This is a genomic window from Pseudomonas marginalis, assembly GCF_900105325.1.
GTDB classification, from domain to species: Bacteria; Pseudomonadota; Gammaproteobacteria; order Pseudomonadales; family Pseudomonadaceae; genus Aquipseudomonas; species Aquipseudomonas marginalis.
The window spans coordinates 1,775,839-1,884,515 of record NZ_FNSU01000003.1 but is presented as its reverse complement, the minus strand read 5'-3'; the positions used below and the strand labels follow the sequence as shown (position 1 = coordinate 1,884,515).

127 protein-coding genes, 1 tRNA gene and 2 pseudogenes (2 of these 130 only partly in view) are annotated in these 108,677 nt (G+C 59.1%); 81 read left to right on the top strand and 49 right to left on the bottom strand.

The annotated features are described in order from the left end of the window. From BLW22_RS17795 to BLW22_RS17755, 9 genes are all read right to left on the bottom strand, one after another. Positions 1-401, bottom strand: partial view of an NADH-quinone oxidoreductase subunit A gene (locus tag BLW22_RS17795; protein ID WP_003219575.1) — the 5' portion only. It extends 13 nt beyond the left edge of the window; 401 of the gene's 414 nt are visible here — the first part of the coding sequence; its start codon is at positions 399-401; its stop codon lies beyond the left edge, outside the window. Between the two features lie 593 nt (positions 402-994). Then, on the bottom strand, positions 995-2,320 hold the full coding sequence (gene aceA / locus BLW22_RS17790) for an isocitrate lyase (protein ID WP_003219577.1): 1,326 nt from the start codon (positions 2,318-2,320) through the stop codon (positions 995-997). 494 nt (positions 2,321-2,814) lie between these two features. After that, positions 2,815-3,552, bottom strand: coding sequence for a secretin N-terminal domain-containing protein (locus BLW22_RS17785; protein WP_065927065.1), 738 nt, complete (start codon positions 3,550-3,552; stop codon positions 2,815-2,817). A gap of 249 nt (positions 3,553-3,801) precedes the next feature. Beyond that, a complete protein-coding gene (locus BLW22_RS17780) occupies positions 3,802-4,224 on the bottom strand; it encodes a GNAT family N-acetyltransferase (RefSeq protein ID WP_065927066.1) in 423 nt (140 codons plus the stop codon). After that, positions 4,217-5,383 (bottom strand): ribosomal protein uL16 3-hydroxylase, encoded by a 1,167-nt coding sequence (locus tag BLW22_RS17775; RefSeq protein ID WP_027606329.1) that lies wholly within the window; start codon positions 5,381-5,383, stop codon positions 4,217-4,219. The genes BLW22_RS17780 and BLW22_RS17775 overlap by 8 nt, the downstream gene beginning before the upstream one ends. Positions 5,384-5,468: 85 nt before the next feature. Continuing rightward, positions 5,469-6,839 (bottom strand): adenylosuccinate lyase, encoded by a 1,371-nt coding sequence (gene purB / locus BLW22_RS17770; RefSeq protein ID WP_065927067.1) that lies wholly within the window; start codon positions 6,837-6,839, stop codon positions 5,469-5,471. Between the two features lie 125 nt (positions 6,840-6,964). Beyond that, positions 6,965-7,588, bottom strand: a complete 624-nt coding sequence (gene hflD / locus BLW22_RS17765; RefSeq protein ID WP_027606331.1) for a high frequency lysogenization protein HflD — start codon at positions 7,586-7,588, stop codon at positions 6,965-6,967. Beyond that, entirely contained in the window at positions 7,585-8,709 is a 1,125-nt protein-coding gene (mnmA, locus tag BLW22_RS17760) for a tRNA 2-thiouridine(34) synthase MnmA (RefSeq protein ID WP_065927068.1), read from the bottom strand. Before mnmA ends, hflD begins: the two co-directional genes overlap by 4 nt. A 59-nt stretch (positions 8,710-8,768) precedes the next feature. Continuing rightward, positions 8,769-9,215 carry an NUDIX hydrolase gene (locus BLW22_RS17755; RefSeq protein WP_074847174.1) on the bottom strand — a complete coding sequence of 149 codons (447 nt, stop codon included), beginning with the start codon at positions 9,213-9,215 and terminating at the stop codon, positions 8,769-8,771. Between the two features lie 189 nt (positions 9,216-9,404). On the opposite strand from BLW22_RS17755, the gene BLW22_RS17750 reads away from it, so the two are divergent. Together BLW22_RS17750 and BLW22_RS17745 are read left to right on the top strand one after the other, a co-directional pair. Continuing rightward, positions 9,405-10,301 (top strand): DMT family transporter, encoded by an 897-nt coding sequence (locus BLW22_RS17750; protein WP_074847173.1) that lies wholly within the window; start codon positions 9,405-9,407, stop codon positions 10,299-10,301. A 72-nt stretch (positions 10,302-10,373) separates the two neighbouring features. Continuing rightward, positions 10,374-11,246 (top strand): LysR family transcriptional regulator, encoded by an 873-nt coding sequence (locus BLW22_RS17745; RefSeq protein WP_065927071.1) that lies wholly within the window; start codon positions 10,374-10,376, stop codon positions 11,244-11,246. Positions 11,247-11,303: 57 nt separating this feature from the next. On the opposite strand, the gene BLW22_RS17740 is transcribed toward BLW22_RS17745, so the two are convergent. Further along, positions 11,304-13,529, bottom strand: a complete 2,226-nt coding sequence (locus BLW22_RS17740) for an NADP-dependent isocitrate dehydrogenase (RefSeq protein ID WP_065948350.1) — start codon at positions 13,527-13,529, stop codon at positions 11,304-11,306. Positions 13,530-14,022: 493 nt separating this feature from the next. Between BLW22_RS17740 and icd the strand changes: the two genes are divergently transcribed. Then, positions 14,023-15,279: an NADP-dependent isocitrate dehydrogenase gene (icd, locus tag BLW22_RS17735; protein WP_027606337.1), complete on the top strand. Its 1,257-nt coding sequence runs from the start codon at positions 14,023-14,025 to the stop codon at positions 15,277-15,279. An 82-nt stretch (positions 15,280-15,361) separates the two neighbouring features. On the opposite strand, the gene cspD is transcribed toward icd, so the two are convergent. Beyond that, positions 15,362-15,640: a cold shock domain-containing protein CspD gene (gene cspD, locus BLW22_RS17730; RefSeq protein ID WP_074848197.1), complete on the bottom strand. Its 279-nt coding sequence runs from the start codon at positions 15,638-15,640 to the stop codon at positions 15,362-15,364. A gap of 225 nt (positions 15,641-15,865) precedes the next feature. On the opposite strand from cspD, the gene clpS reads away from it, so the two are divergent. Further along, the gene (clpS, locus tag BLW22_RS17725) at positions 15,866-16,234 is read left to right on the top strand and encodes an ATP-dependent Clp protease adapter ClpS (protein ID WP_010567912.1); all 369 of its coding nucleotides are present in this window, start codon (positions 15,866-15,868) and stop codon (positions 16,232-16,234) included. A 29-nt stretch (positions 16,235-16,263) separates the two neighbouring features. Beyond that, a complete protein-coding gene (clpA, locus tag BLW22_RS17720) occupies positions 16,264-18,534 on the top strand; it encodes an ATP-dependent Clp protease ATP-binding subunit ClpA (RefSeq protein ID WP_027606339.1) in 2,271 nt (756 codons plus the stop codon). A 163-nt stretch (positions 18,535-18,697) separates the two neighbouring features. Here the strand turns inward: clpA and infA are convergent, their stop codons facing one another. The 3 genes from infA to aat form a co-directional block, all read right to left on the bottom strand. Further along, on the bottom strand, positions 18,698-18,916 hold the full coding sequence (infA, locus tag BLW22_RS17715; protein ID WP_002553999.1) for a translation initiation factor IF-1: 219 nt from the start codon (positions 18,914-18,916) through the stop codon (positions 18,698-18,700). Positions 18,917-19,016: 100 nt separating this feature from the next. Further along, the gene (locus tag BLW22_RS17710; RefSeq protein ID WP_027606340.1) at positions 19,017-19,724 is read right to left on the bottom strand and encodes an arginyltransferase; all 708 of its coding nucleotides are present in this window, start codon (positions 19,722-19,724) and stop codon (positions 19,017-19,019) included. A gap of 55 nt (positions 19,725-19,779) precedes the next feature. After that, positions 19,780-20,460: a leucyl/phenylalanyl-tRNA--protein transferase gene (gene aat, locus BLW22_RS17705; protein ID WP_065927073.1), complete on the bottom strand. Its 681-nt coding sequence runs from the start codon at positions 20,458-20,460 to the stop codon at positions 19,780-19,782. A 498-nt stretch (positions 20,461-20,958) separates the two neighbouring features. Here aat and BLW22_RS17700 point away from each other — a divergent pair, with 498 nt between their 5' ends. The 6 genes from BLW22_RS17700 to cysG are packed head-to-tail and all read left to right on the top strand — an operon-like array spanning position 20,959 to position 28,461. After that, complete coding sequence (locus tag BLW22_RS17700; RefSeq protein ID WP_065927074.1) at positions 20,959-23,367, top strand: DNA translocase FtsK; 2,409 nt, start codon at positions 20,959-20,961, stop codon at positions 23,365-23,367. A gap of 54 nt (positions 23,368-23,421) precedes the next feature. After that, a complete protein-coding gene (lolA, locus tag BLW22_RS17695) occupies positions 23,422-24,045 on the top strand; it encodes an outer membrane lipoprotein periplasmic chaperone LolA (protein WP_016975527.1) in 624 nt (207 codons plus the stop codon). A gap of 27 nt (positions 24,046-24,072) precedes the next feature. Then, positions 24,073-25,395: a replication-associated recombination protein A gene (locus BLW22_RS17690; RefSeq protein ID WP_027606344.1), complete on the top strand. Its 1,323-nt coding sequence runs from the start codon at positions 24,073-24,075 to the stop codon at positions 25,393-25,395. Continuing rightward, the gene (gene crcB, locus BLW22_RS17685; RefSeq protein ID WP_027606345.1) at positions 25,395-25,769 is read left to right on the top strand and encodes a fluoride efflux transporter CrcB; all 375 of its coding nucleotides are present in this window, start codon (positions 25,395-25,397) and stop codon (positions 25,767-25,769) included. The genes BLW22_RS17690 and crcB overlap by 1 nt, the downstream gene beginning before the upstream one ends. Positions 25,770-25,785: 16 nt before the next feature. Beyond that, entirely contained in the window at positions 25,786-27,066 is a 1,281-nt protein-coding gene (gene serS, locus BLW22_RS17680; RefSeq protein ID WP_065927075.1) for a serine--tRNA ligase, read from the top strand. Continuing rightward, positions 27,067-28,461: a siroheme synthase CysG gene (gene cysG / locus BLW22_RS17675; RefSeq protein ID WP_074847172.1), complete on the top strand. Its 1,395-nt coding sequence runs from the start codon at positions 27,067-27,069 to the stop codon at positions 28,459-28,461. A gap of 129 nt (positions 28,462-28,590) precedes the next feature. Here the strand turns inward: cysG and BLW22_RS17670 are convergent, their stop codons facing one another. The 6 genes from BLW22_RS17670 to tusD all read right to left on the bottom strand — a co-directional run bounded on the left by BLW22_RS17670 (position 28,591) and on the right by tusD (position 32,027). Next, on the bottom strand, positions 28,591-29,586 hold the full coding sequence (locus BLW22_RS17670; RefSeq protein WP_074847171.1) for a glutathione S-transferase family protein: 996 nt from the start codon (positions 29,584-29,586) through the stop codon (positions 28,591-28,593). Positions 29,587-29,674: 88 nt separating this feature from the next. After that, a complete protein-coding gene (locus BLW22_RS17665) occupies positions 29,675-30,676 on the bottom strand; it encodes a glycosyl transferase family protein (RefSeq protein WP_065927078.1) in 1,002 nt (333 codons plus the stop codon). Beyond that, positions 30,673-31,008 carry a TusE/DsrC/DsvC family sulfur relay protein gene (locus BLW22_RS17660; RefSeq protein WP_065927079.1) on the bottom strand — a complete coding sequence of 112 codons (336 nt, stop codon included), beginning with the start codon at positions 31,006-31,008 and terminating at the stop codon, positions 30,673-30,675. Before BLW22_RS17660 ends, BLW22_RS17665 begins: the two co-directional genes overlap by 4 nt. Beyond that, positions 31,005-31,283, bottom strand: a complete 279-nt coding sequence (tusB, locus tag BLW22_RS17655; RefSeq protein WP_053128523.1) for a sulfurtransferase complex subunit TusB — start codon at positions 31,281-31,283, stop codon at positions 31,005-31,007. Before tusB ends, BLW22_RS17660 begins: the two co-directional genes overlap by 4 nt. Beyond that, positions 31,283-31,633: a sulfurtransferase complex subunit TusC gene (gene tusC / locus BLW22_RS17650; protein ID WP_065927080.1), complete on the bottom strand. Its 351-nt coding sequence runs from the start codon at positions 31,631-31,633 to the stop codon at positions 31,283-31,285. Before tusC ends, tusB begins: the two co-directional genes overlap by 1 nt. A gap of 1 nt (position 31,634) precedes the next feature. Next, positions 31,635-32,027: a sulfurtransferase complex subunit TusD gene (gene tusD, locus BLW22_RS17645; RefSeq protein ID WP_065927081.1), complete on the bottom strand. Its 393-nt coding sequence runs from the start codon at positions 32,025-32,027 to the stop codon at positions 31,635-31,637. A gap of 157 nt (positions 32,028-32,184) precedes the next feature. On the opposite strand from tusD, the gene BLW22_RS17640 reads away from it, so the two are divergent. After that, positions 32,185-33,360, top strand: coding sequence for a CaiB/BaiF CoA transferase family protein (locus tag BLW22_RS17640; RefSeq protein ID WP_074847170.1), 1,176 nt, complete (start codon positions 32,185-32,187; stop codon positions 33,358-33,360). Between the two features lie 95 nt (positions 33,361-33,455). Here the strand turns inward: BLW22_RS17640 and BLW22_RS17635 are convergent, their stop codons facing one another. Beyond that, positions 33,456-33,950 (bottom strand): SprT family zinc-dependent metalloprotease, encoded by a 495-nt coding sequence (locus BLW22_RS17635; protein ID WP_027606355.1) that lies wholly within the window; start codon positions 33,948-33,950, stop codon positions 33,456-33,458. 129 nt (positions 33,951-34,079) lie between these two features. Then, on the bottom strand, positions 34,080-34,682 hold the full coding sequence (locus BLW22_RS17630) for a Yip1 family protein (RefSeq protein ID WP_027606356.1): 603 nt from the start codon (positions 34,680-34,682) through the stop codon (positions 34,080-34,082). Between the two features lie 264 nt (positions 34,683-34,946). Here BLW22_RS17630 and ttcA point away from each other — a divergent pair, with 264 nt between their 5' ends. Both ttcA and BLW22_RS17620 read left to right on the top strand, forming a co-directional pair. Beyond that, positions 34,947-35,771 (top strand): tRNA 2-thiocytidine(32) synthetase TtcA, encoded by an 825-nt coding sequence (gene ttcA, locus BLW22_RS17625; protein ID WP_074847169.1) that lies wholly within the window; start codon positions 34,947-34,949, stop codon positions 35,769-35,771. Between the two features lie 80 nt (positions 35,772-35,851). After that, entirely contained in the window at positions 35,852-36,523 is a 672-nt protein-coding gene (locus BLW22_RS17620) for a DNA-3-methyladenine glycosylase I (RefSeq protein WP_027606358.1), read from the top strand. A 7-nt stretch (positions 36,524-36,530) separates the two neighbouring features. Here BLW22_RS17620 and BLW22_RS17615 read toward each other — a convergent pair whose 3' ends face one another. Genes BLW22_RS17615 through arsC form a run of 3 tightly spaced genes read right to left on the bottom strand, consistent with a single transcriptional unit; the run spans position 36,531 to position 37,886 of the window. Continuing rightward, positions 36,531-36,938, bottom strand: a complete 408-nt coding sequence (locus BLW22_RS17615) for a DUF2069 domain-containing protein (protein ID WP_065940056.1) — start codon at positions 36,936-36,938, stop codon at positions 36,531-36,533. After that, positions 36,922-37,536, bottom strand: a complete 615-nt coding sequence (gene wrbA, locus BLW22_RS17610) for an NAD(P)H:quinone oxidoreductase (protein ID WP_027606360.1) — start codon at positions 37,534-37,536, stop codon at positions 36,922-36,924. The genes BLW22_RS17615 and wrbA overlap by 17 nt, the downstream gene beginning before the upstream one ends. Next, entirely contained in the window at positions 37,533-37,886 is a 354-nt protein-coding gene (gene arsC / locus BLW22_RS17605) for an arsenate reductase (glutaredoxin) (RefSeq protein WP_065927085.1), read from the bottom strand. Before arsC ends, wrbA begins: the two co-directional genes overlap by 4 nt. Positions 37,887-38,001: 115 nt before the next feature. Here arsC and BLW22_RS17600 point away from each other — a divergent pair, with 115 nt between their 5' ends. Further along, on the top strand, positions 38,002-38,463 hold the full coding sequence (locus BLW22_RS17600) for a TlpA disulfide reductase family protein (RefSeq protein WP_032889653.1): 462 nt from the start codon (positions 38,002-38,004) through the stop codon (positions 38,461-38,463). Between the two features lie 230 nt (positions 38,464-38,693). Here the strand turns inward: BLW22_RS17600 and BLW22_RS17595 are convergent, their stop codons facing one another. From BLW22_RS17595 to BLW22_RS17580, 4 genes are all read right to left on the bottom strand, one after another. Further along, positions 38,694-39,098 carry an META domain-containing protein gene (locus BLW22_RS17595; RefSeq protein WP_065927086.1) on the bottom strand — a complete coding sequence of 135 codons (405 nt, stop codon included), beginning with the start codon at positions 39,096-39,098 and terminating at the stop codon, positions 38,694-38,696. Further along, on the bottom strand, positions 39,095-39,535 hold the full coding sequence (locus BLW22_RS17590; RefSeq protein WP_027607327.1) for a hypothetical protein: 441 nt from the start codon (positions 39,533-39,535) through the stop codon (positions 39,095-39,097). The genes BLW22_RS17595 and BLW22_RS17590 overlap by 4 nt, the downstream gene beginning before the upstream one ends. Before the next feature lie 71 nt (positions 39,536-39,606). Next, the gene (locus BLW22_RS17585) at positions 39,607-40,596 is read right to left on the bottom strand and encodes a 2-hydroxyacid dehydrogenase (RefSeq protein ID WP_074847168.1); all 990 of its coding nucleotides are present in this window, start codon (positions 40,594-40,596) and stop codon (positions 39,607-39,609) included. A 23-nt stretch (positions 40,597-40,619) separates the two neighbouring features. Beyond that, positions 40,620-43,373, bottom strand: a complete 2,754-nt coding sequence (locus tag BLW22_RS17580; protein ID WP_065948339.1) for a response regulator — start codon at positions 43,371-43,373, stop codon at positions 40,620-40,622. Between the two features lie 205 nt (positions 43,374-43,578). Between BLW22_RS17580 and BLW22_RS17575 the strand changes: the two genes are divergently transcribed. Continuing rightward, on the top strand, positions 43,579-44,307 hold the full coding sequence (locus tag BLW22_RS17575; protein WP_074847167.1) for a response regulator transcription factor: 729 nt from the start codon (positions 43,579-43,581) through the stop codon (positions 44,305-44,307). Continuing rightward, on the top strand, positions 44,297-45,664 hold the full coding sequence (locus tag BLW22_RS17570; protein ID WP_074847166.1) for a sensor histidine kinase: 1,368 nt from the start codon (positions 44,297-44,299) through the stop codon (positions 45,662-45,664). The genes BLW22_RS17575 and BLW22_RS17570 overlap by 11 nt, the downstream gene beginning before the upstream one ends. Positions 45,665-45,667: 3 nt before the next feature. Here BLW22_RS17570 and BLW22_RS17565 read toward each other — a convergent pair whose 3' ends face one another. Beyond that, positions 45,668-46,183 (bottom strand): DUF2062 domain-containing protein, encoded by a 516-nt coding sequence (locus BLW22_RS17565; RefSeq protein WP_027607322.1) that lies wholly within the window; start codon positions 46,181-46,183, stop codon positions 45,668-45,670. A 135-nt stretch (positions 46,184-46,318) separates the two neighbouring features. Here BLW22_RS17565 and BLW22_RS17560 point away from each other — a divergent pair, with 135 nt between their 5' ends. The 8 genes from BLW22_RS17560 to murB all read left to right on the top strand — a co-directional run bounded on the left by BLW22_RS17560 (position 46,319) and on the right by murB (position 53,174). Further along, positions 46,319-48,544 carry a ComEC/Rec2 family competence protein gene (locus tag BLW22_RS17560; RefSeq protein WP_235865596.1) on the top strand — a complete coding sequence of 742 codons (2,226 nt, stop codon included), beginning with the start codon at positions 46,319-46,321 and terminating at the stop codon, positions 48,542-48,544. A 109-nt stretch (positions 48,545-48,653) separates the two neighbouring features. Next, on the top strand, positions 48,654-49,289 hold the full coding sequence (locus BLW22_RS17555) for a MotA/TolQ/ExbB proton channel family protein (RefSeq protein WP_027607320.1): 636 nt from the start codon (positions 48,654-48,656) through the stop codon (positions 49,287-49,289). After that, positions 49,286-49,714, top strand: a complete 429-nt coding sequence (locus BLW22_RS17550) for an ExbD/TolR family protein (RefSeq protein ID WP_027607319.1) — start codon at positions 49,286-49,288, stop codon at positions 49,712-49,714. Before BLW22_RS17555 ends, BLW22_RS17550 begins: the two co-directional genes overlap by 4 nt. Further along, entirely contained in the window at positions 49,714-50,724 is a 1,011-nt protein-coding gene (gene lpxK / locus BLW22_RS17545; RefSeq protein ID WP_074847165.1) for a tetraacyldisaccharide 4'-kinase, read from the top strand. The genes BLW22_RS17550 and lpxK overlap by 1 nt, the downstream gene beginning before the upstream one ends. A gap of 23 nt (positions 50,725-50,747) precedes the next feature. After that, the gene (locus BLW22_RS17540; protein ID WP_003174668.1) at positions 50,748-50,933 is read left to right on the top strand and encodes a Trm112 family protein; all 186 of its coding nucleotides are present in this window, start codon (positions 50,748-50,750) and stop codon (positions 50,931-50,933) included. Then, entirely contained in the window at positions 50,930-51,694 is a 765-nt protein-coding gene (gene kdsB / locus BLW22_RS17535) for a 3-deoxy-manno-octulosonate cytidylyltransferase (RefSeq protein WP_065927093.1), read from the top strand. The genes BLW22_RS17540 and kdsB overlap by 4 nt, the downstream gene beginning before the upstream one ends. Then, positions 51,694-52,158 carry a low molecular weight protein-tyrosine-phosphatase gene (locus BLW22_RS17530; RefSeq protein ID WP_065948337.1) on the top strand — a complete coding sequence of 155 codons (465 nt, stop codon included), beginning with the start codon at positions 51,694-51,696 and terminating at the stop codon, positions 52,156-52,158. The genes kdsB and BLW22_RS17530 overlap by 1 nt, the downstream gene beginning before the upstream one ends. Next, positions 52,155-53,174, top strand: coding sequence for a UDP-N-acetylmuramate dehydrogenase (gene murB, locus BLW22_RS17525; RefSeq protein ID WP_065927095.1), 1,020 nt, complete (start codon positions 52,155-52,157; stop codon positions 53,172-53,174). The genes BLW22_RS17530 and murB overlap by 4 nt, the downstream gene beginning before the upstream one ends. 63 nt (positions 53,175-53,237) lie before the next feature. Here the strand turns inward: murB and BLW22_RS17520 are convergent, their stop codons facing one another. Continuing rightward, entirely contained in the window at positions 53,238-53,909 is a 672-nt protein-coding gene (locus BLW22_RS17520; protein WP_027607314.1) for a Bax inhibitor-1/YccA family protein, read from the bottom strand. 152 nt (positions 53,910-54,061) lie between these two features. Between BLW22_RS17520 and BLW22_RS17515 the strand changes: the two genes are divergently transcribed. Next, positions 54,062-54,152, top strand: a tRNA-Ser gene (locus BLW22_RS17515). A 116-nt stretch (positions 54,153-54,268) separates the two neighbouring features. Here BLW22_RS17515 and BLW22_RS17510 read toward each other — a convergent pair. The 11 genes from BLW22_RS17510 to BLW22_RS35015 form a co-directional block, all read right to left on the bottom strand. Beyond that, positions 54,269-55,318, bottom strand: a complete 1,050-nt coding sequence (locus BLW22_RS17510) for a tyrosine-type recombinase/integrase (protein ID WP_074847164.1) — start codon at positions 55,316-55,318, stop codon at positions 54,269-54,271. 1 nt (position 55,319) lies between these two features. After that, entirely contained in the window at positions 55,320-55,562 is a 243-nt protein-coding gene (locus BLW22_RS17505) for a DUF4224 domain-containing protein (RefSeq protein ID WP_074848192.1), read from the bottom strand. Positions 55,563-55,813: 251 nt separating this feature from the next. After that, positions 55,814-56,356, bottom strand: a complete 543-nt coding sequence (locus BLW22_RS17495; RefSeq protein WP_074847163.1) for a phosphohydrolase — start codon at positions 56,354-56,356, stop codon at positions 55,814-55,816. Next, a complete protein-coding gene (locus BLW22_RS17490) occupies positions 56,353-56,562 on the bottom strand; it encodes a hypothetical protein (protein ID WP_235865595.1) in 210 nt (69 codons plus the stop codon). Before BLW22_RS17490 ends, BLW22_RS17495 begins: the two co-directional genes overlap by 4 nt. A gap of 8 nt (positions 56,563-56,570) precedes the next feature. Further along, positions 56,571-56,972: a hypothetical protein gene (locus BLW22_RS17485; protein WP_074847161.1), complete on the bottom strand. Its 402-nt coding sequence runs from the start codon at positions 56,970-56,972 to the stop codon at positions 56,571-56,573. Positions 56,973-57,021: 49 nt separating this feature from the next. Further along, entirely contained in the window at positions 57,022-57,345 is a 324-nt protein-coding gene (locus tag BLW22_RS17480; protein WP_074848194.1) for a pyocin activator PrtN family protein, read from the bottom strand. A gap of 34 nt (positions 57,346-57,379) precedes the next feature. Then, a complete protein-coding gene (locus BLW22_RS17475) occupies positions 57,380-57,604 on the bottom strand; it encodes a helix-turn-helix transcriptional regulator (protein ID WP_074848190.1) in 225 nt (74 codons plus the stop codon). A gap of 139 nt (positions 57,605-57,743) precedes the next feature. Beyond that, positions 57,744-57,869 carry a hypothetical protein gene (locus BLW22_RS35615; RefSeq protein WP_268876192.1) on the bottom strand — a complete coding sequence of 42 codons (126 nt, stop codon included), beginning with the start codon at positions 57,867-57,869 and terminating at the stop codon, positions 57,744-57,746. Positions 57,870-57,894: 25 nt separating this feature from the next. Beyond that, positions 57,895-58,179, bottom strand: a complete 285-nt coding sequence (locus tag BLW22_RS17470; protein ID WP_074847160.1) for a phage antirepressor KilAC domain-containing protein — start codon at positions 58,177-58,179, stop codon at positions 57,895-57,897. Positions 58,180-58,188: 9 nt separating this feature from the next. Next, a complete protein-coding gene (locus BLW22_RS17465) occupies positions 58,189-58,770 on the bottom strand; it encodes a hypothetical protein (protein ID WP_074847159.1) in 582 nt (193 codons plus the stop codon). Further along, positions 58,767-58,943, bottom strand: coding sequence for a hypothetical protein (locus BLW22_RS35015; RefSeq protein WP_162844268.1), 177 nt, complete (start codon positions 58,941-58,943; stop codon positions 58,767-58,769). The genes BLW22_RS17465 and BLW22_RS35015 overlap by 4 nt, the downstream gene beginning before the upstream one ends. Positions 58,944-59,133: 190 nt before the next feature. Here BLW22_RS35015 and BLW22_RS17455 point away from each other — a divergent pair, with 190 nt between their 5' ends. After that, positions 59,134-60,315 (top strand): DUF4062 domain-containing protein, encoded by a 1,182-nt coding sequence (locus BLW22_RS17455; protein WP_074847157.1) that lies wholly within the window; start codon positions 59,134-59,136, stop codon positions 60,313-60,315. A gap of 7 nt (positions 60,316-60,322) precedes the next feature. Here the strand turns inward: BLW22_RS17455 and BLW22_RS17450 are convergent, their stop codons facing one another. Then, on the bottom strand, positions 60,323-61,048 hold the full coding sequence (locus tag BLW22_RS17450; RefSeq protein ID WP_074847156.1) for a LexA family protein: 726 nt from the start codon (positions 61,046-61,048) through the stop codon (positions 60,323-60,325). Between the two features lie 78 nt (positions 61,049-61,126). On the opposite strand from BLW22_RS17450, the gene BLW22_RS17445 reads away from it, so the two are divergent. The 42 genes and pseudogenes from BLW22_RS17445 to BLW22_RS34920 all read left to right on the top strand — a co-directional run bounded on the left by BLW22_RS17445 (position 61,127) and on the right by BLW22_RS34920 (position 94,516). After that, positions 61,127-61,387 (top strand): hypothetical protein, encoded by a 261-nt coding sequence (locus tag BLW22_RS17445; RefSeq protein WP_068932952.1) that lies wholly within the window; start codon positions 61,127-61,129, stop codon positions 61,385-61,387. 329 nt (positions 61,388-61,716) lie between these two features. Next, positions 61,717-62,235: a phage regulatory CII family protein gene (locus BLW22_RS17440; RefSeq protein ID WP_074847155.1), complete on the top strand. Its 519-nt coding sequence runs from the start codon at positions 61,717-61,719 to the stop codon at positions 62,233-62,235. Continuing rightward, positions 62,228-62,455 carry a TraR/DksA family transcriptional regulator gene (locus BLW22_RS17435; protein WP_074847154.1) on the top strand — a complete coding sequence of 76 codons (228 nt, stop codon included), beginning with the start codon at positions 62,228-62,230 and terminating at the stop codon, positions 62,453-62,455. The genes BLW22_RS17440 and BLW22_RS17435 overlap by 8 nt, the downstream gene beginning before the upstream one ends. Further along, entirely contained in the window at positions 62,445-64,661 is a 2,217-nt protein-coding gene (locus tag BLW22_RS17430) for a VapE domain-containing protein (RefSeq protein WP_074847153.1), read from the top strand. The genes BLW22_RS17435 and BLW22_RS17430 overlap by 11 nt, the downstream gene beginning before the upstream one ends. After that, positions 64,654-65,013, top strand: coding sequence for a PA0613 family protein (locus BLW22_RS17425; protein ID WP_074847152.1), 360 nt, complete (start codon positions 64,654-64,656; stop codon positions 65,011-65,013). The genes BLW22_RS17430 and BLW22_RS17425 overlap by 8 nt, the downstream gene beginning before the upstream one ends. 527 nt (positions 65,014-65,540) lie before the next feature. Continuing rightward, a complete protein-coding gene (locus tag BLW22_RS17420) occupies positions 65,541-65,885 on the top strand; it encodes a phage holin family protein (protein ID WP_074847151.1) in 345 nt (114 codons plus the stop codon). A 206-nt stretch (positions 65,886-66,091) separates the two neighbouring features. Further along, the gene (locus BLW22_RS17415; protein WP_074847150.1) at positions 66,092-66,694 is read left to right on the top strand and encodes a terminase small subunit; all 603 of its coding nucleotides are present in this window, start codon (positions 66,092-66,094) and stop codon (positions 66,692-66,694) included. Between the two features lie 3 nt (positions 66,695-66,697). Further along, the gene (locus BLW22_RS17410) at positions 66,698-68,728 is read left to right on the top strand and encodes a phage terminase large subunit family protein (RefSeq protein WP_074847149.1); all 2,031 of its coding nucleotides are present in this window, start codon (positions 66,698-66,700) and stop codon (positions 68,726-68,728) included. A gap of 1 nt (position 68,729) precedes the next feature. Next, a complete protein-coding gene (locus BLW22_RS17405; RefSeq protein ID WP_074847148.1) occupies positions 68,730-68,936 on the top strand; it encodes a phage head-tail joining protein in 207 nt (68 codons plus the stop codon). Beyond that, a complete protein-coding gene (locus BLW22_RS17400) occupies positions 68,936-70,417 on the top strand; it encodes a phage portal protein (RefSeq protein ID WP_074847147.1) in 1,482 nt (493 codons plus the stop codon). Before BLW22_RS17405 ends, BLW22_RS17400 begins: the two co-directional genes overlap by 1 nt. After that, positions 70,414-71,544 (top strand): head maturation protease, ClpP-related, encoded by a 1,131-nt coding sequence (locus BLW22_RS17395; protein ID WP_074847146.1) that lies wholly within the window; start codon positions 70,414-70,416, stop codon positions 71,542-71,544. The genes BLW22_RS17400 and BLW22_RS17395 overlap by 4 nt, the downstream gene beginning before the upstream one ends. After that, the gene (locus tag BLW22_RS17390) at positions 71,541-71,879 is read left to right on the top strand and encodes a head decoration protein (RefSeq protein WP_074847145.1); all 339 of its coding nucleotides are present in this window, start codon (positions 71,541-71,543) and stop codon (positions 71,877-71,879) included. The genes BLW22_RS17395 and BLW22_RS17390 overlap by 4 nt, the downstream gene beginning before the upstream one ends. A 63-nt stretch (positions 71,880-71,942) precedes the next feature. Beyond that, positions 71,943-72,938, top strand: a complete 996-nt coding sequence (locus BLW22_RS17385) for a major capsid protein (RefSeq protein WP_074847144.1) — start codon at positions 71,943-71,945, stop codon at positions 72,936-72,938. Between the two features lie 2 nt (positions 72,939-72,940). Next, the gene (locus BLW22_RS17380; protein WP_074847143.1) at positions 72,941-73,261 is read left to right on the top strand and encodes a head-tail joining protein; all 321 of its coding nucleotides are present in this window, start codon (positions 72,941-72,943) and stop codon (positions 73,259-73,261) included. Next, a complete protein-coding gene (locus tag BLW22_RS17375; protein WP_074847142.1) occupies positions 73,258-73,914 on the top strand; it encodes a hypothetical protein in 657 nt (218 codons plus the stop codon). The genes BLW22_RS17380 and BLW22_RS17375 overlap by 4 nt, the downstream gene beginning before the upstream one ends. Next, positions 73,907-74,425 (top strand): hypothetical protein, encoded by a 519-nt coding sequence (locus tag BLW22_RS17370; protein WP_074847141.1) that lies wholly within the window; start codon positions 73,907-73,909, stop codon positions 74,423-74,425. The genes BLW22_RS17375 and BLW22_RS17370 overlap by 8 nt, the downstream gene beginning before the upstream one ends. Then, entirely contained in the window at positions 74,422-74,997 is a 576-nt protein-coding gene (locus BLW22_RS17365; protein WP_074847140.1) for a phage baseplate assembly protein V, read from the top strand. The genes BLW22_RS17370 and BLW22_RS17365 overlap by 4 nt, the downstream gene beginning before the upstream one ends. 46 nt (positions 74,998-75,043) lie before the next feature. Next, positions 75,044-75,241, top strand: coding sequence for a hypothetical protein (locus BLW22_RS17360; protein WP_074847139.1), 198 nt, complete (start codon positions 75,044-75,046; stop codon positions 75,239-75,241). Positions 75,242-75,246: 5 nt separating this feature from the next. Continuing rightward, positions 75,247-75,573, top strand: a complete 327-nt coding sequence (locus BLW22_RS17355) for a GPW/gp25 family protein (protein ID WP_074847138.1) — start codon at positions 75,247-75,249, stop codon at positions 75,571-75,573. Then, positions 75,570-76,457, top strand: coding sequence for a baseplate assembly protein (locus BLW22_RS17350; protein WP_074847137.1), 888 nt, complete (start codon positions 75,570-75,572; stop codon positions 76,455-76,457). The genes BLW22_RS17355 and BLW22_RS17350 overlap by 4 nt, the downstream gene beginning before the upstream one ends. Beyond that, the gene (locus BLW22_RS17345) at positions 76,454-77,059 is read left to right on the top strand and encodes a phage tail protein I (RefSeq protein WP_074847136.1); all 606 of its coding nucleotides are present in this window, start codon (positions 76,454-76,456) and stop codon (positions 77,057-77,059) included. The genes BLW22_RS17350 and BLW22_RS17345 overlap by 4 nt, the downstream gene beginning before the upstream one ends. Beyond that, entirely contained in the window at positions 77,056-79,521 is a 2,466-nt protein-coding gene (locus BLW22_RS35100) for a phage tail-collar fiber domain-containing protein (protein ID WP_170252184.1), read from the top strand. Before BLW22_RS17345 ends, BLW22_RS35100 begins: the two co-directional genes overlap by 4 nt. Beyond that, positions 79,518-79,871: a phage tail assembly chaperone gene (locus BLW22_RS34130; protein WP_083381375.1), complete on the top strand. Its 354-nt coding sequence runs from the start codon at positions 79,518-79,520 to the stop codon at positions 79,869-79,871. The genes BLW22_RS35100 and BLW22_RS34130 overlap by 4 nt, the downstream gene beginning before the upstream one ends. Before the next feature lie 91 nt (positions 79,872-79,962). Further along, complete coding sequence (locus BLW22_RS17330) at positions 79,963-81,129, top strand: phage tail sheath subtilisin-like domain-containing protein (RefSeq protein WP_074847135.1); 1,167 nt, start codon at positions 79,963-79,965, stop codon at positions 81,127-81,129. A 12-nt stretch (positions 81,130-81,141) separates the two neighbouring features. Next, positions 81,142-81,645 carry a phage major tail tube protein gene (locus BLW22_RS17325; protein WP_074847134.1) on the top strand — a complete coding sequence of 168 codons (504 nt, stop codon included), beginning with the start codon at positions 81,142-81,144 and terminating at the stop codon, positions 81,643-81,645. A 14-nt stretch (positions 81,646-81,659) separates the two neighbouring features. Next, positions 81,660-81,932, top strand: a pseudogene (locus BLW22_RS36045) (phage tail assembly protein); the annotation flags it as partial. Positions 81,933-81,941: 9 nt separating this feature from the next. Next, a complete protein-coding gene (locus BLW22_RS36040) occupies positions 81,942-82,262 on the top strand; it encodes a phage tail assembly protein (RefSeq protein ID WP_413038079.1) in 321 nt (106 codons plus the stop codon). A 140-nt stretch (positions 82,263-82,402) separates the two neighbouring features. Continuing rightward, on the top strand, positions 82,403-84,883 hold the full coding sequence (locus BLW22_RS17315; protein ID WP_074847132.1) for a phage tail tape measure protein: 2,481 nt from the start codon (positions 82,403-82,405) through the stop codon (positions 84,881-84,883). 9 nt (positions 84,884-84,892) lie between these two features. Next, the gene (locus BLW22_RS17310; RefSeq protein WP_074847131.1) at positions 84,893-85,738 is read left to right on the top strand and encodes a phage tail protein; all 846 of its coding nucleotides are present in this window, start codon (positions 84,893-84,895) and stop codon (positions 85,736-85,738) included. After that, entirely contained in the window at positions 85,713-85,919 is a 207-nt protein-coding gene (locus BLW22_RS17305) for a tail protein X (RefSeq protein ID WP_074847130.1), read from the top strand. Before BLW22_RS17310 ends, BLW22_RS17305 begins: the two co-directional genes overlap by 26 nt. Before the next feature lie 256 nt (positions 85,920-86,175). Next, on the top strand, positions 86,176-88,146 hold the full coding sequence (locus tag BLW22_RS17300) for an acyltransferase family protein (RefSeq protein ID WP_074847129.1): 1,971 nt from the start codon (positions 86,176-86,178) through the stop codon (positions 88,144-88,146). 137 nt (positions 88,147-88,283) lie between these two features. Next, positions 88,284-89,327 carry a phage late control D family protein gene (locus BLW22_RS17295; RefSeq protein ID WP_074847128.1) on the top strand — a complete coding sequence of 348 codons (1,044 nt, stop codon included), beginning with the start codon at positions 88,284-88,286 and terminating at the stop codon, positions 89,325-89,327. Positions 89,328-89,389: 62 nt separating this feature from the next. Then, entirely contained in the window at positions 89,390-89,815 is a 426-nt protein-coding gene (locus BLW22_RS17290; protein WP_074847127.1) for a cell wall hydrolase, read from the top strand. Continuing rightward, positions 89,815-90,348: a lysis system i-spanin subunit Rz gene (locus tag BLW22_RS17285; RefSeq protein WP_074847126.1), complete on the top strand. Its 534-nt coding sequence runs from the start codon at positions 89,815-89,817 to the stop codon at positions 90,346-90,348. Before BLW22_RS17290 ends, BLW22_RS17285 begins: the two co-directional genes overlap by 1 nt. A gap of 149 nt (positions 90,349-90,497) precedes the next feature. Then, entirely contained in the window at positions 90,498-91,292 is a 795-nt protein-coding gene (locus tag BLW22_RS17280) for a DNA adenine methylase (protein ID WP_074847125.1), read from the top strand. 227 nt (positions 91,293-91,519) lie between these two features. Beyond that, the gene (locus tag BLW22_RS17275; RefSeq protein WP_074847124.1) at positions 91,520-91,789 is read left to right on the top strand and encodes a hypothetical protein; all 270 of its coding nucleotides are present in this window, start codon (positions 91,520-91,522) and stop codon (positions 91,787-91,789) included. 102 nt (positions 91,790-91,891) lie between these two features. After that, a complete protein-coding gene (locus BLW22_RS17270) occupies positions 91,892-92,152 on the top strand; it encodes a hypothetical protein (RefSeq protein WP_074847123.1) in 261 nt (86 codons plus the stop codon). 139 nt (positions 92,153-92,291) lie between these two features. Beyond that, the gene (locus tag BLW22_RS35010; RefSeq protein ID WP_162844267.1) at positions 92,292-92,465 is read left to right on the top strand and encodes a hypothetical protein; all 174 of its coding nucleotides are present in this window, start codon (positions 92,292-92,294) and stop codon (positions 92,463-92,465) included. Between the two features lie 206 nt (positions 92,466-92,671). Next, positions 92,672-93,049 carry an Ltp family lipoprotein gene (locus BLW22_RS17265; RefSeq protein ID WP_074847122.1) on the top strand — a complete coding sequence of 126 codons (378 nt, stop codon included), beginning with the start codon at positions 92,672-92,674 and terminating at the stop codon, positions 93,047-93,049. A 268-nt stretch (positions 93,050-93,317) separates the two neighbouring features. Then, complete coding sequence (locus BLW22_RS17260) at positions 93,318-93,713, top strand: hypothetical protein (protein WP_074847121.1); 396 nt, start codon at positions 93,318-93,320, stop codon at positions 93,711-93,713. Positions 93,714-93,780: 67 nt separating this feature from the next. After that, positions 93,781-94,143, top strand: a complete 363-nt coding sequence (locus tag BLW22_RS17255; protein ID WP_074847120.1) for a hypothetical protein — start codon at positions 93,781-93,783, stop codon at positions 94,141-94,143. A gap of 163 nt (positions 94,144-94,306) precedes the next feature. Further along, complete coding sequence (locus BLW22_RS34920; RefSeq protein ID WP_074847119.1) at positions 94,307-94,516, top strand: hypothetical protein; 210 nt, start codon at positions 94,307-94,309, stop codon at positions 94,514-94,516. A gap of 318 nt (positions 94,517-94,834) precedes the next feature. On the opposite strand, the gene BLW22_RS17245 is transcribed toward BLW22_RS34920, so the two are convergent. Continuing rightward, positions 94,835-95,047 carry a hypothetical protein gene (locus tag BLW22_RS17245; RefSeq protein ID WP_074847118.1) on the bottom strand — a complete coding sequence of 71 codons (213 nt, stop codon included), beginning with the start codon at positions 95,045-95,047 and terminating at the stop codon, positions 94,835-94,837. Positions 95,048-95,238: 191 nt separating this feature from the next. On the opposite strand from BLW22_RS17245, the pseudogene BLW22_RS36155 reads away from it, so the two are divergent. Beyond that, positions 95,239-95,410 (top strand): annotated as a pseudogene (locus BLW22_RS36155) (site-specific integrase); the annotation flags it as partial. Between the two features lie 196 nt (positions 95,411-95,606). Here BLW22_RS36155 and BLW22_RS34570 read toward each other — a convergent pair. Both BLW22_RS34570 and BLW22_RS34565 read right to left on the bottom strand, forming a co-directional pair. Next, positions 95,607-96,455 carry a hypothetical protein gene (locus BLW22_RS34570; protein ID WP_143045147.1) on the bottom strand — a complete coding sequence of 283 codons (849 nt, stop codon included), beginning with the start codon at positions 96,453-96,455 and terminating at the stop codon, positions 95,607-95,609. 377 nt (positions 96,456-96,832) lie between these two features. Continuing rightward, positions 96,833-97,699, bottom strand: coding sequence for a hypothetical protein (locus tag BLW22_RS34565; RefSeq protein ID WP_143045146.1), 867 nt, complete (start codon positions 97,697-97,699; stop codon positions 96,833-96,835). 640 nt (positions 97,700-98,339) lie between these two features. On the opposite strand from BLW22_RS34565, the gene BLW22_RS17230 reads away from it, so the two are divergent. The 9 genes from BLW22_RS17230 (at position 98,340) to BLW22_RS17190 (ending at position 104,502) form a co-directional block, all read left to right on the top strand. Then, positions 98,340-98,528 carry a hypothetical protein gene (locus BLW22_RS17230; RefSeq protein ID WP_074847115.1) on the top strand — a complete coding sequence of 63 codons (189 nt, stop codon included), beginning with the start codon at positions 98,340-98,342 and terminating at the stop codon, positions 98,526-98,528. 31 nt (positions 98,529-98,559) lie between these two features. Continuing rightward, entirely contained in the window at positions 98,560-98,811 is a 252-nt protein-coding gene (locus tag BLW22_RS17225; RefSeq protein WP_074847114.1) for a hypothetical protein, read from the top strand. 299 nt (positions 98,812-99,110) lie between these two features. Then, entirely contained in the window at positions 99,111-99,260 is a 150-nt protein-coding gene (locus tag BLW22_RS34870; RefSeq protein ID WP_159440253.1) for a hypothetical protein, read from the top strand. 777 nt (positions 99,261-100,037) lie between these two features. Next, entirely contained in the window at positions 100,038-100,601 is a 564-nt protein-coding gene (locus BLW22_RS35410) for a hypothetical protein (protein WP_235865594.1), read from the top strand. Positions 100,602-100,913: 312 nt separating this feature from the next. Beyond that, positions 100,914-101,810 (top strand): hypothetical protein, encoded by an 897-nt coding sequence (locus BLW22_RS17210; RefSeq protein ID WP_074847112.1) that lies wholly within the window; start codon positions 100,914-100,916, stop codon positions 101,808-101,810. A gap of 30 nt (positions 101,811-101,840) precedes the next feature. Next, positions 101,841-102,125 carry a hypothetical protein gene (locus BLW22_RS17205; RefSeq protein ID WP_027607310.1) on the top strand — a complete coding sequence of 95 codons (285 nt, stop codon included), beginning with the start codon at positions 101,841-101,843 and terminating at the stop codon, positions 102,123-102,125. A 101-nt stretch (positions 102,126-102,226) separates the two neighbouring features. Further along, complete coding sequence (locus tag BLW22_RS17200; protein ID WP_074847111.1) at positions 102,227-102,859, top strand: hypothetical protein; 633 nt, start codon at positions 102,227-102,229, stop codon at positions 102,857-102,859. Positions 102,860-103,358: 499 nt separating this feature from the next. Continuing rightward, positions 103,359-104,108 (top strand): hypothetical protein, encoded by a 750-nt coding sequence (locus tag BLW22_RS17195; RefSeq protein WP_074847110.1) that lies wholly within the window; start codon positions 103,359-103,361, stop codon positions 104,106-104,108. A gap of 124 nt (positions 104,109-104,232) precedes the next feature. Further along, a complete protein-coding gene (locus BLW22_RS17190; RefSeq protein WP_065927112.1) occupies positions 104,233-104,502 on the top strand; it encodes a hypothetical protein in 270 nt (89 codons plus the stop codon). A 253-nt stretch (positions 104,503-104,755) separates the two neighbouring features. On the opposite strand, the gene BLW22_RS35090 is transcribed toward BLW22_RS17190, so the two are convergent. The 3 genes from BLW22_RS35090 to BLW22_RS35005 form a co-directional block, all read right to left on the bottom strand. Then, a complete protein-coding gene (locus tag BLW22_RS35090) occupies positions 104,756-105,262 on the bottom strand; it encodes a hypothetical protein (RefSeq protein WP_174562737.1) in 507 nt (168 codons plus the stop codon). 64 nt (positions 105,263-105,326) lie between these two features. Further along, positions 105,327-105,953: a helix-turn-helix domain-containing protein gene (locus BLW22_RS17180; RefSeq protein ID WP_065927114.1), complete on the bottom strand. Its 627-nt coding sequence runs from the start codon at positions 105,951-105,953 to the stop codon at positions 105,327-105,329. Between the two features lie 4 nt (positions 105,954-105,957). Next, positions 105,958-106,116, bottom strand: coding sequence for a hypothetical protein (locus tag BLW22_RS35005; RefSeq protein ID WP_162844266.1), 159 nt, complete (start codon positions 106,114-106,116; stop codon positions 105,958-105,960). 240 nt (positions 106,117-106,356) lie between these two features. Here BLW22_RS35005 and BLW22_RS17175 point away from each other — a divergent pair, with 240 nt between their 5' ends. Further along, positions 106,357-108,474, top strand: a complete 2,118-nt coding sequence (locus BLW22_RS17175) for a TonB-dependent receptor family protein (protein WP_074847108.1) — start codon at positions 106,357-106,359, stop codon at positions 108,472-108,474. Between the two features lie 121 nt (positions 108,475-108,595). Further along, positions 108,596-108,677: the beginning of a sigma-70 family RNA polymerase sigma factor gene (locus BLW22_RS17170; protein ID WP_074847107.1), read on the top strand. The gene runs 461 nt beyond the window's last position; the window shows 82 of its 543 coding nt (coding positions 1-82); it begins with the start codon at positions 108,596-108,598; the stop codon falls past the right edge of the window.

Below are 108,677 nucleotides of genomic sequence, written 5' to 3'. Positions count from 1 at the left end.
TTCGCTTGCCGCTTACGACGAGCTTCCGGAGCCCAGTCAAGGGCGCCCACTCGAAATAGGTAGACAAGGCCTGCCAACAGAATTGCTATGAAAACGAGGGCTTCGACGAATCCGGTCCAGCCGCTTTCGCGGACGGACACAGACCAGGCAAAGAGAAAGAGGGCTTCGATGTCGAAGATCACGAAGAGCATCGCGACCAGATAGAATTTGGCTGAGAGCCGCAAGCGGGCGCCACCTGTAGGCAGCATGCCGGATTCGAACGGTTCATTCTTGCTGCGGCCCCAGGCTTTTGACCCGAGGAGGCTGGACACACCGAGCATGAAGGCGCAAAGGCCGACAACACCGAGGAGGAAAATGGCAAAGCCCCAGTTGTGGGCCATGAGTCCTGTCGCTTCGGTCATGCTGGAAATCCTTAACAGAGAGCAAAGGTCTCTGAGCTCGAAAAAGTAACGATGCAGTGACGATATGTCGCACTGCAATCAATCGCGGTGATTTTATGGCTAAACACCGGGCAAGTAAAATTCCTAGGGCGAAATTATTCGATGGAATAAGCACATAGTGCACCTTCTTGGGGCTGTAGCCCTTGCGGGGCGGGCATTAGCGGGCATTTGATCAAATGTGTTTTGTTTAACCTGTAACGAAGTTTTTATGTTCTAAATGATAATGAATATTGTTTGCGTGGGGTTTAAGCGATTGTTTCTCATACAGCGGAGTAAGTTGCTGTTACTTGCCTGATTAGCGCGAGTTGTTGGAGCGGATCTTTTAACCGATTTATCTGCGGCAAATACCGCTCTGGATCAAGGTTTTGCACAAAATCTTCAGGCTGCAAGCGTTCCTCATGTGGGAGGGAGTTGCCTCCTCCCACATTTGGCTTTGGTGAACCAGCGTGATGTGTACCGGCAAAAAAACGCCCCGAACCAGTCGGGGCGTGATTGTCGTGCGGCACTGCGGTTAGCTCTTTAACGGGTCCGCCGTGGCCGTGTACTCACATCGATCAGTGGAACTGCTCTTCTTCGGTTGAACCGGTCAGCGCGGTCACGGACGAGGTGCCGCCCTGGATCACGGTGGTCATGTCGTCGAAGTAGCCGGTGCCGACTTCCTGCTGGTGGGCCACGAAGGTGTAGCCCTTGGCGGCGTCAGCGAATTCCTGCTCCTGCAGCTTCACGTAGGCGGTCATGTCGTTGCGGGCGTAGTCGTGCGCCAGGTTGAACATGCTGTGCCACATGTTGTGAATGCCGGCCAGGGTGATGAACTGATGCTTGTAGCCCATGGCGGACAGTTCGCGCTGGAACTTGGCGATGGTCGCGTCGTCCAGGTTCTTTTTCCAGTTGAAGGAAGGCGAGCAGTTGTAGGACAGCAGCTGGTCCGGGTATTCCTTCTTGATCGCTTCGGCAAAGCGACGCGCTTCGTCCAGGTCCGGCTTGGCGGTTTCGCACCAGATCAGGTCGGCGTACGGCGCGTAGGCCAGGCCGCGGGCGATGGCCTGGTCGAGACCGGCGCGCACTTTGTAGAAACCTTCCTGGGTGCGTTCGCCGGTTACGAACGGCTGGTCGTACGGGTCGCAGTCCGAGGTCAGCAGGTCCGCGGCGTTGGCGTCGGTACGGGCCAGGATGATGGTTGGCGTGCCGGCAACGTCAGCCGCCAGACGGGCAGCAGTCAGCTTCTGTACAGCTTCCTGGGTCGGTACCAGTACCTTGCCGCCCATGTGGCCGCATTTCTTCACCGAAGCCAGTTGGTCTTCGAAGTGCACGCCGGCCGCGCCAGCCTCGATCATGCTCTTCATCAGCTCGTAGGCGTTCAGTACGCCGCCGAAACCGGCTTCGGCGTCGGCCACGATGGGCGCGAAGTAGTCGATGTAGCCTTCGTCGCCCGGGCCTTTACCGGCTTTCCACTGGATCTGGTCGGCACGACGGAACGAGTTGTTGATGCGCTTGACCACGGTCGGCACGGAGTCCACCGGGTACAGCGATTGGTCGGGGTACATGGATTCAGCGGAGTTGTTGTCCGCTGCCACTTGCCAGCCGGACAGGTAGATCGCCTGGATACCGGCTTTCACCTGTTGGACTGCCTGGCCGCCAGTGAGGGCGCCCATGCAGTTGACGAAATCTTTCTCGGGGCGGAAGGACGGCTTGGCACCTTGGGTGACCAGCTTCCACAGCTTCTCGGCGCCGAGTTTTGCAAAGGTGTGCTCAGGTTGAACCGAGCCACGCAGGCGGACGACGTCAGCAGCGGAATAAGCGCGGGTTACGCCTTTCCAGCGTGGGTTTTCAGCCCAGTCTTTCTCGAGGGCTGCAATTTGCTGTTCGCGTGTCAGTGCCATGGGGGAAAACCTCGTCGCATAGGTCTAGGTGGAAAATTCCATTTGCCAGCCACGTAGTGAATGCGTGGTTATGGCTGCTCGCTGACCAGAAGCTCAGGTGTTCAAGTCAAGTTCGGCGGGGCAGGCGACGGGATGAACGATGGCTCAAGGGGGGAGTTGAGCAGGTAAGGGCGAACTGCGAACGGTCTTCGGGCATCGTGGGCCTTTGTACGATCCATCAGTGTGTAGCCGGGTTACCTGGTTAGCTTCCGTCCCTCGGGACAACTTCGTTCCAGTCGCAACCTCGTCAAACACACCTTGTGGGCGGTACAGACACGAATCGGCTCGGGTGGGTAGCTTGGAGCGTCGATCCGAAGGCCCTTGCCAGGGCCCCTGATTAGCGGGAGCGAGGCCATCATGCCCATGCTTTTTTGGATCGTCAAATGTTTTGTAGTGCTTTTTTTCAGGCACTACATCTTTAGTCTAATACGACTCATCAGTCAGTTTTTGGTGCTTCAGTTCAGGGTGTCGACCTTAACCCGCAACGTCAGGTCATCGCGGCCCTGGGTAGAGTAGCTGCGGGTTGTGGAGGATTTGTCGGCCTGGGTCTCGCGGTTGATGCCGGCCAGGGGGATCCATTCGCCAAGGCGCCCGCTGACGGTTGTGTCGGTGCTTTGCACATTCACTACATCGGGACGTTCCTGGCTCATGCGGTCACGGTTGGTACTGATCGCCAGATGCACGGTCTCGCCGGTGACGCTGGCGGTGACATAGAAGCCCTGGGTGACGTTGCGGTACTGGGTCTGGTTCTGCGGGCGACCGTAGGCGTCAGGCTGAGTGGTGGTCATTGGCACGCTCTGGCCGACCTGGATCAGCGCGGGCACGCCTTCGCTGGCCTGAATCTGCTGGATGCCGCCGTCGCGGCTGGCGGTGCCGTAGCTGATGATGCGGGTCTGGCTGTCGCCGCTGTTCTGTTGGTTGTTTTCATTGGTATCGACGGTGATCAGCAGACGCTTGGCTGGTGTATCCAGCTGGGCGAGCAGCGTGCGCAGGTCCTGGATCTTGCCGGGGGCAGCGTTAACGATAAGCTGGTTGCCGTAGGCGCTGACGGTGCCGTCCTTGCCGATGAAGTTCTGCGCAACCGGGAGCAGGTCGGTGCTGGTGCGGTTGCTCAGGTTGACGACTTCGGTGTCGGCCATTGCCGAGCAACTGGCGGTGAGGAGGAGGGCGGTGAGCAGGGTGCGTAGGGACATGTCCGTGATCTCTGCGAGTCATTTGGGCTTGATAGTGCCAGTTTGTCGGCCTGGAGTGTAGTAAGCGGACTTGCCTGTGGTGATCGGGCTTGCCCCGCGCTGGGCTGCGTAGCAGCCCCTATAAAAAACGCCGCGTTCTTACGGAAAGAATGCGGCGTTTGGTTTGGGGCTGCTACGCAGCCCAGCGCGGGGCAAGCCCCAGGACCACAGGCAAGCTGGCTCACCACAGGCAAGCCCTTACAGCAGGGATCAGGCCCCGCGCACCATATCGACATGGGGAATCCCGACTTCCAGGAATTCCTCGCTGACGATCTTGAAGCCCAGTCGCTCATAGAACGGCGCCGCATACACCTGCGCGCTCAGGAACTGCTTGGTCTGGCCACGTTGCTCGGCCACGCCAATCACCGCTTCCATCAGCTTGTCGCCGACCTTCAGCCCGCGCCAGTCCTTGAGTACCGACACCCGGCCGATCTCGCCGCTGGGCAGCAGGCGCGCGGTACCAATCGGAAAGTCGCCTTCGAATGCAAGGAAATGCACTGCGTCTGCGTCGTCCGCATCCCACTCAAGCTCAGGTGGAACCGATTGTTCAGCGATAAATACCGCTTCACGAATGCGCCGAATCTCGGCGATATCCTTATGCCAGTCCGCGACACCTACGTGAATCCTATTCATCGGCAAACCCCAGGCTTCCTTGCTTGACCAGTTCGCACAGCAGGTCGCGGGCGTCTTCGTCCAACAGCCATTCGCCGAGGTTTTCGGCGTGCAGGGCATCGGCGGCGCAGACCAGTTTCAGCAGTTCGCGCAGTTTGCCCGGCAGGTAACGGCTCTGGCCGCTGGCGAACAGCAGGACGTCATCGTCGACTTCCGACCAGGCCATGCGCGCGCTTGGGTTGCGCACCAGGATCGCACCGTCCTGCAGGCTGTTGATGAAGTCGTCTTCGCCCAGTTCTTCGCCCGCCACCAGTTCCGGGTAGCGCGGCTCGGTCATGAATTGGCCGAACCAGGTCAGCAGCATGCGCTCGTCGCTCATGTGCTCGGCCAGCAGGCTCTTGAGGCGGTCGAGGGCGTCGCTCTGGATCTGGTGCGGGTCGCTGACCGGCTGCGCGTCGGCGTCGGTGTAGCGCTCTTCGTCGGTCAGGTACTGGGCGAGGAAGTCGGTGAAGTGGGTCAGCACTTCGGCGGCGCTTGGGGCGCGAAAGCCCACCGAGTATGTCATGCAGTCATCTTCGGCGATGCCGAAATGCGCCAGGCGTGGCGGCAGGTAGAGCATGTCGCCCGGTTCCAGCACCCATTCGGCGCTTTCTTCGAATTCGGCGAGGATGCGCAGGTCGGCGTGTTGCAGCAGCGGGCTTTCGGAGCTGCACATCTGGCCGATCTTCCAGTTGCGCTTGCCCTGGGCCTGCAGCAGGAACACGTCGTAGTTGTCGAAGTGCGGGCCTACGCTGCCGCCGGGTGCGGCAAAGCTGATCATCACATCGTCGATGCGCCAGCTTGGCAGGAAGCGGAACTGCTCCAGCAACTCGGCCACTTCCGGCACGAACTGGTCGACCGCCTGTACCAGCAGGGTCCACTCACGCTCAGGCAGGGTGCTGAAGGCGTCTTCGGCGAAGGGGCCGCGGCGCAGTTCCCACGGGCGTTCGCCGTGTTCGATCACCAGGCGCGATTCGACTTCTTCTTCCAGGGCCAGGCCGGCGAGTTCGTCGGCGTCGATCGGGCTTTCGAAGTCAGGGATCGCCTGGCGGATCAGCAGTGGTTTTTTCTGCCAGTAGTCGCGCAGGAATTCCCGTGCCGTGATGCCGCCCAGAAGTTGAAGAGGGATATCAGGATTCATGTGTAACCTATTGAAAAAAAGCACTTTTCAGACTGAAATAAAAACGCCCGGCGCGGCCGGGCGTCTCAAGGGGGGCTTGCGCTAATCAGATGCGCTTGGCTTGCTCTACAGCGTTGCCGATGTAGTTGGCCGGGGTGAGCAGTTTCAGCTCGGCCTTGGCCGCGGCTGGCATGTCCAGGCCGTCGATGAAAGTTTGCAGTGCTTCAGGGCTGATGCCCTTGCCACGGGTCAACTCTTTCAGCTTCTCGTAAGGGTTTTCGATGTTGTAGCGGCGCATCACGGTCTGGATCGGCTCGGCCAGCACTTCCCAGCACGCGTCCAGGTCAGCGGCGATTTTCTGCGCGTTGAGCTCCAGTTTGCTGATGCCTTTGAGGCTGGCTTCGTACGCGATCACGCTGTGGGCAAAGCCCACGCCGAGGTTGCGCAGTACGGTGGAGTCGGTCAGGTCGCGCTGCCAGCGGGAGATCGGCAACTTGCTGGCCAGGTGCTGGAACAGGGCGTTGGCGATGCCGAGGTTGCCTTCGGAGTTTTCGAAGTCGATCGGGTTGACCTTGTGCGGCATGGTCGACGAACCGATTTCACCGGCAATGGTGCGCTGCTTGAAGTAGCCCAGGGAGATGTAGCCCCAGATATCGCGATCGAAGTCGATCAGGATGGTGTTGAAGCGCGCAATGGCGTCGAACAGCTCGGCGATGTAGTCGTGCGGTTCGATCTGCGTGGTGTACGGGTTGAAGCCCAGGCCCAGCTCGTCTTCGATGAAGGCGCGGGCGTTGGCTTCCCAGTCGATCTCCGGGTAGGCCGACAGGTGGGCGTTGTAGTTGCCGACAGCGCCGTTGATCTTGCCCAGCAGTGGGACTGCGGCGACTTGAGCGATCTGGCGCTCCAGGCGGTACACCACGTTGGCGAGTTCCTTGCCCAGGGTAGTCGGCGACGCCGGCTGGCCGTGGGTGCGCGACAGCATCGGCACGTCGGCGAAACGGATGGCCAGCTCGCGGATGGCTTCGGCGGTCTGGCGCATCAGCGGCAGCATCACGTCATCACGGCCTTCGCGCAGCATCAAGGCGTGGGACAGGTTGTTGATGTCCTCGCTGGTGCAGGCAAAGTGGATGAATTCGCTGACCTTGGCCAGTTCCGGCAGCTTGGCCGCCTGCTCCTTGAGCAGGTATTCGATGGCCTTGACGTCGTGGTTGGTGGTGCGCTCGATCTCTTTCACACGCTCGGCGTGCTCCAGGGAGAAGTTGTCCGCCAGGGCATCGAGTACAGCGTTGGCTTCGGCGGAGAACGCCGGTACTTCGCTGATGGCGGGGTGAGCGGCCAGGCGCTGGAGCCAGCGCACTTCAACCAGTACGCGAGCACGGATCAGGCCGTATTCGCTGAAAATAGGGCGCAGGGCCTGGGTTTTGCCGGCGTAGCGGCCGTCAACAGGGGAAACCGCAGTGAGCGAAGAGAGCTGCATGGGGTGTTCTCGGACAGTCGGGCAACGAAATGGGGCGCGTATCATACATGAAAAAATTCGCCGGTCCGTTGCCAACTGACCGGCGTATTACGCGTAACGGCTTGAAAATAGCCTGTCGGTGCGACTTATTCGTTGCGCATCAACGGGTAAAGCTCTTTGAGCAATTTGCGTCGGCTGATCACCAGCTGCCAACGATGACCGCCCAATTGCCGCCACAACCGCGCCGACCGAATACCGGCCAGCAGCAGTGCGCGGATTTTCGAGGCGTTGTTCGGTTGCTGCAGGTTGCGCATGTCGCCGTGCACCTGGATGCGTTGGCGCAAGGTGCTCAAGGTGTCCTGGTACAGCGCACCGCAGGCGGCGATCACGTTTTCGTGGGCCGGGCCGAAGTGTTCTACCTGGGACTGGATCTGTGGCAGGCGTTTGCCGATGGTTTCCAGCATGTCTTCGCGCTTGGCCAACTGGCGCTCGAGGCCGAGCATCGACAGGGCGTAGCGCAGCGGCTCGCGCTGCAAGGTGCTGGGGTCGCGCTCCAGGGCGCCGATCAGGGCGCGATAACCTTCACGCAGTGCGAGGTCGTCGCCGCCGTAGACTTCCAGGGTGTCCTTGGGGTCGCGGATCAGCAGGCTGCCGAGCATGCAGGTCAGGCCGGCTTCGGTGACCTGGCCGGTCTTGGCGATCTTGTCCACCAGCACGGCGGAGAGAAATACCCCGCCGAGTGCCGTCAATTGCTCCTGGGTCGGGCTCATGCCGGGTTGCTCCAGGCTTCGGCGACTTCAATCACGCCGCCGCCCAGGCAGATTTCGCCGTCATAGAACACCACGGACTGGCCAGGAGTGACCGCACGTTGCGGGTCATCAAAGGTGGCGCGGTAGCCCGTCGCGGTTTTTTCCAGGGTGCAGGGCTGGTCGCCCTGGCGATAGCGCACCTTGGCCGTCAGGCGGCGCGGGGTGCTCAGGTCGATCGGGTTGACCCAATAGATCTCCGAGGCCAGCAGCGCGCCCGAGAACAGCAGCGGGTGTTCATTGCCCTGGCCGACGATCAGCACGTTGTGCTCCAGGTCCTTGACCAGCACGTACCACGGCTCTTCGCCGGCATCCTTCAAGCCGCCGATGCCCAGGCCCTGGCGCTGGCCGATGGTGTGGTACATCAAGCCATGGTGACGGCCGATCACTTCGCCGTCGGTGGTCTTGATCTCGCCCGGTTGCGCCGGCAGGTACTGCTTGAGGAAGTCGCTGAAACGGCGCTCGCCGATAAAACAGATCCCGGTGGAATCCTTCTTCTTGGCGGTCGCCAGGCCGTGTTGCTCGGCGATCCTGCGCACTTCGGGCTTTTCCAGCTCGCCCACCGGGAACAGGGTCTTGGCGATCTGTTCACCGCCGACGGCGTGCAGGAAGTAGCTCTGGTCCTTGTTCGGGTCCAGGCCCTTGAGCAGTTCGGTACGGCCATCGATGTCGCGGCGACGCACGTAGTGGCCAGTGGCAATCAGGTCGGCGCCAAGGATCATGGCGTAGTCGAGGAACGCCTTGAACTTGATTTCGCGGTTGCACAGGATGTCCGGGTTCGGCGTGCGACCAGCCTTGTATTCGGCCAGGAAGTGCTCGAACACGTTGTCCCAGTACTCGGCGGCGAAGTTGGCGGTGTGCAGCTTGATGCCAATTTTGTCGCACACGGCCTGGGCGTCCGCGAGGTCGTCCATGGCGGTGCAATATTCCGTTCCATCGTCTTCTTCCCAGTTCTTCATGAACAGGCCTTCCACCTCATAACCCTGCTCCATGAGCAGAACGGCGGAAACGGAAGAATCCACGCCGCCGGACATGCCGACGATGACGCGCTTCTTTTGTGTGTCAGAAGGGGCTGGATCACGCATAGGGTTTCAACGGGTGTCTTGAAAAAGGACGCGATTCTAACAGGCCTGGGCCCGCAAGGCTAAAGAGAAGGGCGGATCAATTCCAGGCTGTGACGCTGGCCGGCCAGATAATCATCGATACAGCGGATGATCAGCTCGCTACGCCAGTCGTCGCGCACGGCCATCAGCTCGTCACGGCTCAGCCAGTGGGCGCGCAGGATGCCTTCGTCCAGTTGATAGTCCGGGTGGTGTTTCAGTGCCTTGGCAATAAAGCAGACGCGTTGATAGGTAACCCCGTTGCTGGGTGCGGTGTACAGGTAGATGCCGACGATACCCGTGGCTTCCACGTCCCAGCCGGTTTCTTCGAGGGTTTCGCGCACGGCGGCCTCGGTCAGGGTCTCGTCTGGGTCGAGGTGGCCGGCAGGCTGGTTGAGCACGGCGCGGCCGCCCTTGAGTTCTTCGACCATCAGGAACTTGCCGTTGTCTTCGACGATGGTGGCGACGGTGATGTGGGGTTGCCAGGTCATGGGATGCCTCTCGATTCTGAATGCAGCGCAGTCTTGGAGCAGGATTACAGCAGTGTGGGAGGGGGCAATCCCCCTCCCACAAGGATGATGCATAAGCAATCTGCATGATGCGCCTGACATTTTATGATTTTACCGATTTCAGCGCCTGGCGCAGCTTATCTCTCCAGAACCCTCAGTTTGGAGAGTGTCATGAACCCTATTGCCGATAAAAGCTACGAAGTACGCCTTACATCGCCACTGCCCATTGTCTTCATCCTGCTCTGGAGTTCCGGCTACATCGGCGGTGCGTACGGTGTGCGTTATGGCGAGCCCTTCACCATGACGTTCTATCGGTTTGCCCTGGCTGCCCTGGTGTTCCTGGGCGTTGCACTCGCCATCAAGGCGCAATGGCCTAAACGACTTGCCCCCTACCTCCATGCTGCGACAGTGGGACTGCTGTTGCAGGCCCTGCAGTTCGGCGGCCTTTACGCCGGCATCAGCCAAGGCGTTCCCGCAGGGCAGGCGGCATTGATCGTCGGGCTGATGCCGGTGTTCGTGGTGATCGGTGCCTATTTCTGCCTGGGTGAACAATTGAGCTGGCGCGACCTGCCGGGTTCGATCCTGGGTGTTGGCGGCGTGGCCATCGTCGTGGCCAGCAGCTTTTTTGGCTCCGAGGCGTCAGTGGGTGGTTACGGCGCGGTGGGCTTGGCGCTATTGGGTATCACGCTTGGCACGCTCTACCAGAAGCGCTTTCTGGGCGGGGTGAATCTATGGGTGGGGTGTTTCATTCAGATGGTCACCGCGTCGTTGGTCATGTTGCTGCTGGCATACACCACTGAAACCATGCAGGTCACCGAGTGGGTTCCATTCGCAGCGTCGGTGGCCTGGATCACGCTGATGAACTCCGTGGGTGCGCTGACGCTGCTGTATTTGATGATTCGACGCGGGGAGGCGAGTAAGGCGACGAACTTGTTTCATGTGATTCCGGCGGTCACGCAGATCATGGCGTCGTTGGTGTTGGGTGAGGTGCCGAGTGGGGTGGCGATTGTAGGGTTTGTTGTTTCAGGGGCAGGGGTTTATTGGATGAATCATGTGCGCGCCAAGTAGGTAGTCTTGACAGGTATAGCGGGCGCCTTGCACTAATGGCAGGGAATAATTACTCACTCCCATGGGGGTGGCATGAGAGTCAATCTTGATATTCAGTCGCTGCGCAGTTTCCTCAAGGTCGCAGAACTGGGCAGTTTCACCCGGGCCGCGCAAGCGTTGAGCCTGACCCAGCCGGCAATCAGCCAGCAAATTCGACGACTTGAGGATTTGCTGGGTGTCGAGCTTTTTGCCCGCGACAATCGGCAGGTGTTGCTCACCCTCGAAGGAGAGCGCTTGACCGGCTATGCCCAGCAAATGGTCAGCGTCAACGACAAAGTGGGGAGCCTGTTTGATGCCAGTCGCACTCAAGAGTCCGTGACGCTGGGTATTCCCGAATATTTCAGCGAGGAAATCCTGCAGCGCGTTATTCCTGCTCTGGCGCTTGAATTACCTTCAGTGCGAATTGTGGTCAAGGTCGCGCGTTCCCTGTTGCTCGCGGAGGCGTTCAGTGAAGGACGAATCGATATTGGCCTGATGATTGATGAGTTGCCAAAAGTCGCTGGCGTGCCTTTGCATGCACTTTCGTTGATGTGGCTGGGTGGCGAGTGTGCGGCAGCCCCCATGGAAGGGCAGGAAGTTTCGCTGGCGCTGTTCAAGGCGCCCTGCGTGTTCAGGAGCCTGGCGATTCGGCGTTTGGAGGAGAGTGGCATCAGGTGGCGCTGCGTGTATGAGTCTGAAGACTTGATGTCGCTGCGTTCAGCGGTCCAGGCGGGAGTCGGTGTGACGCTTTTACCCTGGTTTGCCCAGGTGCCGGGCTTGAAAAACGTCGAAGCGCTCGCGCATTTGCCTGCGCTGCCGGGGTTTGGGGTTGAACTCAAGCAGAGGCCGGGCTGGGAGCCTTGGTACAAACCGCAGTTCCTGGCGATTATCGAGGCCGCATGGCGCGAGGAATACGGTGTTGCATAAACCCTGAAAACACAAACCCCGGCACGTGGCCGGGGTTTGTGATGCATCCCTACAACCTTACTTCAACTTGGCAATCGCCGCATTGAGGGTGTTGCTTGGGCGCATGGCCTTGCTGGTCAGCTCCGGGTTCGGCGCGTAGTAGCCGCCGATGTCCACTGGCTTGCCCTGTACGGCATTGAGCTCGGCAACGATGGTTGCTTCGTTCGCGGCCAGGGTCTTGGCCAGTTCGCTGAATTGACCTTGCAGTGCAGTGTCTTCGGTTTGGGCGGCCAGGGCCTGGGCCCAGTACAGCGCCAGGTAGAAGTGGCTGCCGCGGTTGTCGATGTTGCCGACTTTGCGCGATGGCGACTTGTTGTTGTCGAGGAACTGGCCGGTGGCCTGGTCCAGGGTCTTGGACAGCACCAGGGCTTTCGGGTTGTTGTACGTCACACCCAAATGCTCGAGGGAAGCGGCCAGGGCCAGGAACTCACCCAGGGAATCCCAGCGCAGGAAGTTCTCTTCCAGCAGCTGTTGCACGTGCTTCGGCGCCGAACCGCCGGCGCCGGTTTCGAACAGGCCGCCGCCATTCATCAGCGGCACGATCGACAGCATCTTGGCGCTGGTGCCCAGTTCCATGATCGGGAACAGGTCGGTCAGATAGTCGCGCAGTACGTTGCCGGTCACCGAGATGGTGTCCAGGCCTTTGCGGGTACGTTCCAGGGTGAACTTCATCGCGTCGACCGGCGACATGATGCGGATGTCCAGGCCTTCGGTGTTGTGGTCTTTCAGGTAGGCCTGGACTTTCTCGACCACGACGCCGTCGTGTGCACGCTTGGGGTCCAGCCAGAAGATGGCCGGGGTGTTGCTGGCGCGGGCACGGTTGACGGCCAGCTTGACCCAGTCCTGGATCGGCGCGTCTTGGGTCTGGCACATGCGGAAGATGTCGCCGGCTTCGACTTTCTGTTCCATCAGCAGGTTGCCCTTGCTGTCGGTCACGCGGACGACGCCGTCAGCCTTGACCTGGAACGTCTTGTCGTGGGAGCCGTACTCTTCGGCTTTTTTCGCCATCAGGCCAACGTTTGGCACGCTGCCCATGGTGGTAGGGTCGAAGGCGCCGTTGGCCTTGCACTCTTCGATCACCGCCTGGTAGATGGTGGCGTAGCAGCGATCCGGGATCACGGCCTTGGTGTCGTGCAGCTGGCCGTCGGTGCCCCACATCTTGCCGGAGTCACGGATCATGGCCGGCATCGAGGCGTCGACGATCACGTCGCTCGGCACGTGCAGGTTGGTGATGCCTTTGTCGGAGTTGACCATCGCCAGGGAAGGGCGAGCGGCGTAGACCGCCTGGATGTCAGCTTCGATCTGCGCCTGCTGCTCGGCCGGCAGGGCCTTGATGCGGGCGTACAGGTCGCCGATGCCGTTGTTCAGGTTGAAGCCGATTTGTGCCAGCACGTCTGCGTGCTTGGCCAGGGCGTCTTTATAGAATTCGGCAACGATCTGGCCGAACATGATCGGGTCGGAGACCTTCATCATGGTGGCTTTCAGGTGGACCGACAGCAGCACGCCTTGTTTCTTGGCGTCTTCAATTTCAGCGGCGATGAAGCTGCGCAGGGCGTTCTTGCTCAGTACCGCGCTGTCGATGATTTCGCCGGCCTTGACGCTGGTCTTTTCTTTCAGGACGGTGGTGGTGCCGTCCTGGGCGACCAGCTCGATCTTGACAGCGTCAGCGGCTTCGATCTGCACGGCTTTTTCGCTGCCGTAGAAGTCGCCGTTGCTCATGTGGGCAACGTGGGACTTGGAGTCTGCAGCCCAGGCGCCCATCTTGTGCGGGTGCTTGCGAGCGTAGTTCTTGACCGACAGCGGCGCGCGGCGGTCGGAGTTGCCTTCGCGCAGTACCGGGTTCACGGCGCTGCCCTTGACCTTGTCGTAACGTGCACGGGTTTCTTTTTCCGCGTCGGTGGTTACGGTTTCCGGGTAGTCCGGCAGGGCGTAGCCCTGGGCCTGCAGTTCCTTGATCGCCGCTTGCAGCTGCGGGGTCGAGGCGCTGATGTTAGGCAGCTTGATGATGTTGGCTTCAGGGGTAACGGCCAGGTCGCCCAGTTCGGCGAGGTGGTCCGGTACGGCCTTGGTGCCCAGTTGCTCGGGGAAGCTTGCGAGGATGCGCCCTGCGAGGGAGATGTCGCGGGTTTCCACGGCAATATCAGCGGAAGCGGTGAAGGCCTCTACGATAGGCAGCAGTGAATAGGTGGCGAGGGCTGGGGCTTCGTCGGTGAAGGTGTAGATGATCTTCGAGCGGGTGGGCATATTCGGATTAACTCTCTTCTTTGCTGAAAGCGTGCGCAGAAACTCGAGATGCGCCGGGTGGAGCGCGTTCGTTCAAAGTCATCCATGAGCGAAAGGTCGAGGTTTCTTCGCGGTGATGTTGGGTTGCATCAGTCGAGCGTCAAGCGGGTGGACTATTGTATTAGTCCTGCTTTGTAGCGGAGGGCCCTGTTCCAGAGCGGTCTGCCATCGTGACTCTTTGGTCAGCGGCGGCATTATACATAGGTCGCTATGCTTACGCCGAGCCTTCATACAAAAGGTGTGTCGTCCATTGGTCTAAAGGTCGCAGGTACCGGGTTACGCCTAAAGTCGCACGAAGTGCTCAAGATTGGCGCTTTTCCCTTTGCTTTCAGGCTTGTAGGCGACAATTTATGCTGTTTTCGATGCAAATGAGCATGGCGCGAGGTTTCAGTCGCCATTTATCTGGAGTAGGCTCGAACGCAGCCAGATGTTCAATCCATAGATGGAGTTCAGCATGGGATACAAGAAGATTCAGGTTCCGGCAGTCGGCGACAAAATCACCGTCAATGCAGACCATTCTCTCAATGTTCCTGACCAACCGATCATCCCGTATATCGAAGGTGATGGTATTGGCGTCGACATCAGTCCGGTGATGATCAAGGTGGTCGACGCAGCTGTTGAAAAGGCCTACGGCGGCAAGCGCAAGATCTCCTGGATGGAGGTGTACGCCGGCGAGAAGGCGACCCAGGTCTACGACCAGGACACCTGGCTGCCCCAGGAAACCCTGGATGCGGTCAAGGATTACGTGGTGTCCATCAAGGGCCCGCTGACCACTCCGGTAGGGGGCGGCATTCGTTCGCTGAACGTGGCCCTGCGTCAGCAACTCGACCTCTACGTGTGCCTGCGCCCGGTGCGCTGGTTCGAAGGTGTGCCCAGCCCGGTCAAGAAACCAGGCGATGTGGACATGACCATCTTTCGCGAAAACTCCGAAGATATTTACGCCGGGATCGAGTGGAAGGCCGGCTCGCCGGAAGCGACAAAGGTCATCAAGTTCCTCAAGGAGGAAATGGGCGTCACCAAGATTCGTTTCGATCAGGATTGCGGCATTGGTATCAAGCCGGTATCGCTGGAAGGCACCAAGCGCCTGGCGCGCAAGGCCCTGCAATATGTAGTGGATAACGATCGCGACTCGCTGACTATCGTGCACAAAGGCAACATCATGAAGTTCACCGAAGGGGCCTTCAAGGAATGGGCCTACGAAGTGGCGGCTGAAGAATTCGGTGCGACCCTGCTGGATGGCGGCCCGTGGATGCAGTTCAAGAACCCGAAGACCGGCAAGAATGTAGTGGTCAAGGATGCCATCGCCGATGCCATGCTCCAGCAGATCCTGTTGCGTCCGGCCGAGTATGACGTGATCGCGACCCTCAACCTGAACGGCGACTACCTGTCCGACGCCCTGGCGGCAGAGGTGGGCGGTATCGGGATTGCGCCGGGTGCCAATCTGTCCGACACCGTCGCCATGTTCGAGGCGACCCACGGTACTGCGCCCAAGTATGCGGGCAAGGACCAGGTCAACCCGGGTTCATTGATCCTGTCGGCGGAAATGATGCTGCGTCATATGGGCTGGACCGAAGCGGCCGACTTGATCATCAAGGGCACCAACGGTGCTATCTCGGCCAAGACCGTGACTTATGACTTCGAACGCCTGATGGATGGCGCGAAGCTGGTGTCTTCGTCGGGCTTTGGGGATGCGTTGATTTCTCACATGTAAAAGCCTGGTACAAAAAAAACCGGCCAACCCAAGTCGATCGGGTGGCCGGTTTTTTATCGCATGTCACTCGCTTCGCGGGGTGTCAGGCCGTTTGTTTCTTTTCGTTATGAGCGGTTGATGGCGTGTTTTTTTCATATGTTTCGGCTTTCACTGCACCGATATTCACGGCGTGCAGCCCTTTCGGTCCTTGAATGATTTCAAAGCTCACAGCTTGGCCCGCCTTCAGCGTTTTGTACCCATCCATGTTAATCGCTGAATAGTGCGCAAAAAGGTCCTCGGTTTTACCGTCTTCATTAACAAAGCCATATCCCTTGGCATTGTTGAACCACTTGACCTTGCCACTGATCTTGACGCCAGACATACCCATTTCCCTCTGCACCAGACTCCATCACTGGAGTATCATCCAGTTTATCCGTCCTAACCCGAATAAATAAGGTTGACTGCGCGGACCTTTTTTACCCACTGTGGGTTCTATTGGTTGTAACACCGATTTGCCGATAGTCAAGGCGACCAAGTGGTCAGGAGTTGAAAATCTGACAGGTCGCCCCCACCACTGTATTTGAACCACTGACGAACCTTTCTTTCCATGCATGCAATCAGCCAGATTCGACTAACATTCAATCAGGATCGACCGGATCACGAACACGATGACGACGGTTCTGCAGGCATTGCTGTTCAGGAGGCCAAGCCTGCTTTACAGGCGCCGCCGATGTACAAGGTGGTTTTGTTCAACGATGACTACACACCGATGGATTTCGTGGTCGAAGTGCTCGAGGTGTTTTTTAACCTGAACCGCGAGTTGGCGACCAAGGTAATGCTGGCCGTTCACACAGAAGGACGGGCAGTATGTGGAGTGTTTACCCGTGACATCGCCGAGACAAAGGCCATGCAGGTCAACCAGTACGCCAGGGAAAGCCAGCATCCGCTACTCTGTGAAATCGAGAAGGACGGTTAACGCCGACCACTTGGGTATGAGGTGAAGCTATGTTAAACCGCGAGCTCGAAGTCACCCTCAATCTTGCCTTCAAGGAGGCTCGTTCGAAGCGTCATGAATTCATGACCGTCGAACACCTGCTGCTGGCACTTTTGGATAACGAAGCTGCCGCCACGGTTCTGCGTGCGTGCGGCGCCAATCTCGACAAGCTCAAGCATGACCTGCAGGAGTTTATCGACTCCACCACGCCACTGATCCCCGTGCATGACGAGGACCGTGAGACCCAGCCAACCCTGGGCTTCCAGCGGGTATTGCAGCGTGCTGTTTTCCACGTACAGAGCTCCGGTAAGCGTGAAGTCACAGGCGCCAATGTGCTTGTGGCGATCTTCAGCGAACAGGAAAGCCAGGCAGTGTTCCTGCTCAAGCAGCAAAGCGTTGCCCGTATCGATGTCGTCAACTACATCGCCCACGGTATCTCCAAGGTGCCTGGGCACGGCGATCATTCCGAGGGTGAGCAGGATATGCAGGACGACGAGGGCGGTGAGTCTTCTTCTTCAAGCAACCCGCTGGATGCCTATGCCAGCAACCTCAATGAGCTGGCGCGCCAGGGGCGGATCGATCCGTTGGTGGGGCGTGAGCTTGAGGTGGAGCGCGTAGCGCAGATCCTGGCGCGCCGTCGCAAGAACAACCCGTTGCTGGTGGGTGAGGCGGGCGTGGGCAAGACCGCGATTGCCGAAGGCCTGGCCAAGCGCATCGTCGACAACCAGGTGCCGGACCTGCTGGCCAATAGTGTCGTCTACTCCCTTGACCTGGGCGCGTTGCTCGCCGGGACCAAGTACCGTGGCGATTTCGAGAAGCGCTTCAAGGCCCTGCTCGGCGAGCTGAAAAAACGCCCGCAGGCGATCCTGTTCATCGACGAGATCCACACCATCATTGGTGCCGGTGCGGCATCCGGTGGTGTGATGGACGCCTCCAACCTGCTCAAGCCGTTACTGTCGTCGGGTGATATCCGCTGCATCGGCTCGACCACCTTCCAGGAATTCCGCGGCATCTTCGAGAAAGACCGTGCCCTGGCGCGTCGCTTCCAGAAAGTCGACGTGTCCGAGCCGTCGGTCGAAGACACCATCGGCATCCTGCGCGGGCTCAAGGGGCGGTTTGAAGCGCACCACGGCATCGAGTACACCGATGAGGCGCTGCGTGCGGCCGCCGAGTTGGCGTCGCGCTACATCAATGACCGGCACATGCCGGACAAGGCCATCGATGTGATCGACGAGGCAGGGGCCTACCAGCGCCTGCAGCCGGTCGAGAAGCGTGTGAAGCGCATCGACGTGCCTCAGGTCGAGGACATTGTCGCGAAGATCGCGCGGATTCCGCCAAAACACGTCAACAGTTCCGACAAGGAGCTGCTGCGTAACCTGGAGCGCGACCTCAAGCTCACCGTGTTCGGCCAGGACGCAGCGATCGACGCGCTGTCCACCGCGATCAAGCTGTCGCGTGCGGGCCTCAAGTCGCCGGACAAGCCTGTCGGTTCGTTCCTGTTCGCCGGTCCTACCGGTGTCGGCAAGACCGAGGCGGCTCGGCAATTGGCCAAGGCCATGGGGATCGAGCTGGTGCGCTTCGACATGTCCGAATACATGGAGCGTCACACCGTGTCGCGCCTGATCGGTGCGCCTCCGGGCTATGTCGGTTTCGATCAGGGCGGCCTGTTGACCGAGGCGATTACCAAGCAGCCCCATTGCGTACTGCTGCTCGATGAAATCGAGAAGGCCCACCCGGAAGTCTTCAACCTGCTGCTGCAGGTAATGGACCACGGGACCCTGACCGACAATAACGGGCGCAAGGCGGACTTCCGCAATGTCATCCTGATCATGACCACCAACGCCGGTGCCGAGACGGCCGCGCGGGCTTCGATCGGCTTTACCCACCAGGATCACTCGTCCGATGCGATGGAAGTGATCAAGAAGAGCTTCACGCCGGAGTTCCGTAACCGCCTGGACACCATTATCCAGTTTGGTCGCCTCAGCCATGAGGTCATCAAGAGTGTGGTGGACAAGTTCCTCACCGAGCTTCAGGCGCAGTTGGAAGACAAGCGCGTGCAACTGGATGTCACGGAAGCGGCACGCAGCTGGATCGCCGAAGGTGGCTACGACGCGGCAATGGGCGCTCGCCCGATGGCGCGCCTGATCCAGGACAAGATCAAGCGGCCGCTGGCCGAAGAGATCCTGTTTGGCGAGCTTTCCGACCATGGTGGCGTGGTGCATATCGACCTGAAGGATGGCGAGCTGACCTTCGAGTTCGAAACCACGGCTGAAATGGCCTGATCGTTCTGCAATAACGCAAAAGGCGCCGAAAGGCGCCTTTTTGCTGTCTTGAAATGCAATTCTCAGAATGGGGCTTGCCCCCTCCCACAGGATCCCTTGGTGTTGGAGAAATCCCATGCACACAAAAACGCCCGGCATAACCGGGCGTTTTGTATTGACTTGCTTAGCGAGCGCGGTAAGTGATGCGCCCTTTGCTCAAGTCATAGGGCGTCAGCTCGACGCGCACTTTGTCACCGGTAAGAATACGAATGTAGTTCTTGCGCATCTTGCCGGAGATATGCGCGGTTACGACGTGCCCATTTTCCAACTCCACACGAAACATGGTGTTGGGCAGGGTGTCGACGACAGTGCCTTCCATTTCGAAGCTGTCTTCTTTCGACATGCAGTAAAGCCCTCGGTATCCAGTGAATGGCCCGGTGCAACTGCGCCAGGCAAAAGCGGCGTGCATTGTGCCCGAAAAAGGGTGTTTAAGCCAAGGGGTTCTAGTTAAGCGTGACCCATCTTTGATTAATCAGCAGTTCTATGGGGCGATATTGGGTCTTGTAGTTCATTTTTTTGCAGTTCTTGATCCAGTATCCGAGGTACACCGCCTCCAGTTCCAGGCGCAGTGCTTCACCGATTTGCCAGAGGATTGCAAAGCGCCCAAGGCTGCGACGCTCTTCGGCTGGCTCGTAGAAGGTGTAGACCGCTGATAGGCCGTTAGGCAGCAAATCGGTCACGGCGACGGCCACCAGACGGCCGTCCGCGCGAAATTCGTAAAAGCGCGAGAACGGCAGGTCACGCACCAGGAAGGTGGAAAACTGGTCGCGGCTGGGTGGGAACATATCGCCGTCGGCGTGGCGCTGCTCGATATAGCGCTGGTACAGGTCGAAATACTCTTCGGTGAATCGTGGCTTGGCAGCTGCCACCGTCAGGTCGGCATTGCGCTTGAGGATGCGCTTCTGATTGCGGTCCGGCAGAAACTGCGCCACGGGGATGCGTGCCGGCACGCAGGCATTGCAGTTCTGGCAGTGGGGCCGGTACAGATGATCGCCGCTGCGTCGAAAACCCATTTCCGAGAGATCGGCATACACGTGCACATCCATTGGCTGGCTGGGGTCGAGGAACAGCGTGGTGGCCTGCTCGTCGGGCAGATAGCTGCAAGAGTGGGGTTGAGTGGCATAAAACTTCAAGCGCGCCAACTCGGTCATGATCAACCCTCGGATAAGCTTTGAAATAAGTGTAAGCCAGGTGTGCGGATGTCGCCTAAGAAACCCATGGCCCGGAATTGCGTTGGTCCAGGTGGTCTTGTAGGAAATCGGCAAATTCACTGCGAGGAATGGCGCGAGCACCCAGGCTATGCAGGTGATCATTGGGCATCTGGCAGTCGATCAGTACAAAGCCCCAGGCCTGCAATTGCCGGGTCAATGTAGCAAAGCCGAATTTCGAGGCATTGTCGGCACGGCTGAACATGGATTCGCCAAAAAACAGCTGGCCCATCGCCAGGCCATACAGTCCGCCCACCAGCACGCCTTCGTCCCATACCTCAACCGAATGTGCATAGCCGCGCTGATGCAGTTCCAGATAGGCGCGCTGGATACCTTCGGTGATCCAGGTGCCATCGGCATACGCACGCGGCGCGGCGCACGCCTGGATGACGGCGGCAAAGTCCTGGTCGAAGGTCACGGTATAGCGCTGCTGGCGCAATAGTTTGCCCAGGCTGCGGGAGACATGCAGCTCGTCGGGGAATATCACGGTGCGCGGGTCCGGCGACCACCAGAGGATCGGCTGGCCCTCCGAGAACCAGGGAAAGCAACCGTGGCGGTAGGCTTGCACCAGTCGCTCGGCCGACAGGTCGCCACCGGCGGCGAGCAGGCCATTGGGTTCACGCATGGCCTTGGCCAGCGGGGGAAATGTCAGTGAGTCGCGTTGTAACCAGGTCAGCATGGCATCCAGGCTTGCGGAAGGGGAGGGGAGTGGCAGGCGGATCGCCTGCCCCAAGGGGTGTGATTATTGTCGACGCAGCGCTGTGGGGCCAGCCCGAATCGGCTGTTGGCGTGCATAAGCGTGAGCGGGTGTTTCTGCAACTCTCTGCGTGAGGCGTGGTCGTAATCGGGTCTGGCCCATGCAGGCCATTTGCCAAGCTTGCCTGGATTGGTAAAAACAGCTCATAAGCCTTTGTCAGCAAAGACAATGCATGCTCAAATTGAACATGTTGTGACACACAATTGGCTATGCTGCCTGAAGAAAGCCAAGTGGCGTGGCAACCGCAACACAAACCCGTACAATGCGGCCATTGTGGCGTTATCGCCATTTCATCCAGCAATCGCCCAGTGTTAAAAGTAGATTCCACGACGTTCGTTCATTTTTCAGCTGCTCGGATTGGGCAGTATTTGCACTTATTCAACAGATGGACGCGCTAACAGGCGCAGGAAAAGACCCGTTTTGAAGAAATCCGCCGCAACACCTAAAGCAGCCGTCGTGCCGGCCTGGCGCCAGCACCTGCACTATCGACTCAAGGAAGGCGCGCTGATCGCTATCGGCGCGCTGTGCCTGTTCCTGATGATGGCCTTGCTCACCTATGGCAAGGACGATCCGGGCTGGAGCCACAACAGCAAGATCGAAGACGTGCAGAACTTCGGTGGGCCTGCCGGTTCCTACAGCGCCGATATCCTGTTCATGGTGCTGGGTTACTTCGCCTATATCTTCCCGCTGTTACTGGCGATCAAGACCTGGCAGATCTTCCGCCAGCGTCATGAGCCGTGGCAGTGGAGCGGCTGGCTGTTTTCGTGGCGCCTGATCGGCCTGGTATTCCTGGTACTGTCCGGTGCCGCCCTGGCGCATATTCATTTCCACGCACCCACCGGCCTGCCGGCGGGCGCGGGTGGGGCGCTGGGCGAGAGCCTCGGCGACCTGGCGCGCAAGACCCTGAATATCCAGGGCAGCACCCTGATGTTTATCGCGCTGTTCCTGTTTGGCCTCACCGTGTTCACCGACCTGTCGTGGTTCAAGGTGATGGACGTGACGGGCAAGATCACCCTCGACCTGCTGGAGCTGTTCCAGGGCGCTGCCAACCGCTGGTGGGCCGCCCGGGTCGAACGCAAGCGCATGGTGGCCCAGTTGCGCGAGGTGGATACCCGCGTCAACGAAGTGGTGGCCCCAAGCACACCGGACCGCCGTGAGCAGGCCAAGGTCAAGGAACGCCTGATCGAACGCGAGCAGGCCCTGAGCAAGCACATGTCGGACCGCGAGAAGCAGGTGCCGCCGGTGATCGCCCCGGCGCCGCCCAAGCCGGCCGAGCCAAGCCACCGCGTGCAGAAAGAGAAACAGGCGCCGTTGTTTGTCGACAGCGCCGTGGAAGGCACCTTGCCGCCGATCTCGATCCTCGACCCGGCCGAAAAGAAACAGCTCAACTATTCCCCTGAGTCCCTGGCGGCCGTCGGCCATCTGCTGGAAATCAAACTCAAGGAATTCGGCGTCGAGGTGTCGGTGGACTCGATCCATCCCGGCCCGGTGATTACCCGTTACGAAATCCAGCCGGCTGCCGGCGTCAAGGTCAGCCGCATTTCCAACCTGGCCAAGGACCTGGCGCGCTCCCTGGCCGTGACCAGCGTGCGCGTGGTGGAAGTGATCCCGGGCAAGACTACCGTGGGTATCGAGATTCCCAACGAAGATCGCCAGATCGTGCGCTTCTCCGAAGTGCTGTCGACGCCCGAATACGACAACTTCAAGTCGCCGGTCACCCTGGCCCTGGGCCACGACATCGGCGGCAAGCCGGTGATCACCGACCTCGCCAAAATGCCTCACCTGCTGGTGGCCGGTACCACCGGTTCGGGTAAATCGGTGGGCGTGAACGCGATGATCCTGTCGATCCTGTTCAAGTCCGGCCCGGAAGACGCCAAGCTGATCATGATCGACCCGAAGATGCTCGAACTGTCGATCTATGAAGGCATTCCGCACCTGCTCTGCCCGGTGGTCACTGACATGAAGGACGCCGCCAACGCCCTGCGCTGGAGCGTTGCCGAGATGGAGCGCCGCTACAAGCTGATGGCGAAGATGGGCGTGCGTAACCTGTCGGGCTTCAACGCCAAGGTCAAGGAAGCCCAGGACGCCGGCACGCCGCTGACCGACCCGCTGTACAAGCGCGAAAGTATCCACGACGAAGCACCGCTGTTGAGCAAGCTGCCGACCATCGTGGTGGTGGTCGACGAGTTTGCCGACATGATGATGATCGTCGGCAAGAAGGTCGAAGAGCTGATCGCGCGTATCGCCCAGAAGGCGCGGGCGGCCGGTATTCACTTGATCCTCGCCACCCAGCGTCCGTCGGTGGACGTGATCACCGGCCTGATCAAGGCCAACATCCCGACCCGCATGGCGTTCCAGGTGTCGAGCAAGATCGACTCACGGACCATCATCGACCAGGGCGGTGCCGAGCAACTGCTGGGCCACGGTGACATGCTCTACATGCCGCCGGGTACCAGCCTGCCGATCCGGGTCCACGGCGCCTTCGTCTCCGACGATGAAGTGCACCGCGTGGTGGAGGCCTGGAAGCTGCGTGGCGCGCCCGAATACAACGACGACATCCTCGCCGGTGTCGAAGAGGCCGGCAGCGGCTTCGACGGTGGTAGCAGCGGTGGCGACGATGATGCCGAAACCGACGCGCTGTATGACGAAGCCGTGGCGTTCGTGCTGGAAAGCCGCCGCGCCTCGATTTCTGCGGTGCAGCGCAAGCTGAAGATCGGCTATAACCGCGCTGCGCGCATGATCGAAGCCATGGAAAACGCTGGCGTCGTCACTGCAATGAACACCAACGGCTCGCGCGAAGTCATCGCCCCCGGGCAGATGCGCGACTGATTCCGTGCCGCGTGGCAGCACGCGGCGCGCCCTTACGACTCAATGAGGACTCCCATGCGTCTTATCCGCATGCTGTTGTTGCCGGCACTGGCCCTGACCGCTGTTTCGGCCCACGCTGACCCGGCCTCCGTCGCCAGCCTGAAAAACCTGTTGGACAAATCCCAGACCCTGACTGCGCGCTTCTCCCAGCTCACCCTGGATGCCGGTGGCACCCAGTTGCAGGAAACCGCCGGCGAGATGGCCGTGCAGCGCCCAGGGTTATTCTACTGGCACACCGAAGGCAAGGCCGAGCAGACCATCGTCTCGGACGGCCAGAAAGTCACCCTGTGGGACCCGGACCTGGAGCAGGCGACCATCAAGAAGCTCGACCCGCGCCTGAACCAGACGCCGGCGCTGCTGCTGTCGGGCGATGTGTCGAAAATCAACGACAGCTTCGACATCACCTCCAAGCAAACCAGCAACGTGATCGAGTTCACCCTCAAGCCGAAATCCAAGGACACGTTGTTTGACACGCTGTCCCTGTCGTTCGGCAACGGCGTGATCAATAACATGCGCCTGGTCGACAGCGTCGGCCAGCGCACCGATATCCTGTTCTCCGGGGTCAAGGCCAACCAGCCGGTACCGGCGTCCAAGTTCAAGTTCGACATCCCCAAGGGTGCCGACGTGATCCAGGAATAAACTGCCCAGAGGTTTCAAGCGCTGCCCATGGATCTGTTTCGAAGTGACCCGATTGCCCAGCCTTTGGCCGCGCGCCTGCGCTCGACCAACCTGGATGAGTACGTCGGTCAGGAACACCTGCTCGCTCGCGGCAAGCCTTTGCGCGAAGCCCTGGAGCAGGGTGCGCTGCACTCGATGATTTTCTGGGGGCCGCCGGGCGTGGGTAAGACCACCCTGGCGCGGCTGCTGGCAAAAGTCTCGGATGCACACTTCGAAACGGTCTCGGCCGTGCTGGCCGGGGTCAAGGAGATCCGCCAGGCCGTCGAGGTGGCCAAGCAGCAGGCCGGACAGTACGGCAAGCGCACCATCCTGTTTGTCGACGAAGTGCATCGTTTCAACAAGTCGCAGCAGGATGCGTTTTTGCCCTATGTCGAGGATGGCACGCTGATTTTTATCGGTGCCACCACCGAAAACCCTTCGTTTGAATTGAACAATGCGTTGCTCTCGCGGGCGCGGGTCTATGTGCTCAAGAGCCTCGATGAAGCCGCGATGCAAAAGCTGTTGCACCGCGCCCTGAGCGAAGACAAGGGCTTGGGCAAGCGCCAACTGAGCCTCAGCGATGAAGGCTTCAAGATTCTGCTAAGCGCCGCCGATGGTGATGGCCGGCGCTTTCTCAACCTGCTGGAGAACGCCTCCGACCTGGCCGAAGACGGCAGCGAGATTGGCGTCGACCTGCTGCAAAGCCTGCTCGGCGATACGCGTCGGCGTTTCGACAAGGGCGGCGAAGCCTTCTACGACCAGATTTCGGCGCTGCACAAATCCGTGCGCGGCTCCAACCCGGACGGCGCGCTGTATTGGTTTGCGCGCATGATCGACGGCGGCTGCGACCCGCTGTACCTGGCGCGCCGCGTGGTGCGTATGGCCAGTGAAGACATCGGCAACGCCGACCCGCGCGCCCTGAGCCTGTGCCTGGCGGCCTGGGAAGTGCAGGAGCGCCTCGGCAGCCCGGAAGGTGAGCTGGCGGTGGCCCAGGCCATCACGTACCTGGCCTGCGCGCCGAAAAGCAACGCGGTGTACATGGGCTTCAAGTCCGCCCTACGTGCGGCCGCCGAACACGGCTCCCTCGAAGTGCCGCTGCATCTGCGCAATGCGCCGACCAAGTTGATGAAACAACTGGGCTACGGTGATGAATACCGCTATGCCCATGATGAGCCGGACGCCTATGCCGCCGGCGAAGACTATTTCCCCGACGAGCTTGAGCCGCAGCCGTTCTACCAGCCGGTGCCCCGCGGCCTGGAGCTGAAGATCGGTGAAAAGCTCAATCACCTCGCCCAACTCGACCGCCTCAGCCCCAAACAGCGGAGAAAGTAGTGTTCAAGACGATTCTTGCCGTGTCCGCAGCCGGCATCGCTGGTACATTATTGCGTTTCGCCACTGGTACTTGGGTGAGCGCCAATTGGCCGAAGCATTTTTATGCGGCGACCCTGGCGGTCAACCTGGTGGGTTGCCTGATCATCGGGTTGTTGTACGGCTGGTTCCTGTTGCGCCCGGAAGTACCGATTGAAATTCGCGCCGGCTTGATTGTCGGCTTTGTAGGCGGTCTGACGACCTTTTCATCCTTTTCACTGGATACGCTGCGCCTGCTGGAAAGCGGGCAGGCCCTGGTCGCCTTCGGGTACCTCGGCATCAGCGTGTTCGGCGGGCTGCTCGCCACCTGGGCCGGCCTGTCCTTGACCAAACTTTGATAAACGAGAGACCGACATGCTCGATTCCAAACTGTTACGTAGCAACCTTCAGGACGTAGCGGACCGCCTGGCATCCCGTGGCTTTGCCTTGGATGTTGCGCGCATCGAAGCGCTGGAAGAACAGCGCAAGACCGTCCAGACCCGCACCGAAGCACTGCAGGCTGAGCGGAATGCGCGTTCCAAATCCATCGGTCAGGCCAAGCAACGTGGCGAAGACATCGCGCCGTTGATGGCGGACGTCGAGCGCATGGGCACCGAGCTGTCCGACGGCAAGGTCGAGCTGGAAGGCATTCAGTCCGAGCTGGATTCGATCCTGCTGGGCATCCCCAACCTGCCGCACGAGTCCGTGCCGATTGGCGAAGACGAAGACGGCAACGTCGAAGTGCGTCGCTGGGGCACGCCAACGGCCTTTGATTTCGAGATCAAGGACCACGTCGCCCTGGGCGAATTGACCGGTGGCCTGGATTTCGAAACCGCCGCCAAAATGTCCGGTGCGCGCTTTGCCTTGCTGCGCGGCCCGATCGCACGCATGCACCGTGCCCTGGCGCAGTTCATGATCAACCTGCACACCGGCGAGCACGGTTACGAAGAGGCTTACACTCCGTACCTGGTGCAGGCGCCGGCGCTGATGGGCACCAGCCAGCTGCCGAAGTTCGAGGAAGACCTGTTCAAGATCAGCCGCGATGGCGAAGCCGATCTGTACCTGATCCCGACCGCCGAAGTGTCGCTGACCAATATCGTTGCCGGCGAGATCCTCGATGCCAAGCAACTGCCGCTCAAGTTCGTCGCCCACAGCCCGTGCTTCCGCAGTGAAGCCGGTGCGTCGGGGCGTGACACCCGCGGCATGATCCGCCAGCACCAGTTCGACAAGGTCGAGATGGTGCAAGTGGTCGAGCCGTCGACCTCCATGGACGCCCTGGAAGGCCTGACCGCCAACGCCGAACGTGTCCTGCAGCTGCTGGAGCTGCCGTACCGCGTCCTGGCGCTGTGCACCGGCGACATGGGCTTCAGCGCCGTGAAGACCTACGACCTCGAGGTGTGGGTACCCAGCCAGGACAAATACCGCGAGATTTCGTCGTGCTCCAACTGCGGTGATTTCCAGGCCCGGCGCATGCAGGCGCGTTTCCGTAACCCGGAAACCGGCAAGCCGGAGCTGGTGCACACCCTCAACGGTTCGGGCCTGGCTGTAGGTCGCACCCTGGTGGCGGTGCTGGAAAACTACCAGCAGGCTGACGGTTCGATCCGCGTACCTGAAGTGCTCAAGCCTTACATGGCGGGCGTCGAGGTCATCCGCTAAATGGAATTCCTGCCGCTGTTTCATAACCTGCGCGGCAGTCGTGTGCTGGTCGTCGGTGGGGGGGAGATTGCCTTGCGCAAATCCCGCCTGCTGGCTGACGCCGGCGCCGTGCTGCGGGTGGTTGCTCCCCAGATCGAAGACCAGTTGCGCGAGTTGGTGCAGGGCAGTGGCGGGGAAATGATTCTGCGCGGTTATCAGGAGGCCGACCTGGAAGGCTGCACCCTGATCATCGCGGCGACCGACGACGAGCCACTGAACGCGCAAGTGTCCAGTGACGCCAAGCGTCGTTGCGTACCGGTCAATGTGGTGGACGCGCCGGCCTTGTGCAGCGTGATCTTCCCGGCGATTGTCGACCGTTCGCCCTTGGTGATCGCGGTGTCCAGCGGCGGCGATGCGCCGGTGCTGGCGCGCTTGATCCGCGCCAAGCTGGAAACCTGGATTCCGTCCACCTACGGCCAGTTGGCCGGGCTGGCGGCGCGCTTTCGTGCCCAGGTCAAAGGTTTGTACCCGGATGTGCAGCAGCGTCGGGCGTTCTGGGAAGAAGTGTTCCAAGGGCCGATTGCCGACCGTCAGTTGGCCGGGCAGGGCGATGAGGCTGAGCGTCTGTTGATCGAAAAGGTCAACGGCGCACCGCCTTATGCGCCGGGTGAGGTGTACCTGGTCGGTGCCGGCCCAGGCGACCCGGACCTGCTGACCTTCCGTGCCCTGCGCCTGATGCAGCAAGCCGACGTGGTGCTGTACGACCGTTTGGTGGCACCGGCGATTCTGGAGCTGTGCCGTCGTGATGCCGAGCGCATCTACGTCGGCAAGCGCCGCGCCGACCACGCCGTGCCGCAAGACCAGATCAACCAGCAACTGGTGGACCTGGCCAGGCAAGGCAAGCGCGTGCTGCGCCTCAAGGGTGGCGATCCGTTCATCTTTGGCCGTGGCGGTGAAGAAATCGAGGAACTGGCGGCCCATGGCATCCCGTTCCAGGTGGTGCCGGGGATCACCGCAGCCAGTGGTTGCGCGGCGTACGCCGGGATTCCGCTGACCCATCGCGACTACGCACAGTCGGTACGCTTTATCACCGGGCACTTGAAGAATGGGACGTCGGACCTGCCTTGGAGTGACCTGGTAGGGCCGTCGCAGACCCTGGTGTTCTACATGGGCTTGATTGGCTTGCCGATCATCTGTGAGCAACTGATCAAGCATGGGCGTGCCGCGGATACCCCGGCGGCGTTGATCCAGCAGGGCACCACGTCCAACCAGCGCGTGTTTACCGGCACCCTGGCGGACTTGCCGCGCATGGTGGCGGAGCATGAAGTGCATGCGCCGACGCTGGTGATCGTCGGTGAGGTGGTGGTGCTGCGCGAGAAGCTGAAGTGGTTTGAAGGCGCCCAGTCACAAGTCTGAGCACCTGCGCACACATCGACTGTAGGAGCGAGCTTGCTCGCGAAAATCGTCAACGATAACGCGCCCATCCTGAATGCAAGCGGTGTTTTTGAGTTCTTCGCGAGCAAGCTCGCTCCTACGGGTTTTGTATCAGCTCCAAACGCCTTTGCTGGTTAGCTTCACTCGATCATGCCCGGCATCAAACGCCTGCAACGGCCCCTTCGGCACGATCGCCGTCGGGTTGATGGTGCGGTGGCTCCCATAGTAATGCCCCTTGATGTGTGTGAAATCCACCGTCTCGGCCACGCCCGGCCACTGATACATCTCCCTCAGCCAATTCGACAGGTTCGAATAATCGGCAATCCGCCGCAGATTGCATTTGAAGTGGCTGTAATACACCGCATCAAAACGAATCAGCGTGGTGAACAAGCGCACATCCGCCTCGGTCAGGTACTCGCCGGCCAGGTAGCGATGGTCGCCCAGGTGCTGCTCCAGGTGATCCAGTTCGGCAAACACATCATCAAACGCGCTTTCATACGCTTTTTGTGAGGTGGCAAAGCCTGCGCGGTACACGCCATTGTTCACGGCCGGGTAGATCCGCTCGTTGAGCCCATCGATGGTCGCGCGCAGCGGCTCAGGGTAGAAGTCCAGGGTGTTGCCGGTCAGGCCGTTGAACGCGCTGTTGAACATGCGGATGATCTCCGCCGATTCATTGCTGACGATGCGGTTGAGCTGCTTGTCCCACAGCACCGGCACGGTGACGCGGCCGGTGTAGTCGGCGGTGTCGGCGGTATAGCGCTGGTGCATGAATTCGAAACCATCGAGCTTATCGCCGGTGGAGCCGTGGGCCTTGTCGAAGGTCCAGCCGTTTTCCAGCATCAGCCAGCTGACCACGGACACGTCGATCACGCTTTCCAGGCCCTTGAGCTTGCGCAGGATCAGGGTGCGGTGGGCCCAGGGGCAGGCCAGGGACACATAAAGGTGATAACGACCGGCCTCGGCCTTGAAGCCGCCTTCGCCGCTGGGCCCCGGCTGGCCATCGGCGGTCACCCAGTGGCGGCGCTGGGCCTGTTCGCGCTGGAAAGCGCCATCTGCGCTACTTTCGTACCACTGGTCTTTCCAGTGTCCTTCGATCAGCAAACCCATGACTGGCTCCTTGGCTAATAAGCGTTGGAGCCCAGTCTAAAGGGATGAGTTCGAACTAAAAGCGCAAAGACCGGGCGTGAATGATCGATTAAATCGATTTGTCCCGTGCATCCCAGTATTGCCGGGCTAATTCGAACGCCTGTTCCCGTGGGTGGCCGAGGCCGCGCAAGGCCAGGGCCATGGTGGCGATCAGCGCCAGTTGCGGGTAGCTGTCTTCTACGTCGCCGCGCCACACGGCCTTCAAGTGATCAGGCTCCAGGGTTGCCGGCTTGACGTGGCGCTGGTCGGAGAGGGCAGGCCATTCTTCATCCCAGCTTTCGCCACCGGTGGTGCCATAGAGGTGGCTGATCGTGTCGGGGTTGATCTCGACTTCGCCGCCGTCGCCCTTGACCACGATCACATGATCGCCAAGCAGGCCGCTGGCATCGCGGTGCACGCCCTGGTAACCGGGGTGGAAAATGCTTTGCAGGCCGCAGCGCGCATTCAGCGGGTTGAGCAGGCGCGCCAGGGAGTGGATCGGCGAGCGCAGGCCGAGGGTGTTGCGCAGGTCGATCATGCGTTGCAGTTGCGGCGCCCAATCGCCCAGCGGGATAAACGCCAGGTTGCCTTGTTCAAACGCGGTCCCGACCTGCTGCCAATTACGGCACAGCGGGATGTGCAGGGTTTGCAGCAATTGTTCGGTGTACAGCCGGCCCGCCGTGTGTGCGCCGCCGCCGTGCATGAGGATGCGCACGCCATGTTGCGCCAGGCACTTGGCCGCCAGCAGGAACCACGGCAGGTGGCGCTTCTTGCCGGCGTAGGTCGGCCAGTCGACATCCACATTCAGTGCCGGGGCGTTCAAGCGTTCACGCACGGCTTCGGTAAAGCCGGCGAGTTCTTCCGGGCTTTCTTCCTTGTGGCGCAGCAGCATCAGGAAGGCGCCGAGCTGGGTGTCTTCGACTTTTTCGTCGAGCAGCATGCCCATGGCTTCGCGGGCCTCTTCGCGGGTGAGGTTGCGCGCGCCGCGCTTGCCTTTGCCCAGGATGCGCACGAACTGCGCAAACGGATGCTCGGCAGGGGTTTCAAGGGTCAGCGGGGCGAAGTCGGTCATAAGCAATTCGTCGGTCTGGGCAGGCCCGCCAGCTTGGCGGCGAGTTTGGCGGGAGTGCCGTTGAACAGTGTGTTGAGGTGCAGGCTGTTGCCCTTTTGCGGGCCGAGCTTCAAGGCCGTGTACTTGATCAGCGGCCGCGTGGCAGGGGACAGCTGGAATTCGGCGTAGAACTGGCGCAGCAGTTCGAGGATCTGCCAATGATCCGGGGTCAGCACCAGGGCCTCGGCGGCGGCCAGGGCATCGGCCACCTCAGGGGACCATTCGTTCAGGTCGACGAGGTAACCGTCCTTGTCCAGCTCGAGGGTGCGCGCGCCTACGGTCAGGGTGTTCATAGCCAGGTGTTGACCTTGCTGTAGTCGAGCGACAGCTGCACGAAACCCGGGTAGTCCACGCTGTCAGCCCAGTCCGGCAGCGGCAGATTGCGCGCCTGCATGTCTTCGGCCAGCACAAAAACCTTTATGCCCTTGGTGTGCAGGGCCGCGTTATGCAGCCCATAGGCGCCATCGCCGCAGAGCAGGATCGCGTCTTCGGCGCCACAGATACGCAGGCAACTGTCGAGGCGGCTGTCGGTAAACGGGGAGTGGGAAACCACATGTAGAGTCGACATCAGAGGGTCATCACCTGGTCGTAACGGTCAATCATCTTGGCGATCGCTTCGCTGTCCAGCGACTGGGCATTGGCCGGCTGCGTCAGCCCGCGCTCACCCAGGCTATGGCTGCAGGCGAACACGTCATCGATGCCGAACAGGCCCAACGCCTGCAAGTTAGCGCTGAGGTCCTTTTGCTGCACGGCCTTGGCATCCTGGTGCGGCGCCAGTTGGAACACGCCGTCATCCATGAACAGCACGCCGATCGGCAGATCGAATGCGCCTCCGGCCAGCACGATATCCAGCGCTTCGCGCGCGCTCGGCCCGGACCAGGGCGCCTGGCGGCTGATCACCAATAAGGATTTGGACATGTCACGGCCCTCCAAAACAGATCAGGCGGTCGGCAGCCTGGGCGGCGTCGTGCAATTGCCCCAGGCCCGACAATGCCCAGGGCGCATCCAGGTTGGCCGCGCTGCGTTGATAGCGCGTGGCTTCCTCGGCATTAAGCACGCCACGACGCAAGGCGGCAGCGATGCACACCACGCCGTCGAGTTGATGCACATTGACCAACTCGCGCCATTGGCGGGCGATGTCCTGCTCATCCTGGGGTGCAACGATGTTATTGGAGGCGCCGTAGACGCCGTCCTGATAGAAAAACAGCCGCACAATCTCATGCCCGCCGGCCAACGCCGCCTGTGCAAACAGCAGGGCGCGGCGCGAGGAGGGCGCATGGGCGGCGGAAAACACTGCAATCGCAAACTTCATGGAACACTCTGCAAGCAAACGTGGGGCAATGATAAAGCCGCCGCCACGAAAAAGCCCGCCATGATCAAAACGGTCACCCTCGATGATCGTTCTGACGATTGCCGGTAGGCGCCAGGCTGCCTAGTCTGTGGGAATCCGAAACCCAAATGGAGTCTCCATGTCAGGTCCCTTGGCGTCCCTCAAAGTGCTGGATTTTTCCACCTTACTGCCCGGCCCGTTTGCTTCCTTGATGCTGGCGGACATGGGCGCGGAGGTACTGCGTATCGAGTCCCCCACGCGCATCGACCTGCTGCGGGTGCTGCCGCCCCATGACCAGGGGACTTCCGCCAGCCATGCCTATCTCAACCGCAACAAACGCAGTCTGGCGCTGGATTTGAAGCAGGCCCAGGCGCTGGAGATCGTGCGCGAACTGGTCAAGGACTACGACATTGTCCTCGAACAATTCCGCCCCGGCGTGATGGAACGCCTGGGTCTGGGGTACGAGGCGCTGAAGGCGATCAACCCGCGGCTGATTTATGTGTCGATCACCGGGTATGGCCAGACCGGGCCCTATAAGGACCGCGCCGGGCATGACATCAACTACCTGGCGCTGGCCGGGGTCGCCAGTTACACCGGGCGCCGGGACAGCGGGCCACTGCCCTTGGGCGTGCAGTTGGCGGACGTGGGCGGCGGTTCGCTGCATGCGGTGGTGGGGCTGCTGGCGGCCGTTATCGCCCGGCAGCAGAGCGGGGTCGGCCAATACCTGGATGTCAGCATGACCGATTGCTCGTTCAGCCTGAACGCCATGGCCGGCGCGGGTTACCTGGCGTGTGGTGTGGAGCCTGAGCGGGAGGGCCATGTGCTCAATGGCGGGAGTTTCTACGATTACTACCGCTCCCGAGATGGGCGCTGGATGTCGGTCGGCAGCCTGGAACCGGCTTTCATGCAGCAGTTGTGTGAAGCGTTGGGCCGCCCGGAGTTGGCCGCGCAGGGCTTGAAGCCTGAGCAGCAGCCGGCGCTTAAGCAGGCCTTGCAGGTGGAGTTCGAGAAGCGCAGTTTCCAGCAATTGTGCGAGCTGTTTGCCGGGGTGGATGCCTGCGTGGAGCCGGTGCTGACGCTCAGCGAAGCCGTGGCCCATCCGCAGTTGAAGGCGCGGGCGCTGGTCAGCCAGGTGCCCAGGGGTGATGGCTCTAGCCAGGCGCAGATAGCCTGCCCGTTGAAGTTTTCGGAAGGGTTGCCAGCGCCCCGGCACATTGGCGTCGCCGTGGGTGCGCACAGTGATGAAGTGTTGGCGGAGCTGGGCTTGAGCCCCCAGCGCATCAGCGAGCTGCGCAGCTCCAAGGTGATTATGTAGTGGCTGGGCGGACGCTATCGGGAGCAAGCCCCCTCCCACATTTTGATCGTATTCACAGGCCTAATGTGGGAGGGGGCTTGCTCCCGATGAGGCCTTTATTCCACTCTGGTTTCGCCGGTAAACACCAATGTCTGCCGACAGCGCCGACACAGGTACCGCCGCCCCTGAGCCACCATGCCATGGCGTTGCGACGAAAACGGAAAGTCACTGTCCGCACACGGGCAACGATAAATATAGCGGGTTACCTGGCGACGCTTCACGGCATAGGTGTGGCAGCGGTCCGGCGGCAGTTCATAGACCCCACGCATGATCAGTTGCCATTCCTCGCCATGGGGCTGGATGCGTTCGCCGAACAATTGGTGGGCAATCAGGTGCGCCACCTCATGGGCCACGGTCTGTTTCAGGAAGTGTTGGCTGTTTTCTCGGTACAACTGTGGGTTGAAGCGCAGCAGGTTCTCGTGCAAATGCGCGACACCGGCCTTCTGGCCCCGCAGCTTGAGGCTGACCTGGGGGCGTTTGAAGCTTCGTTTGAAAAAGGATTCGGCTTGCAGGAAACAATCTTCGACGCGGGTATTGAGTTGCTCGGGCATGCTGTACATATCTCCAGAGGCGTCCAGTATGCCGCAAAGCGGGGTGTTTCCGAATCTGTCAGGCGCCGAATGGTCATCCATCACGCACAAAGCCACCTTGCGGTGGCCTTGCCTTTGCCATTGAACGGGTCAGTTCGTGTAGATCGGCCCCACGCCCAGGCCCCAGACGATCACGGTAAACGCCATGATCGCCACCAGCACCACCAGCCCTACGGCCAGTATCGAACTGGAAAACAGGAAGCCTTCATCCGGATCGATGCTCATGAAGGTCGGTACGCCGACATACAGCAGGTACACCGTGTAGCAGATCGCCGCAGTGCCCACCACCATGCCCAGCCACATATGCGGGTAGAGCGCCGCCAGCCCGCCGATAAACAGAGGTGTCGCGGTATAGGTGGCAAACGCCACGCACCGCGCCATGCTGGGGTTGGCGTCGTAGGTGCGGGCCATCCAGTGGATGAACGCGCCCATCACTGCCACGCCGCCGAGCATGGCCGCGTAGGACATGAGAGTCATCCACAGCGCACTTTCCTGGGTCAGCATGACCGGGGAGCGGTTGCCGATGACCCAGCCGACCTGGGTGGTGCCGATAAAAGCCGATACGGCGGGGATCGCCGCGAGAATCAGGGTGTGAGTGAGGTACATGTGGCCGATGCTTTCTTCTTTATCGCCACGAATTTCCCGCCATTCCTGGTCGGGATGGGTAAACAGCCCCACGACGTGATGGATCATGCCAGTCACTCCTGTCGTTATTACCATCGCCCCCCATCGGAGCGCCCACGGGCCAGATGGCCACAAAGGTCTGGATAGATGTGTGCGACCTCAAGTCGCAGTATAGGAAGGGATGACCGGAATAACCGTAGGGCCTTTAGAGCAAATTGCGCTGTAAACAGGGGGCCTAATCGCGGCGGGGTCTTTTACTGTTAGCCCTTTAGCTGTTTTTTTTGCGTAAAATACCCGGCTTTTCGTCACACACCTCCAGCGGATCCAAGCGCCATGGGCACTCTTACGGTCAACCAGAACAAACTGCAAAAACGCCTGCGCCGCCTGGCCGGTGAGGCAGTCGCCGATTTCAACATGATCGAGGACGGCGACAAGGTCATGGTCTGCCTCTCCGGCGGCAAAGACAGCTACACCATGCTCGACGTGCTGCTGCACCTGCAAAAGGTCGCGCCGATCAAGTTCGACATCGTTGCGGTCAATATGGACCAGAAACAACCGGGCTTCCCCGAGCACGTGCTGCCGGCCTACCTCGAGGCGCTGGGCGTCGAGTACCACATCGTCGAAAAAGACACCTATTCGGTGGTCAAGGAACTGATCCCTGAAGGCAAGACCACCTGCTCGCTATGCTCGCGCCTGCGCCGTGGCACGCTCTACACCTTTGCCGATGAGATCGGGGCGACCAAGATGGCCCTGGGTCACCACCGCGACGATATCGTCGAGACCTTCTTCCTCAATATGTTCTTCAACGGCTCGCTCAAGGCCATGCCGCCCAAGCTGCGTGCCGATGACGGGCGCAACGTGGTGATCCGCCCGCTGGCGTATTGCAACGAGAAGGACATCCAGGCCTATTCCGACTTCAAGCAATTCCCGATCATCCCGTGCAACCTGTGCGGCTCCCAGGAAAACCTGCAGCGCCAGGTGGTCAAGGACATGCTGGTGGATTGGGAGCGCAAGACCCCCGGGCGTACCGAAAGTATCTTCCGCAGCCTGCAGAACGTGCAGCCGTCGCAATTGGCCGACCGCAACCTGTTCGACTTCACCAGCCTTAAAATCGATGAGAGCGCCGCGCCGCGTTTCGTCAATGTTGTGAACCTCTGAGCTCATTCAACGCTCTGACACACGGCGCTCGCGGGCGCCGTTTTCAATTCCATTGCCAGCATTCAACAGCAGGAGAGGGCATGCGCGATTACAAGTGGCTGCACGAATATTGTCTGAACCGCTTCGGTTCAGCGGCCGAGCTGGACGCCCACCTGCCGGTGCCCAAGACTCCGGCGCAGTTGCGCAAGATCAGTGATGATCGCTACCTGTCGACCTTGGCGCTGCGCGTGTTTCGCGCCGGCTTGAAACACAGCGTGGTGGATGCCAAGTGGCCGGCGTTCGAGCAAGTGTTCTTTGGCTTCGACCCGGAAAAAGTCGTGCTGATGGGCGCTGAGCATCTGGAGCGGCTGATGCAGGACACGCGCATCATCCGTCACCTGGGCAAGCTCAAGAGTGTGCCGCGCAATGCGCAGATGATCCTGGACATCGAGCAGGAAAAAGGCAGCTTCGGCGCATTTATCGCCGACTGGCCGGTGACCGATATCGTTGGGTTATGGAAATACCTGAGCAAGCACGGTCATCAGTTGGGCGGGCTGTCGGCCCCGCGCTTTTTGCGGATGGTGGGCAAGGATACCTTTGTGCCGAGCGATGACGTGGTCGCGGCATTGAATGCGCAGAAGATTGTCGACAAGGCACCCACCAGCCTGCGCGACCTGGCCACGGTGCAGGCTGCGTTCAACCAGTGGCATGCCGAGAGTGGGCGGCCGATGTGCCAGCTGTCGATGATGCTGGCCTATACGGTGAATCACTGACCGGGTTCTAGGGTGTGGCCAACCGGCGGTTCAACTGGTGCCGCCAGCGCACATACAGCAGCGCCGTGCAAAACACCGCCAGGCTGGCCAGCATCTCCAGCACCCCGAACCACTGCCGGTTCGGGTCATACGCCGCCAGCGCGCCCTTGATGAAATACAGGTTCACCGCAAAGCACATCCACGAATGCCCGCGCGCGCTGCCGATGATCATCCCCGGCGCCAGCACCAGCAGCGGCACCAGTTCGATCAGCAGGATCACCCACGGGCGTGCGCCGTGCAGGTCGGCGACGAACAGGTAGTACCCGCACAACAAACCCACCAGGGCGAAAAACGCCAGCAGGCTTAACGCGCGTGCCGCCTTGACCCGTGGCTCCAGCCACGCTTGCGGCGGTAGAACCTTAGGCTTCCTGGCCACGGCCGTTCTCCAGCAGCGTGGCGGTCTTGGCCAGGCGCAGGCCCAGGGCCCGGCACAGGGTGATTTCATGCGGGTCGAGCAGGCGCTTGCCATCCGGCCCGGCATGGTGGCTGGCGCCATACGGCGTGCCGCCGCCCTGGGTGTCGAGCAGCGCCTGTTCGCTGTAGGGCAGGCCAGTGATCAGCATGCCGTGGTGCAGCAGCGGCAGCAGCATCGACATCAGCGTGGTTTCCTGGCCGCCATGCAGGCTGGCGGTGGAGGTGAACACCCCGGCCGGCTTGCCGACCAACGCACCGGTGAGCCACAGGTTGCTGGTGCCGTCGAGGAAGTACTTGAGCGGCGCGGCCATGTTGCCGAAGCGCGTCGGGCTGCCCAGGGCCAGGCCCGAGCAGTTTTTCAAGTCATCGAGGCTGGCGTACAGCGCGCCTTCGTCCGGGATGCTCGGCGCCACGGCTTCGCATTCGGTGGAGATCGCCGGTACGGTGCGCAGCCGCGCTTCCATCCCGCCTTGCTCGATGCCACGGGCAATCTGCCGAGCCATTTCGCTCACCGAGCCATTGCGGCTGTAATACAACACCAGCACATACGGCGCAGTCACGGCAGGATCTCCAGCACGTTCTCTGGCGGACGGCCAATGATGGCTTTATTGGCGGTTTCCAGGATCGGGCGTTCCATCAGCTTGGGGTGTTCGGCGATCGCGGCGATCAACTGCGCTTCGCTGAGGCTGGCGTCGGCCAGGTTGAGGGCCTTGTATTCGTCTTCGCCGGTGCGCAGCAGTTGGCGGGCGCTGATGCCCAGCTTGGCCAGCAGTGCCTTCAATTGCGCGGCATTCAGCGGGTTTTCCAGGTAACGCACCACGGTGGGGGCGAGGCCTCGGGCTTCCAGCAGTTCGAGCGCACCGCGGGATTTCGAGCAGCGCGGGTTGTGATAAAGCGTCAGATCGGTCATGTGCGGGTCGCATCTTGCGTAAGGTGGCGGGTATTCTACCTGCGCGGCGTCCTGTCCTTAAACCGTAAGAGGCGATAGGTCGCAGCCAACGTTCATTTTTGCGAAGGAATACCCCATGACAAGGCGACTGATCGGTGCATTGGCGATCATTACAACCCTGCTGCTCAGCGGCTGCGGCAATGACTACGGCGTTGACCAGTACGGCCAGAAGGTCGCGGCCGAGCGCCTGGACAAACAGTGGCTGGTGGTCAACTACTGGGCGGAATGGTGTGGCCCATGCCGTACGGAAATCCCCGAACTCAACGCCCTGGCGGAACAGTTGAAGGGGCAGGGCGTGGGGGTGTTCGGGGTTAACTTCGACAATGTGCAGGGTGCAGAGCTGAAAGAGGCCAGCGACAAACTGGGGATCAAGTTCACCGTGCTGGCACAGAACCCGGACGGGATCTTCGAGATTCCGCGCAGCGAAGCGTTGCCGGTGACCTATATCATTGATGACAAGGGCAAGGTGCGCGAGCAGTTGATGGGTGAGCAGACGGCGGAAGGGGTGTTGGCCAAGCTCAAGGCCTTGCGCGGCTAGAGTATTGCCCCCGATCAAATGTGGGAGGGGCGGTGCGACGATTCGACTTGCCCCGATAGCGGTGTGTCAGCCGACACACCTGCCAACCATGCCGCCGCCATCGAAGCCTCGCTAAAGCTCGACATCTCCCACAGGGGCCCAGCGGTGCCCACGAGATCTACAGCCGAGCAACTTCCCACCTGCCAACCCATCTCATTATTTAAATCTCACCAACCTGTAGGTCGGTGGAATCAGCCCTCTTCGAGCCACAGGCGAATCGGCTTGCCTTCGGTCGGCCAGAAGCGGGTCTGCTCGATCGGCGAGATGTCCCAGCGCTGTACGCCTTGCAGGGCCTGGAAGAAGCGCTGTTCCTGCTCCATCAGGGCCTCGGCGCAGAGCTTGCGGGTGCTGCCGAGCTTGCCGAAGCTGAGTTTGTCGCCCTCAAGGGTGTACGGCGCGAACCAGTGGTTGCAACCGCCGTTGCCGTAGGCACGCCCATCGGCGCCGAGGGTGACGGTCAGGTGTGCGTAATCCATCAACGGCCGCTCACCAATCCACTCCACCACGTAGCTGTGATCCTGCTTGAGCTTGGCCGCGTCACCGGCGCAGCCACTCAGGGCCGCACCGACGGCGGCGAGCAGAAGCAGGCCTTTCATTGCCCGGCCTTCTGGCATTTCGGGCAACGATGTTTGTCGCCTTCGCTGGCCCAACCCAACTCGGCAATGCGTGCATTGGCGGCCGGTTGCAGCGGCTCCTTGGTCAGCTTGGTTTCCACCGCGAATTCAAACTCCAGCACGGTGTCGCAGCTGTCGCAGTTGACCTTCCAGGTGTGAATCTCCAGCTCGCCGAACTTCGGCCCGCGGGCCATGGCGACCCACTGGCCGGCAGGGCGGATGGAGTAGCGCGCGTCACCTTCGACGGTAAGGCGCATGGACAAGGTTTTACTGCCGCGCAGAGTGACGATCAGCACGTCGTCATGCTTGATCGAGCCACCGTTGCCGGTGACCTGGTAACGGCCCGGCACCAGGGCACGGCATTCGATCAGGGTGTGTTGCGGGCTCAGCAAGCTGAAGCGGAAATCGTGTTCGGCCATGGATCCTCCAAATAGGCGCGGCATCCTATCACGGGTGCCTGCTGATCATGAGCCTGGTATGTGACCGCTGATCATCCTTCGACGAGGTTCTGCGCCCGGCCATCGGCCCATGCCGCAATATTGGCCAATGTGGTGCCGGCAATCGCCGCCAGGGCTTCGCGGGTAAGGAACGCCTGGTGTGCGGTGACGATCACGTTGGGGAAGGTCAGCAGGCGCGCGAGCACGTCGTCCTGCAGGGGCAGGTCGGAGCGGTCCTCGAAAAACAGCTGGGCTTCCTCCTCGTACACATCCAGCCCCAGGTAGCCGAGCTGGCCGTCCTTGAGTGCTTCGATCAGCGCTGGCGTGTCGACCAGGCCACCGCGACCGGTGTTGATCAACATGGCGCCGGGTTGCATCCGCGCCAGGGAGCGTGCATTGATCAGGTGCTTGCTGTCGGCGGTCAGCGGGCAGTGCAGGCTGATGATCTGGGCCTGGGCCAAGAGCTCCGGCAGGCTCACATAGTCAGCGCCGAGGGCCTGGACCTGGGGGGTGGGGAACGGGTCGTAGGCGAGCAGCCGGCAACCGAAGCCCGCCATGATCTTGGCGAACGTGGCGCCGATCTGGCCGGTGCCGACCACGCCGACGGTCTTGCCCACCAGGTCGAAGCCGGTGAGGCCATGCAGGCTGAAATCGCCGTCGCGGGTGCGGTTGTAGGCGCGATGCAGGCGGCGGTTGAGGGCGAGGATCAGGGCCACCGCGTGTTCGGCGATCGCATGGGGCGAATAGGCCGGGACGCGCACGATGGTCAGGCCCAGACGTTTGGCGGCAGGCAGGTCCACATGGTTGTAGCCGGCCGAACGCAACGCGATCAACCGCGTGCCGCCCTTGGCCAGGTGTTCCAGCACCGGGGCGCTGAGGTCATCGTTGATAAAGGCGCAGACTACCTCGTGGTGTTCGGCCAGGGCGACGGTGTCGAGGTTGAGCCGGGCGGGTTGGAATTGCAGTTCCAGGCCGCGCGGCAAGGGTTCGCCGAGGAAACTGTCGCGGTCGTAGGTCTGGCTGCTGAAAAGAATCACGCGCATCAAAGGCGTCCTTTTTGATGAGTTCAGGCGCTGACCCGCGCTTCACTGGCCAGCCGTGCAATGGCCATGTCCAGCTCGTCCAGCGCGGTCATGGCCTTGGCGTCGTCCTGCTTGAGCAGGGTTTCGGCGCGCTGGCAGGCGGCGCGCAGTTGCGGCACGCCACAGTAGCGGGTGGCGCCGTGCAGACGGTGGACGCGTTCGATCAGGGCCAGGTTGTCCTTGGCCTCGCGGGCGACGTGAATGGCCTGGCGATCGGCTTCCAGGGAGGCCAGCAGCATGGCCAGCATGTCGGCCGCCAGGTCCATCTTGCCGGCGGCCAGGCGCAGGCCTTCCTCGTGGTCCAGCACCGGCAATTGCACCCCGGGGCCCAGGCCTTCGACGGCGCGCTCCGGCACCTGGTTGCGCAGGGCCAGGCCGGTCCATTTCAGCACCACCTGGGCCAGTTGCCGTTCGCTGATGGGTTTGGTCAGGTAGTCGTCCATACCACTTTGCAGCAGGGCGCGCTTTTCGTTGGCCATGGCGTGGGCGGTGAGGGCGACCACCGGCAAGGGCGTGCCATGGCGCTCGCTTTCCCACTGGCGGATCGCCTCGGTGCTCTGGCGTCCGTCCATGCCCGGCATCTGCACGTCCATCAGCACCAGGTCGAAGGTGTCCTGTTTCACCGCGTCGACCGCCGCGTAGCCGCTTTCCACTGCCCGGACCTGCGCGCCCATGTCTTCCAGCAGGGTTTGCACCAACAGCAGGTTTGCCGGGTTGTCGTCGACACACAGCACACGCGGCGCACGGCTGGACAACGGCTCGCCCGGTTCACTGCGGGAGGGCCGCGGGCTGATCAGGTCGGACAAGGCACGGCGCAGCTTGCGGGTACACGCCGGCTTGGCCTGCAACTGGCTGTTGGGGTTGGGTACCGACTCGTTGAACAGCATCTGTTCGGTGGTGGGGCACAACACCAGCACTTTGCAACCCAGGTGTTCGAGGTCCCACAGGTGCTGGTTGAGGCGCTCGGGCGGAATATCGTTGGCGGTCACGCCGAGTACCGCGAGGTCGATGGCCTGCTCGGTCTGGTGAGCGCTGGTGATGCCGTTGGTCAGGCTTTCCAGGGTATTGAACGGCGTGACTTCCAGGCCACAGTCTTCCAATTGGTGCTGCAGGGCCTGGCGCGCCAGGTCGTGGTTTTCCAGCACCGCTACACGATGGCCCAACAACGGCGCGCAGGGCAGGTCTTCGACGTCGTCGCGGGTCTTGGGCAGGTTCAGGCTGATCCAGAATTCAGAGCCTTCGCCCGGCGTGCTGTCGACGCCGATTTCACCGCCCATTTGTTCGATCAGGCGCTTGGATATCACCAGGCCAAGCCCCGTGCCGCCGGGCTGGCGCGACAGTGAATTGTCGGCCTGGCTGAACGCCTGGAACAACGCCCGCACGTCCTGGCTGGACAGGCCGATGCCGGTGTCCTGCACGCTGATGCGCAGTTGCACGCTGTCTTCCTGCTCGTCCTCGATCATCGCCCGGGCCACGATGGTGCCTTCGCGGGTGAACTTGATCGCATTGCTGATCAGGTTGGTCAGGATCTGCTTGAGCCGCAGCGGGTCGCCCACCAGCGCCAGCGGCGTGTCGCGGTACACCAGGCTGACCAGTTCCAGCTGCTTGGCATGGGCGGCGGGGGCGAGGATGGTGAGGGTGTCTTGCAGCAGATCCCGCAGGTTGAACGGGATGCTGTCGAGCACCAGCTTGCCGGCCTCGATCTTCGAGAAATCGAGGATCTCGTTGATGATGCCCAGCAGGTTGTCGGCGGATTTTTCGATGGTGCCCAGGTAGTCCAGCTGGCGCGGGGTCAGCTCGCTTTTTTGCAGCAGGTGGGTAAAGCCGAGTATGCCGTTGAGCGGCGTACGGATTTCATGGCTCATGTTCGCCAGGAACTCGGACTTGATGCGGCTGGCCTCCAGGGCCTCCTTGCGCGCCAGGTCCAGCTCGATGTTCTGGATCTCGATGGTTTCCAGGTTCTGGCGCACGTCTTCGGTGGCCTGGTCGATGCTGTGCTGCAATTCTTCCCGGGCGTTTTGCAGGGTTTCGGCCATGCGGTTGATGCCCGATGCGAGTTGATCCAGCTCCTGGCTGCCCAAGGGTGGCAGGCGGGTTTCCAGGTTGCCGTCCTTGAGTTGGGCCACCGCTTGCTTGATCAGGCCAATCGGCGCGTTGATCGTACGGCTGATGCGCAAGGCCAGGGCTGCGGTGCAGATCAGGCCGATGGCAATCAGCAGCAGGCTGGCGAACAGGCTGCGATAGCCGCGCAGCAACATACCGTTGTGCGACAACTCCACCTCGACCCAGCCGAGCAGGCGATCGGCTTCATCGGGGATCAAATCGCCCGCCAGGTTGCGATGGCGACCAAACACCGGCAGCAGGTAGCGCGTGGCGTCGTTGCCGGTGCGCTGCAGCAGGTGGGAACTGTTACCCACCGGCGGCTGGTTGAGCATGGTCGGGCCGGCGTGGGCCAGGGGCGTGCGGTCCGGCGCGAGGAACGCCACGGTGCGTACGTCCGTCTGTTCCAGGGATTGGGTGGCGATACGCTCCAGCAGGTCGGTATTCCTGCTGCCCATGGCCGGAGCCACCAGGGGCGCCAGCTGCTCGGCGATCATTTCGCCGCGTTGCAGCAGTTGGGCCTGCAACTCCGAGAGCTGCATCCAGGTGAAGTACCCTCCCAACAACAAGGCCATCAGGCTGGTCGGTAATAAGGTCAGCAACAGTACGCGGCCTTTTATCCCCATTCTTTTAAGCACGCCACTCTCCTGCTACCACACTGATATCAATCTTCCGCGCCGGCATCCGGCCCGCGCCACCTGCGCAGTGTAGCCATTTGCGCGGCCTGGAATCTTGCAAATTAATGACAGAGGGCAATCTTCGGGCCGTTGGACGCCGTGTGGCGAATGCCTGCGGCGGGGTTATCTTGAATAATCAGTGATTGAGAATGACTTGCAGACGCTAATGAATCCCGCAGCAGTTGGCCTACCCCGTATCCTCACAATTGAAGATGACCCCGTGCTGGGTGCCTATGTGCATGAGCATTTGGGGCGCTGTGGCTTCCAGGTCACCTGGTGCCAGAACGGTCAGCAGGGCTTGGAGATGGCGCGCGACCAGGCATTCGACGTGGTATTGATGGATATTCTGCTGCCGGGCCTGGATGGCTTGTCGATCCTCACCCATCTGCGCCGGAGCCATTCGGTTCCGGTGATCCTGATGTCGGCCCTGGGCGCTGAAACCGATCGCGTCAGCGGTTTTCGCCTGGGTGCCGATGATTACCTGCCCAAGCCCTTCAGCATGGTTGAATTGCGCGTGCGTATCGAAGCCATCCTGCGGCGGGTGGCCCTGGATCGGCGCCCGTTGCCGACGCTTGCGCCCGTGCGCGAGGATACCCGCACCCTGCGTTTCGACGATGAACGGTGCGATGTTTTTCATCAAGGCCACTGGGCGGGCCTGACCCGCAGCGAATATCGCCTGCTGGAAACCCTGCATCGCAACGCTGAAGAAGTCCTCAGCAAAGCCTTCCTCTACCAGCACGTGTTGCAACGGGGTTATGCGCCCCATGATCGCAGCCTCGACATGCATATCAGCCAGATCCGCCGCAAGCTCAAGGCCATCGGCTACGGCGAGCGTGAGGTGCGCACGGTGTGGGGCAAGGGCTATGTGCTGAGCGGTCACGACGATGGGCTTTGAGGCATCACTGAAACGGCTGCCGGGCAGGCACTCGTTATTCTGGAAGCTCGCCTGCCTGCTGATCGCCTTCTGTTTGCTGATGATCTGGCTCAGTTGGTCCTGGGGCCGGTACATGGAGCAAAAGAACGCCTACCTGTCCGATGAGGCCAGGAGCACCTTGAGTGGTTATGCGGTCGGCGCCGAGCAGGCCTGGAACCAGAGCGGCAATGCCGGCGTCGATGCGTGGCTGCAGGCAATGGGCAAGCGCGAAAGCACGTGGATCGGGGTGATCGGCAATGACTTGCAGTCGTTGAGCAGCTACCCGCTGACCGACACGGAAAGCCAGCGCCTGACCTTTCTGCGGGGCCTGGATTGGCCGGTCAGCCGCCACGTCAAGGGGTTGCCGTGGTTGAAGATCCCGTTTGCGGTGGATCCGGGCGCCGGTTCGCTGGTGATTGAACTGCCGCAGCGTTTTATGCCGGGGCGCTACCAACTGTTCTGGCGGGTGCTGACCAACGGCGTGATTCCCGGCCTCTTTACCTTGTTGCTGTGCATCGGCCTCTATCGGTTGCTGATCATGCCCCTCAATCAACTGCGCGAGCAGGCCAACGCATGGCGTGCCGATCAATTGAATACGCGGATGTCCCACGACGCCACCAGCCGCCAGGACGAATTGGGCGAGCTGGGGCGCGCGTTTGATCATATGTCCGAGCGCTTGCAGGGTACGGTGATGCTGCAACAGCAGCTGTTAAGGGACATGTCCCATGAACTGCGCACGCCCTTGAGCCGTTTGCGGGTGGCCTGTGACAGTGAGCAGGATCTTGCGCGCCTGCGTGAGCGGCTGGGGCGGGAGATCGATGCCATGCAGCGCCTGGTGGAAGACAGCCTGCAACTGGCCTGGCTGGATACCGAGCGGGCGCCGCTGCCCAAAGAAGATATTCAGGTGCAGGCGCTGTGGGACATGCTGCGCGAGAACGCGTGCTTTGAAAGCGGTTGGCCGGCGTCGCGGCTGTCCTGCCTTCTGGGCGCCGACAGTTGGGTACGGGGCAACCTGAATGCCCTGGCCCAGGCCCTGGAGAATATCCTGCGCAACGCCATACGCCATTCCCCGGCGGAGGGGGGCGTGTGCCTGGATGGATGCCGCGAGGGGGAGTATTGGCACCTTTGGTTGGAAGACCAGGGCGGGGGAATCGATGAGCAGGATCTGGAGCGAATCTTTGCGCCGTTTACGCGGCTGGACGGTTCGAGGCCCGGCGATGGTGGCTTCGGGCTGGGCCTGAGCATCGCGCGCAATGCCGTGCAACGCCAGGACGGCAGCCTGTGGGCGGAAAATACCGGCCAGGGCCTGCGTGTGCACCTGCGGTTGCCGGCGCGATAGGTCTCAGCCTCGGCGCTGCTTGCGCTTTTTCCATTGGTGCGCGACCCACCAGCGCCAGTACCCCATGGTCAGGCAGTAGGCCAGTGCGCCCAGCACCAGCCCCAACACCACCGAACCCAGCAGGAAGGGCTGCCACAGCGTGCTCAACTGGCCGCTGATCCACTCCCAGGTCAGGTCGTCGGGCAGGCTGCGCGGTGGCACATTCATCAGCCAGGCGCCGGTCATGTAGGTGCAGATGAACACCACCGGCATGGTGATCGGGTTGGTCAGCCATACCAGGCTGATGGCGATGGGCATATTGCCGCGCACGGTGATCGCCAGCACTGCCGCCAGCAGCATCTGCAATGGGATCGGGATAAACGCCGCGAACAAACCCACGGCCATGGCGCGTGCCACGGAGTGCCGATTCAGGTGCCAGAGGTTCGGGTCGTGCAGCAACGTGCCAAGAAACTGTAATGACTTGTGTTCCCTGATACTGGTGGGGTCGGGCATGTACCGTTTGAATAAGCGCCGAGGCATAGGGGGTCCAGGTCAGTTCGAGGGGCAAGTATGCCCGCATTCTATAAACAGAAAATTCAGACTTTGTGACAAAACATCATAGGACACGCTGGGCCCTCGTCTAAGACTGAGTGGATCACTTGAAAAGGAGGGTTCATGAAGACAGGGATGTTCGCGCTCGCGCTGGGGCTGCTTGCCTTGCGCTTTCTACCGGCGTTGCCGTCGACGGGGTGGCTGATAGCCATGTTGGTGCTGGCATTGATGCTATTGCCTTTTCGTACGTCGCCACTGGCATTTTTCCTGCTGGGTTTGAGCTGGGCCTGCATCAGCGCGCAGTGGGCGCTGGATGATCGACTACGGCCGGTGCTGGATGGCCAGACGCGATGGCTGGAAGGCCGTGTAACCGGGTTGCCGCAGCAGACAGGGACGGGCGTGCGTTTTGAGCTGGCCGACAGCCAGGCGCGCAACGCCCGGTTGCCCAAGCGCATCCGGGTGTTTTGGCACGGCGGGCCGCCGGTACGCAGTGGCGAGCGCTGGCGTCTGGCCGTGACGCTGAAACGGCCTGCCGGGCTGCTCAATTTTCACGGTTTCGATCAGGAGGCCTGGCTGCTGGCCCAGCGCATTGGCGCCACCGGCTCGGTGAAGGATGGTGAGCGCCTGGCGCCGGCGCGTCATGCCTGGCGTGACACGGTCCGCCAACGCCTGATGGCGGTGGATGCCCAAGGCCGCGAGGCGGGCCTGGCGGCTTTGGTGCTGGGGGATGGCTCCGGGCTGGCGGCCGAAGACTGGCAGGTGTTGCAGGACACCGGCACGGTGCACCTGTTGGTGATTTCCGGCCAGCACATTGGCTTGCTGGCGGGGTTGATCTACGGCTTGGTCGCGCTACTTGCACGCTACGGCTGCTGGCCCCGCACCTGGCCGTGGCTGCCGTGGGCGTGCGGCCTGGGGTTTGCCGCCGCGCTGGGGTACGGCCTGCTGGCAGGGTTTGGCGTGCCGGTGCAACGGGCCTGCGTCATGGTGGGGCTGGTGTTGTTGTGGCGCCTGCGCTTTCGTCATCTGGGCTTCTGGTGGCCGTTGTTGCTGGCACTCAATGGCGTGCTGATCCTGGAGCCACTGGCCAGCCTGCAACCCGGATTCTGGCTGTCCTTCATGGCTGTCGCGGTGCTGGTCCTGGGATTTGGTGGGCGCTTGGGGCCGTGGAGTGTCTGGCAGGCATGGACACGTCCCCAGTGCTTGATTGCCGTTGGTCTGTTTCCTGTGTTGCTGGTGCTCGGCTTGCCCGTCAGCGTCAGTGCGCCGCTGGCCAACCTGGTTGCCGTGCCGTGGATCAGCCTGGTGGTGTTGCCCCTGGCGTTGCTGGGGAGCACATTGTTGCCGCTGCCGTATGCGGGTGAGGGCTTGTTGTGGCTGGCGGGTGGGGCGCTTGACGAGTTGTTCCGGGGCTTGGCATGGCTCGCTGGGCTAATGCCTGCCTGGATACCGGCCGAAGTGCCCCTGGGTTACTGGCTGATCAGCCTGGTCGGCGCGGTGCTGTTATTGCTGCCCAGCGGCGTGCCGTTTCGGCCCCTGGGCTTGCCACTGCTGTTGTTGGCCGTGTTTCCACCCCGCGAGCTCGTGCCCCATGGGCGGATGGAGGTGGTACAGCTGGATGTCGGGCAGGGTCAGGCCTTGATCCTGCGTACCCGCCATCACACGTTGCTCTACGATGCCGGCCCGCGTTCGGGGACGGTTGACCTCGGTGCCCGTGTGGTAGTGCCCGCGTTGAAAAAGCTCGGCGTCGGGACGCTGGATATGATGCTGCTGAGCCACGCCGACGCCGATCATGCCGGTGGGGCGTCGGCTGTTGCCCGAGGGTTGCCGATCCGGCGTGTCGTGGGCGGTGAAACCGAGGGGTTGCCCGCGTTTCTCGCCACCCAGCCCTGCGTCAGCGGCGAACAGTGGGAGTGGGACGGTGTGGCATTCGAGCTGTGGCAGTGGCCTGATGCGATTGATGGCAACCCCAAGTCCTGTGTTCTGCAGGTCCAGGCCAACGGTGAGCGGCTGCTGCTCACGGGGGATATTGATCGGGCTGCCGAGCGAGCATTTCTCGCGTCTTCGTTGGCCGTGCACACCGACTGGCTGCAATCCCCTCACCATGGCAGCCGCAGTTCGTCGTCGTGGCCTTTTCTACAGCGGCTGGCGCCCACGTCGGTGCTGATTTCCCGTGGGCGTGGCAATGCGTTCGGCCATCCTCACCCGCAGGTGGTGGAGCGCTACCAGCGACTGGGCAGCCAGATATACGACAGTGCCGAGCTGGGCGCGGTGCGCGTGCAATTAGGGGCTTTCCAGCCACCCACTGTTGCGCGTAGTCAACGCCGTTTTTGGCGCGAAACGTTACCCTGAGCCGGCCATGCCAAAGGCCGGCGCCTGGGACAGACGGGTCCATGGCCGACGAACCCCGCCGCCGAACCTATATGGTAAAGTGGCGCACTTTTTCGAGGGGACATTCACTGTGTGGGAATTGGTCAAATCTGGCGGCTGGATGATGTTGCCCATCATCCTGAGCTCCATCGCCGCACTCGGCATCGTTGCCGAACGTTTGTGGACCCTGCGCGCCAGTCGCGTCACCCCCGAGCATCTGCTGGGGCAGGTCTGGAGCTGGATCAAGAACAAGCAGCTGGACAAGGACAAACTCAAGGAACTGCGCGCCAACTCGCCCCTGGGTGAAATCCTCGCCGCCGGCCTGGCCAACTCCAAGCATGGTCGCGAGATCATGAAGGAGTGCATCGAAGAGGCCGCCGCCCGGGTCATCCATGAACTGGAACGCTATATCAACGCCCTCGGCACCATCGCAGCCATGGCGCCGTTGCTCGGTTTGCTGGGGACGGTACTGGGCATGATCGATATTTTCAGCTCGTTCATGGGCTCGGGCATGACCACCAACGCGGCCGTGCTGGCCGGCGGTATCTCCAAGGCCCTGATTACCACGGCGGCGGGCCTGATGGTCGGTATTCCTTCGGTGTTCTTCCATCGTTTCCTGCAGCGGCGCATCGATGAACTGGTGGTCGGTATGGAGCAGGAAGCCATCAAGCTGGTGGAAGTGGTGCAGGGCGACCGTGATGTGGACCTGGTTGGGGGCAAAGCGTGAAATTTCGCCGCAAGCAACGGGAAAATGTCGACATCAACCTCGCGTCGTTGATCGACGTGGTGTTTATCCTGCTGCTGTTTTTTGTCGTCACCACCACCTTCACCCGGCAGACCGAACTGCGCGTCGACCTGCCGGAAGCCGTGAGTGGTTCGCCGGCCGAAGACCAGGAAGTCAAGCAACTGGACATCGCCATCAGCGCCGACGGCGCGTTTTCGGTGAATAACCAGGTGCTCGAGAAAAACGACCTCGCCAGCCTCATGGCGGCCCTGGAGAAAGAGTCCGGCGGCGATACCAAGATGCCGTTGTCCATCAGTGCCGATGGCAAGACCCAGCACCAGGCCGTGATCACTGCGATGGACGCTGCCGGCAAGCTCGGTTTCAGCCATCTGCGCATGAGCACTGTCGAGGCGGCGAGCCAACCCTGATGGCCATGTCCGATCGTTTGCTCAAGGCCTGGTACGAGGGCCATCCGGCACTGGCGTTGTTGCGTCCGCTGGAATCGTTGTATCGCCGGGTGGTGCAGCGCAAGCGCGCGCGGTTCCTGGCGGGAGAGGGCGAGATCTATCAATCGCCGGTGCCGGTGGTGGTGGTCGGTAATATCACCGTGGGCGGCACCGGCAAGACGCCGTTGATCCTGTGGTTGATCGAACACTGTCGGCGCAGTGGCCTGCGGGTGGGTGTGGTCAGTCGCGGGTATGGCGCCAAGCCGCCGCAGTTGCCATGGCGCGTCGAGGCGAGCCACAGCGCCACGGTGGCGGGCGACGAGCCTTTGCTGATCGTGCAGCGCTGCGGCGTGCCGCTGATGATCGATCCCGACCGCAGTCGTGCGGTGCAGGCCTTGCTTGCCAGCGAGACCCTCGACCTGATCCTCTCCGACGACGGGCTGCAACACTACCGCCTGGCCCGTGACCTGGAACTGGTGCTGATCGACGCCGCCCGGGGCCTGGGCAATCGCCGTTGCCTGCCGGCGGGGCCGTTGCGCGAACCGGTTGAGCGTTTGCACAGTGTGGATGCACTGCTCTACAACGGTGCTGGCTCGGATCGCGACGACGGCTTTGGATTTCGCCTGCAACCTACCGCATTGGTCAACCTGCACAGCGGCGAGCGCCAGTCGCTGGCGTATTTTCCTGAGGGGCAGCAGGTACATGCGGTTGCCGGTATCGGCAACCCGCAACGTTTCTTCAACACCCTCGAAACGCTACACTGGCAGCCGATTCCCCATGCTTTCGCCGACCATGCGCCCTACAGTGCCGAGGTCTTGAGTTTTACCCCGTCATTGCCACTGGTCATGACCGAGAAGGACGCGGTGAAGTGCCGCGCCTTTGCCCAGCCCGACTGGTGGTACCTTGCGGTGGATGCGGTGCCGTCGCCGGCGTTCGTCGCCTGGTTCGACACGCAGCTGATGCGCCTGCTGCCCGCCCGTCTTTTGCCTTAAACGCTTTTTTCCAGGAAACACTCATGGACACCAAACTGCTCGACATCCTCGCTTGCCCGATCTGCAAAGGCCCGCTCAAGCTCAGCGCCGATAAAACCGAGCTGATCAGCAAGGGCGCCGGCCTGGCGTACCCGATCCGTGATGGCATCCCGGTAATGCTGGAAAGCGAAGCCCGCACCCTGACCACCGACGAGCGCCTGGATAAATGACCACAGCCTTTACCGTTGTCATTCCTTCCCGCTACGCCTCGACACGCCTGCCGGGCAAGCCGCTGCAACTGATCGGCAGCAAGCCGATGATCCAGCTGGTGTGGGAGCAGGCCTGCAAAAGCAGCGCTGAGCGTGTCGTGGTGGCCACTGATGACCCGCGCATCATCGAAGCCTGCAAAGGGTTCGGCGCCGAAGCGGTGCTGACCCGTGAAGATCACAACTCCGGCACCGATCGCCTGGCCGAAGTGGCCACGCAGTTGGGCCTGGCGCCAGACGCCATCGTGGTCAATGTGCAAGGCGACGAGCCGTTGATCCCGCCGGGCGTGATCGACCAGGTGGCCGCCAACCTGGCCGCCCACGGTGAAGCGCGTATGGCGACCCTGGCTGAGCCGATTGAAGACATCGACACCCTGTTCAACCCGAACGTGGTCAAGGTGGTCAGTGATGTCAACGGCCTGGCGCTGACCTTCAGCCGTTCGACCTTGCCCTGGGCGCGCGACGCCTTCGCCAGGAACCCTGACCTGCTGCCGGAAGGCGTGCCGTATCGTCGCCATATAGGTATCTACGCCTATCGTGCGGGGTTTCTGCATGACTTCGTCAGCTGGGGGCCGTGCTGGTTGGAAAATACCGAATCCCTGGAGCAACTCCGAGCCCTTTGGCACGGCGTACGCATCCACGTGGGCGATGCTCTGGAAGCACCGCCTGCGGGTGTCGATACCCCGGAAGACCTTGAGCGCGTCCGTCGCCTGCTGGGGGCCTGATGGAGGTTCTGTTTGTCTGCCTGGGCAATATCTGCCGCTCGCCCACCGCTGAGGGCGTACTGCGCCATAAATTGCGCGAAGCCGGGTTGGCGGGGCAGGTCGACGTAGCGTCCGCCGGCACCGGCGAGTGGCATGTCGGCAACCCGCCGGACCAGCGCAGCCAACGTGCGGCGCTGGTGCGCGGCTATGATTTGTCGGCCCAGAGGGCCCGGCAGGTCTCCCGCGCCGACTTTGCGCGCTACGACCTGATCCTGGCCATGGACCACAGCAACCTGCGCAACCTCAAGGCCATGCAGCCCGGCCAGGGCAAGGCGGAGTTGGACCTGTTTCTGCGGCGCTATGAGGCTGAAGTGGACGAGGTGCCGGATCCCTACTACGAAGGCGAACAAGGCTTCGAACGGGTCCTGGACCTGATCGAGCGGGCGTGTGATTTACTGGTGATCGAATTGAAGGGGCGGTTATGACCTTGCAAGTGCGGGCGCAGGTGTCGCTCAAGCCATTCAACAGCTTTGGCATTGATGTGCGTGCCCGACTGTTCGCCGAGGCCCGCAGTGACGCCGATGTGCGCGAGGCACTGGCCTATGCGTCGACCCAGGCGTTGCCCTTGCTGGTGATCGGCGGTGGCAGCAACTTGCTGCTGACCCAGGACATTCCTGCCCTGGTGTTGCGCATGGCCACCCAGGGTATTCGCGTGCTGCAGGATGATGGCGTGCAGGTGGTGGTCGAAGCCGAAGCAGGCGAGGCCTGGCACCCGTTTGTGCTGTGGACCCTGGAGCAGGGCTTCTGTGGTCTGGAAAACCTCAGCCTGATCCCCGGCACCGTCGGTGCCGCCCCCATGCAGAACATCGGTGCCTACGGTGTGGAGATCAAGGACGTCTTTGCCGGCTTGACCGCCCTCGATCGCCAGACGGGCGAGTTGCGCGATTTCAGCCTGGAAGAATGCAACTTTGCCTACCGCGACAGCCTGTTCAAGCACGAAACCGGGCGCTGGTTGATCCTGCGGGTACGCTTTGCCCTGAGCCGCGCCAGCCACCTCAAGCTCGACTACGGCCCAGTGCAGCAGCGCCTGGCAGGGCAGGGGATCACCGAGGCGACACCGAGCGATGTCAGTCGCGCGATTTGCAGCATCCGTAGCGAAAAATTGCCCGACCCGGCAGTGCTTGGCAATGCCGGCAGCTTCTTCAAGAACCCGTTGGTGTCCAAAGCCCTGGCTGAAGAGTTACAGGCACAGTATCCGGACCTGGTGGCTTACCCACAGGCGGATGGGCAGATGAAGCTGGCCGCTGGCTGGCTGATCGACAAGGCCGGCTGGAAGGGCTTTCGTGACGGCGATGCCGGCGTGCATGCCTTGCAGGCGCTGGTGCTGGTCAACTATGGCGGCGCCACAGGGCACGATATTGCCAACTTGGCCCAGCGTATCCAGCGCGACATCGCCCAGCGTTTCAAGGTCGAGCTGGAAATGGAACCCAACCAGTACTGATACCCCGAAAACAAAAATGCCCCGCATCTTTCGATACGGGGCATTTTTTATGCAGCGAGTAAATCAGTCGTCGCGGCTCATGATGCCGAAGATCTGCAACAGGCTGATAAACAGGTTGTAGATCGACACATACAGGCTGACGGTCGCCATGATGTAGTTGCGTTCACCGCCGTGGATGATGGCGCTGGTCTGGAACAGGATGCACACGGAGGAGAACAGCACAAAACCCGCGCTGATCGCCAGTTGCAGGCCGCTGATCTGGAAGAACATGCCCGCCACCACCGCCGCCAGCAACACGAAGAAGCCCGCGGTGATGAAGCCACCCAGGAAGCTCATGTCCTTGCGGGTGACCAGCACGTAGGCCGACAGACCACCAAACACCAGGGCGGTCATGGCAAACGCCGAGCTGACCACTTCCGCACCACCGGCCATGCCGAGGTAACGGTTGAGGATCGGGCCGAGGATAAAGCCCATGAAACCGGTCAAGGCAAACGCCGACACCAGGCCCCAGGCCGAGTCACGCAGCTTGTTGGTCAGGAAGAACAGGCCATAGAAACCGATCAGTACGACAAAGATATTCGGGTAGCCGACGTGCATCTGCTGGGCCACGAACGCCATTAAGCCGCTGAATGCGAGGGTAAGGGCGAGCAGGCCATAGGTGTTGCGCAACACGCGGCTGACTTCAAGCTGCTCAGCCTGCGCGTTACCATTCACTGCGTAATTCTGTTCGCGCATGGCGACACTCCTTCGGTTTTGAAACGTTCAGTCGCAAAGATCATAACAGACGCTCTGTAACAAGCGATGGCGAGAGTTTGACAGTGTGTTTCATTCGGGTATTATGGCGCCCGCTGAGACAGGATGGGCTACCCTAATCCTGTGATGCACAAGGGAAATTGGCAGAGTGGTTGAATGCACCGGTCTTGAAAACCGGCGAACGTTAATAGCGTTCCCAGGGTTCGAATCCCTGGTTTCCCGCCAAGATTCAAACGAAAGCCCCGCAAATGCGGGGCTTTTGTGTTTCTGGGGTTTGGGTGGGAAACGACGGTTTTTGAGAGGCGTTCCGAAACTTTCGGGTAGGCGTTCCGAAACTTTGCCTATTTTGATGGTTTAGCAGTGGCGCCAATCCTCCTGTAAACACGCTTCGTGATCTCCTGCTTGCTGTGTCCTAGAAGCAAGCTTGCATCGCCAATATCGATGATTTCCGATGCCGCTTTCGGTCGGATGTCGCGAAACTGAAAACCGCCAATCTTCGCGGCGAGGAGCGGATCGCCCTTTTCGATTGCTTTGGCACAAGCCTTCTCCCGCGCCTTGTCCCAGCGCAAGCGCAGCATTCCCTTCGTCATTCGCTTTCCGTGTCTGTTTATCAGCAGGTACTTCGAGACGTGACCCGCATTCCTCTCCGTAATTTCCCGAATCAACCTACCCAAGCTGTTTTCTCCCTCCTCTGTGCACATCAGAATCCTTAGCTTGAGCCCTGTCTTGCCTTGCGTGACCAAGAAGTAATCGCCCTCAACGTCGTCCCTGCGCATGACGATCACGTCTGCTGGCCGCTGGCCTGTCAGGTAGCCCAGGTCCATGGCTTCCTTGAGTTCCGGCTCAGCCATCCCGTAGACCGCATCCCAAACTGCGGCATTGGCGTAGTAGTCACGCGGCGTCTCCTTGTTCTTGCGGATGCCCTGGCACGGGTTCTCCCGCTCGGTCAGACCCCATTCTCGCGCCATGTTGAAAACGTGGGAGAGTAGGGCGATTTCCCGATTGGCCCGTACCTTGGCGGTACGAGCGTCGCGGTATCCGGCGATACTGGCTGGTGTGATTGAGTCGATGGGCGCTCCGTCGAACATGGGCCGCAATTGTTTGAGCTCGGCCATGTTGTCCTTTTGGGTACGCTCGCCTTTTTTCGGGATGACGTCGCGGGCGTATCGATCAAAGATTCCCTTCATCATCGTCAGATCGGCTGGCTTTTCCTTGGCCTCAAGCTCTGCCCACTTCAATCTGGCTTTACTCAGGTCTCCGCCAAGCGAGATTTCTTTTCCTGTCGAGTCTCTGTAGTAGTAGCCGACCCACACTTTGCCGTTCTTACGAGGGCGTTTGCGTCGCACCATTCCGGGTGGCAAGTCCCTGTTTTCTGTATTTCGAGGGCGCATCTCAGTTCACCCTGGAGAAGTCAGGTGTCCAAGCTGGCCGCGTCGGCGGTGGCAGCTGTTCAGTAAGTACTGGATTGGTCATACCAAGCTTCATGCGAGCGTACATGCGCCCAACTAACGGACGGCCCCCACGGCTCTCGATGAAGACCCAGTTGCGGTCGCGAAGCCATTTCCGTTGATGGGCTCGCTGTTTATAGCCTGTAAGGTCGGCAAGCTCTTCGTCTGAGAAGATTTCAGCCTCTATGGCTCTGGGTAGTGAAAGGGGCGTATACCCCGCGACAGGCTGCGCGAGCGGGCGTTTCTGAGCGTTTAGCGTTGCATCAGCGAGCGCTGCCCCGCGCAGCTTTTCATGCGGTACAAGTGCCTCGGCAGTGGCGCTGGTAGGAGCAGTAATGCCTGCTGCTGCGCAGCAGAGACTGTTTGTTTCTAGCGTGTCGCCACCATTGGCCGTGCGGAGCAAAGCGGGCAGGGCGTTGGTGTTGTCCTGGTGGTTCTTCATTCCGCTTTCCTCCGGTGTTCGATTGCGAGTTGGTCCATCAGCCGCTGGTGGTAGGTGAGCCGAGCTTCGGCGGCAGGCCATGGGCGGATGGTTTCAGTCATTGGTTCGATGCCGACCAAGCAATCCCAGATAGCCGGACCAGATGGCATGAGGTCGCGGCGTTCGGTTGCCAGTGCAATCAAGTCGGCCTTGCAGATGCATGCGGGTAGTTCTGGAGCGATGTCGAACCGTTCGCACACTAGCCACCAGATACAATCCTCCAAGTGCTGGTAGGCGCTAATCCACTGCTTGAGTGGCCGCGTCATGTCACCCACGTACGCCTCGGCGGCGTCGTGAAGCAAAGCTGCGAGTTTGTGTTCTTCCGGCACCAGCTCGGCGACGATGCAACTGTGCTGGGCCACGCTATAGAACTCGCGGGTGTGGCCATTGAATCGGCAGAGGTGGGCCAGTGCGTGCGAGATGTCGCGTGGGTCGATCATGTCGGCGTCAGGCTCGAACAAGTCGAAGCGCTTGCCGGTGGAGGTGAGGATCCAGTTCATGCGGCTTCCCTCACCAGGTCGGCCAGCAGCAACGCGTCGTCGGTTGCCTTGTGTAATTGGCGCAGCGCTTCATAGCCGATCCGAGCTTTCAACTGGCGGTCGAACTCTTTGCTGTAGCGGGTCAGAACGCGCAGTTCCTTGATGGCCTTGGCGTGTTGCTGCTGCAGTGTGCCGGCGGCTTGGGGTGTCAGGCGCAGCATAGGCATGGCTCGGCTCATGCTGCATCCCCCTTCAACTCGAAGCGATCCATCAGCGCAGCCATATTCAGTGCCTTGTCACGTAGGACAAGCGCCTGAGTTGCTTGGCTTTCGGATCTGACAGCGCGGAAGGTGTCTGCGGCGAGCTTCAGCTTCTCGGCAATGGCGAAAAGGGTGTAGCGGTCTTGCGGTTCCCGGCTCAATAGGAGTTCGGTGCGCATGCATTGATCTGACATCTTTTTGAGAGAGGTTGCATATGCGGCTGAAGCTTCCTCCCGGCCCGAGACGTACCCGTCGGCATAGCCTTCGTCGTAGCCATCATTTTTGCCGTCGGTGAGGCCGCCTCGGTAGCCGATCCAGTAGAGGATGCCGGCGGCGAACACGATGCCGATCAATGCGCAGATTTGGATTGCAGTCATGTGGTGTGCTCCTGGTAGTTACGTTGGCTGGTGGTGGCAGCCGTTGGGGTTACTGGTCCTGCTCGGTTAAATCGTTTTGTGGTCGCGGCATGTCTTCGTCCGCTCGGTAAGCGCGGATGTCGATCAGTGCTGCGACGTGTTTGATGTGGGCATACCGGATCGCCTTGACGCTGTGGTCCAAGGTGGTCACCGGCAGTTGAATACGCCCGCTGTTGATCGCCTCGGTGAAGGTCTTTTCGTTGAGGTTCTTGAAGTAGTGCACGCGCAGCTTTTCCAGAGGGATAAGCACGTCGCCGAAGAGTTGGTGCAGCATTTCCACGGTTGCGCTATCCGGTGCGTGTAGCAGCCTTAGCGGAGGCTGGTTGGTGGTCATCTCCATGAACTCCCGATCAATCTATATTTTCGTTTCACCGCCGGATTCGTGTTCGCGTCCAGTCCTGAACCTCCGAAAGAACCCATGCTACTGGGGCACTCTTGCCGGTAGCTTCGGTTAGCTTGACTGGGCGAGGAAACTTGCTTTCGGGGTTCCTGAGTAGCTTGTAGATTGTTGGACGAGCCAAACCGACAATCTTTGTAACTTCACTCATGCGAATGAGGATGCAACTTGGATCTTTCGCTCCCCTCGCTGTCATCGGTTGCGCGTCGCAGGGTTGAACGATTTTATTTATGCCTGCCACTTCAACCGCAAGTTGTAGAGCGCTCCTAACTTTTTTTGGGGCGCGATCTGAGTGAGGCAATTCAAGTAGGGTTTTCAGCAGGTAATCTAAAAGGTCATGGTTCATTGGGTTTTTTCCGTTTTGGATGGTGCCAGGCATTCAGGCAATGGCGTTTGGTCAGCTCCCGCAGATGCTCCGGCACTTCGAGGAGCGCGGCGTTGCGCTCCTCGCGTGTGTGCATGGCCACGATCTGGCGGGCGTACTCCCTAGGCCACGTCACGGTTGTCTGCCGGGATGGCTGCCAGTTCGAGGCCCAACTGTTCGGCGAGCCAGCGGATACCGGCTTGACGGACCTTGGTCGACCGGCTGTACTGCATGCCAGCGGTCTCGTGGTACCAGTTGCTGTCCTTGACTCGCAGGTACTCGCGGTCCCGCACAGGGAAGGCAGGTAGGTTGCGGTCGTTGAGCAGTCCTTTTTCACGCATGAGAGCGATCAGCTTTGGGCGGGTGAGGCCGAAGTACTTGGCGGCTGTTGCCAGGCTACGTTCCATCTCGGCCTCCTAGGCTGCATGCGCGGCGGGTGTCGCCACGGCTGCCAGATGGGTGATGGACTCGGCCACCATGGAGTAGATCTCCACGTCGCTGCCGTACACCGTAAAACACTTTGTGCGCGGCTTTCTGACGCCGATACTCATGATGGTGGTAATGCCAGCGCGGGTTTTGCTGCGGTGGATTGCCAAGTTGATCGGTTGCTCGAAGCCCATATCGAGACTGAGAGAGCCGCCGGTTTGCACCAGGTCGAATACCTGCTGCTTGTGTTCGGTCTTGAATGCGCCGTAGCGGCGCTCTGCGTGCGGCAGAGAGGATGGATTGATTGAGTTGGTTGGCCCGTTGACGATCTCCTCAATGAAGTCAGCAAGCTTGAGGTGCATCTTCTTGGTATTGGTCAGGGTCAGCGTGTGGCGTTCGCTGCCCAGTTCAACGGTGAAGTGCGTGTCGACTTTGCGGCGCTCGACGTTCAGGCGGAAGGCCAGGGCCTCACGCTGTGTTTCTGCGCGCAGCAGGTGGTTGAAGGTTTGGGTCAGGCTGACCTGGGCCTTCAGCAGGGTCAGGGTACGGTTGTCGAGTTTGTACTTTTTCATGCCGCGTGCCCTCCGCCGTTTGGGTCGAAGGGGGCGGGTGCGTAGCGCTGTTTCAGCTTGGGTTTGGACGCGACGAAGGCGCAGCCGCAGTCTTGTGCCAGGCGGCGGATTTCGAAGATGCGGGAGGGGTTAGCAGCGGCCGGGTGGACGTGCAGGGTGGCTGTGGTGTGCATGGTGTGCCTCGCTCTGTGGTGGAAGAGTAAGGCGAATATCAACCAGTGGTTTATATTTGTCAACAACCGGTGGTTGATAAATCTCTGCGCGTATGAAATTTGATGTTTGGGTTCGCCCAGCATTATGATGGTGAAATGATGGCTCTTAATGACCAGCAGCAACCTCTGATGAATTTATAGGGAAATTCCTGTGGCTAAACCGAGAATATTTGTATCTTCAACATGTTTTGATCTAGGCGTTATTCGATCTGAACTTAGGCCTTTTATTGTTAATATGGGCTATGAGCCTATCATGAGCGATTACGCTGATATTTTGTACGATCCTAGGTCTCATACTCATGAAAGTTGTATTAGAGAAGTTCCTAGCTGTGACGTGCTTCTGTTGGTTTTAGGGCAAAGATTCGGCGGCGTAGCGACACCATCCGCTTTAGAGGGGTTTGACTTTGAGGCTCTTGCGAAAGGTAGCTCAAGTAGTGGTGTGCTCTCTGATCGTACTAACTTGTCAATAACCCAGTTAGAGGTTTTGAAGGCGGTTGAGCACGCTATTCCTATATATGCATTTGTAGATGAGAAGGTCTACCACGATCATCTTGTTTATGAGAAAAATAAACATAATGCTACGATTATTGATCAAATAAAGTTTCCGTCCATTCAGAAGGATGAAACTGCAAAGTATATATTTGAGTTTATAAATTATCTAACGCATCGCGTTCAAAATAATAGTATTACTCCCTTTGCTCGTCTTGATGATATTAAGAGTCATCTGGTGTCTCAATGGTCTCTCTTGTTTCAACGGCTTCTTTCTGAAAATAGAACTAGATCTCTTGAGCTCAAGCGTTATCAGGATTTTTCGGAGAGGTTAGATGATTTAAAAGCTGTTGTGTTAGCGTCTATGTCAGAGAAGAATCTGAGAAGTATCGCTAAAGGAGCGATTCAGTTTCGTCATCTTATTAGCTTTGTTTCAGCTTTAGATATGCCAGATCATCAAGCAGCTCTTCTTTCTGAAATGTCTTGGGAGGAACTGCTTCTAGAAGCGAAGATAGTTGATGTTCAGATCCCTGAAACTACCAATAATCCTTTTTTGCGATCTAGGGTTTATTTGGTTATGGCTGATGACACCTTTTATCAATGCCGATTCCCTGGAAGACATTACGAGAACCTTAGAGCGGACTGGGCGTTGTTCGTTCGTAGTGATTTAGATACGCGTACTGCAATAGTTAATGCGCTTTTAGATGATCCTGATGTTGCGCGTTCAAAAGATGTTTTTCTGATGGGTGAAACTCTTACAGAGTATATGTCGGAAAAAGTAGCCGGCACTGAATCTAACACAAAAATTGTGTGGACTACTTCGCCGGCCGTTGAGGTTAGATAATTTCGGCTTACTCGGGTATAAATGATCCGACAACCTTTCCGCAGATATGTGTCTCTTCCGTAATATCAATGATTGGATATTGCGGGTTGATAGGCCTCAAGAATTGCCGACCTGCATCTTCTACCAGTATCTTAAAAGTAGCTTCATTAGTACGAGGAACTCTGGCGATGACTCGATCACCAGTTTTGGTCTCGGCTTCTGGGTCCACAAAAATAATACAACCTGTAGGATAACTTCGGCCAGGCCCTGGGTTCGTCATGGAATCACCAAGTACTTTTAGCGCATATCCGCTCTCACTAATTGGTACGGGACAGGATAGCCATGACTCCCCGTCATGCAGCTCAAAGTTTGAATCACACCAGGCGCCCGCCTGCACCCACGAAATCAATGGGACTTTTCCAAAACGCCAAGTCACTTCTAGTACATTGTTCTCGCTGCTCGGGCTGAGCGAATGAACATTACTTTCCCCGGTCTGCTCTTTAGGCAACACTCCGTATTGCAACCATTCCCGCCTTACTTTCAGCCACGAGCACAGCTCAGCCATGGTGTCTGCTTCAGGTATAGCTTCGCTATTCAGCCACTTGCTGACTGCCTGAGGACTTTTTTCGGCTCCGATCTCAACCAGATGCTTATGGATGTCCGCACCACGTCCCCGGGTGCGTACACCGGCATCGTCGAGTGCTTCGTGAAGGCGCGCCGTGAAAGCTGCCCGTAGCTCGTTCTTATCAACCATGAGTTGATACTCTCACAGGGGTTGCGCAATAGTCAGTTGATGTTAATATCAACCGCGAGTTGATAAATGGAGGTTGCCATGCTTGACCCCGCAGATTTTCCGAACGCCATCGCGTTCGCATTTGAAGCAGTAGGTGGCATTGGTGCCGCCGCCAAGGTGTGTGAAAGGAGCTATCAGGCGCTCAATAAATGGCGCTTGGCTGCCAGCCTTCCCCGCACCGATTACACCGGTGAGACCCACTACGCAAAACTCTTAGCGACCGCTGCAGAGCAAAAGGGTAACGCGTTTGACGCTGCCTGGTTGCTCAATGCATCGGCCCCACAGAAAGCTGCAGTGTAGATAGAAAAAAGGCGACCCAAGGGCCGCCCAGTTCCTCCCGGCACACACCACCACAGTGCTGTCGGGTCGCGACAAAGGTAGGAGGGCACACCACATGCAAACCACCTCCCTTTATCGCGCTCCCAAGACACGGATGTCTTGGGTTGCTGCCTTTTCCACCACAGATTAGGCAGCTGTAGCGCCAGAGGTGAGCAACGGATTGTTCGCCTCGGCACGGTGCCGGTTTCGATCCCTAAGATCTGGCCGGCGTTTGGGCCCTTTCAAGCCACGCGGCAAATGTAACACCACTGCATGTCGCGGGGCACTGGCAACTTTGTAGGATTAATGCCATGAGCCGAGTAGCTTTAAGCTGTGTTGAGAGAGCGCAAAAGGAAGTACTGACGCTCGAATTAGCCCTGTACCACGCCGCACGGGACTATCCCGGTGGTGCCGCTGCAATCGCAGCCACCACCGGCAGAAATGCCACCACGCTGCAGCACAAGTTGTCTCCCACCCATCCCTCCCACACGGTCAACATTCAAGAGTTCGGCGAGATCCTCGAACTGACCAAGGACCGTCGCATTCTCGATGCGGTGCACGGCCTTGTTGGCGACACGATCTGGCAGGAGCTGGCCGAGGCGTACACCAATGACATGCCCGAAACCCTCACCACGGGGATCGCGCAGTTCTTCCGGCAAGTCGCGGATTTGTCTGAAACCTGGGCCAAGCACATTGGTGACGGCAAGGTCGACGACGGCGAGCTGGCTGAGATCCGCCAGTTGGTCTTTCGCGGCATTCAGGGATTGTTGGGCATGTACAACCGCGCCCAGTACGTCAACCAGACAACACGCGGGGTGGAACGTGGCTGATATCGCTGACTTTGCCAACGACCTGGTGCAAGAGCGCCTGGATCAGGCACTTGCTGCACGAAATGCCAATAAATCCGCCGTTGCTTCGCATTCATTCATGTTCTGTGAAAAGTGCGAGACGCCAATCCCATTGGAGCGACGCCTTGCCATTCCTGGCTGCACCCAATGTGTGATGTGCCAATCCATCGACGAAGCCAGGAAGGCCCGCCATGCTCGATGAGGTACTGAATCAGTTCGCCGATTACGGCCTGGAGCCCGATCAGCCCTTGTTGTTCGGCAAGCTAACCCGCTGCAAAACCACCCAGGACAAAGGCAAAGAAAAAAACGGCTGGTACGTCGTCCATGAACACCGCACCGATAAAAACGAAACGCTGATCTTCGGCAGCTTCGGTGACTGGCGCTCCGGAGACACTCAAAAGATCAAGGTTAAGGCCGGCCGTATGAGCCCCGAGGAGCGAGAGGTCATGCGCGCTCGGCAGGAGGACGCCAAACGCAAGGCCACTGAGATCGCGGCCAACGCATCGCGCCGGGCGGCCAGCCGTGCTTCTAGTCTGTTCAAACGCATGCCCGAAAAGGGCAAAAGCGCTTACCTGGATCGAAAGCAGATCGTCGGCTTCAAGGTTCGCTATGCGCCACGTACTGGCGCATTTTTAGTGCCCATGTGCAACGTGCGCGACCAGATCGTCGGCCTGCAGGTGATCTTCCCGGCCAAGCAAGAGGACACCGGACGTGACAAAGCCTACTGGCCCTACGGCATGTCGAAAGAGGGCGCCTTCCACCTGATCGGCCCTCACCCCGAACCTGGCGAACCGGTGCTGGTGTGCGAGGGCTACGCCACGGGCGCAAGCCTGCACATGGCGACTTCGCTCACCGTCGCCATTGCCTTCGACGCGGGCAACCTGCTGCCCGTCTCCAAGGCCATGCGCGAGCGCTTTCCCGGCTGCCCGCTGATCATCTGTCGCGACGATGATTGGAAGACCAAGCGCCCCAACGGCGAACCCTGGAACCCAGGCGAGGAGAAGGCGGCCAACGCCGCGCTGATTGTCGGTGGCCAGATGGTTGCCCCCGTGTTCTCCGGCGAGCGCGATATCAAGTGGACCGACTTCAATGACCTGCACATCGCCGAGGGATTGGAGGCCGTCCGCCGCCAGGTGCTGGCGGTGGTCAAACCTCCTGCAGCGGGTGGTTGGAAAGACCAACTCGCCCGTACCGAAAATGGCTCCCTGATCGCGCACATGCAAAACGTCGAGCTGATCCTGGGCAATGACGAACGCTGGGCCGGGGTCATCGGTTACAGCGTGTTCAGCTCCAAGATCGTCAAGCTGCGGTCTGCGCCCTTCGGTGGCGGTGCCGGCGATTGGGCCGATATCGACGACATGCGCGTGATGAAGTGGCTCGCGCAGCAGTACAACCTGCGGGTCAAAGCCTCCCACGTGATCGAAGCGGTCAGCGTGGTTGCCCACGATCACGCCTTCCATCCGGTGCGCGAGTACCTGGAGAAGCTGGAATGGGACCGCGTACCCCGCATTGAAACCTGGCTGACCGACGTTTTGGGAGTCCAGACGAGCGAGTACTCGGCCAAGGTCGGCAAACGCTGGCTTATCTCAGCTGTCGCGCGGGTGATGCGCCCAGGCTGCAAGGCCGACTCGGTGATGATCCTTGAAGGCGGGCAGGGCGCCGGCAAGTCCACGGCCATGGGCGTCCTCGGCGGCGAGTGGTTTATGGACACTCCTTTTGCCCTCGGCGACAAGGACAGCTTCCAGGCGATTCGCGGCAAGTGGATCGTCGAGCTGGGGGAGCTGGACAGTTTCAACAAGGCGGAAAGCACCAAAGCCAAGCAGTTCTTCTCTGCGTCCACCGACACCTACCGCGAGAGCTACGGCCGCAGAACGAATGACGTGCCACGCCAGTGTGTTTTCGTGGGCACCACCAACCAAGAGGAATACCTCAAGGACGCCACGGGCAATCGTCGCTACTGGCCGGTGTTCTGCAATAAGGTCGACCTGGAGCAACTGCGCGAGATCCGCGACCAGCTTTGGGCCGAGGCGCTGTTCTGTTTCGAAGCTGGCGATATCTGGTGGGTGACCAAGGACGAGTCTTGGATGTTCGCCGAGGCTCAGGACGAACGCTTCGTGGTGGACGAATGGGAAGGCCCAATCCTCAGCTGGTTGGAAGAGTCGCAGCTTGGCGAAACCGCCACCGGCAACGAGATCCTGACCCAGGCGCTCAAGCTGGACTTCGGCCATTGGGGCAAGCCCGAGCAGATGCGGGTCGGAGCGATCATGCACCGCCTGGGTTGGCGCAAGCGGCGCATGCCGGCATTGCCCAAGAGCGGGGTGCGGCCATGGGCCTATGAAAAGCCTGCCGGCTGGGGGCGTGCGTCTGCGTTGCAGCAATCGGTGATCGAGGAGCCATGCTTTGATTAAAGAGATCGATGCGCGCCTACGGATGTGGGCAGAAGAGCTGCACAGCGACTTCACCAAGGGCGGGCTCGCTGGCGGCAACATGGTTGCCATGATGATGGAGAGCAATGGTCAGTTGATTCGCGGTCGGCGAGCGTTTCGTGCGCCGCTGGAGGGCTCGCTGGATATTGAGCTGATCGTAACCAAGCACCTAGACCCGCTACTGGTGACGGTTGTGCGTGAGCACTACTGCAACCACGACACCGACATGCGCTTGAAGTATGCCCATTGCGACTGTGGGCGAGACACCTACTACCAGCGTTTGCACGAAGCCCACCTGCATATCTACTACATGCTGATGGGGCAGGTTGCATGACCCTCGGCGTCACTCCGCGTGCCTTTGTCCTACTGTCCCGCCTTGTCCGACTCGCGTTTAGCGCAGCTGGACAGGCGCAGGCCGCGCCGTTGTTGGCCTGTCCTACCGTCCAACCTTCACCCGCCCCATGCACACATGAGCATAGCGGGCACGTAATCGCGCCCATGGCGCGCACGCGTGCTTTTAGCTTTCTCTCTATACACGAGAGAAATGTAAAAAAGGTAGGACAGTAGGGCAGAGCCCCGAATCTAGGCGCCTGTAGCTGTCCTACTTCGATTCAGAATAGTGGGACATGTCAGACAGGGCACCAGAAGCGATAGCCGATTGAATGCGTTGTCCCTCCGTTGTACCTGCGTCATACCCATGTCGCACCCATATTGCGCCATGGCATTAAAACTTCCTTGCTGCCACCGGAATCCACCTGTAAAAAGTACCCATCTTCGATAGGTGCGACCGCAAGCAGCGGGACACACCACCACACTGAACCCGGCCATTGCGCCGGGTTTTTGCGTTTATGGGGTAGGGCGATGACGAACGAGCAGCAAGCGCTTATTGAGATGCCGGTCTGGATGGTGATCGTACTGTCCCTGGTCGGCGGGATTTCTGGCGAGGCATGGCGGGCCGACAAAGCGGGGGTAAGCGGCTGGTCCTTGGTTCGCCGATTGCTCCTTCGGGCCGGGGCCTGCGTGGTCTGCGGGCTTTCCACCATGATGTTGTTGCACGCCTCGGGCATGTCGGTCCTTGCGGCAGGGAGCATTGGATGCCTTACCGCGATGGCCGGCGCAGATGTCGCCATCGGGCTGTATGAACGCTGGGCTGCCAAGCGGTTGGGCGTATGCGATGTGCCGCCATCGGGCAACGGTCATGCGTGATGCGCTGGAGGTCACGGAATACGTGGCTTGTAGCGACGCGCACCAAAATCAGGTGCCGAAAAGCCGCCGGGGACCCTGGGGGCATCCGAGGGACACGGGGCATGAAACCCGCGGGAAAGCGTTAGCGGATGGCCTGCCAGCTTACTGAAATTCAATCCATTGAAATTGAAAGGTTTCCATTGAAAAGCCGTTGAAAAGGAGGGCTTATGACGGATCCACTGTTCCTGTCTAAAAGCGCTTTCGCGGTTCGCATCGGCAGGACGCCGAGCTATATCACCTGGCTCAAAGGCAACAACCGCCTGGTGCTTTCGCCGGACGGCAAGATGGTCGATGTGCTGGCAACCGAAGCGCTGATCCTCGAAACCGCCGACCCAAGCAAGGCCGCCGTCGCCGCACGCCACCAGCAGGACCGGATCCAGCGCGACGTTTACAGCCAACTGTCCCCCCTGGTCGAGCCGACTAACACGGCTGCGCCGCAGCAGCCTATTGCTGTTGGCGCCAAGGGCCACGACTTCCAGAAGGCTCGCGCCATGCGCGAACACAACCTGGCGCAACTGGCCGAGATCGAGCTGCATAAGGCGCAGGGCACGCTGGTTGCCAGGGATGCAGTCGAGCTTGGGGCCTACAACGCCGGGCGCCATCTGCGTGACCAGTTGTTCGGCCTGTTGCCCCAGCTTTCGCACAAGCTGGCAGTCATGTCCGACCCCTGGGACATCGAAAAGCACCTGACGGCGACACTCCGTAAATCACTGGAAGAGGCAGAGCGCATGTCCTCGTCCGACCTTGAACGAGCGATGACAGCGAGCTGACCTATGACCACGGAAATTCCTGACGGGGACCGTGCGTACCGTGAGGCGTATTTCCGTGGGCTGCGGCCTGATCCAGACCTTTGGATCGACGAGTGGGCCGACGAGTACATGCGCATCCCGCGCGATACCGGTGCCCCTGAGCCCGGCCAGTACCGCACGGATCGGACGCCGTACGCTCGCGAACCCATGCGCTGCCTGTCACCGGCTCACTCGTGCCGGCGGGTCGTCACCATGGTGGCCTCGCAGCTGATGAAAACCCAGATCGCCTTGAACTGGATGGGCGGCCTGATCCACATGGCGCCGTCCAACATCCTCGCGCTGTTGCCCAGTCTGAGCCTGTCCAAGCGGGTTTCCGGCCGGATCAGCAAGACGATCAAGGCAACCCCAGAACTGGCGAAGCGTGTGGCAGCCATCCGCTCACGGGACGCCCGCAACACCATGGACACCAAGGAGTTCGAGGGCGGCGCCTTGTACGTCACCACGGCGGGCTCGGCAGCCAACCTATCCGAATTGTCAGCACGCTACATCTACGGCGACGAGGTTGACCGCTGGGAGAATGACGTCGGCCAGGAGGGTGATCCCATCGTGCTTGCAGAAACGCGGGCGACCAACTTCGGGCGTAATGCCAAGATCTACTTTTCCAGCTCGCCGACGATCAAGGGCGCCTCGCGCATTGCGGACCTGTTCGAATCCAGCGACCAGCGTTACTACTACGTGCCATGCCCCACCTGCGGGCACATGCAGGTGTTGGAATGGGAGCGGTTGCACTACAGCAAGGACTACAGGACGGTTCACTACGAGTGCGCCGCGCCTGAATGTGACGTGCTGATCGAGGAGCACCACAAGACCGATATGCTCGCCCGTGGCGAGTGGCGTGCCCATGGCAATGGCGATGGCAAGACGGTGGGCTTTCACCTCAACGCCCTGTACTCGCCGATTGGTTGGAAAGACTGGGCCTCGCTTGCCGAGGAGTTCGAAGACGCAAAGAAGGCCCAGGCCAAGGGCGACATGGGCCTGATGCAGGTGTTCTACAACACCCGTCTAGCCAAGGTCTGGGACAGCGCGCAAGAGCAGACCAAGGCCGAAGTGCTGGTCGCTCGGGCACGGCTGGAGACCTACACCCTGGGCAGTATTTCGGTGGGCGTGCTGATGCTGACCGGCGCCGTCGACGTTCAGGCCAACCGCCTGGAAATGATGGTGATGGGCTTCGGTGTCGGTATGGAACGTTGGGTGGTCGATCACCAGGTCATCTGGGGCGACCCTGCGGATGAGCGTACATGGGCGGTGTTGGACGAAAAGCTCAAGGTTCGTTACCGGCATCCTTGCGGTGTCGCCTTGGCGATCCTGGCGACGGGCGTCGACTCCGGCGGTCACCACACCGACGAGGTGTACCAGTTCTGCCGAGTGCGGCGCTGGCGAAACATCTTTGCGATCAAGGGCGCAAGCAAGCCCGGCAGACCGGTGATTGCTCAGCGGCCTTCCATGGTCGACGTGACATGGAAGGGCCAGACCGAACGCGGCGGCGCTGAGCTGTGGTTTGTCGGTACCGACACTGCGAAGGACTGGATCTACAACCGCTACGCCTTCGAGGACGGCCCTGGATCGCTGCACTTTGCCAACGACTTGCCGGACGAGTTTTTCGCCCAGTGCGTGGCCGAGCGCAAGGTTGCCCGATACGTCAAAGGCTACAAGCGTATCGAGTGGGTAAAGGGCAAGGCAGAGCGCAACGAGGCGCTCGACCTGATGGTGTACTGCCTAGCGATGGCGCATTACCTCGGCATCAACCGCTACCAGGAACACGACTGGGAACGGGTGCGACAGGCCCTGGCGCAGTCCGGTTTGTTCGACGATGTGTTGGGCGTCAAGCCAGTGCAGGGCGAGCGAGTTGACGCGGACGAAACACCAGCACCGGCACCGGTTGCGGCGCGTCAGTCGCTACCCGCACCGCCACCTGCTGCACCTATCGTCCAACCGCGACCCGCTGTTCCCCCTCAACGCCGCAGCTCCACCAGCGGCTACCTGAAGAGACGCTGATATGTCGTTTACCCCGAAGCACCTCGAAGTCATCGAGCGCGCCATTGCACGCGGTGAAAAGACCGTGCGCTACAGCGACCGCACGGTGGAGTACCGCTCTATCGACGAACTGCTCAAGGCTCGCGACGAGATCCGCACGTCGTTGAGCCAAGCCGCCGGGCCGCGCTCTCGCGTGATCCGGCTTACTCACGGAGGCAAAGGACTCTAATGGCTCGACATTATCCGACGCTGACCCGTAATGGATTCTTGCTGCCGTCGAACATCAAGGCCAGTTACGAAGGCGCCGGTGAGGGCCGTCGCTCGGCCAGTTGGGAAGCCACCGACAACGGCATCAACAGCATCAACACCCCGGCACTGCGCAACCTGCGCGCGCGCTCGCGGGCGGCAGTGCGCAATGACCCGTACGCGTTCAACGTCATCGACAAGCGCGTCAGCAACCTGATCGGTACCGGCATCACGCCCAGGCCGACCACTGAAGACGCAGACCTGCGCAAACTTCAACAGCAGATGTGGGATGACTGGGTGGATGAAGCGGACGCCGACGAGCTGACCGACTTCTACGGCATGCAGGCCCTGGTGGCGCGCACCGTGGAAACGGCCGGCGAGTGCTTTGTGCGGTTGCGACCGCGCAGCCCCAGTGAGGGTTTGGCGGTGCCGCTGCAGCTGCAGGCGCTGGCTCCTGAGTTCGTCCCGCACGATAAGTTCGAGATGGCCAAAAACGGCAACGTGATCCGCGCTGGGATCGAGTTCAACCCGGCCGGCAAGCGCGTAGCGTACTGGATGTATCTGTCGCACCCACGCGATTCGTCGTCGTTGAACGCTGGTTACAACCAGCTGGTTCGTGTACCTGCGGCGCAGGTGCTGCACATCTTCGAACCGATGGAGCCTGGTCAGTTGCGCGGCGTGCCGCGTTTAGCCCCGGTGTTGAAGCGCCTGCGCAGCTTGGACAACTACGATGACGCGGTGCTGTTCCGCCAGGAAGTGGCAAACCTGTTTGCCGGTTTCATCAAACGGCCGTCACCGGAGATGGGGCAGCAACCACGCGACCCTGTCACGGGGCAACTGCTGACGACCGACCGTGATGGCTTCACGCCGATGGTCGCCCTGGAGCCCGGCACCATGCAGGAGCTGGGACCGGGTGAAGAGGTGGAGTTCTCCAAACCGCCGGACGCCGGCAACAACTACCCGGACTTCATGCGACAGCAACTGATGGCTGCGGCGGCGGGTTCGGGGACGCCCTACGAGATCCTCACCGGCGACATGCGGGAGGTCAACGACCGGGCACTGCGTGTGGTGCTCAACGAGTTCCGGCGCCGATTGGAGCAACTGCAATTCGGCGTGTATGTGCATCAGTTGTGTCGTCCGGTGCGGGCCGCATGGATGGACATGGCGGTGCTGTCCGGCGCTCTGGTGCTGGAGGACTACGCGCAACGTCGTCGCGAATACCTGCGTACGCGTTGGGTACCGCAAGGCTGGGCCTATATCCAGCCGGTGCAGGACGTACAGGCGCGACGCATGGAAGTGCAAGCGGGCTTCGCCTCGCGCAGTGAGATGGTGCTGCGCACTGGTTACGACGCGGAAACGGTAGACACGGAAAACGCCGCCGATCTCGTCAGGGCCACCAACCTTGGCCTCAACTACACGACTCTTGACGCCATCGAGCTGAACGATGACAAGGAACAACCATGAGCAAAAAAGCCAAGCCCCGCGTTTATGACAAGGCGGGCAAGCAGGTAAAGGTCGCCGATAAAAGCTGGTACACCCTCCAGGCCAGCGGCGAAGCCGAGCAACGCAGCATCGAGATCTTCGTGTACGGAGAGATCGGCGCCTGGGGCGTTACCGCCAATCAGTTCGTGCAGGATCTGCGCGCCATGGATGACGGCACTTCCCCCGTGATTGTCGCGTTCAATAGCATCGGCGGTGATCTGTTCGACGGCCTGGCGATTCACAATGCGCTGTCGCGATTGGGCGAGCGCTGCACCGGTCGTATTGACGCCCTGGCGGCCAGCGCGGCCAGTGTCGCGGTGTGTGGCGCGCACCGGGTAGTGATCGCGGCCAACGCCATGTTGATGATTCACAACCCCTACACCTTTACCGGTGGTGATGCCGAAGACTTCCGCCGTGTCGCTGACGTGCTGGACCAGACCCTGGAAGCGATTATCGCGGCCTACAAAGCTAAGGCGCCGGACATCGACGAAGCCGAGCTGCGGCGCATGGTCAACGCCGAAACCTGGCTCACGGCCAATGAGGCAGTGGCGCTGGGCCTGGCTGATGAAGTCGGCGACGGCCTCAAGGTCAGCGCCTGTCTCGGCCAGGGCAGCGTGTTGCAGCGCTTCCAGAATGCCCCGCCCGAGCTGCTCGCCCAACTGGACGAAGAGCCGGAAGTTGAACCGCCGGAACCCGATCCGTCCCCCGTGCTGGACGCGGCCAAACTGGCGCTGCTGGTCACTCAGGGCTGTGCGGCGGCAGGTATCAGCAACCTGGTGGACCCGATACTCGCCACGACGAAGCTGGAAAGCGAAGCGATAGTCCAGGCGGCGCTGACCAAAGCCAAAGCCTTGCACGGCCTGTGTGTCGCGGCACGGTTGCCAGAGCTGACCGGCGAGTTTATCAGCGCGGGCTTGGACGAGGCGGCCGTCAGGGCGCGCCTTTTCAACAAGCTGGTGGGCAGCGGCGGTGGGTTTGAAATCAACAACAGTTTGCCGCTGGACAATGATCCAGCTCCAACGATCAAGGCCAAACAGGTCGATACCCATGCAGTCTGGGCGGCTCGCCAGGCAGCACAGAACGGAACCTTGAAAGGAGCAAGAGCATGAAAATCGAATCGATGCACGCGGGCGAATTCCTGTTGTCCGAAGGCGCTGGCACCATTTCCCGCGAGGCGATCAATGTCGCCGCCGGGCCGGCGCTGGAACCGGGCCAGATCCTGGGCTTGATCACTACCACTGGTGAGTTCGGGCCGTATCAGCCAACCGCTGAAGACGGCACTGAAAACGCCATCGCCATCCTCTACGGCCCGCTGGGGCAGTCTGATGTTGTCCGTCGCGGTCGCGCTATTGTGCGGCTGGCCGAGGTCAGCGAAGCCCATTTGACCGGCCTCGACCCCGCTGCCGAAAAGGCCTTGGCCGCCCATTCCGTGATCGTCCGCTAAGACGTTCATCCTGTTTATCCATCCCGCCGAGTGCGGGATTTTTCGTTTCTGGAGAGTAACCCCATGGCCGATATCGCCATTTTTGAAGACGATGCATTCAGCGTCTCCTCGTTGACCGCTGCAATCAATGAACAGGAATACCTGCCGGGCCGCATCAGTAGCCTGGGCCTGTTTCGTGAAGAGGGCATCAGCACCCTGACCGTGCAGATCGAGAAGGACGGCGACACCCTGGCACTGGTGCCGGCGGGTGAGCGTGGCACCTCGGGCCTGGTGGTCGGCGCTACCAAGCGTCAGATGATTCCGTTCAACACCGTGCACCTGCCCGAACGCTTCACCATCAAGGCCGACGAGATCCAGGGCATCCGCGCCTTCGGTACGCGCAGCGAATTGCAGGCCGTGCAGGACGTGGTCAACAAACGTCTGGCTAAGGCCCGCCGTCAGTTGGATGCAACGCATGAATTCCAGCGCATGGGCGCATTGAACGGACAGGTGCTGGACGCCGATGGCAAGACAGTCCTGTTGGATATTTATAAATCTTTTGGCGTGAATCGCCAGAAGCTCCAGATGGGGTTGAACAGTCCAGACACCGAGCTGCGGGTCAAATGCGGCGAAGCGTTGGATATGCAAGAGGAAGCCCTCGGCAGTGTCACTAGCAGCGGTTCCCGCGCAATGTGTGGCAAGAACTTCTGGAACAAGCTCATTGTTCATAAGTCGGTCAAGGAAACCTACCTGAACACCATGCAGGCCGCGTCTCTGCGCGGCGATGCCCGTGAAAGCTTCGAGTTCGGCGGGATCGTCTGGGAGCGTTATCGCGGCAAGGTAGCGGGTGTTGCGTTCGTTCACGACGACAAGGCCCTGCTGATCCCTGAAGGCGTGCCGGACTTGTACATCTCGTCCTTCGCCCCGGCCGACTATATGGAAACGGTAAACACCCAGGGCATCCCGTACTACAGCAAGATTGAGCCAATGCAGTTCGGTAAGGGCGTAGCAGGTGAAGCGCAGTCCAACCCGCTGCACCTGTGCACACGACCTCGGGCGCAGATCCTGCTGGAACTTTAACCGTGGCCTTCCGCGATCTGATCGACGATATCGACGACGTGGTATTCGAGACCCTTGGCGACAGCGCCCAGATCGAAGGCCGCGCCGAGCCCGTGCTGGGCATGTTCGCGGCGCCGTGGAAGCAGCCGCAGTTCGGCAAGGTCCACACCGGCTTACGCGAACCTCGCTTTGAGATCCGTGTGAAGGACTCGGGCGGGCTCAGCAAGGGGCTGCGGGTCACCATCGACCTGCCGACCCTGGATGGCGGCGGCGACTACGACCTGCTGCAACTGGAGCCCGGTGGTGACGGCCTAGTGGCCCTGATCTTGAGGAAGCGACCATGAGCGTCGGCAGCCATATGCAGCAAACCCGCGACAGCGGGATGATCAACATCCTGCCGTCTGCGGTGCATTCCCAGGCCTTGCGCGAGTTCGGTCAACTGTTGCCCAAGGCTGCGGCGGCGGCTCAGCGTCGAGCAATCAACAAAACGTTGGGTCGGCTGCGTACCCACATCGCTCGGGCGGTAGGCAAGCAGGAGCGGATCGCCCTCGGCGCCGTCCGGCAACGCTTGCGGGCTTATCCGGTTAGCGGTGGGACGATGCGCGGCAAGTTGTGGTTTGGGGTCAACGCCATCGAGGCCAGTCGAATCGGAAGGCCTCGGCAATCCCGCACTGGTGTCTCGGTGGCGGGGCGGCGCTACCAGGGCGCGTTCTTCAAGCAGGTGTACGGCAGCAGTCCTGACATCTGGATCCGCACGTCGAGCAAGCACTTCAACGCAGCGGATTACCCCGACAGCACGCAGGGGCGGCGCAGCTCAGGCTTCATTGCGGAAAGCGACAACCGCTTCCCCTTGGCGAAAGCCAAGGTCTCGCTGGACCAGGTGCGACCGCACTTCGACAGCTGGGTGAAGCGCGCCGATGAAATCTTGCTGGGGATCCTCAAGCAAGAACTCAACTTTGAACTGCAGAAGTACCTCAAGGGGAGCGCCCGTGTCTGATCAACCCTTCAGCCTCGACCGTTTGTATGAGGCAATCGAGCAGCACCTGCAGGAGCAACTGCCAGGAGTTCAAGGCGCTTCGTTCTGGCCGGATCTATCGGCAGACACCAGTATCCCTACCCCGGTGGTGCTGCTGGAAATGGCCGAGATGGAACCCGCACCGGATATCGGTACCGGTGAAACCTCGCTGACCTGTAAGTTCGAGGCGCGGATAATCGTCGACTCGATCAGCGCGGATCCGCAACGGCAGGCCGTGCAGTTGGCCTCTCAACTGGCGGTGCTTCTTCGAGGGCAGAGTTGGGGCCTGGAGGTCGATTGCGCCGAGTTTGTGCGTTCAACTCAGGACTGGACCAAGCCCGAACTGGACGGCTATTTCGTCTGGCTGGTGGAGTGGGATCAAACGGTCTATCTGGGGGCTCAGGAATGGCCATGGCCGGATGAGCCGCCGGGCTCGTTGGTAATCGACCTGGGGCCTGGCGTTGGTCCGGTCAATCCAGGGGATCTGTTATGAGCTATGTCGCTGCCCAGCATGACCGGATGATCGCCTCGACGGTGATGCCTTGCGTCGTTGTTGGGGTGGATCTGGCCGCCGCCATGGTGCGTGTGAAGTCGGGCGACTGGACCAGCGCCTGGGTGCGCTGGCACAGCCAGGCCGCCGGCAAGGCACGCCACTGGCGGGTTCCGAGCATGGGAGAGCAGGGCGCGTTGATCAGTCCCAGTGGCGAACCTGCGATGGGCACTTTCATCCCTGGTCTGTACGGCAACGCCGGCGCCCAGCCGGATAACCGCGACCACGTGGAGGTTTGGCGTTTCGATGATGGCGGGTCGCTGGTCTACGACTGGCAGGCTCAAAGCTACACCATCGATTTGCCGGCCGGCACTGTCACGGTCAAGGTCGGTGGTTCGGTGCTGGAGATGACGCCGAACAGCGCGCGCTTGGTGTCGGACAAGATCAACCTGGTGGGGATGGTCACCATAGATGGTGCTACGCAGATCAACAGCACGCTAAACACGGCGGGCGACATCAACAGTGCCGGCAAGGTCATCGATGCCGGCGGCAATACGGCGAACCACAAACACTGATTCCGACCCGCCCTGTGCGGGTTTTTCGTTTTAGGAGCATCCATTGATGAGCAAGAACAAATCCGAAAGCTTCGAACCCATCGGGGCTGCTCGCGTCTTCCGCGACAAGCTCTACACATCGCGCACTCTGGTTTTTCCTGACGGCAGCTCGGCGCCGGTCATCAAGGCACATGTAACGGCCTGTGGCGATTCCCAGTACGAGTTCCTCAAGGCACATCCCGATATGGAACAAGTGCAGGAGTAATCCCGATGATCGGAATGGATCGCCTAACCGGCCAGCCGTTGTCCGGGCACGACCATCTCCGACAGTCCATTGGGGACATTCTCGGCACGCCCGTGGGCAGTCGGCGGATGCGACCAGAGTACGGCAGCCTGATCCGCCGTTTTGTCGACCTGCCGGTTAACGCCGGTTGGAAGAGCGCGGTGCAAGCCGAGGTGGCTCGCTCACTGGGGCGCTGGGAGCCGCGGCTGAAACTGGAACAGGTGCAGGTCGTTGGCGTTGTCAGCGGCCGCATCGACTTCAAATTAACCGGTGAATATCAGGGCGAACGTCTGCTGCTGGAGGTGTCGGCATGAGCACGGTGGATTTATCGGCATTGCCAGCGCCGCAGGTGCTGGAGACTCTGGACTATGAAGAGTTGTACGAAGAGGGCATGTCGGCCTTTCGCGAGTACATGGGTGACAACTGGTCGGCTCCGTTGGAGAGCGAACCGGTGGTCAAGCTGGTGGAACTGGGTGCGTACGGCAAGATGCAGAACCGGGCGCGGGTCAACGACGCGGCCAAGGCGCTGATGCTGGCTTACGCCGAAAAGGAGGATCTCGACCAGCTCGCAGCCAACGTGAAGCTCCAGCGGTTGGTGATTCAACCGGCCAACCTGCTGGCGGTGCCGCCGGTCGAAGAGGTCAAGGAGTCGGACGACGCCCTGCGTGAACGCATCCAGATGGTCTATGAAGGCCTCACCACCGCTGGCCCACGTAACAGCTACATCTTCCATGCACGCAACGCCTCGGGGCTGGTGGCCGATGCCACCGCGGAAAGCCCATCGCCGGCAGTGGTGGAGGTGACCGTATTGAGCCTGATCGGCAGTGGCCAGGCCGATCAACCGCTGCTTGACGCGGTGCGCATCAAGCTCAGCGACGATGACATCCGTCCGGTGGGCGACCGCCTCATTGTGCAGAGCGCCGAGATCCTCAACTACCGGATCGATGCCGTGTTGCACATGCAAGGCGCCGGTCCGGAAAACGACGCCATCTTGGCCGAAGCCACCAAACGCCTTGCGGCCTGGATCAACCCACGCAAGCGCCTGGCGCTGGAGGTTGCTCAGTCCGGCGTCGATGCTCAGTTGCACATCAGCGGCGTAGGACGGGTAGAGCTGCGGGATTGGCTCGATCTGAGGCCAACCAAATTTCAGGCCGCTTATTGCACTGGCTTCAGCGTTGTTCTTGGGGGCTCGACATGACCAGCTTGCTCCCCCTAAACAGCACGCAGTTGGAGCGTGCCATTGAGGCCGCCTTGGTCGAAAAAACTGAGATCCCGCTTCGTAGTTTGTACAACCCGGACACTTGCCCGGCGCAGCTGCTGCCCTGGCTGGCTTGGACCTGGTCGGTCGACCGCTGGGACAACAAATGGTCGGAAGCCGTCAAGCGCTCGGCCATCCGCTCCGCGTTCTACGTGCACGCGCACAAGGGCACCATCGGCGCCCTGCGGCGGGTGGTCGAACCCCTGGGCTACCTGATTGAGGTTATCGAGTGGTGGGAAACCACCCCGATGGGCATTCCTGGCACCTTCGCCTTAAAGGTCGGCGTTCTGGACGCTGGCATTAGTGAGGAAATGTACGAAGAGCTGACCCGGCTCATTGATGACGCTAAGCCTGTCAGCCGGCATTTGACCGGGCTGGCGATCAGCCTGGAAAACACCGGTTACATCGGCATCGGCGCCTGTGTAAGCGAGGGTGAAGTGATCGACGTTTACCCACCAACCCCACGCGATATCGAGGTGACCGGCACCTATGGCCTGGTCATGTGTATTGATGAAATTGACACCCTGGACGTGTACCCATGATTGATCAGAACAGTCAGTTCTTCGCCATCCTCACGGCAGTTGGGGAGGCGAAACAGGCAAACGCCACGGCGCTTGGCCTGCCCTGGACCTTTTCGCAGATGGGCGTGGGTGATGCCAACGGCGCGGACCCTATTCCAAACCGTACCCAAACGCGCCTGATCAGTGAATGGCGCCGGGCGCCGGTCAATCAGGTGCGAACAGATCCGGCCAACCCCAACATCATCATCACCGAGCAGGTGATCCCGGCAGACGTGGGCGGTAAGTGGATCCGGGAAATCGCTCTCTATGACGCTGATGGCGACATGGTGGTGGTGGCCAACTGTGCGCCGAGCTTCAAGCCTTTGCTTGTGCAGGGGACCGGCAAGACCCAAATCATCCGCATGAACTTCATCGTTGCGAATACTTCGAGCATCGTCTTGAAGATCGACCCGGCGATTGTTCTGGCGACGCGCGAATATGTTGATGCGCAGATTATTGAAGCCATGGCGAAAATGGACTTCAAGCATTCGGTGTTAGTGGCCACCACGGCCAACATCGCGTTGAGCGGCGTGCAGACCATTGATGGTGTGCTGTTGCCGGCGGATGCGCGCGTGCTGGTAAAGAATCAAGCGGCCGCCAAGGAAAACGGCCTGTACGTGGTTTCATCCACGGGCGTGTGGAAGCGCACCCAGGATGCAGATAGTAGCGTCGAGGTGACGCCTGGGCTGTTTGTCAGTGTCGAGACGGGCACCGCCAACGGTGACAGCGTTTGGCAGCTGGTGACGGATGCGCCGATTGTTCTGGGCACTACCGCTCTGACCTTTGAAATGGCCGTGGGCCGCACTGGGGTAAGTGCTGGCTCTTACACCAATGTGACCGTCGATAAGTATGGGCGGGTGATCGGCGGGACCAATCCGACCACATTGGCGGGCCATGGCATTACCGACACCTACACGAAAGACCAGATCGAGGCGATGATCGCCCAGTCCTCCGCTCTGCCGGTTGGCTCGATGGTCCCCTTTCCAGTTGATAAGGTGCCGCCTGGGTTTCTGGAGGTAAATGGCGATGTTAAGAGCGTTGCCACATACCCCGATCTGGCCATGTTCCTGGGGGGTGTATTTAACAAGGGCGACGAGGGCGCCGGTAACTTTCGCCTGCCCGAGTCGCGCGGTGAGTTCCTGCGGGGCTGGGACCATGGGCGCGGGGTTGATGTCGGGCGCGCAATTGGCTCTATGCAGCTCGATAGTCTGCAAGGCTTCCGTATGGAAACGATGCGGACTAAGGCTGGCACAGCATGGGGTAACGATGACGCCGGTGCTGGTGATCCAGGGGTCGGCCCCCCGCTTGGCACAGTCACTGCGGGCACTAGACCACGTAACTTAACGGGCGCTTTCGTAAGTGATGGCGTGAACGGCGTGCCTCGTGTTGGATCGGAAACCCGCTCGCGTAGCTTGGCTGTAATGTGGTGCATCAAGGCTTGGAACGCGCCGATCAATCAGGGGAATATCGACGTTGCGGCCCTGGCCAGCGAAGTCGAGAAAACCCGAAACCTTTCGATTCAAGGTGCTTACCGGGGAATCCTGATCTCTGCGCCCGGCGTCGGCTCGCTTATCTCGGCCCGCGTTGATCAGGTGATTGTCAAAGATGGTGCCGCTGTGGCGCGTCGTATCAGCGGTCTTTCTGCAGCGATCAATCTGGCCACTGTCGGAGCCAATGGCTTGGATAGTGGGGTATTGGCGGTTTCGAGCTTTTACTCGTTGTGGGCTATCAATGGTGCGGCCCAAGCCTTCATCGCTGCGCTATGCCCTGTGCTGACGGGTGCGACCACTGCGGGTTCAGCGGTTGTTACCGGCTTGCCCAGCACCGCGTCACTGCGTGTTGGTATGCAACTGTCGGGCTCGGCATTCCCTGCCGGATCGGTTGTGCAAAGCATTGATTCGCCGTCTCAAATCAACGTCAGCGCCCTGGCGCTGACTACGACTGCGGCGGCGTCTTTGCGTTTCGTTTATGAACCGGTGCTTCCTGCCGGATACACGTCAAAGGCGCGCGTCGGCATGCTTCTGACGGGATCAAACGGAGTGCCCTGTGCTTACACGCAGATCGATAACATTCTTCTTTTCGATCCGACGGCGGCGTCGAATACGGTCAATTACCCGGTAGCAGTTTCGGGTGTGGCCAATGCGCCAGTGTCTGTATCGCTTGCCAACTTTGTGCCGCCAACAGCCCGTAAGGTTTCGTTGGTTGCCGGATGTACGAATGGCTACGTGGGCTTTGCGCCTGAGGGAGCTTTCGCCTCAACGCCTGGTACTGGTTATCTGAGCCCCGCCCAATTGAACGGGTTTCCGTTCGCGGGCGGTTATAACGCGTCTGGTCCTGTGCCTACTGCCCAGGGCGAGTTCATTTTGCGGCGCATGAGCTTTCTGTATTGTGCGACCGCTGCGTCGGCTGTGGCACAGGTAATGGGCTGGGAGGACGGGTTATGAGTTTTGCTGTTCGTAATGACGGAATCTATCGCTGCCGGTCCATCGGTGGCCCTGAAGAGCTGCTGCCCGGCGAGGTGTTTTCAGAGGTCTATGTCCCTTTACTTTCGGTCGGTATTGATGTTGATGCCGAGCGGTCATGGCGTGACGGGGAACTGTCCAGCCTCATGTGGTTGCGCGAGCGTCACCGTGATCAGTTGGAAATCTCGGTAAACACAACCCTGACCGGCGAGCAGTTCACGGAGCTGTTGCACTACATGCAGGATCTACGCGACTGGCCGCAATCACCGGACTTCCCGGACAGCGAGCATCGCCCCGTCGCGCCGGAGTGGATCGCCGACCAAACCGAATAACGCCCCGCACTCACGGGGCGTTTTCTTTCCCGCAACACGAACAACCTACGGCCTCGCATATGCGGGGCTTTCTCGTTTCTGGAGTTCAATCATGAGTGGATTCTTTCACGGCGTCACCGTGACCAACGTCGACACCGGCTCGCGACCTATCGCGGTGCCGTCGTCTTCTATCATCGGTCTTTGCGATACATTCACCCCAGGCCCTAATGCCAGCGCCTTGCCAAATCAGCTGATGCTGATCACCCGCGAAAGCGAAGCCATCGCTGCTTGGGGTGCAGACGCGGCAATCACCAAAGCGATCCAGGCCATCTATGTACGCTCCAAGGCGGTGATTGTCGCCTGTGGCGTGGCAAAGCTGGCTGACGCTGCAGCGCAGACCTCGGCGATCATTGGCGGCGTGCTGGCAAACGGTAGTCGTACCGGCATGCAGGCACTGCTGGATGGTAAGAGCCGTTTCAACGCGCAGCCTCGCTTGCTAGTCGCGCCCAAGCACACTGCGACTTTGCCCGCTGCCACGGCACTTGTGGCATTGAGCGACAAGCTGCGTGCTATCGCCATCATCGACGGTCCCAACACCACCGACGAAGCCGCAATGGAATACCGCGAAAACTTCGGCAGCAAACGTGTGTTCTTAGTCGATCCCGGCGTTCAGTACTGGGACACCGCCGCCAGTGCCACCATCGACGCGCCAGGTTCTGCCTGGGTTGCTGGCCTCTTTGCCTGGACCGATTCGGAGTACGGTTTCTGGGCCTCGCCGTCGAACAAAGAGTTTGTCGGTATCACCGGCACCCGCCGGCCTATTGAGTTTCTGGACGGCGATGAAACCTGCCGTGCGAACCTGCTCAACAACGCGCAGATCGCCACCATCATCCGTGATGACGGCTACCGCCTCTGGGGCAACCGTACCTGTTCCGCCGATCCTAAGTGGGCGTTCGTCACCCGCGTACGAACGATGGATATCGTCATGGACGCGATTCTCTACGGCCACAAATGGGCGGTCGATCGCTCAATCACCAAGACCTACGTCAGTGATGTGACTGAAGGCCTTACGGCGTTTATGCGTGATTTGAAGAATCAGGGCGCGGTGATCAATTTTGAGGTGTTTGCGGACCCTGAACGGAACACGGCCAGTCAGCTGGAGCAGGGCAAGGTGTACTGGAACATCCGCTTCACCGACGTGCCACCGGCAGAAAACCCCAACTTCCGGGTCGAGGTCACCAATCAGTGGCTGACCGAAGTCCTCGATACCAACACTTAAGGAGAACGCCCGATGGTTCCGCAAACGCTCTACAACATGAACGCCCATATCGACGGCGTCAGCTTTGCCGGGGATATCACCAGCGTGACGCTCCCTAAGATGACCCTCAAAACGGAAGAGCATCGTGCTGGGGGCATGGATGCCCCCATTGAGATGGATCAGGGCATGGAAAAGCTGGAAGCCAGTTTCGCCGGCAAGGGTGTGCGTGCTGAAGCATTGAAGTTTTACGGCCTGGCCGACCAGACCGCGTTTAACGCGGTGTTCCGTGGTTCCTTCAAAGGCCAGAAAGGCGCTACCACGGGCGTTGTTGCCACCATCCGGGGCATGCTCAAAGAGGTTGATGCCGGTGACTGGAAGGCCGGTGACGCTGCCGAATTCAAGTATTCCGTGGCCTGCAGTTACTACAAGCTCGAAGTCGGCGGCCGATTGATGTACGAAATCGATCCGGTCAACTGCGTCCGTGTCATCAACGGTGTGGATCAACTTGCCAGCGTCCGCCGCGACCTGGGCCTGTGACGGAAAGGTATCTCATGAAAAAGCTGAAAAAAATTCCGTCCTGGCTCGTTGTTGGGTCTGACAGTGCAACGGTCACTCTTACCAGCACTTACGATATCCATGGTAGCAAGGTCGATCAGTTGGCCCTGCGATCTCCGTTGTTGCGCGAAGTGCGTGCATCTGACGCTGTTGGTGGCAGTGACGCCGTGATGCGCGAAATGACCATTCTCGCCTCGCTCTCGGATTCCAGTACCAAGGATCTCGATGGGCTGAAGCTTACGGATTACGCGCGTTTACAAGCCGCTTACAGCGAGTTGCTGCGCGATCCCGAGCTTCCCGAAGATGAGAGCATAACGCCAGAGTGGTTGGTCGTTGATCTTGAGGGGGCTGTCGTTACGTTCTCCAGGCCTTACGACATCAAAGATATGAAGGTCGACCGACTGACCCTGCGCGCTCCCACCGTGCGCGACGTACGTGCAGCAACGTCTGCTTCCAATGGCGATGAAGAACAGCGCGAGACGATCATCCTGGCCAACCTTTCTGAATCCGATACCAAGGATCTGGAGGGGCTAAAGCTGACGGATTACCAGCGTCTGCAGGCCGCCTACTTTCGCCTGGTGCAGGATGACGGGGTTTAACACCACCCTGCAAAAGCAGGTCGCGAAGCGTTTAGCGACGCAGTTTTCATTTGCTGCCAATGAAATCGAGACCATGCACTTTTCCACGATGATCTGGTGGCTCATGGACTGAGCCCCGCATCCCTGCCTGGAGTGTTCTCATGGCAAACAACCTGGCGCTCGGCCTGGTCATCGGCGGCGTCGTCAGTTCCACGGTCGGCGCCGCCTTCAAGGATGTAGAAGGCCGCATCAAGAAACTCGGCGAAACCGGCACCAAAGCTCGCGTGTTGCAGAGCACCATCGGCGACACCATCCGCCTGCGGGACGAATGGAAAAAGGCCCACGACACCGGTGCGGCATCGGCTGATGGCCTGCTGCGAAAGCTCGAAAGCAATCTCAAAACCCTGAAGGAGCAGGGCATTGAAGTCGGCAAACTTCGCAAGGAATATCAGGCCCTCGGCCAGGTAGCGCGTGGTGCTGAACTCAAGGCCCTGGGCCACACGCAGATCCAGCAGGGTAAAGAGGGGATGAAGAATTCCCTCGGCAAAGCGGCGGCGCTTACGGCGTCGTTGGCGATCCCTACGAAGGTTTCCGGTGACTATCAGGCGCAGATCCGCCAGATGTCGCTGTGGGCACACACTGCCGGTACCGGCGATGAGGCCAAATTGGCGGCGAGCATTTCCAAGGTCGCGGCAGATAAGGGCATGAGCCAGCAACTGCTGGCGAAGTCGGTCGGTGCGTTGATTGAAAAGGGTGTTGAATGGGACGTAGCCACGTCCTATGCCGGGCAAATCGCCGACTTGATCGACGGCCAGGGCATGGAGCCCGAAACCATCGCGACCTTGATCAACTCCTTCAAGGAAGCCGGGGTCAAGCAGGGCGACATGGCCGCGATGCTGGGCCAGGTCGCGGCGGCCGGTGACATCGGCGCGTTCGGTCCCAAGGAAATGGCGAAATATCTGCCGGCCATGCTTGGCAACATCAAGCGCCTGGGCATGGAAGGCCCTGAGGCCGTGCGTTTCCTGGGTGCCAGTCTGCAGTCGCAGTACTCGCAAACCCAGGACTCGGCAGCTGCCGCCACCAATATGAACAACCTGCTCAACGCTGTGATCAGCAGCACCAGTCAGGAGCGGTTCGCCAAGGAAGGCTACGACCTGGCCGGCTCGATCCTCGCTGCAACAAAAAGCGGCAAGGCGGCCAACCCGGTGGATGCGTTCATCATGCTCAGCGAGCAGCTGATCAGAAAGCAGGATCCTGCTAAGGCCAAGAAAATCGAAGCGCTCAAGGCCAAGATCAAGGCCTCGGCGGATGGCAGTGCCGAGGAAGAGCAGGCCATGGTCGCCCTGACTGAAGCGGCCGGGTTGGCGAACATTGTCAGCGATCAAAGCGCCAGTGCCGGTCTGCTCGCGCAGATCAAATACGGCGACAAGATCAAGGCTGATATGGCGACCATTGAGAAGACGGACGGGAAGGCCAAGATCGAGGCGGATGCTGCGAAGGCGCGAGAGACCTCCAACCGGAAGTGGGCAACCGCGACTGCCGGCATTGAGTCGTCGATGACAAGTATAGGGGATGCGGTGCGGCCGCTGACTGACTTGGCTGCAGACGGGTTGGCGAAAGTGGCGTACGGGCTTGGCGAGTTGGCAGGGAAGTTTCCGACCGTTATCAGCGGCGCGACGGTGCTGGCTGGGGGCATTGTTGCACTCGGAACAGCAATGAGCGCGTACAAGATGGGCAAAGGCATGCTCAATGTTGCCCGCGGCTCGTTGATGGGTAATCCGAATGTAATTCAGCGGGTGTTTGTCACCAATCCATCCGGCAGTTCTGGTGGCGCCGACGGTGGGGATGGGAAACGGCGCCGTGGCAAGGGTAAGCGCGGACGAGGTTCTCGGGGACCGGCTGGAAGTCCTGTGCCTGCTGCTCCGATTGAAGCGGTTGCCAGCAAGTTTTCTCCAAAAACGATGATGGGCAAAGGCGCTGGATTCGCTAAGGGGGCCGCGCCCTTGGCGTTGATTGAAGCCGGGCTGATCGCAGCTGATACCTACCAGAACGCCCAGACTCGTGACGAAAAAGCCGAGGGCTATGGAACCGCCGCTGGGACATTGGCCGGAACGTTGGCCGGTGCTGCAGCTGGGGCCGCAATAGGTTCGGTGGTACCGGTAATTGGCACTGTAGTCGGCGGACTGATCGGCGGATTCCTCGGTAGTTGGGGCGGCGGAGAGCTGGGCGGTGCAGTGAGTAAAGCCGCATTCGGTGGGCCGGATACGCCGATAGAGCGCTTGGCTCAGCCCTCTCCGTTGCTGCTGTCGAAGCCCAGCGGGCCAGGCATGTCACGGCTGGCCCAATTGGCACCGACTCCGGCGACCGGGCCATTGGTGGGGGATGTCGCCCGTTCGTTGGCATCCGTCCCTTCTGCAGCAGCAGTACCTGCACTGCTCAGTGCCGGTGCCGCCGCGAAACCGGAGCCGGCGCGTGTCGAACAGGCCTGGACGTTTGCCCCGACCATGCCAGTTACGGTGCAGGGCGACGTCAAGGATCCACGGCAACTGGCGCAGGAAATGATGCCGCACATGCGTCAGCTGTTCGAAGAGTTCAGCCGAGAGCAGGCGCGGCGCAATCTATTCGATGCCCCTCACATTTAAGGAGTTGTCATGGCTTATATGGAGCAGCTGCAATCAGGCTTCAAATCCCTGGTCCAGGCCGGGGAGGCGGGTCGGCATAGCATTGACGGTATGATCGGCCCGGTGAACGGTGCCATTGGCGAGATCACCGGGGCGGCTGATGAACTGTCGAGTATTCCCGGCGTGCCGCCTGGTGTTGGCGAAAAGCTGCAGCGGGTGATGCGTGGGATCGGTGCGGCGCAGTCCAAGGTCGGTGACGTGTTGTCGACCTACAGCAAAGCAACGCGCGCGATGTCGGCGATTGATGAACGCCTGGGTACCCTGAAGGAGCAGGCCGCCAGGGCCAGCACGGCAATCAACCAGATGGCCGGTAAGGTCAGCCCTAATCTGGCGAACATCTTGCCCACCAGCGCCCTGGCGCCGAATGCCACGCCTTTGGCGGAAGCGGTGAAGCCGTTCCCTCACCTGCTGATCCTGCAGTCGCTGCAAACCAATGCCCAACCGTTCTACTTCAACCTGGACACGGCGGCTTTCAACGAGTTACGTCGGCAGACAGAGTTTCGTTGGGCCTCACAGGAGCGCCTGACCCGGCGGCCAGCCCAGCAGGCCGTGGGTATGGGCGAGGAAAAGCTGACCCTTAAGGGCGTGATTTTCCCGACCTTCAAGGGTGGCCTGAAGCAACTCGACACCCTGCGCACCATCGGTGCCCAACTCTTGCCGCTCAACCTCACCACAGGCTATGGCGTGGTACTGGGCACCTGGTGCCTGCGCAGCTTGGAGGAAGAGCAGAGCGCCTTGCTAGCGGGCGGGATCCCGCGCAAACAAACCTTCACTCTGGAGTTCAGCCGCTATGGCGACGATATACAGGACGTCTGAGGGCGACCAGCTCGACACCCTGTGCTACCTGCATTATGGCCACGTGAACGGTACGGTCGAAGCCGTGTTGGATGCCAACCGGCTGCTGGCTGATGAGGTACAGCCCTTGCGGGCTGGTATCCTGATCACCTTCCCAGATATCGCTGAATCAGTGGTGGAGCAGGTACAACTGTGGGGTTGAGGTATGAGTTTGCGGTGATCATTGATCGCCATGCCGTCAGGTCAAGAGCGCGCAATTTTGAAATTTTTTAGACTGATAACTGGCCTAGCTGCCTGGAAGCGATTTTTCTGGTTGTAAGAGACAAGTTTTCACGGTCAAGCTAGAATGCTGCGCTTTGTTTGTATCAAAAAAAATACAAATACATCTGCTGAAATCCTGTGCGTCAGTACGGGGTAATCTTAAGATTAATGAAATAGTACTTGGTACTGTAAAAATTATGGCTGTCACTAACCAAAGTAAAAGCTTTAGGTCGGATATTAATGGTTTAAGAGCGTGGGCTGTTGTTGCAGTAATACTTTACCATTTTGGTATTGGGGGCTTTGGTGGGGGGTTTGTTGGCGTAGATGTTTTTTTTGTAATTTCCGGGTTTCTGATGACTCGTATAATTATACAGGGGCTTGAAGGTAGTGGGGGTAAGCGGTTCTCTATATTTGCATTTTACCTAGCTAGAATCAGGAGGATCGTGCCTGCCCTGTTTGTCCTTTGTGTTGGGGTTATGTTTGTCGGTTGGTTTTTTATTCCTTCAGTAGAATATAGGGGGTTGGCGGAACACAGCATTAGTGCGCTAGGTTTTTTTTCAAATATAGTTTTTTTTAAGGAGTCTGGTTATTTTGATGCGGACTCTCATGCTAAGTGGCTTTTGCATACTTGGTCGTTGTCGGTTGAATGGCAGTTTTATATTATTATGCCGATTGTCTTGTCGGTGATTTGGAAAATCCGCCCTGGGCGTGGCGTTGTCGCACTCATGATTACTTTGGGTATGATGCTGTCCCAGTATCTGTCGATTCGGTGGTCGGCCTATAATGAGTCGTTGACTTTTTTCATGTTGCCAACCCGAGCTTGGGAGCTTTTGATAGGTGGATTGGCGTTTCTGATATCTGAAAGATTCCCCATAGGCGAGCGCTTTAAGCGCGCATTTGAGATTGTTGGGCTGTTGTCAATTGCGGCGTCGGTTTTTGTATTTGATTCAAATAGTCGATGGCCTGGTTGGAATGCATTGGTGCCCGTAGTCGGCACGGCGCTAGTGATTCTAGCTGCACGTGATCAATCAGTATTTACAGGTAATAAGCTAGTTCATTGGTTGGGTGAGTGTTCATACTCTCTTTATCTCTGGCACTGGCCAATTGTCGTGTTTTTGTTTTTTTTCGGTATCCAAGGTTCCGGTCTAGCAGTGGCTACTGGTCTCCTGATTACATTGTTACTTGGGAAATTGTCCCACCTTTATGTTGAGGTGCCTTGTCAGAAAAAGCTCGACGTGGCATCTCCGGTAAGGAATTGGCTGATTTTTTCTGTGTTTTTCATAGTGGCGGTTGGTGTGACGTTCTGGGTCCGCGTAAATGATGGCGTTCCCCAGCGGTTGGATTCTCGAATTGATAGTGTTTTTATGGCGGCTTTTGATAAAAATCCTAGGATAGGCGAGTGCTTTGTTTCTGGTGCTGGTGTCGTTCCTGGGTGTACGTATGGGGGGGGAGATTTAGGTGTGATTGTCATTGGTGATAGTCACGCTCAGTCGATTGTACGTGCGGTGGAGAAGTCACTTGTAAGCAAAAATTTTAATGTTCTTGATTGGACGCTTGCAAGCTGCCCAACGATATTTGATATGGGGATTGTTGGTAATTCTGGTTATCGGTGTGCGGAATTTGTAGCGTGGGCATTTGAAAAGCAGAAAGGTATATCGCCTGCTGTTCCTATTGTTATGGTTAGCCGGATGTCCGGCTATGTGTTTGGGTCGAATAATTCGGGTGTGAAATACAGTGAAGTTCCAAGTTTTTACGTTGGTGCGCCGTTTTCTGAGCGCTCTCCCGAATTTTTGAATTCATTCCGGCAAGGTATAATAGATACTGCCTGTAAATTTTCTGAGTATCGCAAAGTATATTTGGTTCGACCGATCCCTGAGATGGGGGTTGATGTTCCCAGGGTGATGGGCAGGTCATTAATTCTTGGGCGTGAGAAGGATGTCTCAATATTATTGTCCGATTACAAGTTCAGGCAGGATTTTGTCTGGGAGGCCCAAGACGCAGCTAAGCAGAAGTGCGGTGTCGAGATACTGGATCCGCTCCCATATCTTTGTGCGTCTGGCAAGTGTAGCGGTTCAAGTAATGGGTTGCCTATTTATTACGATGACCATCACCTAAATGAACATGGCGCAGAAATATTGGTGCCTTTGTTCAAAACGATAGCAGGGTAATAATCGACTGAGGATGCTCTCTGATGCTAATAAATAATACTCTAGGCACGCTCAAGAGGCTCGTTCAGAGGGTCTGACGAGCACCTATTTAAAAGCCCTGCACTTGCAGGGCTTTTTCGTTTCTGGAGGTTTATAACGTGAAGCCAGTTTTTCGTATCGTCGCGGACGGTGCTGACATCACCGCACTGATCAACGACCGCTTATTGTTACTGCGCACCCAGGACAAGCCCGGAATGGAGTCCGACGAGTTCGAGCTGCGGATCGATGACCGTGATGGCGCTGTCGCCTTGCCCAAGCGCGGTGTCTACATCGAGATCTACCTGGGCTATGTAGGATCAACCCTGACCCGACTGGGACGATACACCGTCGATGGGGTCGAGGTCTCTGGTCCACCCGATACGATAGTTATTCGTGGCAAGGCCAGCGATATGCGCGGCAGCGGTAAAACCACCCGCAGCGGCAGTTGGGAAAATGTGCCGTTGTCCAAGATCGTCAGCGACATCGCGGCACGCAACGACTGGAAGCCTGAATGCTCTGTAGCCACGGTTGTGCCTCGGGCCGATCAGTTGAATGAGTCGGACTACAACTTCATCACTCGGCTCGCCAAGGATCACGACTGTACGGCCAAGGTCGCTGACAGCAAGTTGCTGGTACTACCTCGCCAAAGCGGGCAGACCGCCAGTGGCAAGAGTCTGCCGGCTATTACCATCCGGCGGACTGACGTCAGCCGCTGGCAATTTCGCTTCACCGATCGCACCACGCAAAAAGCCGTCAAGGCCAAGTACCAGAACAAGAAAACCGGTGAGCTGGTAAACCTGACCCTGGAGAACGACGAGGCGCCTGCAGGTCTGCCGCCTGTTCATACCGACCGGCATATCCACCCGAACAAATCCGCCGCCGAGCAAGCAGCCAAGGCGCGGCTCGCGGCGTTCAACCGCTCGACCGCTGAAGTTCGCCTGGAGATGGTCGGTCGTACGGATCTGTTTGCTGAACGGCAGATCAATGCGCAGGGCTTCAAGGAAGGGCTGGACGGTGAATTTCTGGTGGAGTCGGTGGAGCAGGTGTTCACCCAGTCCGGTTGGAGCACCACCGTGGAATGCAATGCAGGGAAGAAAGGTAAGGCCAAAGCGGCCGGAAAGAAAAAGGGTAAGTCCAAGGAAGTCAAAGTCCTGGAGCTGTAACTGACAAAACCTGCTTCAACGCCCACCGCCATTGAGCGGTATTTTTTTGTCTGGAGAAAAGTATGAACCTAACCGAGAAAGACCGAGACGTCTTGGCTCGTACGCTTTGGGGTGAAGCTCGCGGCGAGGGCCTTGCCGGGCAGACCGCTGTGGCCTGGACCATTCGCAACCGCGTGTTCGATGGCAAGGCCAAGTCATGGTGGGGCGAAGGCTACGCTGGCGTGTGCTTGAAACCGTGGCAGTTCAGTTGCTGGAATCAGAACGACCCAAACTATGCCTACCTGAGTGGCGCAAAGCTGATCCCGCCCGCGCAGTTCGCCCAGGCGCAGAAAGCTGCTGACCAGGTGATGTCCGGTGCGGTGCCCGATCCCACCGGCGGTGCCACCCATTACTACGCCACGACCATGCCGAAGCCACCGGCCTGGGCGGCGGTCGCCAAGGAGACCCTGCGCCTCGGCCATCACATTTTCTTCAAGGATGTGCCGTGATGACGCCCGTGCAGAAGCTGGTGGGACTGGGGCTGGCATTCGTTCTGGCCCTGGCCATCGGCTTTGGCGGTGCCTGGCAGTTTCAGGACGGGCGCCTGGGCAAAAAGATGGCTGAGCGTATCGCGGAGCAGGCCGCTAGCCACCAGAAGGAACTGGACGCAATCACCGGCGAGGCTTGGCGTCAGCAGACGGCTGAACTGAACAAGCGCCTGGCGACCGAGCAGCAGCTCGCCAAGCAGGATCAACAACACACCAAGGAATTATCTGATGCCAAGACCAACCAGGCTCGCCTGCGCGATCGCCTTGCCACTTCTGATCTGCGGCTGTCAGTCCTCCTCGCCGAGGACTCAGCCGGTAGCTGCAACGTGCCTACCGCCGCCGGCGCCGGCGGCGTGGTTCATGCAGCCGGCCGAGCCCAACTTGACCGAGCGCATGCTCAACGAATTATCGACATCACCGATGCAGGCGACCAAGGACTGATCGCCCTGCGGGCCTGTCAGGCCTACGCAAAAGAAGTCTCTACACCGAAGTAAAAGGAGCGGCCGGGCAGGATGCGTCAACATCCAACCCGGCCGCCTTCCCCGCAGAATGTCCCTGCAAGTCCAGCCAAGGCTCCTGCTTCGTGCACAAAGCGGAGCGAGCCTAGCACTGTTTATCCATACAGCAAAGGTCTTGCTTTCATATGTCTACCCCCATCATTCCCTGGATGGGCGGCAAACGCCGCCTAGCCGACCGTCTTATCCCTCTCTTCCCACCCCACGAATGCTACGTCGAAGTCTTTGCCGGCGGCGCCGCACTTTATTTCATGCGCCCCCAGGCTGCGCCCGTTGAGGTCCTCAACGACATCAACGGCGACCTGGTGACGCTGTACCGCGTCGTGCAGAACCACTTGGAAGAATTCGTGCGCCAGTTCAAATGGGCGCTCAGCTCCCGCCAGGTGTTCGAGTGGCAGAAAATGACCCGCCCCGAAACCCTCACCGACATCCAACGCGCCGCGCGATTCTTCTACCTGCAGCATCATGCCTTTGCCGGTAAGGTGACCGGACAAACGTTCGGTACTGCGACCACGGGTCCGGCCATCAACCTGCTGCGGATCGAGGAGAATCTCTCGGCAGCGTGGCAGCGGTTGTCAGGCACCTACGTTGAGAACCTTCCTTGGTTGGACTGCGCTGAGCGCTACGACCGTGCACACACCTTTCACTACATGGACCCTCCTTACTGGCAGACCGCCGGCTATGGCGTCGACTTCCCGTTTGAGAATTACGAGCGCATGGCTGACTTCATGCGGCGCTGCAAAGGGAAGGTGATGGTGAGCATCAACGATCACCCGGATATTCGCAGGGTGTTCGAGGGATTTAACTTCGAAACCGTAGACATCCGGTACAGCTCCGCCAATCAACGGCAGGTTAAAGCGGATGTCAGCGGTGAGCTGGTGATTATGAATTGGGAGCCCGCTGCGTTGGGCGGGTTGTTCTGAGGGGCCCTGGCATTTTCCGTGAACATTGCGAAATCACTGGTGGTAGGCTTTGCTGGAGGCCTGCTGCCAACTCTCTTTGGATTGATCCTGATTCCCGTCTAATCCTGACAGAGAGCCCACCCCTACCGACAGTCACAGTCACAATGGAAAACCCCGCTCAAGCCCAGCATCGGCTTGGCAGTGGCAGTAGAACCAACCCCCTCCGTATCTGCAAAGGAACCCCGTCGATGAGCAACGCCCCGACTTCGCCAAACAGCTTCGAGCATTCCCGCCTGGCCGACCTGATCGCCATGCATCAGGCCATTGCAGCGCTGGGCCAGGTCACCGACCTGGCGGCCGGGCAGGCGCAGCAGGCGGCCTTGTATGCCCGCTTAGAGGCGCTGCACCCGACGCTGATCAGCGTCGAGGAGCGCGGTGCGTTCAATTTGCTGATTGGCTCCATGGCTGTCGTGCGCGCCGAGACCCTGGGCGCCAGATCCACATCCCCTCATATGTGAAAGCCAGTAACGGAAAGTCCGTTGCATCCACAAGCCCGCAGGTGTGGGCTAAGCTCATAAAGAGGGACGCTTTTCGCATCCCAGAATTGGACAGGAAAGCTCATGACCAACATCCGTGTTCGTCGTATCAGAGGCCACTATCGCGATAACCATGGTTCGCTTACCCAGGGCTCGTTGGTATTCATCGACCTTTCTGGCAAGGGAATCTGCACCGAGGATGGTAAGCAACTTCGAGCACGCCGCCTTAAGTCTTCATCCTCCACTGAATGCGACGAGCTGTACGGCCCCGAAATAGGGTTTGATTTTTTGCCTGACAAAGGCGAGTGCGAGCGGGTGGGCATCCCGGTTGATCCGGCTGAGTGATGGGAAATCTCTAGGTAATGCGCAAGCCCAGCCCCTGCTCTGGGCCGAGGCCGTAGAAGAGCGAAGCTTTTCGCTCCCCAGGATCGAGCAGGGAAATCGACTTACTTTCAGCAAACGCCATTACGAATGGAGCAACAAAATGAGCAGAACACCTAATGATGACCGTAGTGACAGCATGAACCCGAACAACGATGCTTATGACTCAAGCATGGATAATCACTCCAACCAACTCAATCCAAACAACGATGCTTATCAAAGAAACAATGATGATGACGAGCTGGATCAAGGTGATTGTTTTGAACATGGAGAGTGACAGAGTTTAATTTGAACGGGTGGCTCGCGAACGAGCCTTTTGCACGTCGGGAATGATGCCTTTGCGCGAATTTGCGCTGTCGGCATCGTCGGCCAGGTCTCCTCTCACATCTTCCTCAAAGACACGCAGTAGTCACGGAAACGTTGAACCGTAAGACAAAAATTTAAGGCCGTTAGAGGCGCTGCGTAGGTTCTGGAGAATTTTCGATGAATTTTTTAAAAGTAATATTGGCTGTCACTTTTTTTGCTGCTGGGCCCTCATGGGCTGGAGATTTGACTGGGCCTCAAAATAATGCGGTCAGATCAGCGAAGCAGTATCTCAGCATGACGGGCTTCTCACGGAATGGGCTTATTCATCAGCTTTCATCTGATGCTGGAGAGGGTTTCGACGTTTCTGACGCTACGAAAGCAGTGGACAGCATGAACATTGATTGGAACCAGCAGGCGGTTAGGTCTGCGAAGCAGTATCTCAATATGATGGGCTTCTCGTGCAAAGGCCTCATTAAGCAACTTTCCTCAAGTGCTGGAGAAAAATACACGGTGGAACAAGCAACCTATGGGGCAAAACATGCAGATGGTTGCTAAAAACGGCGTGGTTCAAACAATAGTTACATTGGAATTATCGAATTTGCCTACAACCATCGTTCTAGGCCGTTGGGATGAAATAGCAAGAAGTTGACCAATACCATGCACCAAGCATGGTTTGCCCGCGCGGATTTGGGGCGTACCGCTGCGGACAACCTGAACCAGTAGGAAAAGTCGCCCGCTACACCCCAAGCCTCGGTCCTCAAAAGCCGGGGCCGAGGACGTAAAGGCACCGGGAAGGCCGGTAAGCCAAGAAGGAAATGAAAGAATGAAAGTCCCTTGCATCAGCAGCTTTTTGGCGGCCACTCTCCTCGCCAGCGTCTCACTGGCTGCCCAGGCAGACCAAACCCCGACCCTGTGGAAAGTGCAGGTAACGGCTAAGACCCCTGCTGGTCCTCACGAGTTTGTGTTGACCGTTCCAGACGGTGATTGCGTCAGCGCCGATGTTAAAGATGCGAGCGGGACCAAGGCCGCGCTGAAGGTCTGCATGGGTAACACGCCCGCGCCGCATACCCTTTATGGTTGGCTGATTACTGATCCTCAGGAAGCTGCAAAGAACGGCGATGCCAGATTCGAAAAGGGAGAGGCCTTCTCGGTGGGCACTGCGGGCCGATCTGTTGAAGCCGAAAGCTCGCTGTATAAAGTGTCGTTTTCTAAGTCATAAGCAGACTAGCTGAGGCGCGGCTTGCAGTGAAGCCTGAGCTTTCTATCGTCCGGACCTAGGAAAAAGCATGGAAGCAACCGATGAGGTTTACCAGATCCTGAGCGACGCGAAGGTCCTTGCTCGGCGGTATTATCACCTCACAGGCAAGCCACTGGGTGTCACGGGTGAGGTTGCGGAGTATGAGGCTGCTCGAATCCTCAATCTTAAATTGGAGTTAGCTAGGCAAGCGGGGTATGACGCTACGGAAACAAGAGACGGGTCGACTCGCAAGATCCAAATCAAGGGTCGGTATTTCTCCAATCCTCGAATGCGAGGCGCTCGGGTTGGTTCGATCGATTTAAAGCAGTCCTTTGATACGGTTCTTTTAGTGCTGCTCGATGCTGATTACAACGCATTCCAAATATATGAAGCGGCTAGGCCCGGCTGTTGAGGCACTACTGACTAGATCTGGATCTAAAGCTAGGAACGAGCGTGGGTCAGTCGCTATCAGCCAATTCAAAGCAATCAGTAAGCTGCGCTGGGAGCGAGTGCCGGTAGCGGCTACGAACCACAAACCCCTTTCGGCGCTGCTGTCATGCCCGTCTGATGAACTGATGATCGATTATCACGAGCCAGCGAACAAGCTCGAAAACGGCAAGCTAACTGATCGTGGTGTTGAGGTCTGCTATCGGCTGTTTGATGCTGGTAAAAGCAGGAATGCTGTTGGTGCGGTGATGGAGATTAGCTTCGGCGCGGCAACCCATCGTTTTGAAGCTTGGAAAAAAATTGGTGGCGTTGATCGCAAGAAGGAGCCCCTTGACTGAGCAATCGAGGATGTGTGCTTTGGTATGCCTGAACTCTGTGAATGTTCAGAAATTGCTACAAGAGAAACGCTTGTCCTTCTGCTCAAGCAGAGCAGAGGATACAGACGCCCTACGTCTAATCCATCATCGGATCGAGGGATAGGCTGAACCCGAGCGGTATCCATGGGGCAAAAATGGGGCAAACCGTACGCCAATCTATGCCATCCAATGCCAATTACGCATTTATGCAATCAGATGCGGGCGGGCGGTAGGGCTAGCAACCACGGGCGTATCCATCAAAACTGCCCCCATACCCCCACACAATCGGGGTGTGCTTTGTTAGAAAGGATTGGTTCGTAACTTCGCCAGGCCCTGCTTGATATGCCCAGCGTTTTCGCCGATGACGAATAACGCACCACGTACGTTATTGCCAACCTCATCGAGGCCTTGCTTTTCGCTTTGGAGAGTCAATTCCATTAGCGCAGCTTCTAACGCGAGCTGATTCTCGTACATTCGTTCAAGCAGATCCGGCAGTGAGTATTCCCTTGACATGTGTGCTATCTCATCGAAAAGGCCTAAGCATAGCAGGGGCTTACCAAATTGATGCTTGCTTAGGAATTGCTACGAGACCGGCGGCTCAATGCTCGGTGGGCATAGCTGGCGGTAGTTTTAAGGAAGGCTATGTCCAATCCATCGTCGGGTGATGAAGTTGGTGTGAGGTCTTGTGATAGGGATAGCTCCTACAATGCCGGTACAGATACGCAGGTCTGTTGCTGAACAAGGGCATTGGTTCAATCGAATGGATAGCCCGAACAGATGGAGCATACCAACGTCAGCATCATCCACTAGGACTATGGAACCTGGATCAATGAGGATGGCCCGGATGTCGATGGTATGCTGCAGCTTGCGTCATAGCTGTGATGGAATGGCTTACTCCTCCCTAGCTATTGACAGTTGTTCGTGGATGGGTTGCTGATTACCCCCGAGCAGCAACTCCTTCCAAAAACTATCAAGCCGGTAGCTAGGCTTGATGATATACATTCCAAGTATGAGAGTTGTTCTTGGAGGCTTTCTACCATAGGTTGATCGGTCGTTGGTGATGATGAGTACGTCAAAATAAAGCACTAACATCCTCTGCTAACTCGTTGACCAACTCCATGTTGCGTTGCTTGGTCTGGCCAGAGTTTGGGAGTGTCATATTTGCATTCCATTCCTGCTTTTTCTCGGTTTGTTTCCGATCATGAAAAGAAAAAAGCTCTAAGGTTCTTACTATATTGAATAGGTTCATGGTAGATGTTTTTGCGTAGTCTGTCGGCCAGACAAGCCGGCTCTGTGAAAATTGATGAAATGGCTCTTGCGTGCGCTTGATGCGCAGAGCGTCAGTTATTTCGTCAATTGAATAAATTACATGTCTCAGCGCAAAACTATCCATGTTCGGAGCATATATTAGCGCCATAACGCCATCTAGCTCACTTCTTATGAAGTCTAATAGCTCGTTGTCTTGTGCTGGTTTGTTATCTGAGGGGTGCTGTTTCCATTGTGATTTAAAGTTGAAGGATGAGTAGTTGTTTAGAGGAAAGATATTTTTGTAGGTGTTTAGCGGGTCCGTAAATTTGCACGCGCAAGTAATTTCCAGTTTTTCTAAGACGTTAATGAATTCTTCTTTGTGTTTAATGTAATTATTGAATGTATTTTGTTTTAGAGTTTCTTCAATCTGATGGGATGCTTCCTCCGATCGATGAAGTGCAGCGGTTATAGCTGTTAGTGGTACGGCTAGACCTATTATTGATAGGGGGTATTTGTATAGTTCAAAAAAATAGTTTACGCAGTCAGAGGACAAACATATTTTAAAGTTTTGATTGGTGAGGGCGGAGGTAATGAATAGTGTCGCCCCTAATATTAGCGGCAAGAGAAGTGCAATTCTAAATTGAGGGGATTCTGAGAGTTTTTTAGGTTTCACAGGATGGCATCCTAAATAAAGTGGTTGTCGGCCAAAGGCTATTGATCTTGGTGCTTCATGAGGTAGTCAATCCGGTGTACCTGTGCGAGTGGACGCCTGTTGATCAAATATACAAGGTGGAAGGGGCCCTACGTCCAGTCAGTTATAGGACGTTGGAGGAGGCTAAACGCTGGGCTGCGCGAATGGGACAAAAATGGGGCAAGACGTACGCGAATCTATGCCATCCAGTTACACTTATACACTTTTTGGCTGGTGGGCATTAAAGCAAGCAACGACGTATCTAATCCCCAAAATTCGTCAAATAGCGTTACATAATAGGTTTTGCTTGGCAATCTGATCGCTCGGGAAAAGGATCATCATTCGGTATAGAAGAGTGTTCATGGTTTAATATTTTCTTCCGGAAGCGTTTCTTCTTTTGTGGTTAAAGATGAATTAATGGGCTGGTTGGGCGCCTCTTTTGCGAGATTGCTCATAATGCTTGGGACAAGCATTTCTATGAAGCCGGATATCATGGCTACCATGAAGTATCCAGTATTTTCGGGGGACTTTTCGACAAAAGAAAAAGCAATATTGCTTTTTATTGCAAAAAAAGAAAATATTGCTGCGGTGATTGCAATCAAAATTCTTGAGCATCCAATCAGACAGTTTACAAATTTACTCGCATCTAAATCTATCTCCAATTTGGAGAATCCTAGAGCGATCGACAATACGCCACCCAAGGCCCCACAAAGCGCAATATTTAATAAGAGTGGGGCGGATTGAAAACCATAAATTCCTGACAGTAATAGAAGTATGGCTACCAAGAGAAATGCGCTTAAAGTATATTGAAGTCGTCCCTGTATAGTTTTAAGTTTGAATAGCCGCCCTTCAGCTTGCATTAATATATTTTTAGCTACCTCAGTATTTCCTACGATGTTTGTAGTTATGGCTCGCCCTACAAGCCTGTTAATTGACTCTGTGCCGGAAAGTTTTTCTGGGAGCCATGAATAAATTCGGGCCAAATCTGCGGCGAGCTTATAGTGGTTTTCTGCATATAATAATATGTCGGGATCTTTGTCATCAATATCTATTCGTATCGCGCTATCAGTGCGATACACGACCCAGCCAGGATGCTTCGCATATATTTTTCTAATTTTGACGTCATCGTTGTCTCGCGCGCCTATTTTGTAATCGTATGGCTTTTTGATTGCTGGATTAGTGGTTTCTTTATTACGCCTTAATAGTGTTTTTATTTTATCTAGCATATGATTCCTGGTCGACACGTAGTTTTGTTATGAAGGCAGTAATTGGCTGCCTTAAGTAGCTAAGCAAGGTTGAGGCATATTGCGAATGTGCTAACAGAAAATGTCAGAGAACTTCGTTTACATGTGCCGATTCCTCGGATCTATGATCCGTGTAGCCTGTTCGTTTTTGATTTGCATCGCACGATCTTTTTTGAGTGCGGATAACAATGAACCTCATCCTACATCATAGCGAAGAGCTATTACAGGTGGGCGGCTTGGATTCCTTCGCTTAGAAGGCTTCTGGAGTCTAGTCACTAGCGAAGCTCTGTCTACCTGTGCAGTGCCGGGGTCTGTTTGATATGGCTGATATTTTCACAAATCGCATGGGGCGCTACACGCACATTTTGACCCACCTCAACCTAGTTGTTCCGCTCGCCCCGCAGCGCCTCTGATTCAAGAAGCGGTGGATTCGCTTCGACGTTACCACGACGTTCAAAAAGCTAATCACTCCGTTGAAGAGTTTGCCCATGGGACAGGTGCTCTATTTGGCTCTGTGCGAAAGGGGGATGCTAACCTCACAACATCTGGTTATAAAGTCAGCCTCCCCTCAGATGAGCGTTTTGCCTACAATTGGCCATCATCCACGCAAGGAGCAGTACCGATGTCGCTTGACGAAGTTAAAGAGGTTCAGCAGGTCCGTGACCCCCGAATGGTCAACGAAATGATCAAGCTAGGCTGGGTGCTGATCGATACAAACCCGGGCACGATGGAGGATGGTAGTGCTTGGCCACTTTACATTTTGGGTTGGAAACACAATCGCGTAGCCGCAAGGGTTAAGCAGGATTGGTAATGCTGGTTTCAACCGGAAAGGAGTCCCCACTATGCCGATGGTCGAGACAGAGCTACTCAAATCTCTAAATCAGGATGCACAAAAGAAGTATAAAGTTTTAGAGAGTGCTCTAGAAGAAGTGAGGGCACGTAAAGACCGCCAGAATGAGGATCCGGGTGGTTTTCACCGGGCTGAAATGAAGGCTGAACACGCGCTGCTTGATTTCAGAATAGCGGGTGGGATTTTAGCTATCGAGTTGAATCGTGTCGTTGCAAAGGCCGAGCGCGACGCCGACCAAAGCTAAGACTAGATCGCAGCTCTACCAACAACACCGTTTATGCTTAAAAGGCCCCTACACTTAAACAGGTGTGTGGGGGCCTTTTTTGTTGGTATGGAAACCACCTCTCCCTAGGCCGGTATACCAAGGCGCCCGGCAGCGGTTTATCTACTGGCCTCCACCGGCTCGAAAAGGACGCGACGTGTAAATGTTTCCCCTAACCATGACTTCCAGCACGCCTTGCCCAAGACGATACTGACGAAGACACCCTGTTCGTCAGTTCTTCGTTGATATGGTGGGACGCAGAACAATGCGATGGATTTGTCATGACCTACGTTCTGATTCTCGATCCAGAACTGGTCAAAATCTGCGCTCAACTCGTTTCCTTCTTGGCTTTCAGTTGTGTGGATCCTGACTTAATTGGCTTTGGTGTGCCCTTTGAATCATTCGCTAGCTCTTGGCAGCACCGAGTGTGAGCATTGTATTTTCGCAAAGCGGAACTAGCTTGCCGGATTTGATCCGCACAGAAATGGCCAATTACCTGGCACGCTTGGGGGGAGCTACGGATTTGCACGCTCTGAAACTAGCGCAGGAGCGCGCCGAAGGATTTGTGGAGGGAGTGGTAGCCGCGCGCTCGATCAACCCGGCTACAACAGCAGCCCTATTTATTGCGGTCAAGGAGGCGGCAGCGCGACGCCAACGGGAGTTGACTCCATGAGTGGCGGGGCGCTTCATTCGAAGACACTGCACGTTGCGTCGGGACGCTGGGGACGAGACAGGAGTTCCCAAACCGAAAGCTCACCCATCATAGAATGCGGCCTGTAGCTTGGAAGCGAAGTGCGAGTAACGGAACGCCAATTCCTGCTCAGGCCGCAGCCCGCTGGATTATGCTAAGCGGTCTTGAAAACCGGCGAACGTTAATAGCGTTCCCAGGGTTCGAATCCCTGGTTTCCCGCCAAGATTCAAACGAAAGCCCCGCTATGCGGGGCTTTTGCGTTTCTGGGGTTTGGCGATCTTCTGATTACTGTGCCCTGTAGCAGACTCGCGCAGCCAATACTGATGATTGCCGATGCAGCCCGGGACCTGAATCAAGCAACTGAAGCCACTTCCACTGGCTCATTTAATTCGTGGTTTTTTCAGCCAGCTTTTGCTCGTCATCTTTTTATTTTTTTACTACTATCGTTCATCTGCGCACTCAAGGAAGAGAGGCTGAGCGCCTTGAGGCTGGTAGAAAAATTACACTCGATCATTGAATGAGTTATTACTTTTACCCAGAACCTAACGACTCAGCCATCCGTAATTACCTCTTGGTGGAACCGATGGATAAAATGTGTGGCATCGTTGTAGTGGTAGGGCTTGCCCTCTCTGGATGCGCTACGAAAACTCCCGAAAAACCTGATGTGACTCCACCTCCTGCCGTCGTCCGGGAAGCACCGCCTGAGGTCGCACCTTCGACTCCAGAAAAGTGGACTGTGCGATACGAGGCTGCACCTGCGAACGCCAGTGCTGACGCCCCAAAAGCAGCTTCTTTGGAGTCTGCTCAGTCAGAAACAGAAACAAACTTGAACCAAAATCGCGCTGAGCAATGCCGTAAAGAACTGGATGTTTTAAAGGTCTACAACAAAGCGTCTTACGATAAATACGAGGCGCAATACCAGGCCATTGCTGCCAAGACTGCCAAATACATGGAAATTAAAGACTCATTGGGTCCCGATTTAAACTACATGGTTATGCCCGCTTATCAATTTCAAATTCGTGAGTTCTGCTTCCGAGTTAAGACCCGTCTGTCGGAGCTTGTGCTTCGCCAAGCCCGATAATGATTCCGCGTCCGGGGACGTCTTTTGCCAGTTGGTGAAACAAGCGCTGCATTGTCCGAAAGATGACGAGGGTCCCAGGCGTGGTTTCCCGCCAGGACTTAAACGAAAGCCCCGCCTTAGCGGGGCTTTCGTGTTTCCGGCCCCAATGTCGCGAAGGTTGTGAACCCGTTGGCATTAACCCATATGCACAGGGAACGATGTTAATGAGCCATGTTCCAACCTGCCGTGCCAAGCCCGCCCAATGACGGCAGGGTTCAATCGGCCCCGCATAAACAGCGGTGCGCGCAACCCCATTACAAGGACGCAAGCGTTATGCAGTCATCCCCCTCCCAAGCGCCTTCCGCCACCGGCGAACTGATCGCCAGTTTCCGTCACGGCAAGGGTTTTCTGATTTTCAGTTTGATATTTGGCGTTGTGTTGTTAGGTCTCGCCGGGTTTGTGTTGTATCTGGGCACGATCCTGCCACCGGGCAATGAAGGGCCGGTCAGCCTCCAGACGTCCCGTGGCATGGCCTTCAGCTTCAGCAGCCCCCATACCTTGATTTACGCCACCAGCGCTTTGCTGGCGGTTCTCGGGCTGGGTGTATTTGCCGCTTACGCCTGGCACAGGAAACTGCGTGCGCCGCTTTACGACGTGTATGAGCATGGTATCGAGCGCATCATCAACGATCAGCGCGAATACACCGCCTTTGCCGAGATCGATGACTTGTATCTGTTTGGCTCCGGGCAAACCGTGCTGACCGGCATGATCACCAACGTGGCTTACCGTCGTAATGCCACGGAGCCGTTTCATCGAGTGATCGAGAGCCTCAAGGGCTTTCACGATTTCCAGCAGTTGGTCCGTGAGCTGCACGTACGTGCACGTCTGCCGGGGGTGCTGGCGACGCTGGAGTCGGGTGGGGCGGTCAGGTTCAATTGCATCAGCTCCGGGCAGGTCTGGGGCAAGCGCGTCAGCGGCAACTTCCTCAAAATCACCACGACGCCGATTGTGGTGAGCCTGGATCTCCTCGAATACCAAGGGCGCAAGGTGCCGATGTCGTCGCTGCGTACCGTCGACCTCAACGCCTGGACCGAAAAGGTGGTGATCAAGGACGAGAGCGGCAAACCCGTGTTGTCGACCATCGCCACCGGCATTCTGAGCCACGACCTGTTCCTCAACACACTCGATGCCGTGTTTGCGGCTGAAGAGCAAGCACGCGAGCCGGCTTGAGCCAATCGTGTCATTCATGAGGATTAAACGATGATCTATCGCGGCGCAGGCTGGCTGACACTGTTCACGCCGGTGGCCATGGTGTTGCTGCTGATGGGGGTGTGGCCTGACCCCAGCGTCAAACCCGGCAATACCTCACTGATGCAACTGTTGATGGGTGTGGGGATTGGCTCGGCCATCAATACCGTGCTGGGCTTTGTCCTGAATCGGCAGGTGCATGAAGATGGCGTGCGCCATCACTTCTTTTTCATGCCCATGCAGTGGCCGGCGCTGGCGATCATGATTGTCTGCGCGGTGATTGCCCTGCTCAAGTAAGGCCGCCCGTAGGCGGGCGTCCAACTAACGGTTTGAGGGGGACGCAAAGGTTCCTGGCTTTTCGCCCATTATTGAACGCTGCAACCCCTGGAGCCTGTTGGATGAACCGTCAAGACCCACCTCACCTCGTCGCCACGCTTCCCGGAGCGCCAAGCACTGGAAGCCCTGTCGCGCACCCACCCACCTGGTATTACGGCCCGGATCTACCGAGCGTTGGCGGCAGTGGTCGGGGGATCCTGGGGTTCTACATTGCGCTACTGATGCTGTTGCCGGGCTATGGGCTGGTGATGTTGCTCCTGGCCGGGCTCGGAGCGCTGCAGGGCGCGCCGACCAGCGCTGAATCGAGTTTTACGACGTCGACGCTCATCCTGTTCATGCTCGGTACCGCAGTGCTCATCGGTGCGATGTTTGCCTGGATGGCCTCTACGCCTCATGTGGAGGCCTTTACGTTCGATGAAAACCAGCAACTGCTTAGCCTCACGGTTATCCGTCGTGGCCGCGGGCCCTACGAAGTGCGGGTGCCATTCAGCAACATCATTTACGTCTGCCCCTACGTCCTCGCCCGGTTTGATCGCCATGGGCATTTCCACCTCGTGGGTCAGGGACCCAAGGACAAGGTTTTCGAATATCGGTTGGGTGAGGGTATCTCTCTGGACGAAATGGCGTTTCACGCTGAATGGTTGCGGGGAATGATAGGGGCGCGGATGCACGAGCTGGTGAATCTGGATAAATGAAACATTCGCGTTAATACCAGACGCGTAGTGTCGGGCCGTCCGCGCTTGAAACCCGCGCGAACTCTACTGCGGCAGCAATGGCATTTAAGTTGATGGGCCCAAATACAGGGCGAAAACTGCCCCAGCCACACGCGCAGCTGATCTTAAAGGCAGTGACCCATGGCTCAGCAGAAAAGCTGAGCCACCGAAAGCAGGCATATCACCTGGACAAAAATCTGAGCTCGAATGGGATGTTTCATCTGTGCGACCCTCCTGTACAGCTGCGGGGGAAGTGCCATACGCGATGTAGATCCTCCCTGGATCGCCCACAACACTCGCAACTGTTCCATGGAGTATAGGCCCTGAAACGAATCTTTCACGATTGGGCCGATTCAGTCCCCGGCGGGCTCTGCTTACAACTATATGCCCAGCCCATTGCACTTTTTTTCATTTATCCAATCTATCTTTGTCCCAGCCCTGCCGATTTCCCGCGTGGGCAAAAGAACCAGATCGGGTGCCGATGGATCGCACGTTACTTTTATTCAAGACTCGACGAGTGCCTCGGCCCCTGTGGCTGGCCGTGGTGTTGATACTCTGCGCCAGTGGCTGCACCCAGCAGCAGGGGCGGGATATCGCCAAGCAGTTCAGCGATGGCAAACCCGATGAATTCTTCCAGACCAGTGTCGATCGCATGGCGACCCTGGGCATGCGCGACAACTTGCAAAGCCTGTATTTGCTCATGAACAAGCTCTACCTGCGTAACCCCAACCAGTGGCGCCAGTCGGGTTATCCGGATGCGCTGAGCGCTGCGCGGGAGATCCGCCTGGCCATTGAGCAGCGCCGCTCATTACCCGCCCTCGGAGAGCGTCGCGACCTGGCGGCGCTGAGCTACTCCTTGAGCCCTGAGTTTCAGGGCGATCGGGTCGGGGCGTTTATCTATGCCATCGGCAGTATGATCGTGACCGCCCACGGTGGGCGTACCGAGTTCTACATTACCGACTCGATCAACCCGCAGTTCGTCAGCAATGCCGCGCGCAACATCGAGAAGGCCACCTGGTTGCTCAGCAAGCGCCAGGATGCAAATGGCGTCCTGCTCCTGTTTTCCAACGAGATTTCGGAGGAGGGCAGCAACCTGAGTTTCGCCGTCGAGTTCGGCAAGATTGTTGCGCGTCTGGACCTGTTGACCCAGATGCTCGATGAGCGCTACCGCCGTATTGGCCTTAACTATGCACAAAGCCTGTTGTTGATGAATTTCCTGCCGGTGCAGTAATTGGGTTGTTCGGTATGCTGTTTCTGCTTTGGATGTAGGAAGCGGCCTATCTTGCATTCCGATGCTTGAAACACCTCCCTGTGCGCAATAGCCTCGGATTTTTCTGAAAAAACGAGGCCCTACCTTGGGTAAGCGAAAAACGGCTTGGCCGACGGACCGCGAAATACGCCTGCGCTTTATCCTCTTTGCTGTGATCGACGCCGCGAGCGTTCACGGCGTCCCCTCTGAGCTGTTGCTGCCCGCGCATAAATTGCTGCGAGACTCGCCGACAGAGGCGCAGTTGCTCGCTGCTCTGGGGGAAATTCTGGCCACTGATGAAATGCATGGGTTCAGGCTACCACCAGGGTCGGAGGCCGATGAATTGATGCAGTCGCTGGAAAAGCCCGACGGCTAGTCTCATCCGTTAGACCGTTTATTTCCTTAAGATTGGACGAGATTCCTCAATCGAATATCCATGACGTCCATATCCGCCAGGTAACGGATATAAGTAACGCAATAGCGTCCTAATCACTGTTATCGCGCCAAATACAGCTGTCTTGTTCGACTAAGCGTGCCTGGGAACACCCATTCCTGCTGCTCTGCCGGCGTCTTGCGCAGCCCTCCGGTCTCTCTAGAATCGGCGCCAGAACCTAGCCATTTCCTGTCGATTACGGAGTTTCGAACATGATGAATGCAATGCAGATGCCGATGAACACCTCCATGCCAATGATGCCGATGATGGGCATGCCGATGATGATGGCAACCATGAAATGCGAAATGGCCGCTGACGCCATGATGTGCACCATGAAGCCGGCAGCCGGCATGGACATGGCCCAGTTCAAGACCAATGCCGAAATGATGGCGATGATGATGAACTGCGGCATGCCGATGATGATGCAGTGCGCCAACCTGTCGATGATGTGCATGTCGGCCGACGCCATGGCCATGATGACCGGCATGAACATGATGCCGATGATGGGCATGCCGATGCCGATGATGAAGTGCGTCATGGAATGCACCATGATGGCTGACGGCATGATGTGCAAAATGATGCCGATGCCGGGCATGAGCATGGACATGATGAACAACTGCTGCATGCTCATGAACAAAATGATGAATGACTGCGCCATGCCCATGATGATGAGCTGCAACGGCATGCCGATGATGTGCTGCACCTGCTGACAGGTCCCGCGCGATGAAAAAACGCCCCGATAAGTCGGGGCGTTTTTTTTGCCGTGATTAATCCAGCCGTTCGGGGTAGGTGATCACCAGGAACGCCACGGCTTCGCTGTCCGCCGGGTTGCGGTAGCGGTGGGGCTGGTCGGCGTAGAACAGGATTGAATCGCCGGTGGACAGCAGGTAGCGCTCGTCATTGACGCTGACTTCCAGTACGCCTTGGGCCACCACCAGGTTTTCCTGGATGCCCGGGCCGTGGCCTTGGGAGACTTCCTCGCCGAGTGCCCGCAGGCGAATCTCGTAGAACTCGGACTGGCGTGCCGTATCGTAGGGAAACAATGCGCGGCTGATAAACGCGCCATCGGCACTCACCAGGCGCTTGCTCTGCTGCGCCGGCAACACTTCCACCCCTTCGAACGCGCGGTCTTCCAGGAACGCCGCCACCGACACCTTCAAGCCCTTGGCAATTTTGCACAACACCTTGATCGACGGCACGCTGCGCCCGGATTCGATCTGCGCCAGCATTGCCCGGCTCACGCTGCAGGCGCGTGCCAGGGCGTCCAGTGACAAGTGCCGTTTGCTGCGCAGGCGTTGCAGGTTATGCGCAACGCACAGGCTGATCACATCGTCATCGGTGTTGGGCTTGGGCAGCGGTTCGGGCGGTTCGGGAATCACATGCAGGAAATTCATTGGCCTACGCCCGGCGTGTATCGCTGGGCGTTGCGGCGTGGGTGGTAAACACCGCCAACCCTGCGCGCGCTGCGTACATCGCCCACATCAACTCGGCCGCAGCACGTGCCTGGCGGCGTTTGCGGTGGAGGGTAAAGTCGATGACGGTGGCGGATGCAGGCATGGGAGGGGATCTCGTAGGTGACTCGATGGCTCCACAGTAATGCGTACTGGTTATTTCTTTAAATACTGAGTTTGCATGTATTAATTCGATTTTGGACTTAAAAAATAAATCCGGTCCGACGCTGTTGTGGGAAGCGTCTGGTCCGTTATTAAGGCGTGACTTGGCGGGCATCGTTGTCTTCCCATCACTGTTCGCGTGACGGCCCAGCCTTTCACGCCCCCGAATTCCAAGGATCCGCCCATGCTGCTGCGCCCACCTCCGTTCCTGTTCGCCGCCCTGACCTTTAGCTCCCTGGTGCACGCCGAAGACCTGCAATTGGCGCCGGTCGAAGTTACCACGCCCGAGGCCGGCGCCGGCGAAGTCGCCCAAGCGCAGCTCAAGAGCGTGCCCGGTGCTACCAATTACATCGACATGAGCAGCGTGCAGCAAGGGCGGGTGAGCACCAATGAAGACGTGTTCAAGTACCAGCCTGGGGTGTATGCCAAGGCGGCAAACAATGAAGGGGTGAAGCTGTCCATTCGTGGTTCGGGCCTGAACCGCAGCCCAGGCGCCCATGCTTCAGGGCTGTACGAAATGTTCGATGGCTTGCCGCTGACCGGCCCCGGCGGCACCCCTTATGAACTCAAGGACCCGCTGTGGCAAAGCCGCGTCGAGGTGCTGCGTGGCGCCAACGGTTTTGATCAAGGCGCGTTGGCCCTGGGTGGCGCGGTCAACTATGTGACCCATACCGGCTACGATGCGCCCAAGCTGCAAGTGCGCTATGAAGCCGGCAGCCGTGGCTATGCCCAGCGCGAGATCAGTTCGGGCCAGGTGCTGGGGGATGCCGACTACTACATCAGCCTCACCGACTCGGAATCCGACGGCTACCAGCGCCAGAGCGCCGCCACCGGCAAGGGCATGGCCGCCAACTTCGGCTACCGCTTCAACCCGGACCTGGAAACCCGCTTCTATTTCCGCTACCGCGAAACCACCAACGACACCCCCGGCAAACTCACCCGCGCCCAGATCAGCCACGACCCGCGTGCCGCCAACAGTCTCAACGCTGCCCGCGATTCCAAGCGCCTGCAGCCGGGTTCCACCTGGATCGCCAACAAGACCACCTTGCAGTTGGACGACAATTCGCGCCTGGAAGTCGGGCTGGCCTATCACGATTACCCGATGGACCTGCGCGAAGGCACCAACCGTCTCAAGGTGGCCTACACCGATATCAGCAGCACCTTGAATTACATCCGCCAGGACACGCTGTTCGGCCACGACAGCAAAACCACCCTCGGCCTGCGCACCACCCAGGCGATGCCCAACAACGGCACATCGGAATACGTGCGCACGCCAGCCGGCAACACCGCAACCTATGCCCCAGGCACCAAGACCCGCGACTACAGCTACCTGGGGTCAGACACCGTGCTGCATATCGGCAATGACCTGGAGCTGGTCCAGGACCTGTGGCTGACCACCGGCCTGGCCGCGATCTACACCCGCCGTGAAACCCAGGTCACTTATCCCGAAGGCCAGGCGCCGCTCAGCCAGCATGACTGGGACTACGCACCGCGCATCGGCCTGCGCTATGACTTCACCCCGCAGTTGCAGGTGTACGGCAACCTGAGCCGCTCGGTCGAGCCGCCGCATGCGTGGTCGATGATCTGGGGTTCCAACAAATACTTTCCAGCGGGCAGCGGCCCGGCCACTGGATTACAGCGCGAAGGCGTCAGCCTGAAAAACCAGACGGCCACCACCCTGGAAATCGGTGGCCGTGGCGAAGCATGGCTCGGCCAGTGGGACCTGGCGCTGTACCGCTCCGAAGTGCGCCACGAACTGCTCACCGTGGAAACCCAGGCCCAGACCTCGACCAGCAATGCCATCGTCGCCGAATCCAATGCCAGCCCCACCGTGCATCAGGGCGTGGAGCTGGGCCTGCTCAGCCCGCTGTGGGACGGCGGCCGCAGCGGTAAGCTCGACCTGCGCCAGGCCTATACCTTCAGCGACTTCCACTACCGCGACGACGACCGTTTCGGCGGCAACCGCTTGCCGGGCATCCCCCAGCACTACTATCAGGCGCAACTGCGCTACGGCCACCCGACGGGCTTCTACACCAGCCTCAATACCGAGCATTCCTCGCGGGTGGCGGTGGATTACGCCAATTCCTATTACGCCGCGTCCTACACCCTTCTGGGCGCGACCTTCGGCTACGACGCACCCAAGCAGGACTGGCAAGCCTGGGTCGACCTGCGCAACCTCACCAACCGCCGCTACGCCAACACCGTCACGCCGGGCTACGACGACAAGGGCCTGGATGTCGCACGCTCCACCCCGGCGGACGGACGCGGGATCTACACCGGTGTCTCATGGAGCTGGCGCTAAGCCGCAGCTATCCAGCCCCCTGTGGCGAGCGGGCTGCGACGGGGAGGGCCTTGCTCCTACACCGTTTTACTGGCATTGTTTGCGCAATTGGTAACTCTTCCCATTTGAGACTCTTTTGCGCATGCATGACATTCCGGCCGCGCTGGGCGATTCAGTGCGTCAGCAGACCCTTACGGCGATGTACCGCGAGCACCACGGCTGGT

Excerpts from the sequence above, each read along its gene's own strand:
- tusB (WP_053128523.1), bottom strand. The coding sequence starts at position 31,283 with ATGTCGACTCTACATGTGGTTTCCCACTCCCCGTTTACCGACAGCCGC.
- BLW22_RS17280 (WP_074847125.1), top strand. The coding sequence starts at position 90,498 with ATGTCTACCCCCATCATTCCCTGGATGGGCGGCAAACGCCGCCTAGCC.
- BLW22_RS17260 (WP_074847121.1), top strand. The coding sequence starts at position 93,318 with ATGAAAGTCCCTTGCATCAGCAGCTTTTTGGCGGCCACTCTCCTCGCC.
- BLW22_RS17175 (WP_074847108.1), top strand. The coding sequence starts at position 106,357 with ATGCTGCTGCGCCCACCTCCGTTCCTGTTCGCCGCCCTGACCTTTAGC.
- aceA (WP_003219577.1), bottom strand. The coding sequence starts at position 2,320 with ATGGCACTGACACGCGAACAGCAAATTGCAGCCCTCGAGAAAGACTGG.
- cspD (WP_074848197.1), bottom strand. The coding sequence starts at position 15,640 with ATGTCTGGCGTCAAGATCAGTGGCAAGGTCAAGTGGTTCAACAATGCC.
- lolA (WP_016975527.1), top strand. The coding sequence starts at position 23,422 with ATGCGTCTTATCCGCATGCTGTTGTTGCCGGCACTGGCCCTGACCGCT.
- BLW22_RS17660 (WP_065927079.1), bottom strand. The coding sequence starts at position 31,008 with ATGAACACCCTGACCGTAGGCGCGCGCACCCTCGAGCTGGACAAGGAC.
- hflD (WP_027606331.1), bottom strand. The coding sequence starts at position 7,588 with ATGAGCCCGACCCAGGAGCAATTGACGGCACTCGGCGGGGTATTTCTC.
- BLW22_RS35410 (WP_235865594.1), top strand. The coding sequence starts at position 100,038 with ATGAGTTATTACTTTTACCCAGAACCTAACGACTCAGCCATCCGTAAT.
- BLW22_RS17565 (WP_027607322.1), bottom strand. The coding sequence starts at position 46,183 with ATGCCTCGGCGCTTATTCAAACGGTACATGCCCGACCCCACCAGTATC.
- BLW22_RS17620 (WP_027606358.1), top strand. The coding sequence starts at position 35,852 with ATGCGCGATTACAAGTGGCTGCACGAATATTGTCTGAACCGCTTCGGT.
- ttcA (WP_074847169.1), top strand. The coding sequence starts at position 34,947 with ATGGGCACTCTTACGGTCAACCAGAACAAACTGCAAAAACGCCTGCGC.
- BLW22_RS35010 (WP_162844267.1), top strand. The coding sequence starts at position 92,292 with ATGAGCAGAACACCTAATGATGACCGTAGTGACAGCATGAACCCGAAC.
- BLW22_RS17330 (WP_074847135.1), top strand. The coding sequence starts at position 79,963 with ATGAGTGGATTCTTTCACGGCGTCACCGTGACCAACGTCGACACCGGC.
- BLW22_RS17350 (WP_074847137.1), top strand. The coding sequence starts at position 75,570 with ATGAGCACGGTGGATTTATCGGCATTGCCAGCGCCGCAGGTGCTGGAG.
- BLW22_RS17405 (WP_074847148.1), top strand. The coding sequence starts at position 68,730 with ATGTCGTTTACCCCGAAGCACCTCGAAGTCATCGAGCGCGCCATTGCA.
- tusC (WP_065927080.1), bottom strand. The coding sequence starts at position 31,633 with ATGTCCAAATCCTTATTGGTGATCAGCCGCCAGGCGCCCTGGTCCGGG.
- BLW22_RS17780 (WP_065927066.1), bottom strand. The coding sequence starts at position 4,224 with ATGAATAGGATTCACGTAGGTGTCGCGGACTGGCATAAGGATATCGCC.
- BLW22_RS17530 (WP_065948337.1), top strand. The coding sequence starts at position 51,694 with ATGGAGGTTCTGTTTGTCTGCCTGGGCAATATCTGCCGCTCGCCCACC.
- BLW22_RS17590 (WP_027607327.1), bottom strand. The coding sequence starts at position 39,535 with ATGGCCGAACACGATTTCCGCTTCAGCTTGCTGAGCCCGCAACACACC.
- BLW22_RS17445 (WP_068932952.1), top strand. The coding sequence starts at position 61,127 with ATGCTTGACCCCGCAGATTTTCCGAACGCCATCGCGTTCGCATTTGAA.
- BLW22_RS17470 (WP_074847160.1), bottom strand. The coding sequence starts at position 58,179 with ATGGAACGTAGCCTGGCAACAGCCGCCAAGTACTTCGGCCTCACCCGC.
- BLW22_RS17325 (WP_074847134.1), top strand. The coding sequence starts at position 81,142 with ATGGTTCCGCAAACGCTCTACAACATGAACGCCCATATCGACGGCGTC.
- BLW22_RS17410 (WP_074847149.1), top strand. The coding sequence starts at position 66,698 with ATGACCACGGAAATTCCTGACGGGGACCGTGCGTACCGTGAGGCGTAT.
- clpA (WP_027606339.1), top strand. The coding sequence starts at position 16,264 with ATGTTAAACCGCGAGCTCGAAGTCACCCTCAATCTTGCCTTCAAGGAG.
- icd (WP_027606337.1), top strand. The coding sequence starts at position 14,023 with ATGGGATACAAGAAGATTCAGGTTCCGGCAGTCGGCGACAAAATCACC.
- kdsB (WP_065927093.1), top strand. The coding sequence starts at position 50,930 with ATGACCACAGCCTTTACCGTTGTCATTCCTTCCCGCTACGCCTCGACA.
- BLW22_RS17520 (WP_027607314.1), bottom strand. The coding sequence starts at position 53,909 with ATGCGCGAACAGAATTACGCAGTGAATGGTAACGCGCAGGCTGAGCAG.
- BLW22_RS17600 (WP_032889653.1), top strand. The coding sequence starts at position 38,002 with ATGACAAGGCGACTGATCGGTGCATTGGCGATCATTACAACCCTGCTG.
- aat (WP_065927073.1), bottom strand. The coding sequence starts at position 20,460 with ATGCTGACCTGGTTACAACGCGACTCACTGACATTTCCCCCGCTGGCC.
- BLW22_RS17365 (WP_074847140.1), top strand. The coding sequence starts at position 74,422 with ATGAGCTATGTCGCTGCCCAGCATGACCGGATGATCGCCTCGACGGTG.
- BLW22_RS17560 (WP_235865596.1), top strand. The coding sequence starts at position 46,319 with ATGAAGACAGGGATGTTCGCGCTCGCGCTGGGGCTGCTTGCCTTGCGC.
- BLW22_RS17270 (WP_074847123.1), top strand. The coding sequence starts at position 91,892 with ATGACCAACATCCGTGTTCGTCGTATCAGAGGCCACTATCGCGATAAC.
- BLW22_RS17300 (WP_074847129.1), top strand. The coding sequence starts at position 86,176 with ATGGCTGTCACTAACCAAAGTAAAAGCTTTAGGTCGGATATTAATGGT.
- BLW22_RS17420 (WP_074847151.1), top strand. The coding sequence starts at position 65,541 with ATGACGAACGAGCAGCAAGCGCTTATTGAGATGCCGGTCTGGATGGTG.
- purB (WP_065927067.1), bottom strand. The coding sequence starts at position 6,839 with ATGCAGCTCTCTTCGCTCACTGCGGTTTCCCCTGTTGACGGCCGCTAC.
- BLW22_RS17210 (WP_074847112.1), top strand. The coding sequence starts at position 100,914 with ATGCAGTCATCCCCCTCCCAAGCGCCTTCCGCCACCGGCGAACTGATC.
- BLW22_RS17635 (WP_027606355.1), bottom strand. The coding sequence starts at position 33,950 with ATGCCCGAGCAACTCAATACCCGCGTCGAAGATTGTTTCCTGCAAGCC.
- BLW22_RS17345 (WP_074847136.1), top strand. The coding sequence starts at position 76,454 with ATGACCAGCTTGCTCCCCCTAAACAGCACGCAGTTGGAGCGTGCCATT.
- BLW22_RS17745 (WP_065927071.1), top strand. The coding sequence starts at position 10,374 with ATGAGAGTCAATCTTGATATTCAGTCGCTGCGCAGTTTCCTCAAGGTC.
- BLW22_RS17265 (WP_074847122.1), top strand. The coding sequence starts at position 92,672 with ATGAATTTTTTAAAAGTAATATTGGCTGTCACTTTTTTTGCTGCTGGG.
- BLW22_RS17490 (WP_235865595.1), bottom strand. The coding sequence starts at position 56,562 with ATGCCTATGCTGCGCCTGACACCCCAAGCCGCCGGCACACTGCAGCAG.
- BLW22_RS17245 (WP_074847118.1), bottom strand. The coding sequence starts at position 95,047 with ATGTCAAGGGAATACTCACTGCCGGATCTGCTTGAACGAATGTACGAG.
- BLW22_RS17750 (WP_074847173.1), top strand. The coding sequence starts at position 9,405 with ATGAACCCTATTGCCGATAAAAGCTACGAAGTACGCCTTACATCGCCA.
- BLW22_RS17355 (WP_074847138.1), top strand. The coding sequence starts at position 75,247 with ATGATCGGAATGGATCGCCTAACCGGCCAGCCGTTGTCCGGGCACGAC.
- BLW22_RS34870 (WP_159440253.1), top strand. The coding sequence starts at position 99,111 with ATGACCTACGTTCTGATTCTCGATCCAGAACTGGTCAAAATCTGCGCT.
- BLW22_RS17755 (WP_074847174.1), bottom strand. The coding sequence starts at position 9,215 with ATGACCTGGCAACCCCACATCACCGTCGCCACCATCGTCGAAGACAAC.
- cysG (WP_074847172.1), top strand. The coding sequence starts at position 27,067 with ATGGAATTCCTGCCGCTGTTTCATAACCTGCGCGGCAGTCGTGTGCTG.
- BLW22_RS17315 (WP_074847132.1), top strand. The coding sequence starts at position 82,403 with ATGGCAAACAACCTGGCGCTCGGCCTGGTCATCGGCGGCGTCGTCAGT.
- BLW22_RS17310 (WP_074847131.1), top strand. The coding sequence starts at position 84,893 with ATGGCTTATATGGAGCAGCTGCAATCAGGCTTCAAATCCCTGGTCCAG.
- BLW22_RS17305 (WP_074847130.1), top strand. The coding sequence starts at position 85,713 with ATGGCGACGATATACAGGACGTCTGAGGGCGACCAGCTCGACACCCTG.
- BLW22_RS17440 (WP_074847155.1), top strand. The coding sequence starts at position 61,717 with ATGAGCCGAGTAGCTTTAAGCTGTGTTGAGAGAGCGCAAAAGGAAGTA.
- BLW22_RS17200 (WP_074847111.1), top strand. The coding sequence starts at position 102,227 with ATGAACCGTCAAGACCCACCTCACCTCGTCGCCACGCTTCCCGGAGCG.
- BLW22_RS17290 (WP_074847127.1), top strand. The coding sequence starts at position 89,390 with ATGAACCTAACCGAGAAAGACCGAGACGTCTTGGCTCGTACGCTTTGG.
- BLW22_RS35015 (WP_162844268.1), bottom strand. The coding sequence starts at position 58,943 with ATGCACACCACAGCCACCCTGCACGTCCACCCGGCCGCTGCTAACCCC.
- BLW22_RS17360 (WP_074847139.1), top strand. The coding sequence starts at position 75,044 with ATGAGCAAGAACAAATCCGAAAGCTTCGAACCCATCGGGGCTGCTCGC.
- BLW22_RS35005 (WP_162844266.1), bottom strand. The coding sequence starts at position 106,116 with ATGCCTGCATCCGCCACCGTCATCGACTTTACCCTCCACCGCAAACGC.
- BLW22_RS17665 (WP_065927078.1), bottom strand. The coding sequence starts at position 30,676 with ATGACCGACTTCGCCCCGCTGACCCTTGAAACCCCTGCCGAGCATCCG.
- BLW22_RS17485 (WP_074847161.1), bottom strand. The coding sequence starts at position 56,972 with ATGACTGCAATCCAAATCTGCGCATTGATCGGCATCGTGTTCGCCGCC.
- BLW22_RS17510 (WP_074847164.1), bottom strand. The coding sequence starts at position 55,318 with ATGCGCCCTCGAAATACAGAAAACAGGGACTTGCCACCCGGAATGGTG.
- BLW22_RS17740 (WP_065948350.1), bottom strand. The coding sequence starts at position 13,529 with ATGCCCACCCGCTCGAAGATCATCTACACCTTCACCGACGAAGCCCCA.
- BLW22_RS17450 (WP_074847156.1), bottom strand. The coding sequence starts at position 61,048 with ATGGTTGATAAGAACGAGCTACGGGCAGCTTTCACGGCGCGCCTTCAC.
- BLW22_RS35615 (WP_268876192.1), bottom strand. The coding sequence starts at position 57,869 with ATGCACACACGCGAGGAGCGCAACGCCGCGCTCCTCGAAGTGCCGGAG.
- BLW22_RS17285 (WP_074847126.1), top strand. The coding sequence starts at position 89,815 with ATGACGCCCGTGCAGAAGCTGGTGGGACTGGGGCTGGCATTCGTTCTG.
- clpS (WP_010567912.1), top strand. The coding sequence starts at position 15,866 with ATGCATGCAATCAGCCAGATTCGACTAACATTCAATCAGGATCGACCG.
- BLW22_RS17575 (WP_074847167.1), top strand. The coding sequence starts at position 43,579 with ATGAATCCCGCAGCAGTTGGCCTACCCCGTATCCTCACAATTGAAGAT.
- murB (WP_065927095.1), top strand. The coding sequence starts at position 52,155 with ATGACCTTGCAAGTGCGGGCGCAGGTGTCGCTCAAGCCATTCAACAGC.
- BLW22_RS17390 (WP_074847145.1), top strand. The coding sequence starts at position 71,541 with ATGAAAATCGAATCGATGCACGCGGGCGAATTCCTGTTGTCCGAAGGC.
- BLW22_RS17670 (WP_074847171.1), bottom strand. The coding sequence starts at position 29,586 with ATGGGTTTGCTGATCGAAGGACACTGGAAAGACCAGTGGTACGAAAGT.
- infA (WP_002553999.1), bottom strand. The coding sequence starts at position 18,916 with ATGTCGAAAGAAGACAGCTTCGAAATGGAAGGCACTGTCGTCGACACC.
- BLW22_RS17255 (WP_074847120.1), top strand. The coding sequence starts at position 93,781 with ATGGAAGCAACCGATGAGGTTTACCAGATCCTGAGCGACGCGAAGGTC.
- BLW22_RS17230 (WP_074847115.1), top strand. The coding sequence starts at position 98,340 with ATGTCGCTTGACGAAGTTAAAGAGGTTCAGCAGGTCCGTGACCCCCGA.
- BLW22_RS35100 (WP_170252184.1), top strand. The coding sequence starts at position 77,056 with ATGATTGATCAGAACAGTCAGTTCTTCGCCATCCTCACGGCAGTTGGG.
- BLW22_RS17630 (WP_027606356.1), bottom strand. The coding sequence starts at position 34,682 with ATGATCCATCACGTCGTGGGGCTGTTTACCCATCCCGACCAGGAATGG.
- BLW22_RS17205 (WP_027607310.1), top strand. The coding sequence starts at position 101,841 with ATGATCTATCGCGGCGCAGGCTGGCTGACACTGTTCACGCCGGTGGCC.
- BLW22_RS17540 (WP_003174668.1), top strand. The coding sequence starts at position 50,748 with ATGGACACCAAACTGCTCGACATCCTCGCTTGCCCGATCTGCAAAGGC.
- tusD (WP_065927081.1), bottom strand. The coding sequence starts at position 32,027 with ATGAAGTTTGCGATTGCAGTGTTTTCCGCCGCCCATGCGCCCTCCTCG.
- BLW22_RS17690 (WP_027606344.1), top strand. The coding sequence starts at position 24,073 with ATGGATCTGTTTCGAAGTGACCCGATTGCCCAGCCTTTGGCCGCGCGC.
- BLW22_RS17430 (WP_074847153.1), top strand. The coding sequence starts at position 62,445 with ATGCTCGATGAGGTACTGAATCAGTTCGCCGATTACGGCCTGGAGCCC.
- BLW22_RS17480 (WP_074848194.1), bottom strand. The coding sequence starts at position 57,345 with ATGACCACCAACCAGCCTCCGCTAAGGCTGCTACACGCACCGGATAGC.
- BLW22_RS17475 (WP_074848190.1), bottom strand. The coding sequence starts at position 57,604 with ATGACAGCGAGGGGAGCGAAAGATCCAAGTTGCATCCTCATTCGCATG.
- serS (WP_065927075.1), top strand. The coding sequence starts at position 25,786 with ATGCTCGATTCCAAACTGTTACGTAGCAACCTTCAGGACGTAGCGGAC.
- BLW22_RS17585 (WP_074847168.1), bottom strand. The coding sequence starts at position 40,596 with ATGCGCGTGATTCTTTTCAGCAGCCAGACCTACGACCGCGACAGTTTC.
- BLW22_RS17595 (WP_065927086.1), bottom strand. The coding sequence starts at position 39,098 with ATGAAAGGCCTGCTTCTGCTCGCCGCCGTCGGTGCGGCCCTGAGTGGC.
- BLW22_RS17415 (WP_074847150.1), top strand. The coding sequence starts at position 66,092 with ATGACGGATCCACTGTTCCTGTCTAAAAGCGCTTTCGCGGTTCGCATC.
- BLW22_RS17710 (WP_027606340.1), bottom strand. The coding sequence starts at position 19,724 with ATGACCGAGTTGGCGCGCTTGAAGTTTTATGCCACTCAACCCCACTCT.
- BLW22_RS17385 (WP_074847144.1), top strand. The coding sequence starts at position 71,943 with ATGGCCGATATCGCCATTTTTGAAGACGATGCATTCAGCGTCTCCTCG.
- BLW22_RS17400 (WP_074847147.1), top strand. The coding sequence starts at position 68,936 with ATGGCTCGACATTATCCGACGCTGACCCGTAATGGATTCTTGCTGCCG.
- mnmA (WP_065927068.1), bottom strand. The coding sequence starts at position 8,709 with ATGCGTGATCCAGCCCCTTCTGACACACAAAAGAAGCGCGTCATCGTC.
- arsC (WP_065927085.1), bottom strand. The coding sequence starts at position 37,886 with ATGACCGATCTGACGCTTTATCACAACCCGCGCTGCTCGAAATCCCGC.
- lpxK (WP_074847165.1), top strand. The coding sequence starts at position 49,714 with ATGGCCATGTCCGATCGTTTGCTCAAGGCCTGGTACGAGGGCCATCCG.
- BLW22_RS34130 (WP_083381375.1), top strand. The coding sequence starts at position 79,518 with ATGAGTTTTGCTGTTCGTAATGACGGAATCTATCGCTGCCGGTCCATC.
- BLW22_RS17640 (WP_074847170.1), top strand. The coding sequence starts at position 32,185 with ATGTCAGGTCCCTTGGCGTCCCTCAAAGTGCTGGATTTTTCCACCTTA.
- BLW22_RS17195 (WP_074847110.1), top strand. The coding sequence starts at position 103,359 with ATGGATCGCACGTTACTTTTATTCAAGACTCGACGAGTGCCTCGGCCC.
- BLW22_RS17395 (WP_074847146.1), top strand. The coding sequence starts at position 70,414 with ATGAGCAAAAAAGCCAAGCCCCGCGTTTATGACAAGGCGGGCAAGCAG.
- BLW22_RS17180 (WP_065927114.1), bottom strand. The coding sequence starts at position 105,953 with ATGAATTTCCTGCATGTGATTCCCGAACCGCCCGAACCGCTGCCCAAG.
- BLW22_RS34565 (WP_143045146.1), bottom strand. The coding sequence starts at position 97,699 with ATGCTAGATAAAATAAAAACACTATTAAGGCGTAATAAAGAAACCACT.
- BLW22_RS17775 (WP_027606329.1), bottom strand. The coding sequence starts at position 5,383 with ATGAATCCTGATATCCCTCTTCAACTTCTGGGCGGCATCACGGCACGG.
- BLW22_RS17495 (WP_074847163.1), bottom strand. The coding sequence starts at position 56,356 with ATGAACTGGATCCTCACCTCCACCGGCAAGCGCTTCGACTTGTTCGAG.
- BLW22_RS17375 (WP_074847142.1), top strand. The coding sequence starts at position 73,258 with ATGAGCGTCGGCAGCCATATGCAGCAAACCCGCGACAGCGGGATGATC.
- BLW22_RS17225 (WP_074847114.1), top strand. The coding sequence starts at position 98,560 with ATGCCGATGGTCGAGACAGAGCTACTCAAATCTCTAAATCAGGATGCA.
- BLW22_RS34920 (WP_074847119.1), top strand. The coding sequence starts at position 94,307 with ATGATCGATTATCACGAGCCAGCGAACAAGCTCGAAAACGGCAAGCTA.
- BLW22_RS17785 (WP_065927065.1), bottom strand. The coding sequence starts at position 3,552 with ATGTCCCTACGCACCCTGCTCACCGCCCTCCTCCTCACCGCCAGTTGC.
- BLW22_RS17465 (WP_074847159.1), bottom strand. The coding sequence starts at position 58,770 with ATGAAAAAGTACAAACTCGACAACCGTACCCTGACCCTGCTGAAGGCC.
- BLW22_RS17275 (WP_074847124.1), top strand. The coding sequence starts at position 91,520 with ATGAGCAACGCCCCGACTTCGCCAAACAGCTTCGAGCATTCCCGCCTG.
- BLW22_RS17570 (WP_074847166.1), top strand. The coding sequence starts at position 44,297 with ATGGGCTTTGAGGCATCACTGAAACGGCTGCCGGGCAGGCACTCGTTA.